This window comes from Halobacillus sp. Marseille-Q1614, from assembly GCF_902809865.1.
GTDB lineage: Bacteria > Bacillota > Bacilli > Bacillales > Halobacillaceae > Halobacillus_A.
In genome coordinates this window covers 3,451,857-3,567,199 of record NZ_CADDWH010000001.1, presented here as the reverse complement: position 1 = coordinate 3,567,199, position 115,343 = coordinate 3,451,857, and the positions used below count along the sequence as shown (strand labels likewise).

The 115,343-nt window shown below is 43.5% G+C and carries 110 protein-coding genes, 2 pseudogenes and 1 riboswitch (2 of these 113 cut by a window edge); of the genes and pseudogenes, 41 read left to right on the top strand and 71 right to left on the bottom strand.

Translation table 11 applies throughout. The annotated features are described in order from the left end of the window. From HUS26_RS17870 to HUS26_RS17855, 4 genes are all read left to right on the top strand, one after another. Positions 1-356, top strand: the 3' end of a protein-coding gene (locus HUS26_RS17870; RefSeq protein ID WP_173918389.1) for a zinc-binding dehydrogenase. It extends 640 nt beyond the left edge of the window; the window shows 356 of its 996 coding nt (coding positions 641-996); its start codon lies off the left edge, out of view; its stop codon occupies positions 354-356. Positions 357-642: 286 nt separating this feature from the next. Continuing rightward, positions 643-1,263 (top strand): response regulator, encoded by a 621-nt coding sequence (locus HUS26_RS17865; protein WP_173918388.1) that lies wholly within the window; start codon positions 643-645, stop codon positions 1,261-1,263. Positions 1,264-1,476: 213 nt separating this feature from the next. Then, positions 1,477-2,601, top strand: a complete 1,125-nt coding sequence (locus HUS26_RS17860) for a S8 family peptidase (protein ID WP_173918387.1) — start codon at positions 1,477-1,479, stop codon at positions 2,599-2,601. Positions 2,602-2,895: 294 nt separating this feature from the next. Then, complete coding sequence (locus HUS26_RS17855; protein WP_173918386.1) at positions 2,896-3,648, top strand: class I SAM-dependent methyltransferase; 753 nt, start codon at positions 2,896-2,898, stop codon at positions 3,646-3,648. 192 nt (positions 3,649-3,840) lie between these two features. On the opposite strand, the gene HUS26_RS17850 is transcribed toward HUS26_RS17855, so the two are convergent. Next, entirely contained in the window at positions 3,841-5,241 is a 1,401-nt protein-coding gene (locus tag HUS26_RS17850) for an amidase (protein WP_173918385.1), read from the bottom strand. A gap of 168 nt (positions 5,242-5,409) precedes the next feature. After that, positions 5,410-6,372 (bottom strand): Gfo/Idh/MocA family protein, encoded by a 963-nt coding sequence (locus tag HUS26_RS17845; RefSeq protein ID WP_173918384.1) that lies wholly within the window; start codon positions 6,370-6,372, stop codon positions 5,410-5,412. A gap of 62 nt (positions 6,373-6,434) precedes the next feature. Here HUS26_RS17845 and HUS26_RS20160 point away from each other — a divergent pair, with 62 nt between their 5' ends. Then, entirely contained in the window at positions 6,435-6,566 is a 132-nt protein-coding gene (locus HUS26_RS20160) for a hypothetical protein (RefSeq protein WP_256371072.1), read from the top strand. 11 nt (positions 6,567-6,577) lie between these two features. Further along, the gene (locus HUS26_RS17840) at positions 6,578-7,183 is read left to right on the top strand and encodes a hypothetical protein (RefSeq protein ID WP_173918383.1); all 606 of its coding nucleotides are present in this window, start codon (positions 6,578-6,580) and stop codon (positions 7,181-7,183) included. Positions 7,184-7,228: 45 nt separating this feature from the next. Here HUS26_RS17840 and HUS26_RS17835 read toward each other — a convergent pair whose 3' ends face one another. From HUS26_RS17835 to HUS26_RS17790, 10 genes are all read right to left on the bottom strand, one after another. Further along, the gene (locus tag HUS26_RS17835) at positions 7,229-7,945 is read right to left on the bottom strand and encodes a CAP domain-containing protein (RefSeq protein WP_173918382.1); all 717 of its coding nucleotides are present in this window, start codon (positions 7,943-7,945) and stop codon (positions 7,229-7,231) included. 159 nt (positions 7,946-8,104) lie between these two features. Next, on the bottom strand, positions 8,105-9,241 hold the full coding sequence (locus HUS26_RS17830; protein WP_173918381.1) for a DEAD/DEAH box helicase: 1,137 nt from the start codon (positions 9,239-9,241) through the stop codon (positions 8,105-8,107). A gap of 122 nt (positions 9,242-9,363) precedes the next feature. Continuing rightward, positions 9,364-9,801 (bottom strand): SRPBCC family protein, encoded by a 438-nt coding sequence (locus HUS26_RS17825; RefSeq protein WP_173918380.1) that lies wholly within the window; start codon positions 9,799-9,801, stop codon positions 9,364-9,366. Positions 9,802-9,980: 179 nt separating this feature from the next. Next, positions 9,981-11,270, bottom strand: a complete 1,290-nt coding sequence (locus tag HUS26_RS17820) for a TRAP transporter large permease (protein ID WP_173918379.1) — start codon at positions 11,268-11,270, stop codon at positions 9,981-9,983. After that, entirely contained in the window at positions 11,267-11,746 is a 480-nt protein-coding gene (locus HUS26_RS17815; RefSeq protein WP_173918378.1) for a TRAP transporter small permease, read from the bottom strand. Before HUS26_RS17815 ends, HUS26_RS17820 begins: the two co-directional genes overlap by 4 nt. Positions 11,747-11,781: 35 nt before the next feature. Continuing rightward, positions 11,782-12,804, bottom strand: a complete 1,023-nt coding sequence (locus HUS26_RS17810) for a TRAP transporter substrate-binding protein (protein ID WP_173918377.1) — start codon at positions 12,802-12,804, stop codon at positions 11,782-11,784. A gap of 236 nt (positions 12,805-13,040) precedes the next feature. After that, the gene (gene hxlB, locus HUS26_RS17805; protein ID WP_173918376.1) at positions 13,041-13,595 is read right to left on the bottom strand and encodes a 6-phospho-3-hexuloisomerase; all 555 of its coding nucleotides are present in this window, start codon (positions 13,593-13,595) and stop codon (positions 13,041-13,043) included. After that, the gene (hxlA, locus tag HUS26_RS17800) at positions 13,567-14,217 is read right to left on the bottom strand and encodes a 3-hexulose-6-phosphate synthase (protein ID WP_173918375.1); all 651 of its coding nucleotides are present in this window, start codon (positions 14,215-14,217) and stop codon (positions 13,567-13,569) included. The genes hxlB and hxlA overlap by 29 nt, the downstream gene beginning before the upstream one ends. A 4-nt stretch (positions 14,218-14,221) precedes the next feature. After that, complete coding sequence (locus tag HUS26_RS17795; protein WP_173918374.1) at positions 14,222-15,178, bottom strand: sugar kinase; 957 nt, start codon at positions 15,176-15,178, stop codon at positions 14,222-14,224. Further along, the gene (locus tag HUS26_RS17790) at positions 15,179-16,198 is read right to left on the bottom strand and encodes a LacI family DNA-binding transcriptional regulator (RefSeq protein WP_173918373.1); all 1,020 of its coding nucleotides are present in this window, start codon (positions 16,196-16,198) and stop codon (positions 15,179-15,181) included. Positions 16,199-16,364: 166 nt separating this feature from the next. On the opposite strand from HUS26_RS17790, the gene HUS26_RS17785 reads away from it, so the two are divergent. Beyond that, entirely contained in the window at positions 16,365-16,784 is a 420-nt protein-coding gene (locus HUS26_RS17785) for a VOC family protein (RefSeq protein WP_173918372.1), read from the top strand. Positions 16,785-16,869: 85 nt separating this feature from the next. Continuing rightward, positions 16,870-18,282 carry a Na+/H+ antiporter NhaC family protein gene (locus HUS26_RS17780; RefSeq protein ID WP_173918371.1) on the top strand — a complete coding sequence of 471 codons (1,413 nt, stop codon included), beginning with the start codon at positions 16,870-16,872 and terminating at the stop codon, positions 18,280-18,282. A 694-nt stretch (positions 18,283-18,976) separates the two neighbouring features. On the opposite strand, the gene argF is transcribed toward HUS26_RS17780, so the two are convergent. The 9 genes from argF to HUS26_RS17735 form a co-directional block, all read right to left on the bottom strand. Then, the gene (argF, locus tag HUS26_RS17775) at positions 18,977-19,915 is read right to left on the bottom strand and encodes an ornithine carbamoyltransferase (protein WP_173918902.1); all 939 of its coding nucleotides are present in this window, start codon (positions 19,913-19,915) and stop codon (positions 18,977-18,979) included. A 10-nt stretch (positions 19,916-19,925) separates the two neighbouring features. Then, positions 19,926-22,946, bottom strand: coding sequence for a carbamoyl phosphate synthase large subunit (locus HUS26_RS17770; protein WP_173918370.1), 3,021 nt, complete (start codon positions 22,944-22,946; stop codon positions 19,926-19,928). Then, positions 22,939-24,003 (bottom strand): carbamoyl phosphate synthase small subunit, encoded by a 1,065-nt coding sequence (locus HUS26_RS17765; RefSeq protein ID WP_173918369.1) that lies wholly within the window; start codon positions 24,001-24,003, stop codon positions 22,939-22,941. The genes HUS26_RS17770 and HUS26_RS17765 overlap by 8 nt, the downstream gene beginning before the upstream one ends. 85 nt (positions 24,004-24,088) lie before the next feature. Further along, complete coding sequence (locus HUS26_RS17760) at positions 24,089-25,246, bottom strand: acetylornithine transaminase (protein WP_173918368.1); 1,158 nt, start codon at positions 25,244-25,246, stop codon at positions 24,089-24,091. Beyond that, positions 25,243-26,055, bottom strand: coding sequence for an acetylglutamate kinase (gene argB, locus HUS26_RS17755; RefSeq protein WP_173918367.1), 813 nt, complete (start codon positions 26,053-26,055; stop codon positions 25,243-25,245). Before argB ends, HUS26_RS17760 begins: the two co-directional genes overlap by 4 nt. Further along, positions 26,018-27,244, bottom strand: a complete 1,227-nt coding sequence (gene argJ, locus HUS26_RS17750) for a bifunctional ornithine acetyltransferase/N-acetylglutamate synthase (protein ID WP_173918366.1) — start codon at positions 27,242-27,244, stop codon at positions 26,018-26,020. The genes argB and argJ overlap by 38 nt, the downstream gene beginning before the upstream one ends. Positions 27,245-27,269: 25 nt before the next feature. Then, positions 27,270-28,304: an N-acetyl-gamma-glutamyl-phosphate reductase gene (gene argC, locus HUS26_RS17745; protein ID WP_173918365.1), complete on the bottom strand. Its 1,035-nt coding sequence runs from the start codon at positions 28,302-28,304 to the stop codon at positions 27,270-27,272. Positions 28,305-28,528: 224 nt separating this feature from the next. Then, positions 28,529-29,836: a lysine N(6)-hydroxylase/L-ornithine N(5)-oxygenase family protein gene (locus HUS26_RS17740; RefSeq protein WP_173918901.1), complete on the bottom strand. Its 1,308-nt coding sequence runs from the start codon at positions 29,834-29,836 to the stop codon at positions 28,529-28,531. A gap of 409 nt (positions 29,837-30,245) precedes the next feature. Next, on the bottom strand, positions 30,246-30,416 hold the full coding sequence (locus HUS26_RS17735; RefSeq protein ID WP_173918364.1) for a hypothetical protein: 171 nt from the start codon (positions 30,414-30,416) through the stop codon (positions 30,246-30,248). 114 nt (positions 30,417-30,530) lie between these two features. Between HUS26_RS17735 and HUS26_RS17730 the strand changes: the two genes are divergently transcribed. After that, positions 30,531-31,016 (top strand): N-acetyltransferase, encoded by a 486-nt coding sequence (locus tag HUS26_RS17730; protein ID WP_173918363.1) that lies wholly within the window; start codon positions 30,531-30,533, stop codon positions 31,014-31,016. After that, positions 30,997-31,197, top strand: a complete 201-nt coding sequence (locus HUS26_RS17725; protein ID WP_173918362.1) for a PspC domain-containing protein — start codon at positions 30,997-30,999, stop codon at positions 31,195-31,197. The genes HUS26_RS17730 and HUS26_RS17725 overlap by 20 nt, the downstream gene beginning before the upstream one ends. Before the next feature lie 438 nt (positions 31,198-31,635). On the opposite strand, the gene HUS26_RS17720 is transcribed toward HUS26_RS17725, so the two are convergent. The 3 genes from HUS26_RS17720 to HUS26_RS17710 all read right to left on the bottom strand — a co-directional run bounded on the left by HUS26_RS17720 (position 31,636) and on the right by HUS26_RS17710 (position 35,212). Next, positions 31,636-33,036, bottom strand: coding sequence for a PTS transporter subunit EIIC (locus HUS26_RS17720; protein WP_173918361.1), 1,401 nt, complete (start codon positions 33,034-33,036; stop codon positions 31,636-31,638). Between the two features lie 70 nt (positions 33,037-33,106). Next, a complete protein-coding gene (chbG, locus tag HUS26_RS17715) occupies positions 33,107-33,853 on the bottom strand; it encodes a chitin disaccharide deacetylase (RefSeq protein WP_173918360.1) in 747 nt (248 codons plus the stop codon). A gap of 36 nt (positions 33,854-33,889) precedes the next feature. Beyond that, complete coding sequence (locus HUS26_RS17710; RefSeq protein WP_173918359.1) at positions 33,890-35,212, bottom strand: 6-phospho-alpha-glucosidase; 1,323 nt, start codon at positions 35,210-35,212, stop codon at positions 33,890-33,892. A gap of 384 nt (positions 35,213-35,596) precedes the next feature. On the opposite strand from HUS26_RS17710, the gene HUS26_RS17705 reads away from it, so the two are divergent. Both HUS26_RS17705 and nagB read left to right on the top strand, forming a co-directional pair. After that, positions 35,597-36,310, top strand: a complete 714-nt coding sequence (locus HUS26_RS17705) for a GntR family transcriptional regulator (protein WP_173918358.1) — start codon at positions 35,597-35,599, stop codon at positions 36,308-36,310. A gap of 20 nt (positions 36,311-36,330) precedes the next feature. Continuing rightward, complete coding sequence (gene nagB / locus HUS26_RS17700) at positions 36,331-37,062, top strand: glucosamine-6-phosphate deaminase (RefSeq protein WP_173918357.1); 732 nt, start codon at positions 36,331-36,333, stop codon at positions 37,060-37,062. Positions 37,063-37,108: 46 nt separating this feature from the next. On the opposite strand, the gene HUS26_RS17695 is transcribed toward nagB, so the two are convergent. Further along, positions 37,109-37,570: a hypothetical protein gene (locus tag HUS26_RS17695; protein ID WP_173918356.1), complete on the bottom strand. Its 462-nt coding sequence runs from the start codon at positions 37,568-37,570 to the stop codon at positions 37,109-37,111. A gap of 157 nt (positions 37,571-37,727) precedes the next feature. Here HUS26_RS17695 and HUS26_RS17690 point away from each other — a divergent pair, with 157 nt between their 5' ends. The 3 genes from HUS26_RS17690 to HUS26_RS17680 are packed head-to-tail and all read left to right on the top strand — an operon-like array spanning position 37,728 to position 40,141. Further along, positions 37,728-38,450 carry an ABC transporter ATP-binding protein gene (locus HUS26_RS17690; protein WP_254434235.1) on the top strand — a complete coding sequence of 241 codons (723 nt, stop codon included), beginning with the start codon at positions 37,728-37,730 and terminating at the stop codon, positions 38,448-38,450. Further along, on the top strand, positions 38,447-39,460 hold the full coding sequence (locus HUS26_RS17685) for an ABC transporter permease (RefSeq protein ID WP_173918355.1): 1,014 nt from the start codon (positions 38,447-38,449) through the stop codon (positions 39,458-39,460). Before HUS26_RS17690 ends, HUS26_RS17685 begins: the two co-directional genes overlap by 4 nt. Before the next feature lie 30 nt (positions 39,461-39,490). Then, the gene (locus HUS26_RS17680; protein WP_173918354.1) at positions 39,491-40,141 is read left to right on the top strand and encodes a TetR/AcrR family transcriptional regulator; all 651 of its coding nucleotides are present in this window, start codon (positions 39,491-39,493) and stop codon (positions 40,139-40,141) included. A gap of 41 nt (positions 40,142-40,182) precedes the next feature. Here the strand turns inward: HUS26_RS17680 and HUS26_RS17675 are convergent, their stop codons facing one another. From HUS26_RS17675 to HUS26_RS17620, 12 genes are all read right to left on the bottom strand, one after another. Next, complete coding sequence (locus HUS26_RS17675; protein WP_173918353.1) at positions 40,183-41,997, bottom strand: ABC transporter ATP-binding protein; 1,815 nt, start codon at positions 41,995-41,997, stop codon at positions 40,183-40,185. Further along, on the bottom strand, positions 41,997-43,703 hold the full coding sequence (locus HUS26_RS17670) for an ABC transporter ATP-binding protein (RefSeq protein WP_173918352.1): 1,707 nt from the start codon (positions 43,701-43,703) through the stop codon (positions 41,997-41,999). The genes HUS26_RS17675 and HUS26_RS17670 overlap by 1 nt, the downstream gene beginning before the upstream one ends. A 261-nt stretch (positions 43,704-43,964) precedes the next feature. Further along, entirely contained in the window at positions 43,965-44,948 is a 984-nt protein-coding gene (locus tag HUS26_RS17665; RefSeq protein ID WP_173918351.1) for a Gfo/Idh/MocA family protein, read from the bottom strand. A gap of 87 nt (positions 44,949-45,035) precedes the next feature. After that, on the bottom strand, positions 45,036-45,734 hold the full coding sequence (locus tag HUS26_RS17660; protein ID WP_254434310.1) for an SGNH/GDSL hydrolase family protein: 699 nt from the start codon (positions 45,732-45,734) through the stop codon (positions 45,036-45,038). A 242-nt stretch (positions 45,735-45,976) separates the two neighbouring features. Further along, positions 45,977-46,636, bottom strand: coding sequence for a CAP domain-containing protein (locus tag HUS26_RS17655; protein ID WP_173918349.1), 660 nt, complete (start codon positions 46,634-46,636; stop codon positions 45,977-45,979). A gap of 382 nt (positions 46,637-47,018) precedes the next feature. Then, positions 47,019-48,467, bottom strand: a complete 1,449-nt coding sequence (locus HUS26_RS17650; protein ID WP_173918348.1) for an aldehyde dehydrogenase family protein — start codon at positions 48,465-48,467, stop codon at positions 47,019-47,021. A 14-nt stretch (positions 48,468-48,481) separates the two neighbouring features. After that, on the bottom strand, positions 48,482-49,537 hold the full coding sequence (locus HUS26_RS17645) for a homoserine dehydrogenase (RefSeq protein ID WP_173918347.1): 1,056 nt from the start codon (positions 49,535-49,537) through the stop codon (positions 48,482-48,484). Continuing rightward, a complete protein-coding gene (locus tag HUS26_RS17640) occupies positions 49,534-50,706 on the bottom strand; it encodes a M20 family metallopeptidase (protein ID WP_173918899.1) in 1,173 nt (390 codons plus the stop codon). The genes HUS26_RS17645 and HUS26_RS17640 overlap by 4 nt, the downstream gene beginning before the upstream one ends. A 19-nt stretch (positions 50,707-50,725) precedes the next feature. After that, positions 50,726-51,922: a cystathionine gamma-synthase family protein gene (locus HUS26_RS17635; RefSeq protein WP_173918346.1), complete on the bottom strand. Its 1,197-nt coding sequence runs from the start codon at positions 51,920-51,922 to the stop codon at positions 50,726-50,728. Beyond that, the gene (locus tag HUS26_RS17630; protein ID WP_173918345.1) at positions 51,909-52,889 is read right to left on the bottom strand and encodes a cyclodeaminase; all 981 of its coding nucleotides are present in this window, start codon (positions 52,887-52,889) and stop codon (positions 51,909-51,911) included. Before HUS26_RS17630 ends, HUS26_RS17635 begins: the two co-directional genes overlap by 14 nt. A 7-nt stretch (positions 52,890-52,896) precedes the next feature. Then, positions 52,897-54,114 carry a M24 family metallopeptidase gene (locus HUS26_RS17625; protein ID WP_173918344.1) on the bottom strand — a complete coding sequence of 406 codons (1,218 nt, stop codon included), beginning with the start codon at positions 54,112-54,114 and terminating at the stop codon, positions 52,897-52,899. Between the two features lie 299 nt (positions 54,115-54,413). Then, positions 54,414-55,574, bottom strand: coding sequence for an FtsW/RodA/SpoVE family cell cycle protein (locus HUS26_RS17620; protein ID WP_173918343.1), 1,161 nt, complete (start codon positions 55,572-55,574; stop codon positions 54,414-54,416). A 249-nt stretch (positions 55,575-55,823) separates the two neighbouring features. Here HUS26_RS17620 and HUS26_RS17615 point away from each other — a divergent pair, with 249 nt between their 5' ends. The 8 genes from HUS26_RS17615 (at position 55,824) to HUS26_RS17580 (ending at position 61,270) form a co-directional block, all read left to right on the top strand. Further along, the gene (locus tag HUS26_RS17615; protein ID WP_256371084.1) at positions 55,824-56,138 is read left to right on the top strand and encodes a DUF2332 family protein; all 315 of its coding nucleotides are present in this window, start codon (positions 55,824-55,826) and stop codon (positions 56,136-56,138) included. Positions 56,139-56,233: 95 nt separating this feature from the next. After that, the gene (locus HUS26_RS17610) at positions 56,234-56,488 is read left to right on the top strand and encodes a hypothetical protein (protein WP_173918341.1); all 255 of its coding nucleotides are present in this window, start codon (positions 56,234-56,236) and stop codon (positions 56,486-56,488) included. 3 nt (positions 56,489-56,491) lie between these two features. Further along, positions 56,492-56,827, top strand: coding sequence for a CHY zinc finger protein (locus HUS26_RS17605; protein ID WP_173918340.1), 336 nt, complete (start codon positions 56,492-56,494; stop codon positions 56,825-56,827). A 297-nt stretch (positions 56,828-57,124) separates the two neighbouring features. Continuing rightward, positions 57,125-58,084, top strand: a complete 960-nt coding sequence (qoxA, locus tag HUS26_RS17600; RefSeq protein ID WP_254434234.1) for a cytochrome aa3 quinol oxidase subunit II — start codon at positions 57,125-57,127, stop codon at positions 58,082-58,084. Between the two features lie 26 nt (positions 58,085-58,110). Beyond that, complete coding sequence (gene qoxB, locus HUS26_RS17595; protein ID WP_173918338.1) at positions 58,111-60,051, top strand: cytochrome aa3 quinol oxidase subunit I; 1,941 nt, start codon at positions 58,111-58,113, stop codon at positions 60,049-60,051. Further along, complete coding sequence (qoxC, locus tag HUS26_RS17590; RefSeq protein ID WP_173918337.1) at positions 60,048-60,653, top strand: cytochrome aa3 quinol oxidase subunit III; 606 nt, start codon at positions 60,048-60,050, stop codon at positions 60,651-60,653. The genes qoxB and qoxC overlap by 4 nt, the downstream gene beginning before the upstream one ends. Next, complete coding sequence (qoxD, locus tag HUS26_RS17585) at positions 60,654-61,022, top strand: cytochrome aa3 quinol oxidase subunit IV (RefSeq protein WP_173918336.1); 369 nt, start codon at positions 60,654-60,656, stop codon at positions 61,020-61,022. Between the two features lie 23 nt (positions 61,023-61,045). Continuing rightward, entirely contained in the window at positions 61,046-61,270 is a 225-nt protein-coding gene (locus HUS26_RS17580; protein ID WP_173918335.1) for a hypothetical protein, read from the top strand. Positions 61,271-61,332: 62 nt separating this feature from the next. Here HUS26_RS17580 and HUS26_RS17575 read toward each other — a convergent pair whose 3' ends face one another. From HUS26_RS17575 to thiW, 6 genes are all read right to left on the bottom strand, one after another. Then, the gene (locus tag HUS26_RS17575) at positions 61,333-61,608 is read right to left on the bottom strand and encodes a hypothetical protein (protein WP_173918334.1); all 276 of its coding nucleotides are present in this window, start codon (positions 61,606-61,608) and stop codon (positions 61,333-61,335) included. Positions 61,609-61,761: 153 nt separating this feature from the next. Beyond that, positions 61,762-62,343 (bottom strand): thiamine phosphate synthase, encoded by a 582-nt coding sequence (thiE, locus tag HUS26_RS17570; RefSeq protein WP_217424744.1) that lies wholly within the window; start codon positions 62,341-62,343, stop codon positions 61,762-61,764. A 37-nt stretch (positions 62,344-62,380) separates the two neighbouring features. Further along, the gene (gene thiM / locus HUS26_RS17565; protein ID WP_173918332.1) at positions 62,381-63,151 is read right to left on the bottom strand and encodes a hydroxyethylthiazole kinase; all 771 of its coding nucleotides are present in this window, start codon (positions 63,149-63,151) and stop codon (positions 62,381-62,383) included. Then, the gene (gene thiD / locus HUS26_RS17560) at positions 63,148-63,954 is read right to left on the bottom strand and encodes a bifunctional hydroxymethylpyrimidine kinase/phosphomethylpyrimidine kinase (protein ID WP_173918331.1); all 807 of its coding nucleotides are present in this window, start codon (positions 63,952-63,954) and stop codon (positions 63,148-63,150) included. The genes thiM and thiD overlap by 4 nt, the downstream gene beginning before the upstream one ends. Beyond that, entirely contained in the window at positions 63,951-64,640 is a 690-nt protein-coding gene (gene tenA, locus HUS26_RS17555; protein WP_173918330.1) for a thiaminase II, read from the bottom strand. The genes thiD and tenA overlap by 4 nt, the downstream gene beginning before the upstream one ends. Before the next feature lie 15 nt (positions 64,641-64,655). Further along, positions 64,656-65,150 (bottom strand): energy coupling factor transporter S component ThiW, encoded by a 495-nt coding sequence (gene thiW / locus HUS26_RS17550; RefSeq protein ID WP_173918329.1) that lies wholly within the window; start codon positions 65,148-65,150, stop codon positions 64,656-64,658. A 113-nt stretch (positions 65,151-65,263) separates the two neighbouring features. Continuing rightward, positions 65,264-65,371: riboswitch (TPP riboswitch) on the bottom strand. A gap of 115 nt (positions 65,372-65,486) precedes the next feature. Here thiW and HUS26_RS17545 point away from each other — a divergent pair. Continuing rightward, positions 65,487-65,996: a DUF3221 domain-containing protein gene (locus HUS26_RS17545; protein WP_173918328.1), complete on the top strand. Its 510-nt coding sequence runs from the start codon at positions 65,487-65,489 to the stop codon at positions 65,994-65,996. A gap of 157 nt (positions 65,997-66,153) precedes the next feature. Here the strand turns inward: HUS26_RS17545 and HUS26_RS17540 are convergent, their stop codons facing one another. The 5 genes from HUS26_RS17540 to HUS26_RS17520 all read right to left on the bottom strand — a co-directional run bounded on the left by HUS26_RS17540 (position 66,154) and on the right by HUS26_RS17520 (position 70,611). Further along, positions 66,154-67,842 carry a PucR family transcriptional regulator gene (locus HUS26_RS17540; RefSeq protein ID WP_173918327.1) on the bottom strand — a complete coding sequence of 563 codons (1,689 nt, stop codon included), beginning with the start codon at positions 67,840-67,842 and terminating at the stop codon, positions 66,154-66,156. 24 nt (positions 67,843-67,866) lie between these two features. Continuing rightward, positions 67,867-68,820 carry a hydroxyectoine utilization dehydratase EutB gene (eutB, locus tag HUS26_RS17535; protein WP_173918326.1) on the bottom strand — a complete coding sequence of 318 codons (954 nt, stop codon included), beginning with the start codon at positions 68,818-68,820 and terminating at the stop codon, positions 67,867-67,869. Positions 68,821-68,900: 80 nt separating this feature from the next. Further along, the gene (locus tag HUS26_RS17530) at positions 68,901-69,494 is read right to left on the bottom strand and encodes a Fic family protein (RefSeq protein ID WP_173918325.1); all 594 of its coding nucleotides are present in this window, start codon (positions 69,492-69,494) and stop codon (positions 68,901-68,903) included. Continuing rightward, positions 69,487-69,666: a hypothetical protein gene (locus HUS26_RS17525; protein WP_173918324.1), complete on the bottom strand. Its 180-nt coding sequence runs from the start codon at positions 69,664-69,666 to the stop codon at positions 69,487-69,489. The genes HUS26_RS17530 and HUS26_RS17525 overlap by 8 nt, the downstream gene beginning before the upstream one ends. Positions 69,667-69,765: 99 nt before the next feature. Then, the gene (locus HUS26_RS17520; RefSeq protein WP_173918323.1) at positions 69,766-70,611 is read right to left on the bottom strand and encodes a Ku protein; all 846 of its coding nucleotides are present in this window, start codon (positions 70,609-70,611) and stop codon (positions 69,766-69,768) included. Between the two features lie 106 nt (positions 70,612-70,717). Between HUS26_RS17520 and ligD the strand changes: the two genes are divergently transcribed. Then, positions 70,718-72,490: a DNA ligase D gene (ligD, locus tag HUS26_RS17515; protein ID WP_173918322.1), complete on the top strand. Its 1,773-nt coding sequence runs from the start codon at positions 70,718-70,720 to the stop codon at positions 72,488-72,490. A 112-nt stretch (positions 72,491-72,602) separates the two neighbouring features. Here ligD and HUS26_RS17510 read toward each other — a convergent pair whose 3' ends face one another. From HUS26_RS17510 to HUS26_RS17500, 3 genes are all read right to left on the bottom strand, one after another. Further along, positions 72,603-74,156, bottom strand: a complete 1,554-nt coding sequence (locus HUS26_RS17510) for a fatty acid--CoA ligase (RefSeq protein ID WP_173918321.1) — start codon at positions 74,154-74,156, stop codon at positions 72,603-72,605. A 64-nt stretch (positions 74,157-74,220) separates the two neighbouring features. Then, positions 74,221-75,375: a thiolase family protein gene (locus HUS26_RS17505; protein ID WP_173918320.1), complete on the bottom strand. Its 1,155-nt coding sequence runs from the start codon at positions 75,373-75,375 to the stop codon at positions 74,221-74,223. Between the two features lie 583 nt (positions 75,376-75,958). Beyond that, positions 75,959-76,708: a Cof-type HAD-IIB family hydrolase gene (locus HUS26_RS17500; RefSeq protein ID WP_173918319.1), complete on the bottom strand. Its 750-nt coding sequence runs from the start codon at positions 76,706-76,708 to the stop codon at positions 75,959-75,961. Positions 76,709-76,882: 174 nt separating this feature from the next. Between HUS26_RS17500 and HUS26_RS17495 the strand changes: the two genes are divergently transcribed. From HUS26_RS17495 to HUS26_RS17460, 8 genes are all read left to right on the top strand, one after another. Beyond that, positions 76,883-77,266 carry a DUF302 domain-containing protein gene (locus HUS26_RS17495; RefSeq protein ID WP_173918318.1) on the top strand — a complete coding sequence of 128 codons (384 nt, stop codon included), beginning with the start codon at positions 76,883-76,885 and terminating at the stop codon, positions 77,264-77,266. Positions 77,267-77,995: 729 nt separating this feature from the next. After that, positions 77,996-78,253 (top strand): metal-sensitive transcriptional regulator, encoded by a 258-nt coding sequence (locus HUS26_RS17490; protein WP_173918317.1) that lies wholly within the window; start codon positions 77,996-77,998, stop codon positions 78,251-78,253. Between the two features lie 61 nt (positions 78,254-78,314). Next, the gene (locus HUS26_RS17485; protein WP_173918316.1) at positions 78,315-78,794 is read left to right on the top strand and encodes a DsrE/DsrF/DrsH-like family protein; all 480 of its coding nucleotides are present in this window, start codon (positions 78,315-78,317) and stop codon (positions 78,792-78,794) included. 17 nt (positions 78,795-78,811) lie between these two features. Then, positions 78,812-79,099 carry a rhodanese-like domain-containing protein gene (locus tag HUS26_RS17480; protein WP_173918315.1) on the top strand — a complete coding sequence of 96 codons (288 nt, stop codon included), beginning with the start codon at positions 78,812-78,814 and terminating at the stop codon, positions 79,097-79,099. Positions 79,100-79,118: 19 nt separating this feature from the next. Next, entirely contained in the window at positions 79,119-79,679 is a 561-nt protein-coding gene (locus HUS26_RS17475) for a sulfurtransferase TusA family protein (RefSeq protein WP_173918314.1), read from the top strand. 40 nt (positions 79,680-79,719) lie between these two features. Further along, entirely contained in the window at positions 79,720-80,847 is a 1,128-nt protein-coding gene (locus tag HUS26_RS17470) for an MBL fold metallo-hydrolase (RefSeq protein ID WP_173918313.1), read from the top strand. Positions 80,848-80,874: 27 nt separating this feature from the next. Then, on the top strand, positions 80,875-81,102 hold the full coding sequence (locus tag HUS26_RS17465) for a sulfurtransferase TusA family protein (protein WP_173918312.1): 228 nt from the start codon (positions 80,875-80,877) through the stop codon (positions 81,100-81,102). Between the two features lie 59 nt (positions 81,103-81,161). Further along, the gene (locus HUS26_RS17460) at positions 81,162-81,938 is read left to right on the top strand and encodes a sulfite exporter TauE/SafE family protein (RefSeq protein ID WP_173918311.1); all 777 of its coding nucleotides are present in this window, start codon (positions 81,162-81,164) and stop codon (positions 81,936-81,938) included. A 94-nt stretch (positions 81,939-82,032) separates the two neighbouring features. On the opposite strand, the gene HUS26_RS20305 is transcribed toward HUS26_RS17460, so the two are convergent. Together HUS26_RS20305 and HUS26_RS20300 are read right to left on the bottom strand one after the other, a co-directional pair. Next, positions 82,033-82,167, bottom strand: coding sequence for a hypothetical protein (locus tag HUS26_RS20305; RefSeq protein WP_371809639.1), 135 nt, complete (start codon positions 82,165-82,167; stop codon positions 82,033-82,035). A 133-nt stretch (positions 82,168-82,300) separates the two neighbouring features. Continuing rightward, positions 82,301-83,176, bottom strand: a pseudogene (locus HUS26_RS20300) (LTA synthase family protein); the annotation flags it as partial. Positions 83,177-84,381: 1,205 nt separating this feature from the next. Here HUS26_RS20300 and HUS26_RS17450 point away from each other — a divergent pair. Further along, positions 84,382-84,969 carry a biotin transporter BioY gene (locus HUS26_RS17450; protein WP_173918309.1) on the top strand — a complete coding sequence of 196 codons (588 nt, stop codon included), beginning with the start codon at positions 84,382-84,384 and terminating at the stop codon, positions 84,967-84,969. A 68-nt stretch (positions 84,970-85,037) separates the two neighbouring features. Then, complete coding sequence (locus tag HUS26_RS17445; RefSeq protein ID WP_173918308.1) at positions 85,038-86,156, top strand: CapA family protein; 1,119 nt, start codon at positions 85,038-85,040, stop codon at positions 86,154-86,156. A gap of 238 nt (positions 86,157-86,394) precedes the next feature. Here HUS26_RS17445 and HUS26_RS17440 read toward each other — a convergent pair whose 3' ends face one another. The 5 genes from HUS26_RS17440 to HUS26_RS17420 form a co-directional block, all read right to left on the bottom strand. Further along, positions 86,395-88,053 (bottom strand): b(o/a)3-type cytochrome-c oxidase subunit 1, encoded by a 1,659-nt coding sequence (locus HUS26_RS17440; RefSeq protein ID WP_254434233.1) that lies wholly within the window; start codon positions 88,051-88,053, stop codon positions 86,395-86,397. Beyond that, positions 88,053-88,523, bottom strand: a complete 471-nt coding sequence (locus HUS26_RS17435; RefSeq protein WP_173918307.1) for a cytochrome c oxidase subunit II — start codon at positions 88,521-88,523, stop codon at positions 88,053-88,055. Before HUS26_RS17435 ends, HUS26_RS17440 begins: the two co-directional genes overlap by 1 nt. Positions 88,524-88,544: 21 nt before the next feature. Continuing rightward, complete coding sequence (locus tag HUS26_RS17430) at positions 88,545-88,661, bottom strand: cytochrome c oxidase subunit 2A (RefSeq protein ID WP_173918306.1); 117 nt, start codon at positions 88,659-88,661, stop codon at positions 88,545-88,547. A gap of 144 nt (positions 88,662-88,805) precedes the next feature. Next, positions 88,806-90,143 (bottom strand): PAS domain S-box protein, encoded by a 1,338-nt coding sequence (locus tag HUS26_RS17425; protein WP_254434232.1) that lies wholly within the window; start codon positions 90,141-90,143, stop codon positions 88,806-88,808. Further along, positions 90,133-90,810: a response regulator transcription factor gene (locus tag HUS26_RS17420; protein WP_173918305.1), complete on the bottom strand. Its 678-nt coding sequence runs from the start codon at positions 90,808-90,810 to the stop codon at positions 90,133-90,135. The genes HUS26_RS17425 and HUS26_RS17420 overlap by 11 nt, the downstream gene beginning before the upstream one ends. A 177-nt stretch (positions 90,811-90,987) precedes the next feature. Here HUS26_RS17420 and HUS26_RS17415 point away from each other — a divergent pair, with 177 nt between their 5' ends. Together HUS26_RS17415 and HUS26_RS17410 are read left to right on the top strand one after the other, a co-directional pair. Continuing rightward, entirely contained in the window at positions 90,988-91,320 is a 333-nt protein-coding gene (locus tag HUS26_RS17415) for a helix-turn-helix domain-containing protein (protein WP_173918304.1), read from the top strand. A gap of 129 nt (positions 91,321-91,449) precedes the next feature. Further along, a complete protein-coding gene (locus HUS26_RS17410) occupies positions 91,450-91,698 on the top strand; it encodes a DNA alkylation repair protein (RefSeq protein ID WP_173918303.1) in 249 nt (82 codons plus the stop codon). Between the two features lie 68 nt (positions 91,699-91,766). Here HUS26_RS17410 and HUS26_RS17405 read toward each other — a convergent pair whose 3' ends face one another. The 3 genes from HUS26_RS17405 to HUS26_RS17395 all read right to left on the bottom strand — a co-directional run bounded on the left by HUS26_RS17405 (position 91,767) and on the right by HUS26_RS17395 (position 95,085). Then, entirely contained in the window at positions 91,767-92,342 is a 576-nt protein-coding gene (locus tag HUS26_RS17405) for a hypothetical protein (RefSeq protein ID WP_173918302.1), read from the bottom strand. Between the two features lie 9 nt (positions 92,343-92,351). Then, on the bottom strand, positions 92,352-93,530 hold the full coding sequence (locus tag HUS26_RS17400; RefSeq protein ID WP_173918301.1) for a ParM/StbA family protein: 1,179 nt from the start codon (positions 93,528-93,530) through the stop codon (positions 92,352-92,354). 358 nt (positions 93,531-93,888) lie between these two features. Then, positions 93,889-95,085, bottom strand: coding sequence for a class I SAM-dependent rRNA methyltransferase (locus tag HUS26_RS17395; protein ID WP_173918300.1), 1,197 nt, complete (start codon positions 95,083-95,085; stop codon positions 93,889-93,891). 249 nt (positions 95,086-95,334) lie between these two features. Between HUS26_RS17395 and HUS26_RS17390 the strand changes: the two genes are divergently transcribed. Then, positions 95,335-96,345, top strand: a complete 1,011-nt coding sequence (locus HUS26_RS17390) for an LLM class flavin-dependent oxidoreductase (protein ID WP_173918299.1) — start codon at positions 95,335-95,337, stop codon at positions 96,343-96,345. A gap of 72 nt (positions 96,346-96,417) precedes the next feature. Next, positions 96,418-96,570, top strand: a complete 153-nt coding sequence (locus HUS26_RS17385; RefSeq protein ID WP_173918298.1) for a hypothetical protein — start codon at positions 96,418-96,420, stop codon at positions 96,568-96,570. Here the strand turns inward: HUS26_RS17385 and HUS26_RS17380 are convergent. From HUS26_RS17380 to gltB, 5 genes are all read right to left on the bottom strand, one after another. Then, positions 96,567-97,922: a dipeptidase gene (locus tag HUS26_RS17380; protein ID WP_173918297.1), complete on the bottom strand. Its 1,356-nt coding sequence runs from the start codon at positions 97,920-97,922 to the stop codon at positions 96,567-96,569. The two genes, HUS26_RS17385 and HUS26_RS17380, sit on opposite strands and share 4 nt — an antisense overlap. A gap of 398 nt (positions 97,923-98,320) precedes the next feature. After that, a complete protein-coding gene (locus HUS26_RS17375) occupies positions 98,321-98,479 on the bottom strand; it encodes a hypothetical protein (protein WP_173918296.1) in 159 nt (52 codons plus the stop codon). A 189-nt stretch (positions 98,480-98,668) separates the two neighbouring features. Continuing rightward, the gene (locus tag HUS26_RS17370) at positions 98,669-100,165 is read right to left on the bottom strand and encodes a BCCT family transporter (protein WP_173918295.1); all 1,497 of its coding nucleotides are present in this window, start codon (positions 100,163-100,165) and stop codon (positions 98,669-98,671) included. 347 nt (positions 100,166-100,512) lie between these two features. After that, the gene (locus HUS26_RS17365) at positions 100,513-102,000 is read right to left on the bottom strand and encodes a glutamate synthase subunit beta (protein WP_173918294.1); all 1,488 of its coding nucleotides are present in this window, start codon (positions 101,998-102,000) and stop codon (positions 100,513-100,515) included. Between the two features lie 26 nt (positions 102,001-102,026). After that, on the bottom strand, positions 102,027-106,610 hold the full coding sequence (gene gltB, locus HUS26_RS17360) for a glutamate synthase large subunit (protein WP_173918293.1): 4,584 nt from the start codon (positions 106,608-106,610) through the stop codon (positions 102,027-102,029). Between the two features lie 360 nt (positions 106,611-106,970). On the opposite strand from gltB, the gene HUS26_RS17355 reads away from it, so the two are divergent. Then, positions 106,971-108,035, top strand: a complete 1,065-nt coding sequence (locus tag HUS26_RS17355; RefSeq protein WP_173918292.1) for a P1 family peptidase — start codon at positions 106,971-106,973, stop codon at positions 108,033-108,035. 174 nt (positions 108,036-108,209) lie between these two features. Here HUS26_RS17355 and HUS26_RS17350 read toward each other — a convergent pair whose 3' ends face one another. Together HUS26_RS17350 and HUS26_RS17345 are read right to left on the bottom strand one after the other, a co-directional pair. Then, on the bottom strand, positions 108,210-109,841 hold the full coding sequence (locus HUS26_RS17350) for a sodium:solute symporter family protein (protein WP_173918291.1): 1,632 nt from the start codon (positions 109,839-109,841) through the stop codon (positions 108,210-108,212). Positions 109,842-109,959: 118 nt separating this feature from the next. After that, positions 109,960-110,523, bottom strand: a complete 564-nt coding sequence (locus tag HUS26_RS17345; RefSeq protein ID WP_173918290.1) for a GbsR/MarR family transcriptional regulator — start codon at positions 110,521-110,523, stop codon at positions 109,960-109,962. 280 nt (positions 110,524-110,803) lie between these two features. On the opposite strand from HUS26_RS17345, the pseudogene HUS26_RS17340 reads away from it, so the two are divergent. Next, a pseudogene (locus HUS26_RS17340) lies at positions 110,804-111,623 on the top strand (iron-containing alcohol dehydrogenase); the annotation flags it as partial. 636 nt (positions 111,624-112,259) lie between these two features. Here HUS26_RS17340 and HUS26_RS17335 read toward each other — a convergent pair. The 3 genes in view from HUS26_RS17335 to rpoN are tightly spaced (at most 33 nt apart) and all read right to left on the bottom strand, a layout consistent with a single transcriptional unit that may run on beyond the window. Then, positions 112,260-113,153 (bottom strand): DMT family transporter, encoded by an 894-nt coding sequence (locus tag HUS26_RS17335; RefSeq protein WP_254434231.1) that lies wholly within the window; start codon positions 113,151-113,153, stop codon positions 112,260-112,262. Positions 113,154-113,174: 21 nt separating this feature from the next. Continuing rightward, on the bottom strand, positions 113,175-114,074 hold the full coding sequence (gene purU / locus HUS26_RS17330) for a formyltetrahydrofolate deformylase (RefSeq protein WP_173918289.1): 900 nt from the start codon (positions 114,072-114,074) through the stop codon (positions 113,175-113,177). A 33-nt stretch (positions 114,075-114,107) separates the two neighbouring features. Further along, on the bottom strand, positions 114,108-115,343 hold the 3' portion of the coding sequence (gene rpoN, locus HUS26_RS17325; RefSeq protein WP_173918288.1) for an RNA polymerase factor sigma-54. It continues 27 nt past the right edge of the window; 1,236 of the gene's 1,263 nt are visible here — the last part of the coding sequence; the start codon falls outside the window, past its right edge; it ends in the stop codon at positions 114,108-114,110.

Sequence of the window (115,343 nt, the reverse complement as noted above, 5' to 3'; positions counted from 1 at the left end):
GGAAAGAAGAGCTTAAGAATGAAACCGTCGATCTTCTAGTTGAAAGCATTGGCCAGGCGACATTTAATAAGTCGCTTGAAATCATCCGTAAAGGCGGTACAATTGTTACGTTCGGTGCTACAACCGAAGATGAAGTTAAGGTTGACATCCGCCAATTCTTTTACGGCCAATACAACCTGCTCGGTTCTACGATGGGCAGTGCAGAAGAATTTAGAGAAATGGTTAAGTTCATTGAAAAACATGAGATTAAGCCTGAAGTCGACCGGATGTTTAATTTGTCCGAGTACAAAGAAGCTTTTGAGTATCTAAGAGATTCGAAGAACTTTGGAAAAATTGGCTTTACAATAGAAGCTTAGTTCCACATCCCCTGTGAGCCCCCTAGCGTCACAGGGGTTTATTTTTAATAGGCTGACGCGAGAATCCTGCTTAAAAAACGGGCGGCCGGGACCCCGCAGCGCGTTTTTTGCGAGGAAGCTCAAACGTTTGTCTGCGAAAAGATAGCGCCCTCCCAAATCCAACGAAAAAGATAACAATTTACGATTCTGCATCATTTCTTTGAAATCCATTGCCAACAGTGTTTTTACATTATAATATTATAGTAAATTAATACGGCTATGTTTTGTTGAGAAAGGGTGTTAGAGGATGAAGCTCCTAATCGTGGATGATGAACCATCCATGCGTGAGTTAATGCAGAGCTTATGCGAAAAGGACGGCCTGTATGCTGATACAGCCTCAGATGGTCGTGAAGGGCTCTATTTATTTAATAAAAATCATTACGATATCATTATTGTCGATTACCATATGCCCATTCTGGACGGATTAGAGTTCGTAAAGCAGGTGCGTTTTGAAAATCAGCAGGTACCGATTCTTGTATTAACAGAAGATGACCGGGAAGATGTAGCGGCTCAGTTCAGACAAGAAGGCGCTACTGACTTTTCATTAAAACCTATTAAACCCCTGGATTTAATCTCAAGAATCCACCTTCACATTCAAATCGTAAATATGAGAAAAAGGCTGGCCGTCGAAGATGATGTTTATACAGCAAAAGGAATCAGCAAAGAAACCCTCGACTCTGTCGCCTCCTGCCTAATGGACAATGAAACCCCTAAATCAGTGGATGAAATTTCATCAAGTGTCGGGCTCGCTTACCCTACGGTGTACCGTTACTTAATGCATCTGCTCGAAGAAGGTAAAGTAAAACAGGTTATCCGGCATCAAAAAATCGGGCGTCCCAAAAAATTATACGAGTGGTACACTCATTAAAAAATAGCTCCTCCAATTCAAAATTGGCAGGAGCTTTTTCATTAAACTTGGGCAACTTCTTAAGCATTTTCACCTTTAAGAGTCTCCATCTACTCCCCACTTTCCCAATAACAATACGGTTACTTCCGTGTTATCATATAATTGTGACAATTCAGAATTACATACAACGTTTACCCGGGTAGTTGATGTGATGGAAAACGAGGAGGACGAATGATGAAGAGACAGTGGAAGTGGATTAGCTTAATTTTCATACTTACACTCGCCCTTACCGCAGCATTTGGCGGAATGGTAAGTGCCGATTCTAAAAGCAAGAATTCTCCTGTTGAAGATTACTTAGTTAAATTTAAAGGCGCCCATGCTTTATCCATAGAAAGCTTAGGCGGAGAAGTCGAACACCAGTATCAATACATGAACGTTGTAAAAGCAAAGCTGCCTGAACAAGCAGTCAAAGCTCTCGAAAACAACCCAAATGTAGAATATGTGGAGAAAGACCAGGAAGCTAAAGCGTTAGCCCAGACCTCTCCCCCCGGCATCTCGCAAATAAATGCCGATGATGTTCAGGCGACAGGAAATACAGGTTCTGGTGTAAAAGTGGCTGTTCTTGACTCAGGGATTGAAGCTGGCCATGAGGACTTAAACGTGGCAGGCGGCGCGAGCTTTGTAAGCTCTGAGCCTGATCCATTTGACGATTTAAATGGCCACGGCACTCATGTTGCCGGTACAATTGCTGGAGTTGATAATAATGTAGGTGTCCTGGGTGTTGCTCCGGATGTTGCGTTATATGCTGTTAAAGTATTAAACGGTGAAGGAAGCGGAGCCTATAGTGAAATCGCAGCAGGAATTGAGTGGGCTATTGCTAATGACATGGATGTTATTAACATGAGCCTTGGCGGATCCGTCGGTTCTTCTGCACTTAAAGAAGCCGTTGACAATGCGTACGAAAGCGGCATTCTCGTCGTTGCTGCTGCAGGGAATTCAGGGAAATTTGGTCCTTTTAATACGATCGGCTACCCAGCCAAGTATGATACAGCTATGGCTGTAGGTGCAGTCGACAGTTCCAATAAAGTTGCCTCTTTTTCAAGCCGCGGAAATGAGCTTGAAGTAATGGCGCCGGGAGTGGATATTTTAAGTTCGGTGCCGGAAAATAGTTATGATTCGTTTAATGGTACTTCTATGGCCAGTCCGCACGTAGCTGGTGTAGCCGCGCTTGTAATGGCTGATGACAGCAGTTTGAGCAACCAGGAGGTTCGTAACCTGTTAAATGAAACCGCTACTCCCCTTGGCGATTCATTTGATTATGGAAACGGCCTTGTGAATGCTGAAGCAGCTGTCCAATAATGACCGTTGACCCCTTTTAATAAAATATATTTGGCCAGTAATTCCTTTGGAGTTACTGGTCTTTTTTTGCAATAATTATGTTGTTTTTAAATGTGCATCATTGCTCGGAGCCATGTTCGCTTAAGTAGGAGTCTCGCAGCCTGCCCTACATTTCTCTATAATTAGCAACTTCAATTTGTAAATAATATAGAGGCTTATGAGCAGGCCTAAGCGATAACTGGCCTCTCTTCTTTCCCTTATCCATATGGTATGATGATGAAAGAAAAATCTGGAAAAAAGGAGACAAAAAAATACATGCTGAACTATTATAGTCACTTATCTACGAAAGTGTATGATTTAGACAAACCTGTAGGCTTTTCTTTTGGTGATTTAGAATACTATCAAAAACAGCTTGATAGTATTACAGGAAAGATATTAGAACCCGCTACAGGCACTGGAAGGCTTCTCATTCCGTTATTACAAGAAGGATTTGATATAGAAGGATTTGACCTGTCAAGTGAAATGCTGGAAGTATGCAGGAAAAATTGTGAGACTCATGGTGTAGATCCTCATCTTTTCCAAGACGATATGACTACGTATTTAAAAGATTCCTATTACGATGCTGTAATTATTCCAACAGGCACATTTTTGCTTCTGCATAAGCGAGAAGACTCTATAAAGGCTTTACGTCAATCTTATAAAAATCTAACGCCTGGCGGTAAGTTTATGCTGGATCTGTTCATCCCTAAAGGATTTCCGATCGGCAGTGTTTCCACCCGCACCTGGGAGCTGCCTGGAGGAGATATCATTACATTGGAAAGTAAAATGGTAGAATTTAATGTATTTGAGCAATATACTCTCTCCCATAATAGATATGAACGGTGGAGCAGGGGAAAGCTTGTTCAAACGGAGCTTGAGCGTTTCCCGACCCGCTGGTATGGGGTGGAAGAGTTTAAGCAGATACTAGCATCCATAGGGTTTAAAGATATTGTAATATCGAGTGATTATCAACACGGGCGTCCTCCGGCAGCGTCTACAGAAATGCTTACTTTTGAAGCAAAAAAATAAAATAGAGGCTTAAAATCAGCCTCTATTTATCAGGTTATCTCCGCCGGAAAAATGCAAAGAATTCGAGAAACGTATTAAAAAAAGCGATCGATTGAAATGTGAGCAAGCTTAATGCTGTTAATGAGAAAAAGCCCACGAATAAGAAGCGGGCCGCAAAAAACCTTGCCAATATAATCTTTCCTAAGGTAATACCTATGCCAGTTCTTCGTATTTATGCTGCCACGGACGCGCTTTTTCAAGCTGGGCAGCCAATTGTAGGAGGGTCGCTTCATCTCCGAACCGGCCCATAAAATGTGAACCAATCGGCAGGTTATTTTCTCCCCAGTATAACGGGACACTCATTGCCGGCTGCCCCGTCACATTGGCAATCGGAGTCAGGTGGGCATATTTCGCGGACACTTTTAAAATATCTTCTACTGCTTTTTCCTCGCCATCATAGCTGCCTAAAGGAAGCGGAGGCTTGGCGTTCACCGGATGCAGAAGCACATCGTATTTTTGAAAGAACTGGTGAACCTTAACGCTCTCATCATAGAGATACTGGCGTGCCTCTTCATACTCAAACACCGAGAAGCTTTCACCCTTTTTAACGAGTGTATGAAGCAGTCGTTCGATAGATTGGCCGTTCACTTCTTTCCCGTTTAGACGGGCAGCGTTTTTTACAGCTAAAGCCCCGCCAACCACCCACACGGTAACGTAAGCATCCATAAACCGGTGCAAATTAAAATCCGGATAAGCTATCTCCACACGGTGGCCTAACTCCCCACAAATCTTCGCTGTAGATTCAACCGCTTTTTGTACTTCCGGATCAATATCCAGTAACGATCCGAAATCCGCCATATAGGCAATTTTTAAAGGCTTAGGTTCTTTTTCTATGTACCTCTCAAACGGCCCGCCTAAAGGAGGCGTTGAATAAGAGTCACCGATTTGTCCACCTTCGATCACGTTGAGCAGTGCGGCACTATCTCTCACCGAGCGCGTCAGAGCGTGGTGGACGGCTAAGCTATTGATCCTCATTGATAACGGGGATCTCCCTCTCGTCGGTTTTAGACCAAATAAACCGCAGCACGATGCAGGTATTCGAATCGATCCGCCGCCATCACTCCCATGAGCAAAAGGAATCATGCCAGAGGCTACAGCTGCAGCCGCTCCCCCGCTTGACCCGCCTGGTGAAAAGTCAGGATTCCACGGATTTTTCGTAAACCCTAAGAAGTTTGATTCTGTAGCGGGAGTAAATCCAAACTCGGGCGTATTGGTTTTACCAATGATGTTGAGGCCTGCCTTTTTGTACCTCCTGACCACTTCATCATCGGCCGAAGCTTGATAGCCTTTCATAATTTTACTCCCATAGGATACAGGCTCTCCCTCCACAGCATTTAAATCTTTTATTAAAAACGGGAACCCGCCAAACCTTCCTTTGCTTTCGTCAAACTCGTCATCCATATTGGCAAACATCGTATGGACGACAGCCTGAAGCTCTGGATTCTTCTTCGTGATTTGTGCTTTATAATGCTCATTAAGCTCACTCAGCTTTATTTCCTTTTTCCTGAGCATCTCTAATTGAGCAGTTCCGTCGAGGTGCTGAAGCTCCTCCATTGAATTTCCTCCTATTATTGTATTGTTATCTTAACGAAAAGAGAGGGAATCTGCTCGCTTTCCGTATACGAACTATCAAGCCTCCTCCCTTACTTAGGGGGCTTGACAGCTCGTTTTTTCCGCTGGAGTATCGTTTATTCCCTCTTATGACACTATCGTTTAACAAAATTATTGATTTATAAGCTTTGATATATCTTCCATTACCTGAAGATACCTTAGTGTTTCCTTATGATACTTTTCAAAGGATACTCCTTTTTGAACAGCGTCCATGAATCTCTCAACTTGTATTCGATACTGATCGCCTGTCTCAATTAATTCCTGTTCTTTATCCTGGTTTCTTAATGTGATTTTTCCTATATGGTTTTGTTTATCCGGCCGGTACGCGTCGTGAACGGTAAGTGTTCCTTCAGAGCCGATCACCTGATATTCGTTTCTTCCTTCTGATTCAAAACTGCAGTCTACCTGAACAACAACTCCATTTTCTAACAAAAGAGACGCCCCTGTGGTAAGGTCGACGCCCGACTCATCGTCGATGTTAGCAACGGCTGTGACACTTTTCACTTCTTCTTCCATGATATGCAGCGCCGAATGAACTCCATAACATCCTACATCCCAGAAGGCACCTCCGCCTTTTTCACTGTCCAGACGGATGTTGTAGCCTGAACGGTCAAAGTTGAAGGAAAAGCTTGTTCTGACTAATCGCACATCACCAATGGAGCCTTCTTTGATCAGTTCTTTTACTTTTTCATGCTGGGGATGAAATTGGTACATAAACGCCTCCAGAAAAAGCACTCCCTGCTGCTCGCAAGCCTGAATCATCTCTTGCCCGTCACCTGTGGTCAGTGCTGCAGGCTTCTCACATAAGACGTGCTTTCCGGCCTGCGCTGCCTTTATGGTCCATTCCTTATGTAAGTGATTGGGAAGCGGGATGTAGACAGCCTCTATTTCTGGATCGCTCAACAAACCTTCATATGTATCATACGTTTTTGGAATATTGAATTCTTCTGCGAATACTTTCTCTTTCCCGCTTAGGCTGGCTGCCGCATAAACTTGCGCCTCTTCTGTCCTCTGTAATGCTGGAATAATGGCTTTCTTCGCTATATTTGCTGCACCTAAAATGCCCCATCTCATAATTGAGCTCCTCCTTGAATGAATTTACTAAATTATAACATTTATACCGCGGGAGGAGTTTGGTGAGTATTTACTGGCGATTAATTAAAATACTGGCAAAAACCCAGGATTTACTGGAAAACTTCCATACTCGTGACTCTTTCACGCCGGTTTATTTAAATGATTTTCGGGAAATCTATAAGCAAATCAACTAGGGGATGATGTAATGGTAAATGTTCTCCGCACTTCTCCCATGCTGCTACTTTCTCTATTTGTACTGCTGACGGTGCTTCCGTTTTTAGAGGCTAACATAGCCCGCGGTTTATTGGCTTTCCTGATTACACCACTGCTGATTGTCTACGGAAACAAACATCATCTCTGGTTTCGACAGTCGCTCCGCTGGATGGTTCGCTTAAGCCACAAACTCGTACTGTGCCTTGGCATTTTCTTCATAGGTGTATTAGTGAGTTATGAACTCCTGCAGCTGCTTCACCCTTCTATTGGATATGCTCTGCACCTTATCCTCTTGAGTGTAAGCACTATTATTTACTGGGCCCCTCTGCTGTTGTCCTGCCCATTTGATAAGCCGCGGCCGTTTGCCGACAGGGCGGCCTACTATTCACTGGCCACTGCTTTGTTTATTCTCTATCATCACGGGACGTTTGTTTATTATGATGGAATGCCGACGCTGCCTTTTATGTTCATGGGTATGACGGTAATGATGGGGGCTTTTCTTTACTTATTTATTCAATGGTTCCGATCCGAACAGCATGTTGACCGCCCGACTGTTAAAGGATATGTCGTTTCCCTGCAAAATAAAAATAACTTATAAAAAAAAGACAGGCTCTTAAAAAGAAGCCTGTCTTTTAAGTTATCGTCATCTAGGGGTCATAAACATCTGCGTCCAATAGGTGCCATATGAACCGGATCCCTCTACATATCCTACTCCAATATGGGTGAATTCCTTCTTCATAATATTTTCCCTGTGGCCAGGGCTGTTCATCCAGCCTTCCATGACCTGCTCAGGAGACCTCTGCCCGGCAGCAATATTCTCACCGGCCGACCAGTATTTAAATTCGTATTGGTCCATCATTTCAAAAGGGGATCCGTAAGTTGGAGAGGTATGGTCAAAATAATTGCGCTCAGCCATATCCTCAGACTTCAAACGTGCCAGGTCGCTCAAACGCTCGTACATTTTTAAAGGCTTCAGTCCTTCTTTGGCTCGTTCTTCGTTCACGAGTTCTACGACTTCTTTTTCAAACTCCGAAGGGTCCTGGGCAATAAGGCTCTCAGCAGGTTCCCCTTCCTGTCCTTCAGATACCTTATTTTTATTCCCCTCTAGTTCTTCACTTCGCTGCTGGGGCATCTCTTCTTCCGGAATGCTTGATGGATTAAACAAACGTTCTAAGTTTGTTTGAAACTCTTCAATTGATATATCCTGTTTGGAAAACCAGCCTTTTAACTGGCCTGTCCATTTTTCCAATGTTGCTGTATGATTCTCGTTCGACTTCCACAACTGTTCCGCTAGTGCAGGAGTGGCCACAGATACCATAAACAAGACCGCTAAAAAGACAAAAAGGTATTTTCTCAGCATAGATGTCTACTCCTTGTGCTTAGTTACTATAAGTATTTCAAAATGCGCACGAGACGACAAGTGTCCCTACCTACATTATGTGTAAACCGCCCATGTAATTCTCGGAAGTATGTCCATATATTGGATTTTTCCCTGCTGAGGCCGCTCTAAAACAGTGTTTTACTTGTTGTGGAGCTCTCCGCGATACAATTCTTTTTCCTGTAATGAAAAGTCAAAATCTCTCGCGAATTTTTTAAGGCGCTTCTCTTCCACAGGATTTACAAGCGAAATAACTGTTCCTTCGACTGCACCTAATCTAGCAGTACGGCCCGCTCTATGAATGTAGGAAGATCCTGTTTTAGGAATATCGAGGTTAACGATATAAGTAATATCTTTTATATCAAGACCTCGAGCGGCAACGTCGGTAGCAAGCAGCAGCTCATACTCCCCTTTTCGAAAACCTTTCAGCGCTTTTGCCCGCTGTTCTTTCTTAGCGTCACTGTGAAGGACTTCAATCGGCAGCTTTTTAAATCTTAGCTTTTCCGTGTAGACGTTGAGGCTGGCAATATCCTGCATAAAAGCTAGACCTTTAAAATCATTTAGATGAGCAAGCTTTCGCAGAAGTTCTACTTTATCGCGATCTTCACATGCGATATAGGCATGCTCGACTTCAGGCTTCAACTGTTCTTCAGCTATCTGAACAATCTCCGGTTCGTCCATAAATTTACCGGCCACCTTCTGTACCTCTTCAGGAAGTGTCGCAGATAAAAGCAGGATCTGTCTTTCTTTCAAGGTGCTTTTCACTATGTTTTCTACGGTAGGCAGATGCTCAGGAACAAGCAGCTGATCGGCTTCATCAAAGACAAGGGTGACGATTTCATGGGCTTTCAGCTTCTTCTTTTGCATAAGCTCGTACACTCGTCCCGGCGTTCCGGCTACGACTTGAGGCTTCTTCTTAAGCTTATCGATTTGACGCTTAACGTTGGCGCCGCCGATTAAAGCGGTACTATTTATACCGCTGCCTTTGGACCATGTTTGAATTTCCTGGTGGATTTGCATAACGAGTTCATGTGAGGACGCCAAAATCAGGACTTGGGTGTTTTTTTTGCTGGGATCTACCTTCTGAAGAAGCGGCAGTAAATATGCGAGTGTCTTTCCGCTGCCTGTGGGGGCTTCAGCAATGACGTCTTTCCCTTCTAGAATTAGCGGAATGCTTTTTAATTGTATTTGGGTAGGTTCTTTAAATTCTGATTGGTTCCACGCTTCTTTGGCAAAAGGCTTCAGCTCCTGAAGCCAGTTTGGCTGTGAGTTACTCATTAAAATGTATTCTCCTTTTTATCAAACTCTAACAAAGCCTCTCATAAAAAACAGGTCTCGACCCATGTCCAATGGAAAGAGACCTTGCTGCGTTCAATTTATTGTCTTTATTATACCATAATCTATTGTTTCTCGATATATTCCTTCAAATTCTCCAAATGATCCGCATCTTCTTTTTTTATGATTTTTTTAATCAGAGGCTTAAACAAAGTATTGCGTAACCCTTGGGTAAACAGTTCTCCTTTAAAAATCACCTTCGTTCCTTCTGTCGTCTCAATGAAGTTATAATGGTAACGCAGGTCAAGCCCGTTCTGTTCACTGCGGGCTGTATAGCATTTATTTGGTTTAAATTCCGTTATCTCGATCGTGGCCGCTGCTTTTCTTCCGCGGATTTCCCTTACTTCTTTAAATTGATAACCTTCGCGTACGGGGCCTTCTGTTAAAGGCTCTACATCGATCACAGCATCCATAATTTCTGGACTCTTTGAAAAATCTATAGCCGTTAGAAAGACTTCTTCAATTGGTTTCTTAATCACTACCTGCCGTTCAAGGAAAACCATGCCGTTCCCTCCGATTCTTAAAGTTGTCTGAATTACATATTCGTGATGTACATATTCGTGATGTTTCGTGAAAAACCTTTAAAATCCTTTAGTTTTCACGAGAAAATATTGGAAGTGAAAGCGTAGTAATTTTCAGAAGCCGAACAAAAAGCCGGGAGAAATGGCCCTCCCGGCTTTCGCTAAAACATATCAGGGTTTAATATTTTTGGAATATAGGTCGCGACTCCTGGTATAAATGCTACAGCGAGAAGCACGAACAGTACGACGACAATATAAGGGACCACCGCTCCAAACGACCTTTCAATTGGCAGCTTGCCTATTTTAGCTGCTAGCAGGAGACATAATCCGTACGGCGGAGTAACAAGGCCAATGGCTAATGTCATTACTGTGATTAAGCCTAGCAGGACTGGGTCCACGCCAAAGGTTTCAGCCACAGGCAAAATGACAGGAATAAACAGAATCATTGCCGGAATTGCATCCATAAACGTTCCTACGAAAAGGAAGAAAGCAATAATAATTAATAGGAAAACCCATTTGCTGTGAATATTGTTACTGAAGAACTGTTCCGTCCATGCAGACAGCTGGTAATAGCTTAACAGCTCTCCAAGACCATTGGCCGCTGCTAAGGCGAATAACGAAAGCGAGCTTAGCGTAAGCGTATCTACAAACACTTTTGGAAAATCTTTTAGTTTCAAAGTCTTATAGTAAAACATAGCGATAATTATGGTATAAATACTTGCAAAGGCGGCGGCTTCTGTTGCCGTAAAGATCCCTGAGATAACGCCTCCAATTAAGATAACCGGTGTTAGAAGGGCTGGAAATACGTCTAGAAACTGCTTAATAAACTTCTTCAACGATGCTCTTTGATAGGTTGGGTAATTGTGCTTCTTAGCCAGAATGTAAATAATAATCATCATGCCTAGTCCGATCGCCACACCTGGAATGATGCCAGCTAAAAATAACGCGCCTACTGAAACATTCGTCAACCCAGCAAATATAATCATCGGAATACTTGGCGGAATGATAACCCCAATTGTAGAGGAAGCAGCAGTCACTCCGACAGCTGTACCTGTGTTATATCCCTGTTTCTTCATGCTGGGAATTAAAATTTTACCTACCCCTGCCGTATCGGCCTGGGCAGCACCTGAAATTCCCGCAAACAGCATGGATACTAGAATATTAGCGTGAGCCAGCCCTCCGCGGATATGGCCAACCATTGTAAGAGAAAAATCTATCAGCTTTTGCGAGATCTGACCGCTGTTCATAAGGTTGGCTGCCAGAATAAACAGCGGAACAGAAAGCAGTACAAACGAATCAAGACCATTGAGCATTTTAACAGGAAGAAGCGCTTCTGGTGTATAAGGAATCGTCATAAAACCGGCAAGAGCTACAATCCCGATCACAAAGGCAATGGGAATTCCAATGACTAATAAAATAATAAACATCCCTAACAGTGTGATTCCGATCATTCGACAGCCTCCTCTTTATTAAAGCTTTTCAAATTGCGGATCATGTGAGCTGCTGTATAAATGACCATAGTTCCTGCCATAATCGGTATGGAGATCCACACATAGCCCATCTTCATTTCAGGAAGCGACTCCCATCTGAAGTCCCAAAAGCTGTCCACTACAATAATTCCATAATAAAACAGCGCACCGCAGAAAAGGAGCAGGATCGTATCATTGAATAAATAAAGTGACTTTCTTTTTTTGCCTTTCAGCTTGTTCAGCAGAATATCGAATTGAAAGTGCTCTCTCTTGTTTAACATTACGGATGCACCCATCAGCACCGCCCAAATGAAAGAATAAGTAGCGACATCTTCGGTCCACATGGCCGTGACACCTAGATATCGATTTACAACCTGAATCACGGTCGTCACGAAAAATATTAAGAGAAATAATATGCCAATTGTTAATTGAATACGTTCAAGCAGTTTAATAAACATGCGTCCATTCCCTCCTCTTATAGTCATCTTCTCAATTATTCACCAGCTAATGAACGAATCTTTTTCAGTAAATCAACGGCTTTGATCTCTTTAGCCGTTTTTTCATGGATTGGTTTGGCAATATCTATAAACGGCTGGCGGTCGATCTGGTTAACTTCTGCACCTTCATCAACGGCCTTCTGTTTATATTCTTCCGACTGTTCTGAATCTACTTTTCGCTCCTCTTTGGTCGCAGCTTCCGCTCCTTCTAAGATGATCTGCTGCTGTTCTTCTGTATACGAATCAAACGTATTGCCATTCATTAAAAGAAATCTTGTCGTATAGTCATGGCCAGTTTCAGTAATGTATTTACCGTTTTTCGTTTTATGGTGGTTCTGCTGAACGAAATAAGGATAAGAGTTCTCCGAAGAATCTACAACGCCCTGCTGAAGGGCCTGATACAGTTCCCCCCAGGCGACATTCGTCGGGATTGCCCCTGTCTGCTCCCAGTAATCAGCAATAGCTCCAGACGTCTGGGTACGGAAAGTCAGCCCATCAATATCTTCCATAGTTTCGAGTGGTTTTTCCCCGTAGTAGTGGCGGACACCGGCACTCCAGTACCCCATCAGCTTAAAGTCGTTATCAGACTTCTCATTAATCGTCTGGGCCACTTCTTCACCGATTTCTCCATCAACAACTTGTAACCAATGCTCATAATCTTCGAACATATAAGGCATGGCGAAAAGATCAATTTCCCGAATTCCTGTCTGGGCCATAAACCCAGGCGATACGAGTACTAAGTCGGCTCCTCCCAGCTTTAATTTCTCGATTAATTGAGATTCCGCTGTTCCGAGTGTTCCTGCGTGTACCTCGACCTCAATTTCCCCGTTCGACTTTTCTTCCACTACTCGTTTGAATTCTTTCATTCCGAACTGATACGGGTTGTCAGGGGACGTTTGGTTATGAGCCGCGATTATTTTAATTTTCCCATCTTCTGACTGTCCGCCCGCTTGACTGCTGCATCCGGCAGAGAGAAGCAGACTCAAAATGACGGCTGCTGCAGCTACTAAATTCTTCATAAAAAGAACCTCCTCCATTCTATTTTCGTGAAGACGCTTACATTTTTTATAAAAATTTGGCTTATTTAACTTTATCAGGTTATCTTTTTGGTTAATGTTTGGGGTAAGGGGAGCCTCCTCGCAAAAGCCGCGCTTCGCGGTATCGGCCGCCTTTAAGCAGGGGTCTAGCAAGCTTCCTTTCCATCCGCCCATTGAATAAGGGAGTTAAAAACTAGAGCGAGAGGCCAAATGCCTCTCTACTCTAAATTGGCATGACGCCCGGTCATTTCTTCATTATCTGTTTTGCTGGACTGTGTAATGGTCTCAATTAAAATAGCATCGAGAAGCAAATGCAGCGATTGATCAAATTGGTTGCCAAGCGGCTGAATAGTGGATGGTTCTTCCGGCAGCCTTTTTTTAGTCGCTGCTGGAATGATGAGTGTATGGTCACTGATGTCTGAGAGTTTTGATTGACGGTTAGTAGATACGGCGAAAACTATCGCGCCGGCTTTTTTCGCCTGATCAGCAAACTGGCAGATTGACTTTGTTGATCCTGAACCTGAAACAGCTAAGAGCAGGTCCCCCTTCGCAATGCTTGGTGTAATCGTCTCTCCTGTTACGTACACCTCATATCCTGCGTGCATAAGCCTCATCGCGAAGGCCTTCCCCATAAGACCGGACCTTCCTTCCCCTGCCACAAAAATACGGGAAGCGCCTTCCAATGATCGTGAAAGCTTTAGTGCTTGTTCTTCTTCCACATTATTGAGGACTTGTATGATTTCTTCAGCGACTGTATGTATCGTCTGTTTCATATGAACGGATCGCCTCCTTTATTTGCTGTGCTGCTTTTTTGCAGTCTTTCTGCTTAGTAATTGCGCCTCCGACGATCAGTATGTCTGGCTTGTGTTTCACAACATCCGGCAGTGATTGGAGGTTGATTCCTCCGGCTAAAGCAACTTCCAGGTGCGGAAAGTCTTCCACGAGTTCGAAAAGCGATTGATCAAATTCACCGTTTTTCTGCATGTCTTTACCAAAATGGAGACTGACTAAACCCGCTCCCAGCGCATGGATTCTCTTGATTCTTTCCTTGTTCTGAATGCCGAGTAAATCCACCATAATCCGCCCATCGTAGTTCCGGGCTGTTTCCAGCATATCTTTTATCGTCTGATCAGCAGCGAAAGCCATCACTGTCGTTATGTCTGCTCCTGCCTTAAACACCTGCTCTGCCTCGTGCTGACCGGCATCACACGTTTTCATATCCGCAACGATAACCGCGTCTTTGTATCGGTCTCTAACCTTTCGAACGATATCCATGCCGTACTCTTTAATTACCCCGGTGCCGATCTCTATCCAGTCTGCAGACGCTGATGTTTCTTCAATAACCTCCATACACTTTTCTTCCGGCAGACGGTCCAATGCTAATTGAAGCTTCATATCATCACCTCTCAATCCATTCTTTTTCCCCAAGCTGAACGAGCACTTCTTCTAATTCCGGCAGTCCTTCGTTATCCCCATAAACGCTTACGACCATTGATCCGATGATATTTGCAAATTTAACGGTTCGCTCAAGCGGCCACCCTTTTAGCGTGCCATAAATAAAACCTGCATCGAATCCATCGCCGGCACCTACCGTGTCGACTACTTTGCTCGGCGGTACGGCTTCCTGCTCCACCCATTCGCCATTCTGGTAAACAGCGGCTCCTTTTTCGCTTTTTTTAACAGCGACTGTCGCAATTCCAAACTTGCTGCAACATTTAACTATCTGTTCAGGTGTATGTGTACCAAAGAGTAAATCGGCTTCTTCCTCGCCTGTCAGCAGAATATCTATATACGGCAGCAGTTCGGTAAGACCCGCCTTTGCTTCCTGCTTCGTCCAAAGCTTTAAGCGAATATTAGGGTCTAAAGAAATCTTGGCTCCATAATCCTTAGCAATGGTGATTGCTCTTTTCAGCAAAGGAATATTTTTCTTTGGATCAATAGCGGCAAATACTCCGCTTATATGAAGGATGTGACAGCTTCTTAAAGCATCCGCATTCAGCGTCTGCTCCGTTAAAGCGTTTGTCGGTGATTTTTGCCGATAATAAAATGTCTTTCCGGTTCCGTCTTCGCGAATCTCTTTAAAATTAAGAGACGTCGGGTAGTCGTCTACCAGCTCGACATTGGTTACATCGATTCCTTCTCCGCGTGCAAAGCTGCGGATGAATTTTCCAAACTCGTCGTTTCCTAAACGGCTGATCCACCCTGTACTGAGGCCAAGACGCGAACATCCGATGGCAAAATTAAATTCCGCTCCCCCGGCTTTTCTTTCAAATGAGGGAGAGAACCTCATCGGTCCATTTTGAGATGGGTTAAATGTAATCATGGCATCTCCTATTGTTAAAACATCATATTTCATTTATCTAGGACCTCCTTGTCTTACCGAATCACGGACCATTAATGTTGGCTCAAACCTGAAGTCCGGACGATCATCAGTCGACTGTTTCTTTTGAATTTTACTTAGCAATAGTTCTCCGGCTGTCTTACCCATTTTGAAAGTTGGCTGAGCAACGGTTGTGATGGCCGGTGTATAGAAGCTGGCATATGGAACGTCATCAATTCCGATTACGGAAAGGTCTTCCGGGATACTGAGTTTCTGATGCTTTGCAAACTTAAGAATTTCTTTCAGCACCAAGTCATTCCCTGCAATAACAGCATCCGGCGGGGTGGACTCGAACATCTTCTCCAGAGCTTCTTCTATCTGCTCTGGCTGAATGCTTTTGATCCAATCTTCACGACTTTCAATGCCGCGAGCTTGAAGGGCTTTCTTATAACCCTCCATTCTTTCAAACCTTGGAGAGACATTATCAATAATCGAAGTCGTAATCATAGCAATTCGATTATACCCTTTGTCCACTAAATGATTGACCGCCAATTCAGACGCTCTCTCGTTGTTCAGCATGACCGATGAAACAGGAATATCGGGTACCGGCCTGTCGATAAAGACAACCGGATACTTTTCGTTAAGCATTCTTTTATAGAGCTCACGATTGTTGCCTGTTGGAAAAATGATTAAACCGTCTACTTGTTTCGCTCTCAGCATCTCGATATATTTTTTTTCTTTCGCGGGATCATCGTCGGCATTACAGATGATCGTATGGAAATCGGCAGCGTGACATACATCTTCGATCGCTCGGCTCACTTCTGTTGAAAAAGTGTGGAGAATGTTCGCCACAATTACACCGATCGTTTTCGTAGATTTCTGTTTTAAGCTTCGGGCCACAATATTCGGCTGGTACCCCAGCTCTTCAATCGCTGCTTTAATTCTCTGCTTCGTTTTTTCGCCCATATAGTCATAACGTTTATTTAAATACTGTGATACAGTGCTTTTTGATACGTTGGCGTGCTTAGCTACATCAGCCATCGTCACTGATTTCATAATGAAAACCTCGCAGTGCATAAAGATTACTAAATCGATTTACTAAATCGGTTTAGTTATTTTCGTTTAGTTTATAATTAATGAAAGCGTTTTACAACCCTTTTTTATAAAAACTTATTTCCCCATGTTAAAATAAGCCCATTCTAACAATTAGGAGCATGTGAATATGGAAAAAACATTAGATCATATCGGAGTAGCTGTACGCCAGCTTGAGGACGCTATCAGCTTTTACAAGAACGTACTAGACGCAAAGCTTATTGACCGTTACCGGAGTGAAGCTAAAGGTGTAGAAAGCGAAATTGCAATTATGGACATTAAAGGAGATCGTACGGAGCTTCTCTGCCCGACGAACAATACGACCTCTCCCATCGCTCGGTTTATTAAGCAGAAAGGAAAAGGCGTTCACCATATCGCTTATCGGGTAGATGACCTTGAGGAAGCGCTTCTTGAGTTAAAAGAGCAGGGAATCCGTGTGATGGAGGATACACGCCGCACAAATAAACACGGACGGCGGCTTATCTATTTAAACCCCGCAGACACGGAAGGCACCATTATTGAATATTGCGATTATCCAGACGAAAAATAGTCGATTTTATTTTTTTATATGCATAGTTATGCCCTCCTTCACTAAAGCTAACGAAGATAAGTTAGCATCGTAAAGAGGTGGCTATATGGAATGGTTATCAGTCCTTCCTTTTGTTGTCGTAATTATCGCGGCCATTTGGACAAAACAAGTAATTCCAAGCTTGTTGTTTGGGGTGGTTGTCTCTGGTTATTTAGTAGACCCTCACTGGCTTAATGGCATGCTTCAAACTCTTCAGTTCATCATGGCAGGCTTGTCTGATGAAGCAAACTTGAAAATTATAATATTTTTATATGCTTTTTCAGCTCTTATCGGTTTAATTCGTATGTCCGGCGGAATTAAAGGCTTCGTACAGGCGGCGACGGAACGAATTGAAAACAAGCGCGGAGCGTTTATGCTGACATGGCTTTCCTCAGTTGGAACATTTGCCGCACCAAGCTTTCGAATCGTAACAATCGCACCCGTCATGAAGGCGATGCGAAAAAAGATCCCGATGTCTAAACAGGAATTAGCCTTCGTTATTGAAACTACGGCTACTCCGCTCGTTGTATTAATTCCTGTCGCTACGGCGTTCGTCGGCTATATGACATCAGTCATCGAATTATCACTCGAGCAGGCGAATACCGGCGGTGACGCGTATACCCTCTTCCTTCAGAGCATTCCGTTTAACTTTTTTGCCTTCTCTATGCTGATCCTAGGCTTTTATCTAAGCTTTTTTCATCGCAGCAAAAAGAAAGCAAATGATAAACCAAAAACACCTGAGGAAAAGCTGGCAGAGGAAGATGACCGCTGGGAGGACTGCCACCCTGCCGTTATGAAAGATCTTCCGGCAAAACCGTGGAACTTAATCGCTCCGCTCATCAGCGTGATCGTTCTAACGTTTCTATTCATGTATGTCATCGGTGTAGAAAGTGGAAAAAGCGGCTTTGGAGCACTGATTAATGACGGTGTATTAGATGCGATGGTGTTGTCTGTCGTTGTTACGATTGTCTGGCTCGTCGTTTTTTTAAAATTTAAAAAGGAACACCTGAAACGGATGATGGACGGTTTAATTGACGGAGGAAATGATATGATGGCGGTCATTCTGCTGCTGGCAATGGTCTGGGGATTAAGCAAGGGCACAGAAGCTCTTGATTTTGCCGGTACAATCTCTCAGTCGTTTGACTGGATTCCAGCCAGTTTTGTGGCGGTCGTCGTATTTGTTGTAGGCTGCGGTCTGTCCTATTTTATTGGATCTGCCTGGGGAACGTGGGGAATCTTAATGCCTGTCGCCTTATCGATTGCTGTAACGGCCGGAAGCTCGATTCCTGTTACGATCGGTGCTGTATTTGCGAGCGGTACGTTCGGTGCCTTTTCTTCCCCTCTTAGTGATGATACGAATACTTCTGCAGGAATATTGGATCTTAATACGATAGAGTACGCGAAGTTCAAGCTTAGACCTGCTTTAATTGCGGCAGGTGTAGCAGCTGCCGGCTACTTCGCCCTCTCCTTTTTTGCTTAGGCTTTGTTGATACCTTATAGGCGGGTAAACGGATCACTTTCCGCAGGATTCTCACTTACTTTTCAGTATAAAATAGCAGTTAAAATTCTCATTTAAAAAACCCCGCTAGATAATTCTAGCGGGGTTTAGGCTGTCGAGAAAGTCTCAATTATTTTATCTCATGGAGTTTCCTGTTAAAGCCTAGCGCGGCAGGCAGGATTTCATTGGTCATAAAAGTGGATTAATGGGTCGGGAACCACCTCGCTTTCCACGGGGAAGACGGCAAGTCTCCTCGGGCTTTTAAGCCCTGTGGGGTCTTGCCAGCCTTGCGCCCGCAGGAGTCTCGCTTGTTCCTTCCCATTACAAGGAAAAAGGTGAATGGAATCCTCCTCATTCGAGAAGAGGAATCAGCTGACCTTTTACCAGGTACTTTGGATCCTTAAGAGTGTAGACCCCGGGAAGAGAGCTAATAGAACGAGAGAGAAAAACTTATTAGGAAAGAGCGAAGGGAAACGGTGAGATCCCTAAAAGGCGAAGCCTTAAGGAAGCTCACCGTACGCCCATGGAAAGCGATCCGTTTCCCGGAGCTCTTTGCACTTTTCCTTCGAAAGAATAGTCGGTCGTCTAAAAAGCATTTGGTTTCTCTACAGTCGTATCTTTTAATCATTTTTTTCCACGCTCCCGGAGCCGCCCTCTAGTAAGGAGTTTTACTCCGTTAAATAACCGACTGCAAAATCGCTTTTTGTACGTGCATGCGGTTTTCTGCCTGCTGGAAAACAGCGGATTTGTCACCGTCAATGACGGAAGCTGTGACCTCTTCTCCTCTATGCGCAGGAAGGCAATGCAAAAAGTAAACATCTTCTTTGGCACGCTGCAGAAGTTCATCGTTAACCTGGTAGCCTTTTAGTGCCTTGTGTCGTTCTTCTGCTTCTTCCTCCTGCCCCATGCTCGCCCAGACATCTGTATAAACGATGTCAGCTCCTTGAACGGCAGCTGCAGGATCATGTTCCACTTTTACCGAACCATTATTTACCTTAGCGGCCTCTTCTGCCTTCTTTAAGATCGATGCTTCAGGTTCATATCCTTCTGGTGAGGAAATAACGACTTCCATCCCCATCATTACAGCTAAGATCATTAAGGAATGAGCGACATTATTGCCGTCACCCAGGTATACGACTTTCACTCCTGCTAAGCGCCCTTTCAGCTCAAGAATTGTAAAGATATCGGCCAGCGCCTGGCATGGATGGTACTTATCACATAATCCATTAATAACAGGCACCGTGGCATGCTCAGCAAGCTCTGTCAATTTCTCATGGGAAGTCGTTCGAAACATAAGAGCATCTACATATCTCGATAAAACTTTAGCTGTATCAGCGATTGTTTCACCTCTGCCCACCTGGATATCACGGGAGTTTAAATAAACCGCATGGCCTCCCATCTGGGTCATGCCAACTTCAAAGGAAACACGCGTCCGAGTGGAAGATTTCTCAAAAATCATACCGAGCGTTTTGCCATTTAGCATACTGTTATAAGGTTTTTCTTTTAAGTTCTGTGCTTTAGCAAGAATTTGCGAAACGTCATTTTGCGTAAAATCGAGCCATGTTAAGACATTACGTCCTTTAAGCGTATGGGGGTGTGTGATCATTTCTTCCATCAAGTTCATATTATACGCACTCCTCTTTCTTCCCCGGCAGCGGGGCTGGTTGATAGGGGTTCCCGTCTAATGAATCAATATATGCGTTAAAGGTGTCGGCCTGGCTGAATACAGTGATGCCGCTCTTTAATGCTTGTATTCTCTTATCAGCCGCTTCTTTTGTATCCTGGTCATTCATATAAACGTGTGCATCTTCTGCCTGAATCCAGTCTGAAAAGCTGAGATCACTCGATTTGCCTTTGACCAGATTAGGTGTATCAATTAAACAGACTTCTTCATTTTCATAAGGACTTGGCAAATGTTCAAAGACCTTAGCCATCGCTTCTTTTACAGACTGCCCTAAGCACATGCCTTCTCCCGTGGAAAGCATATTAGCTCCAAGCTTATGATCCAGCTCAGGAAGTGCGTGGGATGAAAAGAGCGGATATTTAACAGCGACTAGGCCGAAATCCGGCTGGCTGATATTCGTAAGGTTTAACTCCGGATCATCCACTAAGGCCTTCACAGCTAAATCAATCATCGATACCTCTGACACTTTGCTGATGATAGGAACTGTCCGGCTGGCCCGCGGATTTACTTCCAGCACATAAATTTTATCATCTGTGAGTAGAAACTGGATGTTCATGATCCCTTTATACTTCACCTTTTGGACAATGCTTTGCGCGTACCGCATAAGCGCTGTTTTCGTATCTAAGGATAAATCCTGTGATGGGAAAACGGCCATGCTGTCTCCTGAGTGGATGCCCGCAGGCTCTACGTGCTCCATAATTTCAGGAATGAATACATTTTCTCCATCTGCTGCGAGGTCAACCTCCGCTTCACGCCCTGTCATAAATTGATCGAGAACGATCGGATAGTGATGGGACTCGGTTTCTTTTAAAGCCGCTTCTAATTCTGCTTCACTGTTTACCTTCACCATCCCCTGGCCGCCAATAACGTATGATGGACGGCAGAGTAAAGGATAAGAATAGGAAGCCGCTGCTTCTAAAGCCTCTTCCATGCTATGGCACGTTGATCCGGGAATATGCGGAATACCGAGCTCTTTAAGCATGGAGTAAAACTGCTCACGATCCTCGAGCTGGGCGATCGTATCAACACTTACTCCCGCTAACGGTATCCCTGCTTTTTCTAATTCTTCAGCGATATTAATCGCTGTCTGCCCTCCGAATTGTGTGAAGACAAGATCAACCTTTTCATGTTCTACGATAGACTCAATTACCTCTTTGTTAATCGGATCGAAGTACAGGCGGTCAGCTGTCGTATAGTCAGTACTTACGGTTTCCGGATTATTGTTGATCATCACCGTTGTCCAGCCCAATTTCTTCAAGCTTTCAATCGCCTTGACTGCACTATAGTCAAATTCTACTCCCTGTCCGATTCGAATCGGTCCGGATCCAACGATTAATGCTTTTTTATTGGGGGGGAGCGGATCTATTTCACTGCTTCCTGAATAGGTGGTATATACATAATTCGTCGCTGCTTCAAATTCAGCTGCACATGTATCGACCATCTTATAACCCGGCTTAATGCTGAATTCCTCGCGTATTTCCTTAACCTTCTCAGACGATAGGCCGCTGTGCTGTGCAATTTGTGCGTCCGTAAAGCCGCTGATTTTCGCCTGTTTTACCAGTTGTTTATCCAGCTGGTCAGTCTGAAGCTTCTCTTCTGTATCGATTAGATTTTTTACTATCTGCAAATAAAATAAATCGACCGCTGACTCTTTATGAATCTTCTCTATTGATACGCCTTTTCTCAGCAATTCCAATATCGCGAAATAACGCAGGTCTGTCGGCTTGTTTAAGTGGTCATAAAGCTCTTCTTCTTTAAGCTGAGGCACAGATTGATCAAGCGATGAAACCGCCTTTTGAAAGGCCCCTTCAAGTGTACGGTCGATGGCCATCACTTCGCCTGTCGCCTTCATTTTAGTTCCAAGCTTACGGTCCGCATTGGAAAACTTGTCAAAAGGCCAGCGCGGAAACTTAACGACGACATAGTCCAAGGCTGGCTCAAAACTGGCGTATGTTGTTCCTGTTAAAGGATTGATCAATTCATCGAGTGAATATCCAAGAGCCAGCTTTGTCGCCATTTTAGCAATTGGATAACCCGTCGCCTTTGAAGCTAAGGCAGAAGACCGGCTGACACGCGGATTCACTTCTATGACATAATATTTTTTACTGTAAGGATCTAGAGCAAACTGAACATTACAGCCGCCGATCACTTCAAGAGCTGAAATAATTTTAAAAGCAGCCGTGCGCAGCATTTGGTATTCCTGATCCGTAAGCGTCTGGGACGGAGCCACTACGATAGAATCTCCTGTATGCACCCCAACGGGATCAAAGTTTTCCATGTTACAGACGCTGATGCACGTGCCTTTCGCATCACGCATGACTTCATATTCCACTTCTTTAAATCCAGCAATGCTTTTCTCTATAATGACCTGGCCGATCGGGCTAGCTTTTAAGCCGTTGTGAATCAGGTCCTTCATTTCCTCAAGGTTATCGGTAATACCGCCCCCGCGGCCGCCTAACGTATAAGCCGGACGGCTGATGATTGGAAAACCAAACTCCTCAGTAAATTCAATGGCTTCCTCTACACTTGAAATGACACGGCTTTCAGGTACGGCTTGCCCAAGCTCTTGCATTAGTTCTCTAAACAGCTCTCTGTCCTCTCCTTGCTGTATAGAGGCAACACTCGTGCCAAGCAGTTCTAAGTTGTATTTATCAAAAAGACCATGCTTATTCATTTCAACCGCTAAGTTCAAGCCTGTCTGTCCGCCAAGACCGGCGAGGACCGCATCGGGCTGTTCTTTTTTTATAATTGCTTCAATGCTTTTTACAGTAAGCGGTTCGCAGTACACGATATCGGCAACTTCTGTGTCTGTCATAATTGTTGCCGGATTGTTATTAACAAGCACAACTTCGTGGCCATCTTCCTTTAAGGCAAGACACCCTTGAGTTCCTGAATAATCAAACTCAGCAGCCTGCCCGATAACGATCGGACCTGAACCGATGACCAGCACCTTCTTAGACATACGCTTTGGCTCCTTTCTTCGAAGACATCATGGCGAAAAATTCATCAATGACCCATTGGGCATCCTCTGGCCCCGGGTTCGCTTCAGGGTGAAATTGAGCCGATAGAATCGGCTTCGATGGATGCATAAGTCCTTCCACTGATCCATCGTTTACATTAACGAAGCTCGTTTCAAGCACTGTATGTTTAAGGCTTTCACGATCAACCACATAATTGTGATTTTGGGAAGTAAGAAAAACCTGCCCGGACTGAAGATCTTTTACCGGGTGATTTGCACCGCGGTGGCCAAACGCAAGCTTCTTCGTATTCGCGCCAAACGCGAGCGCCATGACCTGGTGGCCGAAACAAATTCCCAGAGCCGGATAATTTTCCAGGACCTCTTTTAAATCCGTTAAATAATGGGAAGCATCTTTTGGATCTCCTGGTCCATTGGACAGCACAACTCCATTTGGGTTAAGCTGATGCACTTCCTTTATTTTTGTAAAAGGAACAACGGTCACCTGTACGTCTTTTTCAAGAAGCTTATCGAGAATGGAAGTCTTGCAGCCAAAGTCGATAAGGGCGATATGCTTTTCTCCTTTTCCGTAACTCTTAACCTCCGGATCATGAGCCTGAAAGATCTGGCCGATTGATTTTGTATCAGACGGTTTTAGAGATTCATGAGCCATTACAGCCTGACAGGAGCCTTCTGTACGGATGGCTTTCGTTACTTCTCTTGTATCCACGCCTGTTAAAAAAGGAACATTCCACTTATGAAGATATTCCTTTAACGTCATGGTCGCCTGGTAATGGGAGGCTGAATCAGAACATTGAAGCATTACAGCACCGCTGACCTGCGGCTGATTGCTCTCTGAATCTGCTTCATTAATGCCGTAATTGCCTATTAAAGGATAGGTGAAGACTACGATTTGCCCGCGATAAGAAGGGTCTGTTAAAACTTCCTGGTAGCCTGTCATCCCTGTATAAAAAACAACTTCTCCTTCAATTGGAGCGTGCCAGCTGGATGAAGCTTCGCCTTCAAACACCTGACCTTTTTCTAATGTTAGAAACCCTTGCATAGTTCCACCTCACCGTATATTTATAATTTAAATAGTATATTAATACATATAATGCCGCAAAAAAACTTTGCAGGTTACTCCCCTGTCAAAGTTTAAGATTGGCTGATTGCTTACTCAGTGTCGTCTGCAGCATCTCTGCCGCTTGATCGAGTTCCTCATAGCTGACAGTCAATGGAGGCAGGAGCCTCACGACTTTAGGTCCAGCCAGTACAGCAAGAAGCCCTTTTTCTCGAAGTTTATGAACATAATCAATCGCCTGTTCGTCAACTTCTATCCCGATCATCAGCCCTTTTCCGCGAACCTCCGCTACTCCCTGGACATTTTCTAGATTCTCTTTTAATTGTTTCATAAAATAGCTGCTTTTCTCATTAACTTCATGTAAAAATTGGTCATTAAAGATTGTAGACAGGGTAGCTTTTACAGCTGCTGATGAGAGCGGGTTACCTCCAAATGTTGAGCCGTGGGATCCTGCAGAGAAAGATTCACTTAAGTAAGCCTTTCCTGCCATCGCCCCAACCGGAAAACCGCTCCCGAGCCCCTTTGCTGATGTAATAATATCCGGAGATAATCCATAATGCTGAAAAGCAAATGGAGTTCCTGTACGCCCTGCTCCCGTCTGCACTTCATCTATGATTAATAAAGCGCCTAATTCAGCACACTTATTCTCAATCGCCTGTAAAAAAGACTCCTCAGCTTCTACGACGCCGCCTTCTCCCTGAACGACTTCGACCATAATGGCGGCTACACTGTCATCATTCAGCTCTAAAACGGCGTCTGTGTCATTAAAAGGAAGGTGTTCAAATGTCGGCAGCAGTGCGCCGAATCCTTCCTGTACTTTTTCCTGGCCGGTCGCGCTCATCGTCGCAAATGTACGGCCGTGAAACGACTGCTGAAACGTAATGATCTTATCTTTTCCTGTATGCTTTCGGGCCAGCTTAATTGCTGCTTCGTTAGCCTCCGCACCGCTGTTACAGAAAAACGCATAATCAAGACCTGCAGCTTCTGTAAGCAGCTGAGCCGCTTCTTTCTGGATCGGAATTTGATATAAATTTGAGACATGCCATACTCTTTCCATTTGATCCTGGATGGCTTTCTTGACGACAGACGGACGATGACCTAAATTGCAGACAGCAATTCCGGAAACGAAGTCTAAATATTCTTTTCCATGATCATCCCGGACGACCGTCCCCTCTCCTGACTCAATCGTAAATGGAAATCGATTGTAAGTAGGAAATAAACTCATCGTACCGCTCCTTCCTTTAACTCATGATAAATCGTTGTACCTTTTATAACTCCATCTTGGAGCAGTGACTGTTCGCCGCTGACAACAAGCACCTCTTTTAATTTTGCCGATAACGCTTCAATGGCTGAGTTCACTTTTGGAATCATGCCTCCATATATAACACCTGACTCCATTAAACTATGAATCTCTGGCGGGGTAATGCGCTCGATAATATGTTCTCCGTTTAAAATACCGGGTACATCTGTGACAAACATCAGCTTCTCTGCCTGTAAAGCGTCAGCTACCGCAGCCGCCGCGTTATCCGCATTGACATTTACTGTTTCCCCGTCGACCGTCACAGCAAGTGGTGCTATGACGGGCAGATAGCCGCTATTGAGGAGCTGATGGATAAGAGAAGTGTTCACCTGTTCAATATCACCAACCAGCCCGAGCTTCTCTTCATCGACTAAACCAGCTTTCAAAAGGCCGCCATCGCTTCCCTTTAAACCAAGTGCTGCAACTCCATGCTTGCAAAGAGCCGATGTCACCTGGGCGCTGACCTTTCCGCCGAGCGTCATTTTTACAACTTCAAGCGTCTCCGGAGTCGTCTTGCGCAGTCCATTGTAGAATTCTCCTTCGATCTGCAAATTCTTAAGCAGAGCCGTGATGGCCGGTCCGCCGCCGTGTACGACTACGCAATGGTATCGATCTGTCAGGGCTGCCAGGCTTTTGTAAAAGTGATCGGTCAGCTGATCAATCATGCTGCCGCCGATTTTCACAACAATCACCGGTTTATGTCCGGTAGCTTGCATTGATTTTGACGTAGTCATAGGTTAAGTCACACCCCCAGGCTGTTCCTGCTTCTGTGCCTTGATGCAGGTTTATTTGGATATTCACCTTATCCTTGCTCATGTGCTCTGTCGCCTGTTCTTCAGAAAATGGATGCGGTGTTCCTCTGCTGAAGACCAGCTGGCTGCCGATATAGATATCGCACTCCTCAGCAGCAACTTCTGCCTCACTATGGCCGATCGCCCCGACGATCCGTCCCCAGTTGGCATCCAGCCCATAGACAGCCGTTTTCACTAAATTTGATCCTACAACTTTCTTCGCTATAGCTCTAGCTTCTTTTTCAGAGTTCGCGCCTTTTACATTTACTTCAATCAGCTTCGTGGCTCCTTCTCCATCTTTCGCAATCTGCTTCGCGAGGTCTTCACATACGAGTAATAGAGCCTGCTGAAAGTCTTTCCACTGCTTATGTTCTGGGTACAGGGGCTCGTTTTCGGCTTTGCCATTTGCAAGTGTGAGCACCATATCATTTGTGGAAGTTTCTCCATCCACCGTAATCTGATTAAAAGACTGATCGATACAATGGCTTAAAGCTGCCTGTAAATGCTTAGATTCAATATTGGCATCTGTCGTAATAAAACCGAGCATTGTAGCCATGTTCGGATGGATCATGCCTGAGCCCTTAGCCGCTCCGGCAACCGTTACCGTCTGTCCGTCTATTTCTAATTGAAAACAGGAGGATTTTTCGCACGTATCTGTTGTTAATATCGCCTGCTGAAAAGCGTGCGCTTCCTTATGATCCATCTCGACGGTATGTGCTCCGTACGTAATTTTCTCCATATCGAGCTGCTCGCCAATCACTCCTGTGGAAGCAACAGCCACATAATCAGCCGGTATCTCATATCGTTTAGCGATAAGATCCCGCATTTGAAAGGCGTTCAAAAGACCTTCTTCTCCCGTACATGCATTGGCAATCGCACTGTTGACTACCACCGCCTGGATCTTCTGCTCAGAAGCTATACTCTCTTGTGTAACTTTAAGTGGCGGAGCTTGGAAATGACTCTGTGTGTAAACGGCCGCTGCGGAGGCGGGCTGCTCACTCATTAATAGTCCAAAATCATTTTTTGATCGTCGAAGCCCACAGTGCAGCCCTCCTGAAACAAATCCTTTAGGCGACGTAACTGTACCATTTTCCACCTTCTTGATATTGCCTGCGTCCGTTAGTTGAATCAATCGCTCTCTCCCTTTCCTTTAACTGTTATGGAAATACCGGAACATGCTTAAGTCCCGTTGTTTCTTCAATTCCTGATACGAGATTCATATTTTGAACAGCCTGACTGGCCGCTCCTTTCATTAAGTTGTCTATCACAGCCACGATCGTCAGACGGCCTGTTCGATCATCCAGGGCCAGCCCGATATCGCAGTAGTTTGAGCCGTATACATCCCTGGTGCTTGGAAAATCTCCAAGCTTGCGAACACGAACAAACGGATGGGATTCATAGGTCTGCTGATACAGCTCGTGAATGCTTTCCAGTGAATCATCTGCGACCGGCTCCACATAGATCGTTGACATAATTCCTCTCGTCATTGGAACTAAGTGTGTTGAAAAAGTCACTGGTTTTGACGCCTCATTCCATAGGTTAAGCTGCTGCTCAATTTCAGGAATGTGTTTATGCTGATTGACCTTATAAATACGAAAGTTCTCTTGAGTATGGGCAAAATGAGTGACAGGGCTGGCATTTTTTCCGGCTCCTGATACTCCTGACTTGGCGTCGATGATGATACGGCCCGGATCAGCGATCTGCTTTTCGATAACCGGTCCCAGTCCTAACAATGTTGCCGTCGGATAACAGCCCGGGTTGGCAATTACAGATGCTGACTGAATATTTTCTTTATTCCACTCTGGAAGTCCATAAACGGCTTCTTCAATCACTGATTGAGGAGCAGCCGCATTGTTATACCAATCTGTATAGGTTTGGGGATCTTTCAGCCGTAAATCGCCGGAAAGATCGATCACTTTTGCTTTTCCGCCCGTAAGCTTCGGTGTCAGTTCACTGGAAACACCGGGGGGCGTAGCAAGGAAAATAATATCGAGCTCCTGCTTCATTTTTTCCGGCTGAAGCGGCTGAAGCTCGTGTGATTGATTATTCACGTGAGTGTATATTTCTTCAAAAAACTCACCTGCCTGGGAAGAAGAGTAAAGATGAATATTCTTTACTTCTGAATGTCCTGATAACAACCTGAACAGCTCTACACCGCCATATCCTGTCGCGCCAACAATACCTGTCTCCAATCTTTCTTCACCTCTTTTATCTGTATGTATAAATATTATAATTTTCGTATATTTATGCTATTATTACTCGTGTAATAAAATCTGTCAACAGTGTTTTTTGTAGTTTTGCATACTTAAAAATTAAAAATCCTGTATCCATCACGTAGTAAGCGTTTTCAAAAAAGAATAAAAAAAACTGCATGAACATGAACCTTTAAATAGTTCACGCCATGCAGCTTACTGAGTTATTTATGAATATCAAACGATTGAAAAATTCCTTTTTTCGGCAGCTTGAAAATTTCGCGGCCGGCCAGGTGGTTAATAATGACTTTATTTCGGTGCACAGCCAGTCCTAGGTTTGTTGATCCTACGCCGTGGGAATGAGAGATCCCGCTGTGGACATAAATCTCATTCGGTACATCCTTAGTTTTTTTCAGACGGTAATCCGCTTCTACCTTATACCGTCCATGGTCATCCCATTCAATGAAGTCATCTAAGTAATGCACAAATTCGGGGATATTGGGCTGATAACCTGTAGCTGTAACCACAACATCGCTTTCGTGCTGAAAGGATTCTTTTTTCTGCCAGTGGAAGCAGTCAAGAACGTACCCACCGCCTTTAGGCTCTATCCCTTTGACTTCTGTTAAAACCTGCAGGCCGACATTTAACTCATCATCACCAATGGAATACTCGTATAAAAGATTGTAAATATCTTCAATGGTGTGATTACTGATGCCTTTATAATACAGGCCTTGGGTAGCAAAAATTCTGTCTTTATCTTCCTGAGGAAGCTGATAAAAATAATTCACATAATCCGGCGAAAAATGCTCGAGACTCAGCTTCGACTCTTCCATAGACTCAAACCCTGCGGAGCGGGTAATCCAATCAAGGCGGAATCCATGTTCACGCTGTTCTTTTAGCAGTTCTCGAAATGCTTCTGCTGCACTCTGTCCTGACCCAACTACGGTTACAGATTCAGCATCTTTGCAGCGGTCCTGATTGGGTACATAATCAGCCGTGTGGAACACATCTTCTTTTGGCAGCCCTCTAAATGATTTAGGCATTGCCGGTACACTTCCTGTTCCCATAACGACATGCTTTGTCCGGTACGTTACAGAATCGCCGGATGCACTCTCAACATCTACCTTAAAATAAGATTCTTCTTCCTGCACATGCTGAATGCGGGTTACACGGTTACCAAATTTACAGCTGTTTAACCTGTGGGCCGCCCATTGGCAGTAGTCGTTATATTCTCTCCGGGGAATATCAAGCCGTTGAAGAAAATAGAATTGATACATGCGATCGTTCTCATTAATGTAATTAAGAAAGCTGTGTTTATTCGTTGGATCAGCCATTGTGACAAGATCCGCAAGAAAAGGCACCTGCAGCTTCGTCCCTTCAATTAACATTCCAGGGTGCCAGTCAAAATGCTCTCTCTGCTCAAAAAACAAACTGTCCACTTCGTCTATTTCATCCAGTAAAGCAGCAAGGCTTAAGTTAAAAGGTCCAATCCCTACTCCTATTAAGTCGTACATTTTTTCATGCTGTGTCATCACTTATTCACTTCTCCTTTTTCTGAAAATCCGCCGATTTCAGAATCCTTCGCTTTTCCCATGTTACCATATTCCTATAGAAACAGTAATAGCGATCAAAGTCCCCTTTACTTTATAGCATTTACCATTTTTCAGATCTATTCAGGAAAATAAGCAGAACAAAGGCTTAAAGCGCCCTGGTAGACACGAAACGCATAAGCAAAACGGCCGGAGGAAGGTGGCCTTCCCTTTTAGCAGGGCGGATGGCTTATGACGCGAGTATCTGGGCGCTGGAGCTGGATGTCGCTCTTTTAAACATATATATCCACAGCTTGAAATTTTATAATTCCCTAGACAACAAAAAAGCGTGCTCTTAGATCACACTCTAAAAACACGCTCACTATTTTGGTCATAATACAGTCGGAAAAATTCACGATTGCTGGTTGTTCATTTTCATAATTCCTGAAAATAGAAGAAGGATCGCTCCTAAACCGATCAGCACAGAATCCGCCTCTTCAAATGGCACTTCAATATTAAACAGCCACAGCGCGCCCCCGACCAAAAATAACAGCCACCCGGCAATCGATAATTTTCGCTGCATATAACCTCTCCTCCTGAACTTTTCCATTTATTAAAATTGTAACACGAATAGTAAATGAAACGAATTCTTTCCGTGAACGTATACGGTTATTAATAATAATTAAGGAGAATTGTGATGACGTATTTAGTCCCTGTTAACAAACGTAAAGATTATCTTCCCTTCCTCCTGTTAGCCGATGAGAATGAAGCTATTATTATGGAGTATATTAATGAGGGAGAAATGTATGCCGTTAAAGATCAGAAAAACGTAATAGGAGTCTGTCTGTTTACTTTTCCTGACACCGATGTGGCGGAAATTAAAAATATAGCTTTAACAAAAGCACAACAAGGGAAAGGAATAGGTAAGGCTGTTATACAGGAAGCTTTTCACCTTTTTAAAAAGAGAGGTTATTCTCGAATATTCGTCGGGACGGCCAATTCCAGCCTGGCTAATTTAAGCTTTTACCAAAAAGCCGGATTCCGGTTCGATACGGTACGAAAAGATTTCTTTTTGAATTACCCGCACCCGATTTATGAAAATGGAATACAGGCCCTTGATATGGTGGTATTCTCGAAGGATTTAATTGAAGGAGATGGTAAAGATGAAAAAGAAACTGTATAAGTCGACAAGCAACAAAATGCTGACAGGAACACTCGGTGGAATTAGTGAAATATACGACATTGATGCCAGCCTGCTGCGAATTTTATATGCTGTCGGTATTTTCTTAAGCAGCGGATTCCTGCTTATTGTATATATTGTAGCCGCTATTATTATGCCGACAGATCAAGAGGTTCAGAAATAGCCTTTCCCTTTCTCATGAACGGAGAAAGGGAGGCTCCGTGTTACCTTATTTTTGAGGAGGGAAAAGGCTGTTCCGTTTACTGGAGTAAGAAGAAAGAGGCTGGGAATAGTGAAAACGGAACGCTATAGAAAGCATGCTTCCTAATGGAAGAATTCCTCTTTTACAGCGTTCCATTCATTCCCTTTAACATAAAGGGCCGGGTGGAAACGGCGAGACTCCTATGGGATAAAAGAACTAGGTAAGATCCCGGAGGTTAAAAACCCGAGGAAGCTTACCGTTCGCCCATGGAAAGCGAGTCGTTTCCCCAGGTCCGGCTCTCTTTATTAAGGCAAACGGAATCATTTTCTCTCGAACAACAAAGAAGCCCCGCATAACCAATACGGAACTTCGTTGACCAAGAAAATAATCACTTTTTCTTACCTGGAAAGACTTCTATAATTATTCGTCTAAAAACTTATCTAATTCTTTCTTCACGGTCGTCGCTTCAGAGCCAATGATGATTTGAACGTTATGATTATCAATTTTCACAACCCCATGAGCGCCTGTTTGTTTAATTTTAGCTTCATCTACCAGACTTGCATCATGCAGTTCTAAACGCAGCCTTGTCATACAGTTATCATTTAAAATGACGTTCTCTTTTCCTCCGATATACTGAAGGAGCTTCTTCGCCATATATTCGTGGTTCGAGTGAGTAAGCTCCAGTTCTTTTTCTTTTTCCGTAGCTTCTTCTCCAAAATCAACCTCTTCTTCTCTTCCGATTACAGGAATATCCCTCTTAATAATGACAAAGTAGAAGGTAAAGTAATATAGGGCGAAGAACGCAAGGCCTACAGGAATAATCATCAGTCCGTTGTCTGACAGGTTCAAGTTAACGACATAGTCGATCACACCAGCACCCCAGGAAAATCCGTGGCGAATGTGCAGTAAATAGAGAACCGCTCCGGCGAGCCCTGTGTACACAGAGTGAATGAAGTATAGCAATGGAGAAGTAAATAGGAATGTAAACTCAATCGGCTCTGTAATACCTGTTACAAAGGAAGTGGCCGCACCTGAAGACATTAACGTTTTCGTCTCCTGCTTTCTTCTCTTAGCCGCCTTTGTGATCGCGAGGGCAATCGCCGGGATACCAAACAGCATCGTTACGAAAAAGCCGCCGATAAAGTAACCAGCTGTTGGGTCACCGCTTAGAAAGCGGGTAATTTCACCAGCTACCACTTCACCTGAAGCGGTTTCATAACTACCTAATCCAAAGTAAGTGTAGGTGTTCAAAACATGGTGCAGTCCAAACGGCAGAAGGAACCTGTTTAAAAACCCGTAGATGAAAACACCCATCGCTCCTAAATTAACGAGCGTCTGTCCAAAAGAATCAATGCCTGATTGAGCATACGGCCAGATGAGAGACATCACGCCGGCGACTGGTATCATCGTTATAATGATCATCGTAATCGGGAACTTTTCACCGCTGAAGAAGGCGAACATACTCGGCAGCTTTGCATCTTTAAACTTGTTATAAATAAAGGCAGCAATTAATCCGGCCATGACTCCCCCAAACACACTCATGTTCAACTCTGGATCCATAATCTTTAAACCTTCTTTTAGAACGATAATCGCCAAAAAACCAGTGAGGGCAGGTATTCCTTTATCTTTCGTCTTCGCAAGTCCCATTGCGATACCGATGGCAATAAGGGCATCCATTTGACTAAGGATAACGCCCGAAGCCTGAAAGAGCGGAATATCGAGCATATCCTCAGCAGTCAAACGAAGCGTTAGACCAGCAATGGGCAGGGCAACAATCGGAATAAGCAGTGACTTTCCTAACTTCTGCATAAAGCTTTTCATCATTTCTCCCCCTTTTTTATTTGGCTCTGTTACAAGAAAACAGATTCGCTTTTAAAACAGAGCCTTTGCATTAGAGCTCGCTGAATGTCGTTAACTTCACGTCGTCTCTTGACTGAATAAGCTGTACTCTCTCTGGGTCTGTTAAAAACTCAACTTCATCTACTCTTGGATAAGTAAATGAAGAGGTCGACAGTAATTTTTTATCCAAGTAAGCGGGATGCGCCATCACTTCCACTGTCTCTGCTTCTGCAAATAATTCATCAAGTGCTGAATTGTCTTTTAAAGCGGTTTCAATTAAATAGGCAAAAGAGTCGGTCGTTTTGATCTGTTTATCGCACAGCTCTTTCGTTATTTCAGGCTCCATGTTATTTCTGACGGGCAGGCTATATTCCTCTGCCAGACTCATAAAAACTTCCGGGACTTGTCCAAACGAATTAATATGGTGGTGGCTGTCGAGGTGGGTCGGTTTTAGTCCATAGGAAAGAAATTTCTCTATCTGAGCTTTCCATTCGTCATACACTTCATCATAGTCAACCGTAAATGCACCTTTATAGAAGCTCAGATTACGAAAGTCGCCTTTTGAATCAACAATTGTTCGGTGACTATCGAGAAGCGGCCGTCCGCACGTTAATACTAAGTGAACACCTACACCAAGCCCTGGATAATCCTTGGCAAGCTCAGCCGCGTGATCTCTCCCCGGCATATTTGCCATGAAAGTCGTCGATGTTAAAACTCCTAATTGATAGGCATCGATAATGCCAAAGTTCACCCCCCGTGAATATCCAAAGTCATCCGCATTTATAATCAGCTTTTTCATACAATCCACCCCTTGCTTGCCCCAAAAAGGGACCATTTAGTATTCCGGCCAGTAACCTTTATTGGCTGCAATTAAATCTTCTATTACCGCTTTCGCCTTGCTCACATTTACGACTGTTCGGTTTAAGGTTAAAGCTTGGATTAGTTTTTGTTTGCTCTTCTCAAAATATGAATCAACTACAAGTTTCTCGTATGCCAGCTGTCCTTCAATCAGTCCCTTATAAAAGGTTGGGATCTCCCCGACGGTAAAAGGCTGAGGTCCCTGGCTCGTTAACAAGCACGGTACTTCAACCATGGCATCTGCCGGCAGATTCGGGATGATTCCGTTATTTTTTACAATGACAATAAATCGTTCCGCCAGGTTATAAGCGAGAGACTCTGCGGCTCTGACCATAAATACTCCGTGAATATCGACGTGCAGGTCGGCGTTTTCAGCCGTTCCTTCTTTTATAATGAAGTCGCACGTATCGTGAACACGTTTCTGCCTTCCTTCTATAACCTGACGGGCCCTCGTATTCGCAGGGTCTTCTTTATCCACCATCTGCTCTGGATATAAATAATATTGCAGATACGTATTTGGTAAAAATTCCGGGAAATCGATCAGCATCTGTCTCGCCTGTTCAAAGGTTTTCTGCCAGGAAACATCGTTCGCAATCTCTGTATCTTCCGGTTTAAAACCTGTTTCAATAATTAAATTTTTCAACCGTTCGGTATGATCATTGCCTTCTTTATCATAAATCTTCGTAAACCAGCCAAAGTGGTTCAGACCAAAATATTCAGGAACGAGATCCCAGACATCTAATTGAAGAAGCTTCGCATAGCTGATCATGATCGCAATCGGCATATCACATATATTCATCAAGCGATCATCCGATGGAAACTCACGCGCCAGCGCATCGGCGACAATTGCCGCAGGATTCGTATAGTTGAGAATCCAGGCGTCGGGTGAATACTTGCGGATATCTTTTACAAGCTGAATCATATCTTTAATCGATCTTAGTCCGTAAGCCATACCTCCCGGCCCGCACGTTTCCTGTCCGACAATTCCATGCTTTAAAGCAATCTGTTCATCTTTTTCACGCATCGCCAGACCGCCTGTACGGATCTGAACGAATACGAAATCTGCTCCCTCAAAAGCTTTCTGCTTATCAGTTGTATAGGAAAAGGAATCAAGCTCAGGATACCGCTCTTCAAAAAGTACTTCTGTTGCTTTTGCGTTTCGCTCCTGCCGCTTTTCGTCTATATCGTAAAAAACGACTTCTTTTAAAGGGAATCTTTCTTTCTCTTCGATTAAACTCATCATCATTCCCATCGTGTAGGTGCTTCCGCTTCCTGCTACTACAAGACGCTGTTTCTTCATATGGCAGCTCCCTTCAAATTATCTGATAATTCATTTATAACACTAATTTAATACAAATACAATACTAAATATGTTTATATTAGTATTAAACTGATTAGTAATTACTGGATTTGCCCTTATCATGTACTTTTCAATAGAGTTCAAGGGCATCGAGAATTGAGCAAGCAAAGATTACGGTGGTATTTCCAATTTATCCGCGGCCTCCTAGCCAATACCCCTAATAAAAGAATCGATATTATAGTCTTTAAACTTCAAGTTTTGTCAGCCTATCTATCAAATATTTTCAATAAGTTGGCCGTTACTAATGAAATATTTGTTTAGATGGTATATAGTTGTATTAAACTATAATACAAGTCATTCACTTTTATGGGACGGTGAAATTAATTGAACACAAGTTCTCCCTTATATAAACAAGTTGCAGACAAAATAAAGAAGGATATTATCAGCTCCAAACTTAACAAAGATGAAGCCATCCCTTCTGAGAATAAACTGGCAGTTAAATATGACGTAAGCCGGGTAACTATCCGCCAGGCCATCCAGCTTCTTGTAAAAGAAGATATCCTATACAAAGTCAGAGGAAGCGGCACTTATGTAAAAAACGCCAAGATTGAGCATGACATTTACCGGCTGCAAAGTTTCACAGAAGAGATGCTCCTCCTCAATCAGAATCCCACAAACCAAATATTGGAATTCTCTATGCAGCAGCCGGCAGAACCGATTCGGGAGACGCTGCAGTTAAAGGACGGAGAAAAAGTTTTCTTCATTCGCCGTCTTCGCTGCGCGGAAGAAGATCCGATGATTCTAGAAGAGACCTACATGCCCGTCTCCTTGTTCCCGGATTTGTCAGTGGAAGTCATGACCCGTTCCAAATATGAGTATGTCGAACGAAAAGGGTACGTTATTAAAGAGCGACAAGGGGAAATACTCCCTATGTCGCCTGATGAGGAATTAAAGACGATTTTACAACTACAAAATGATTCTTCGATTTTGTCGATGAATCTATGGGCTTATTTAGAAGACGATACAGTTTTTGAATTTACGAAGCTTTACTTTCGAAGTGAGAAATATACCTTCAAGTTTACTTCCAAACGCTTTTAATCAAGAGAGGATGAAAGTATATGAACTTAATTGAAACTGTTTCCTATGAGGAAATGAGCATTAAAGCTGCAGAAATCATTTTTGAAAAAGTGAAAAATAAGCCTGCTTCGACCCTCGGCTTAGCTACCGGCGGCACTCCGCTTGGAACATACAGAGAACTTATCAATATATACAATAAAGAACGGACAAGCTTCCAACATCTCTCAACAATCAACCTGGATGAATATGTAGGGCTTGCAGATGACCACCCGCAAAGCTACCACATGTACATGCATGAACACCTGTTTAAATACTTGGATATCCCTGCCTCACAGACGCACCTGCCTGATGGTCTGGCCAAAGACCTCGATGGTGAGTGTGCTCGATACGATAAGCTGATCGAACAGCTCGGCGGAGTGGATCTCCAGCTGCTTGGTATCGGACAAAACGGACATATTGGATTTAACGAGCCAGGGACACTGTTCAATACGCGCACTCACGTCGAAACGCTTACGGAATCAACCCGGAAGGCAAATGCCCGGTATTTTTCAAACCAAAGTGATGTACCGACCCACGCGATTACAATGGGCATTCAGTCTATTTTTCAAAGCAGAGAGATTCTATTGCTTGCCTCCGGTATAAAGAAAGCGGAAGCTATTCGTAGATTAATAGAAGGAGATGTAACGGAGGACTTTCCGGCATCAATCTTAAAAAATCACGCGAATCTTACAGTGATCGCCGACAGAGAAGCCTTATCTAAGTCAACAATATAAATAAGCTAGAGCCCGATTTACTAGTCAAGGCTCTAGCTTATTATACTCATTCCTCCATAACGATAAAGTAAGCGACCATTGGTCCATTCGAATGGAAATCCTTATGAGTGGTACAGATCAATCGGTAAATACCCGGTTTATCAAACTGAAGGTCAAATACTGTCTCACTCCCCTGTTTAACTACTCCTGCTTTATCGATGCCTTCAATGATAAACGGATGCTCTTTCCCATTTACTCCAAAAATACTGACTTGCAGCAGTTCATCCCCTTTTACAAAGATTGTTCCCGGATCAAAGCGGTAGGTTTCAATCGTTTTCCCGTCTTGAGTTTCTGCTTTAAACTCCCCGGTTACAATCTGTATGGGGCGTACTCCATTCTTCTCTCCGCCTGTAAAGACAGGAATTGAATCTTGAAAAAATGAGCTGCCTGCTAATAATCCTCCAGCAATCAAGATAATCGCGCTCAAGCTGAATATCAGCTTTTTTCCTGAGAAGATAACAGCCTTCACAAAAATCCCTCCCCCCGCTAAACATATGCAGAGAATACATAGAAACTTGTCTGCTTTTTCATAAAATCTAAAAGACAGTGATTACTCACTTTACTTTATAACGAAAACTGCTTATTATAATAGTGAGTAATCACTCACATATAAAGGAGGTTATTTTGTGAAAAAAGCCGTGGAACTACAAAACGTTTCTCACCGGTTCAGTGACAATTGGATTGTTGAAGACATTAACATGACGATTCAACAAGCAGAGATCTTTGGCTTATTAGGTCCTTCAGGGGCCGGTAAAACAACAATAGTTAAAATGATTACCGGGCTCCTAAAACCCGTTAAGGGAAAAGTTTATGTACATGACGAGGAAATGCCCTCCTTAAAACAAATGAAGCGCTACGGATTTATGGCACAATCAGATGCCCTTTATTTAGAACTGACGGCAAACGAGAATTTAAACTTTTTTGCGTCGGTCTATCGTTTAAAGAAAAGCGAAAGAAAAAGAAGAATTCAAGAGGTGATGGAAATTGTAGGGTTGAGCAATCATCTCCACCAAACGGTAGAAACCTATTCAGGTGGAATGAGACGGAGATTATCTTTAGCCGCTGCTTTATTGCATAAGCCAGAACTTATCATTCTAGACGAACCAACTGTAGGGATTGATCCTGTCCTTAGACAATCCATCTGGGAGGGATTGAATCACTTGAAGCAGCAGGGAGTCACCATCATTGTTACCACTCACGTTATGGATGAAGCTGAAAAATGTGATCGTCTGGCCATGCTTAGAGACGGACGAATTATTGCGATGGATACTCCCTTTCAGCTAAAAACAGAAGTCGGTACACAGACGATAGAAGACGTGTTTTTACATTATGGAGGTGGCACAGAATGAACACATGGACGGTTATGCGTCGAATTCTCACACAGTTTCGCCGGGATAAACGGAGCATGGCCTTAATGATTATGGCACCCATACTCGTTTTAACCCTGATGTGGCTGGTACTGGACAGTGAACAAGACGAATTAGATATCGCGATCATTGATGTTCCTGAGCCCATTACGGACCAGTTCTCCGATAAAGACACCCAACTTACCCGCATGACTAAAGAAGGAGCGGAAGAGGAATTATCGAATCAATCATTAGATGCCATAATCGAATGGCAGGATGACAAGCCGGTAATCACAGTAGAAGGCAGTGATCCCAATACTACTTCATCTATCCACAACCTGATCCAGCAATCCTTGAGAAGCCCTGACACTATACAGCCGGAAATCGAGTTTTGGCATGGCTCATCTAATTTAGATTTATTTGATTATATCGGCCCAGTTCTTATCGGATTTTTTGTATTCTTTTTTGTATTTATTGTCGGAGGTGTTTCATTTTTAAGGGAGCGCACACAAGGTACGTTAGAGCGGATTCTTTCCACTCCTTTAAAAAGAAGTGAGCTGGTCATGGGATACCTATCTGGATTCGGTCTTTTCACCATTCTTCAGTCAGTCTTAATCGCTGCCTATTCCATCTATGTTCTAGATGTATTTATGGACGGTAATTTCTTTTATGTTCTCTTAGTAACTTTCTTATTGGCTTTATCCGCACTTAGCCTTGGAACCTTACTTTCAGCTTTTGCAAAAAATGAATTTCAAATGATCCAGTTCATCCCTCTCGTCATCGTTCCACAGGTCTTTTTTTCCGGGCTATTTCCGATTGAAGGGCTGTCAGACTGGCTGCAAGCCATTGGAAAAATCATGCCTCTGACATATGGTGCGGATGCTCTGCGCGGAATTATGCTTCGTGGAGAATCATTTTTAGAATTTCAAACGGATCTGTATGTCCTCTTAGGATTTATCGTGCTCTTCACCGTCCTTAATATAGCAGCCTTGAAGAGGTATAGAAAGCTATAGTAAGATGGTTTCAATAACGAGGGGGATAATATGAAAGATTTCAATGATTTACTCAAGATTCTTGAAGAAAGCGGTACAAAAACAACACCAAAACAAGCCCAGATCTTGCAAGCAGCTGTAGAAATATTTGCTGAAAAAGGCTATGCTTCCTCATCCACTAGTGAAATAGCCAGTAGAGCAGGCGTGGCTGAAGGAACAATTTTTCGCCACTACAAAACCAAAAAGGATTTACTAATTTCGATTGTAACTCCCGTAATGGCGAAATTTACACTTCCTATTTTCGCTTCCCATTTCGTACAGGAAGTGTTCGAAAGGTCATCGGAAAATCTGGAAGAGCTTCTTTATAAGCTCATTAAAAACAGGTTCCATTTTGTGAAAGATAATGCTCCTCTATTAAAAATTGTTCTGCAAGAAGTGGCTTTTCATGATGAACTTAAGACCCAATTTCAGAAAGTTTTTTTAGAGGAAGTATATCCTCGATTTGTAAAAGTGATTGAACATTATAAAAAACAAGGAATGATCGTCGATTTTCCATCACCGTCGATTGTACGAATGGTTATGACGACGGTAATTGGCCTTATTGTTACTCGATTTATTGTAGCTCCACAGCTCGAATGGGATGATGAAAAAGAAATTGAACGAACAGTTCACTTTCTCTTACATGGTCTTTCGTCAGTATAATAAAAAGCCACATAGCGTAAAAATTGCTATGTGGCTTTTATTTAGACAGAAGCTTGTTCGGCTTGCTGGGTTCTGAATAGGTCCGCATAGAACCCGCCTAATTGCAGCAGTTCTTTATGGCTCCCTCTTTCTGTGATCTCTCCGCTTTGAAGAACGAGGATATGATCAGCTGACCGGACTGTATTCAGCCTGTGAGCGATCACGAAACTCGTCCGCCCTTTCATCAGCTTTCTTAAGGCATCGTTGATTTTCATTTCCGTCACTGTATCGATGCTGCTTGTGGCTTCATCTAAAATTAACAAAGCCGGATCGGCAAGCATGGCGCGGGCAATGGACAGCAGCTGTCTCTGCCCGTGGCTGACTCCCTTACCGTCAGAGTCAAGCACCGTATCATACCCCTTCGGGAGCTGCTTAATAAAGTCGTGCGCGTGAGCAGCTTTAGCCGCCTGCTCCACCTCTTCATCCGTCGCCTCCAGACGACCGTAGCGGAGGTTTTCCCTAATGGTAGTATGAAACATCGTTGCGTCCTGTAAAACAACTCCCATCTGGCTCCTTAAGCTGCTGCGGGTAATTTCCCTAATGTCTGTTCCGTCAATGCTAATTGCGCCTTTATCGATTTCATAAAACCTTGAAAGCAGTGAAATGATCGTTGTTTTTCCTGCTCCCGTCGGTCCTACGAGAGCCACGGTATCTCCAGGTTTCGCATGAAAGCTGATATTTTTCAGCGTTTGCTCCCCTTTTTCATAAGAAAAGTCTACGTTCTTAAACTCAATATCTCCGCGAATTCCAGGCAGAGGCTTCGCCTTTTCCTCATCCTGAACTTCTTCTTTTTCATCAATGATTTGAAAAACGCGCTCTGCTCCTGCTACAGCAGAGAGGATCATATTGTACTGATTCGCTAAATCATTGAGCGGCCGCGTAAACTGTCTGGAATACGTCGTAAATGTAACGATCACACCGATAGAAATATATCCATTTAAGGCAAGCAGTCCTCCAGCCCCGACGATAATCGCAAAGCTGACGTTATTTAACATATTCATCAGCTTCGGTATAAAGCCGGAATAGGTCTGCGCCCAGTATCCTGAGGTTCTAAGCGCGTCATTTTTTTCTTCAAAATCCTTCATCACCCGCTCTTCACGGGAGAACATCGAAACAATCATCTGCCCTGAGAACATTTCCTCGACATATCCATTTATATCACCAAGATTCTTCTGCTGGTCCTTAAAATAACGGCCGGTCCTCTTCGTAATCCACTTCATCCCAAAATACATCACAGGAACGATCGTAATCGTAAGGAGCGTAAGCACTGGACTGAGCCACAGCATAATGACTAACGTTCCAAGGATCGTCAGCACACTCGTGACGAACTGTATTACAGCCGTATTCAGAGTCCTGCTCACATTTTCCATGTCATTCGTCAGGCGGCTCATCAGCTCTCCCTGCTGGTATTCCTGATAAAATAGGACAGGCAGCTTCTGCAGGTGAGAAAATAAATGGTTACGCATTTCAAAAACTGTATTTTGAGCAATTCCGATCATCCAGTAATTTTGAAGCCACTGAAATAAAGAGTGAAAAGCATAAACACCGAGGAGAATCCCAAGCATTGTTAGCAGCGTATCAGCTGCAGGGCTGGCAATCACCTGGTCGACAGCCACACCTAATAAATATGGTCCCAGAAGTGAGAGGGCAGAACTTATAAATAGTACGGCGAGGACGCTGTAAAACAGCTTTTTCTCCCGAGACATATACTCCCAGATACGTTTCAGCGTTGTTTGCATATCATCGACTTTAGGCGGCTTCGTACCAATCCCATGGTGGTGATGACGGATCGGTGCACGATTGTTTCTTTCAGCCATTACATCACGTCCTCCTGCTGGGATTGATAAACTTCACGGTAGTACGGGCTTTCCTTAAGCAGTTCCTCATGATCGCCTTCAGCAATCAGTTCTCCCTGATACAGAAGAAGAATTTTATGAGCTTCTTTCAATGAGCTGACCTTCTGGGCAACCAGCAGCACCGTACAGTCCTGCTTTTTCAGAGTCTGAAGCAGCCTTGCCTCTGTATGGGCATCAAGCGCACTCGTGCTGTCATCGAGAATTAAAATTCTCGGTTTCCTTACCAGCGCACGGGCGATAGACAGCCGCTGCTTCTGCCCGCCGGAAAAAGTAACCCCTTTTTGTCCGATTTTCGTATTATACCCATTTGACAGTGTCGTAATAAATGAATGGATTTCAGCCTGTTTCGCTGCTTCGATAATTTCCTCTTCTGTCGCATCTGCTTTCCCCCAGGCAATGTTCTCTTTTACACTTCCGGAAAATAGATGAACTTCCTGAGGAACTAGACTGATCTGCTGCCTGATCGATTTTACATCTAAATCGGAAATCTCATAATCGTCCAGAAAGAGAGAGCCGCTGTCTTTTTCTAACAGTCGGGGAATCAGGTGAAGCAGGGATGTCTTCCCTGAGCCGGTTTCACCTAAAATGCCAATCGTCTGCCCGGCTTCTGCTTTAAACGAAATCTTTTTTAATGTAGGCGCATCAGCCCTCGAGAAGGTTACGTGGTCAAAAGTTATATTTCCCTTTAAAGCAGCTTTGTTCCCGGATTCATTCAGATATGCCGGTGTCCGCTCTTCCAGCACATTTACCACCCGATTGGCGGAAGCATTTCCTCTTGAGAAGACCATGATTAAAAATGAAAAGATGGAGAACGTAAACATAATTCTTGTCGCATAATTTATGATTGCAACCACCTCCCCAGCTTGTGCACTTCCGATGTCCAGCTGGGCTGCCCCTATCCAGAGAAGGATAAGGATAATAACGTTCATTCCAAGCATGATGACAGGCATCGCCAGTTCCATAAGCCACAGTGCACGCTTGTTTTCTTCGAGAAGGGGCCGGTTCACTTGGTCAAACCTCTCTTCTTCATAGGAACCGCGGTTAAATCCTTTGATCAGCCTTATGCGTGATAAGTTTTCCCGAATAACCGTATTTACGCCATCGAGCTTTCTCTGTACATTTTTAAAAAGCTTGACTCCACGCGTTAATACCCAAAACAGAAAAGCTCCTAAGACAGGAACTGCGATGACAAGAAGAGACGCCAGCTGAACATTTACAGTAAAAGCCATAACGAGAGCGAAAATAATAAACAGCGGGGCCCTTAAGGCGATTCTCATCAGCATTAACACTAAATTTTGAATTTGGATGACGTCGTTCGTTATTCTAGTGACTAGATTAGGTGTAGAGTAGGCAAGGAAATTTTCACTTGTAAAAGACTGAACTTTTTTAAAAAGATCACGCCTGAGGTCATGTCCGACCCCCTGACTGACATGTGCGGCAAAATAAGAATTAATGATCCCGGCAGCAAAAGCGAGCAGGGAAAGGCCGACTAAAACTCCGCCCCAGATAGAGACAGTGGTATAGTCTTCCTGCATAATGCCGTCATCAATAATTTTGGCCATTAACAGAGGCTGTACCAGCTCAACTGCTAACTCTATGAGCATAAGTAAAATGGCAATAATAGCGGATAATTTATAGGGAAGAGAATATTGAAAAACCTTTTTCATAAGAGAGCCTCCGATAACTGAAAGTTCCTACTAATTATACTAAATATATAGAAAAAGAGAGAACTCAGAAGTTTCGAGGGATTAAGAGGGAAATAACAGAAGGGCTTTGTTCGTTATATACATTCCAAAGAAGCAAATACCGAGACTCCTTCCTGAAAAACGATGATCCGAGCCCCGCAGAGTGGTTTTCTCGAGGAGGCTCGGGCGTTTGTCCGCAGAAAAGGAGTGTTATTTGCTCCCTTGAGATATCAGAGAAAAGCTTTACTTATCGGCTGGATAGACGATTCCCATTTGCTCGCGTGCCTGCTCGAGAATCTGCGAAGTAATCAGTGAACTTTTATGTGAATTAATATCAGACTGTTTCTCTCCCTTTTCAATAAGGGAAATGAATTCTTTAATCTCATAATACATAGGCGGGAAATCATTCTTCTCGTCCAAATGTTCGGTTGTACCATCGTTATATTGAATATACACGCCCGACGGCTCAGAAATATTAGGAATGATAATCACGCCTTCCTCCCCCTGGATTTCAGAAGGGGTATAAGAATGATTAATTTTTGAGTGCATAATAACAGCTTCCATTTCTTCATAAGCTGCCAAAACACTTCCTTCTCCATCAACTCCTGACTCTAATCGAATTCCGTTTGCCTTAATGTTCTGAGGGCTGCCAAACAGAACGACCATCGGATAGATTCCGTAAACGCCAAGGTCCATTAGAGATCCGTTGGAGAATTTAGGATTAAATGCGTTAAGCACTGTACCTTCTCTATAAGAGTCATAGCGGGAAGAATACTTACAGAAGCTGCCAACATAACGTCTCACTTTTCCAATCTTATGGAGGTTCTCTTTAATGCTCAAGAAGCCTGGCATAAGCGTTGACTTCACAGCTTCCATAAAGACGACACCGTGCTGCTGTGCTGCCGCTATCATTTGAGCAGCTTCCTGTTCATTAGAGGCAAGCGGTTTCTCACATAGCACATGCTTTCCGTGAGCCATAGCTAAAACGGCCTGTTCCACGTGAAAAGAATTGGGGCTGGCTATATATACGGCATCGATTTCATCTGACTGAACAAGTGCTTCCAGGGAAGTAAACGTAAGCGGCGCCCCATACTCCCCGGCAAATTCTCCTGCCCTTTCTTCCGTTCGGGAATAGACCCCTCTTAATTCAAAACTCTCTAAATGGCTGCCTGCTTCAATCATAAGTTTCGTGATAAAATTTGTACCAATAGTTCCAAAACGAATCATATGTATAAAATCTCCTTATCCTTAGTTTTCTTTTTATTATAACAGGCTTAAGTTATGTACAAAGTACCGAGAGCATCTTCGGTACTTCTATTTTTTCTTCATTTGCTTCCATCCTATTTTCGCCAATACTTTCTGACCTTCTTTGGAAGGGTGGACATCCCCCGGGATTATATATTCGGGATGGTCTCTAAACGCATGATACGCGTCCACATGCTTTATATTTGTAAAGTGACTTAGAAGTTCAATTAGAGAGCTGTACTGCTTATTGATGAGCTCTAAAGGCTCTTCCAAGGCCTCCCCCTGCTCAGGGTAAGGATTATATAAGTTATAAACTAGAATTTCACCTTCCGTTAACTGATCCAGTTCAACTGCTATCGAATAGACGTTATAGAGAAGGTTGCGGACGACGTAAGCGACCTCGTCCATCTTCACTCCATTAAGACCTTTATGCTTCTTCAGCAAGTTCAGCAGGTCATTTCCGCCTATATATAAAATGACGTAGTCTGCTTCTTTCAATGTTTCTCTAAAGAGCTCATTTTCCCGAACAGCCAGAAGCATTTCTTTTGATGTCAGGCCGGGGATACTTAAATTTGTAACCTCGAGGTTCCCTTTGCCTCCAATTAAATACGGAAAAGCCTGGCCTGGAGGACTGGTATTTTCTTCTTTTAAGTTATACCCATAAGGGATAGAATCACCAATCGCTACAAGCTGCTTTGGAGATTGGGCATGCAGAGAAGAAGGATAAAATATATTGATGAGAAAGAGGAAGCATAGAAGGGTACACACATTTTTCAATTCTATAAACTCCCTTCTAAGCATTTAGATATCTTTTCTTTAGCATTCCAGGTTCCGTCTGAATTCAATCACAGTTATTTCTTCCATTTTCATAAAAGAACTGTCCGCTATAAAAAGAAAGGGGGGTCGCTCGCTTTCCAATCAGCTCCAGTGCTGCTTAAAAGCGAGCGGGTCCTCTACACACGAAAATCAGTACTAAAAAAGACGCAGGTGGTTATCCTGCATCTTTAAAATTACTTGGTTATAAAAAGCTGGGTCCAGTAATGGCCGTTTTCTACATATCCAACACCGATTTCTTTTAAGTTTGGATCTAAAATATTTCTGCGGTGGGAAGGGCTGTTCATCCAGCCATCAACCACTTCTTCTGGTGTTTGGATTCCATAGGCAATGTTTTCTGCAGCGCGCTGGAAATCAACATTTTGACTCTGAAGCATTTGAATCGGACTTCCATAAGTCGGGGATGAGTGGGCAAAGTAATTGTTCTTTGCCATATCTTCAGACTTCATTTGGGCGACTTCAGCTACCTGCTGATTGATGCTTAAAGGTTCCAACCCTTGAGATTCCCGGGCTTCGTTCGTCAGTTCAATCACATGTTCCTCAGCTTCGCTTAATACCTGCTGCCCCTGGTTGTCTCTTTCTACACGCTGGTTTGCATTAGGCTCTTCAATGCCTCGTTCACCTCGCGGCAGAATCGGTCCTCTTCCTTCATCAGGAAAGTTATTTCCTCTCAAGTACATATCTTCTACAACTCGTTTATCCCCTACATCTTTATTTCCAAAAGATACTCGATTGTAATCATAAGTTTCTCTATCTAATGTTTCATTAGTGTTAGTACCACATGCAGCGAGCATCATGACGATCAGGATGCCGATGCTGACTATAACTTTTTTCAATGAACCTGCCTCCCAATTAAATAATATTCTCCTTTATAATTTGCTCGTTCTAAAGGAAAATACCTTGTAAAACAAGGAAAGAAGCAGGAAGCTCGGAATAAACATATATGTTTCGAGAGATTCTTGGAGACAGGACTTTTGTCATAAAAAAATACCTTCCTCCTATGTTGAAATAGAGGAAAAGCATTTTTTTAGTTCATCGTGGAGCGAATAACGCGAGACTCCTGCGCAAAAACCAATGAACCGTGGCGCCGCCGCGTGGTTTCGCGAGGAGGCCCGGGCTTTCGACCGCTAAAAGCGAGTGTTTTCGTCCTAAGATGAAGAATATGATTAATAAAGACCTATATTAGCTGAGAAGCCGCTATGATTAGCGGCTTCTTAATTAAAGCAGATTCTCCTGGAGTCTAAAGGATACAACTTTCGCTTCTGTCATCGCTTCAATGGCATATCGAATACCTTCCCTGCCTACACCTGAGCCTTTTGTTCCTCCAAATGGCATCGCATCAATCCGGTAGTCACTGCTATCATTAATCATAATTCCACCCACGTTCATATGCTTGATCGCATAAAAAGCCTGATTAATTTCATTTGTGAATATTCCGGCTTGAAGTCCATAATTTACGTCATTTGATTTCTCTACAGCTTCATAAAGGGAATCAATCGGATAAATAAGGACCACAGGACCAAAAATTTCTTCTTTTGCGATCTTCGCTTCAGCAGGAACGTTCGTTAACACCGTGGGTGCGTAAAAAGCACCTTCTCTATGTCCTCCCGCTTTGATGATCGCTCCTTTACTGACCGCTTCGTTCACCCATTCCTCGACACGTTTAGCTTCCTGTTCATTAATTAAAGGTCCGATGTCCGTCCATTCATCCATCTTATCTCCGACTCTCAGCTCTGTCGTACGGTTAATAAAAGTATTAAGAAACTGTGGATATATCGACCTTTCAACATAAATGCGCTGAACACCGAGACAGTTTTGGCCGACTGCGGAGAAAGCTCCTGAAACCGTCGATTGGACAGCGTCGTGCAAATCAGCATCCTGTAAAACAATCACCGGCGAATTAGAACCGAGCTCCATGCAGACCTTCTTCGCTCCAGCTTTCTGAGTGATCTTTTCTCCAGCAGAAGATCCTCCTGTAAACGAGATCATCTGTACGGCAGGATGAGTAACAAGAGTATCTCCTAACTCTCTTCCTGAGCCTGTAACCACTGATAAGAACCCTTCAGGAAGGCCTGCTTCCACAAAAGCTTCCGCCAGCTTCAATGCACTAAGCGGTGTAACCGAGGCCGGTTTTAAGACGACGGCGTTTCCTGATGCTATCGCTGGCCCGATTTTATGTGCCACCATATTTAATGGGTCGTTAAACGGTGTAACCGCCCCGACCACTCCAACTGGAAAACGGTAGTAATAGCCTACTCTGTTCTCACTGCCTTCATTCTGGTCAAAGTTGATCGTCTCACCATTGATTCTTCTCGCTTCTTCCGCGCTGATCTGAATAGTCTGGGCCGCTCTTTTTACTTCACCGCGGGCTTCATTGATCGTTTTGCTTCCTTCTGTTGCAATAACTTGCGCGAAATCTTCCGCATGGTCCCTCATATATTGAGCGACTCGATTAAGGATGTTCATACGTTCGTGAACCGGCCACACTTTAGTCGTGCGATACGTTCGTTCCGCAGCCTCTATCGCTTCTCTCATCTGCTCTTTAGAAGCTGAAGGGACACGCGCAATCAGCGAGTTATCCTGAGGGTTGCGTACTTCAAAAGTTTTATCGCTGCTTATCCATTTTCCTCCGACTAACATCTTCATCGACTGTACCTTCGTATGCATCGGATCACCTCATCTTAATTAATTTTGGCGAGCTTATTTGTTTTTTGAAAATGAATCAAATCAATCAGTAAGGAAAATCCCGTTTCTTTGAGGCCTGCTCCTGCACCGGTTAGCAGAATAGGACCCGCCAAATCACACTGATAGAGGATTGCGTTCGTCGGTCCTGATACGCTTGCTAAGGGATCTGACGCATCAATACATTCTGGCTTAACGGATGCTGTCACTTCTCCCTTTTCCTTCTTAATGGTCGCCAGCAGCTTCCACCTTTTTCCTTGCTTAATGGCTGCCTGGACCTGTTCCTGGCTCATTTTCGTAATTCCTTCACATTCAACCTCCGTATGAGGCAGCGGCACCCCCATAATGTAATTAGAAAGGATTGCTGTTTTGTAGCGGGCGTCGTACCCTTCCACATCACTCGTAGGGTCCGCTTCTGCGTATCCCAGCTTCTGAGCTTTAGAAAGCGCTCCCTCATAAGACTGTCCTTTTTCCATCTCGGTCAAAATATAGTTGGTGGTGCCGTTTAAAATCCCGCGGATTTCGGTAATTTCGTTTCCGGCTAATGTCTCTATCGGCATTCTTAATGCCGGTGTTCCGCTCATTACCGTTCCTTCGAAGCCGAAAAAGACTCCGTTTTGTTCAGCCAGCTCAGCCAGCTCCCGATACGCCAAAGCCACTGGCCCTTTATTTGTCGTGACAACGCTCTTGTAGTGTTCAAAAGCTGTCCGGCAGTGAGTAATAGCCGGTTCGCCTGTTTTTACATCCGTAAAAGTAACTTCAACAATCACATCCGCGTTGGTTTGAATGATCGTATCGATACTGCTTAGTCCTGTAATGACGTTTGAGCCTCCTGTGTAGGCTTCGACAGTACCATCTTTCCTGACTGCTTCAAGCAGCTTCTCGATATCAAGTCCTTCAGGATCATAAATCGAGCCTTTCATCATGTCCGCCACTGCCACCACTTTTGCATCAAGTCCGTAAGATTCCAGAAGGCTCTCTTTTCGTTCCATGAGAATTTCAGCGAGCGCCTGGCCTACCCCTCCAAAGCCTACAAATGCAATATTTGTCGTCATAATCCCCCTCCTTCGTTTGATAACAGAATCTCTGCACTCTTTAAAAGTATGTGAACCCCATCTTCCATCGCCGCTTCATCGAGGTTGAACTTTGGATGATGAAGACCGTATCCTTCATTAAGACCGCAGCCAAGAAAGAACATCGAACCGTTTAAACGATTCGTCATATAACTGAAATCTTCACTGCCCATTCCAAAAGGCTCCTCCACCTGCTGAAAGCCCTTAGCCGCTCTTCTAATTACTTGATTCAGGGATGGATCATTATTTAAGGCCGGCTCTCCTTTTTGGATGTGAAGGTCATATTCGCCGCCTAACGCTTTAACAATCGCCGCGGCCTGTTCCACTTCTCTGACCAGCTGCTTCCGAACCGATTCTACATAGGATCGTAACGTTCCTTTGATCGTAACAGCATCTGGAATGACGTTATTGGCTTCTCCTCCTTGAATCTGCCCAATACTGACCGCGCTTACCATCAGAGGATCAACTTTTCGGCCATTTAAGCTGTAGAGGGCCTGTAGAACAAAGCTGCTCATCCAGATGGGATCTTTCGTTTCATGAGGGTATCCCCCATGACCTCCGCTGCCTCTAATCATCAGTTCAAACTCATCGTTATTGGCCATGCTGGGCCCATCGTGAATTTGGATCGTCCCTCTTTTTCTCCAAGGACACATATGCAGCGCAATTACAGCATCTATATCATCCAGGCTGCCAGAGTTCAGCATCTTCACAGCCCCTGTTTCCCCTGAGCTGTCACAGCTTTCCTCAGCAGGCTGAAAAATTAGTTTTATCGTTCCCTTTAGTCCGCCTGACTGATAGCTTTCGGCGAGAACCTTTGCTGTACCTAATAAAATCGCGGTATGAGCATCGTGACCGCAGGCGTGCATGATGCCTGAAGTTCTTGAAACATATTCATGGGAAGCCTGCTCTCCAATCGGCAGGGCATCCATATCCGCTCTAAAACCGATCACAGGCCCCTCCCCAAGTGAAAGAGTGGCAACAACGCCATATCCCCCTACTCCTGTTTGAATGTCAAAGACTTTAAATCCTCTTAACACTTCGGCCACTTTTTCACTCGTTAATTTTTCTTGAAAGCTTAGTTCAGGATATTTATGAAAATGCCGCCTCCACGCGATTAACTGAGAAAGCAGGCTGCCCGCTGCTTTTTCCATTATTTTCACAGCTTCTTCTCTAGCCCTGCAGTACTGCCGCAGGAAGCGATTTAAAAGCTTGCGCCAAATCCTGTTTTAAGTCCTCAATATCTTCAATACCTGCAGAATAGCGAATCAGTCCTTCAGGTATGCCCATCGCCGCACGCTCAGCAGGCGTACATTCTACGTGGCTGGTCGTACGTGCAGGCCCTACAACAGTTTCCACACTTCCAAGGTTGGCTGCACGGTTGGCGTACTTCAGCTTAGGAAGCAGGTGACGGACTGTATCAACGCCGCCTTTTACCGAAAAGCTAAGCATGCCGCCGAATCCTTTCATTTGTTCTTTCGCAATGCCGTGGCCCGGATGTTCCGGCAGACCAGGATAATTAACGCCTTCAACAAGATCAAACTGTTTTAAAAACTCAGCGATTTCCTGAGCATTTTGGTTTTGTTTTTCAATACGCAGCTGCAATGTTTTCATTCCACGAAGCAGAAGGTACGCTGCCATCGGATCCAGAGTCGCTCCATTGATTTCTCTGTAGTGATACACCTGTTCTACAAGATCCTTGCTTCCGCAAAGCACGCCTCCTAAAGCATCTGCATGACCGCCAAGAAACTTGGTCGCACTGTGAATGACCAAATCTACTCCTAACTCGATCGGGTTTTGGTTAACTGGAGTTGCAAACGTATTATCAACGACTACTGTGGCTCCTACAGCTTTACCAGCCTGCGCCATCCGTTTAATGTCGGTAATTTTTACAGTTGGGTTAGTTGGACTTTCTAAATATAAAACTTTACAGCCTTTTGCGACTTCACGTTCGATCGCTTCATGATCCCCTGTATCACAGAGAACGACATCGATTTGCTGCTTCGGAAGAAATTCCGTAAAAATTTTATTCGTCCCGCCGTAAGTGTCTTTGATGGATACGATCCGATCTCCCGGATGAAGCAATGTGCCCAGTGTATTGCTGATCGCCGCCATTCCTGTAGAGAAACTGGTCGCTGCTTCGGCTCCTTCTAAAATCCTTACTTTTTCTTCAAAAGCCCCGACCGTAGGGTTCGTGTTTCGGCCGTATATGTGTCCCTCTTTATTTCCAATCGCCACTTCATACCATTCATCCATATCGTCATACCCAAAGGAAACACTGTGGACCACCGGTACTTGTGTAGCTCCAAAAGCAAGTGCGTCTTTTTCTCCAGCCCAAATGGATTTTGTAGCAAATTTAGCGTCTTTCATGAATATCTTCCTCCTTGTATTCCAGTAATTGAAACGCATAGCGAGCGATCACGGTATCCTGAACACCCGTTCCAGTTAAATCGCAAATCGTGATCTGATCCTCGCTTGAGCGGCCCGGCTTATGGCCTGACGTAATGTCGCCAAGCTCCACTGCAGAATGGACCAGTTTGTCATTTTGTAAATTTCTAAGTTCGCCCAGTCTCTTCGACTGCTCAATCGTGTCGCAGACAAAGAGATCGGATGCTTCGATGGCTCTTTCGTCAAGTTCTTTTTTATGCTCCGCATCTGAACCCATAGCCGTGACATGAACACCGGGCGACAGCCAGTCCCCATTCACGATAGGTTCAGTAGATGGGGTCGTCGTCACAACAATATCGCTGTTTCTAACGACATCTTCAGGTTCAAGAGCCACGTGCACAGGAATCCCGAGCTCACCTTCCATATCTGTTTTAAACCTCTCCGTCTTCTCTTTGCTTCTACCATACACAAAAGCTTTTTCAATTGGGCGCACAGCCAGCAGCGCCTGCAGCTGATAGCGAGCCTGAGATCCTGTTCCGATGATGCCAGCCACCCGGCTGTTCTGGCGGCTGAGATGCCCGGCTGCGACAGCTCCGGCAGCAGCCGTCCTTAAGTCCGTCAGCAGCCCATTATCGGCAAAAATTGCTTGTGGTTCTCCCGTCTTTGAATTCAGCAGGATCATCATTCCATTAGCACTCGGTAATCCGATCTTAGGATTATTAAAAAACCCCGAAGAGAGTTTGACAGCAAAACTGTCAACTCCCTCTATATAGGCTGATTTAATATCAACTTCCCCGTTATGCTCGGGCATATCTATCCTCATGATAGGAGGCATCGTCACTCGTTTCGTCGATAATGCCGTAAATGCTGTTTCCACTTCCTGTATAAGACGTGTATCCAGACGAATCACACGCTCGATTTCATCTCTGTTATATAATTGAATGATCATCGCCCCCTTAACTGATTTGATCGCCGCTGTTTACCTCGAAAATTGACGGCTCCCTTTTCACAATTAGCTCCTGCGGGTAATTCGTGAACCGTTCACAGCCGGTCTCGGTTACTCGGAAGGTTTCGCTGATCTCAATACCGTCATAATCAAACCAGAGAGCCGGTATTAAATGAAACGTCATATTCGGCTGGAGTACGGTAAAGTCGCCTTTTCTGATACTCGCCGTATGTTCGCCCCAGTCCGGCGGATAATTTAAGCCGACAGAGTATCCAAGCCTCGACTCTTTCTCAAATCCATGCTTTTTGATCGATTTTCTCCAAACTTCTTCAAGGTCACTGCAGGTTACACCAGGTTTTGCTGCTGATAAAACATTCTCAATGCCTTCTAAAACAACCGGTGCTAAAACCTGAAGCTTTTCACTCGGTTCTCCAATCGATACTGTCCGCGCAAGCGGCACATGGTAGCGTTTAAAGCAGCCCGCCAGTTCGACAATGACCGGGCTTCCTTCTACAAAAGGACGGTCTGACCATGTCAAGTGAGGAATAGATGTATGATCGCCAGTGGGCAGCAATGGAACGATGGAAGGGTAATCTCCGCCGAATTCCGGTGTTCCTTTTACAAGCTGGTAATAAATCTCTGCTGCCGTATCACATTCGCGATGCCCGGCTCTTATGCTTTCTATCCCTTTGCTCATCGCCAGATCAGCAATGACCGCTGCTTTTTTCATATATTCAATTTCCTGGTCTGACTTCACCATTCTGACGTAGTTGACAAGGAGTGATGCATCTTGAAATTTGGCGTTTGGAAGTCCTTTTTTCAATCGTTCTAACGCCATTCCCGTAAAGTAATAATGGTCCATTTCCACACCAACCGTCCGGTTGCCCTGCCCGATTTGTGTTAAGATTTCCGAAATAAAATCCATAGGGTGATGTGTGTTGGAATGAACGTAATAATCAGGGTAAGCAATCACATTTTCTTCATAGATCCAGGTGGTCGCCCGAGCGCCATTCGCATCCTGAAGCCGGCCGATCCAAATGGGCTGCGGTTCATCGATTACGATCACAAGCATCTGATGAACATAAAAAGACCAAGCGTCATATCCTGATAAATAATTCATGTTCGCAGGGTCTGTAATAAGCAAAACCTCAATCCCCTTATCGGCCATCCTTCTTTTCGTATCTTGTAAGCGCTGGTGATATTCTAAAATATCAAATGGCAGTACCATACGATCCCTCCCCCATTATCTGAATATTATTTATTTATAGTTCCATTCTATTCATTCGTATTTTTCTATGTAATGTAAAAAGTGTATGAAGTTTTTTCCGTATCTTTTATACAATAATGCCGTTGAAAAAGAGGAACGTGCCCGCGTTGCGGGTTCTGCAAAAATCCGGACTAACCTTCGACATTTTAAAACCCTATAGTGGACAAAAATCGTCAAAAAAAGATCACAGTACTTCACACTGTGATCTGTAAATAAGTATTAAGTTAAGTTTTGGCTAATAAACCGGTGTGTTATTGATTTTAATTTTCCCCAAACATAAAGGTTCGGTGGTGGTATGATATCGAAAAAGCCAGGCCGGCGGCGACTAGAAAGGCCAGCAGTGAACTTCCTCCATAGCTGATATACGGGAGTGGAATTCCGGTAATCGGAAGGAGCTGAATCGACATCCCTATGTTCTGAAACACGTGGAAGGACACCATACAAATAAGCCCTACCATTACATAAGAGCTGAACTTATGATTCGCCCTCGAGGCAATTGTAGTCAGCCTGTAGATAAATAAGAAAAAGGCCAGTAATACAATACAGCTCCCGATAAAGCCGTATTCTTCCCCAATAATACTGAAAATGAAATCGGTATGGCTTTCTGGTAAGTATACTTCCCTGTCACCCGCTCCTTTTCCATACATTTGTCCTGATCCGATCGCTCTCATCGCCCGTATAAGCTGGAAACCTTCAGAGGAACTGTACTGCTGAGGGTTCAGCCAGGCATAAATACGTCCAAGCTGATATGGTTTAACCCCTAAGTATTGATCGAGAATCTGAGGAAATTGTAGAGCAAGCCAGATGATAGCCGTTCCAACAACTCCAATTGAGCCAAATATCGGCAGGATAACACGCCACCTGACGCCGGCAATCACGATCATCCCTGCCATAATCGCTATAAAAACTAAACTTGTTCCTAAGTCGGGCTGCTGCATAATTAATAGCAGCGGCAATAAGGTTAAGCCGACAATTTTCCCAAGCAGAATAAAATCGTTTTTTATATCCTTTACCCGCGCCCTTTCGTTGTGATTAGTCACAACATTCGCTAGTAACAAAATAGTGATAACCTTCATAAACTCGGAAGGCTGAATCGTCCCTAAACCCGGCAGCACAAACCAGCTCTTCTGCCCTTTAATAATCGGGGCGATAGAAGGCGGGGCGATAACTAAAGCCAGCAAAACGATTAGACCTGCTATATAAAGAGGCCAGCTGATTTTTTTATAAAAATCAGGCTCAAAATACAGCATCACACCTATAATCGCAAAGCCTACAATATACCAGACAAGCTGCCTGACCATGAAGTTGTCATTATATTGAGGACTTTGCTGAGCACTATATAAAGCAATACTACTAATAGTTAAAAATAAGCAAAGCGTAAAAAACAGCTTCCAGTCGAAGCGTTCTTCAAAATTCGTCATATTTCCTTCCCCCTTTCCAGGGATTCACGCCTTTCATTTAATCATATCTTTGTACCAAAGAGAAGAAGGAATAACTACCCTTTTACGATCTTTGATTCATTAAGATATTTTACCATATTGATAGAAGAGAGGCAGAGTATTAAATGTAATTGACTCTCCTTGATTTAAAATAGATATGTTACCATAATAAGGTACATATTTCCATATGTGCGGGGTTATCTATGAACACAGAGCGGCTAACTTCCATCTATAGACTCTGGATCCAGTTTAATGTACAGTCATCTATCAGCAAACATTGCTGCAGACCCTGAAAACCTTGAATTAGCTTCCGTGGCCAATAAAGATCAGCCTAATCTAAGCTTACTTCTGGGAAGCGTCCACCCCCCTATTGCTTCAAGAGTTCACGCTCCCCGACCGCTATCCGAGCGTAACTTCACAGCCGAAAAAGCCTTTGCCTCCCTCAAAGATATTTGCCGGGTTTATCGATATGAAATCCAACTCCTTCTTAAAAATAAACGTGTTCAGATAAATAAAGTGAGACGACACGGCGGCTGGTTTACGTGAGAGCTGGGCAAAAAATAAAACGAAAACTCGTTCCTATCGTATGCATACTAAGGAAGCCTTTTAAAAAAAGAGTCGAGTGAAAAGGAAGGGTTATGATGAAAGGTTTACTCGTGTTTTTGATTAGTTTCATCGTTCTATATTCAGTTTTCCAGTCAGCCTCTGGTTTGTTATTGACGGCTTTACATATATCGGAAGCTTTCGGGATGACTTCATTCATAGAATTTGGGTATATCAACTATATTCCATTTGCTGTTTCCCTGCTCTCAGCCGTTCTCGCTTATGTATTTTCCAGCATCACACGTATGCATAAGGCAGCTGCAAATGTAGAATTAATTCCTAAAGGAGGTTAACTAGTGGAACGTCAGAAAGTTAACGGAGTGAAGGCAGACAAGCAAACACGCTGCGCTCACTACCATACAGAAATTGATGTGATAGCTATTAAGTTTTATTGCTGTAAAGAGTATTATGCCTGTTATTACTGCCACGAGGAACTCGCGGACCACCCTCCTTCAAAATGGCCGGAAGAGCAATTCGAATCTAAAGCCATTTTATGTGGAAACTGCCAGACCGAATTGACGATCCAGGAGTATATGTCAGTGTCCCGCTGCCCTTCCTGTCATCATTCTTTTAATGAAAGATGCAGCCTCCACTACCCTCTATATTTTGATATGAAATCAAGCAGCAGATGATCCTGCTGCTTTTTTATTTTCCATTCCCATCTTACACTCCCTGTTATTTCCTTAATTGTTATTAATCGTTTTATAAATTTGAATAATTTGTGTCTAAAATTCATCAAGATCGTGATGTTTCTATGACAATTTAGTTAACAAACTCTATAATTCGAGCAATTCTGCTATACTATCTCCAGCGCTTTTAAATATTATTGAATTCATTTTATAATGGGTCAGCTCTTTACTCGGCGGCTTTTGTCCCTATGAAATGGATTCCAACGATAAAATCAAATGTGTAAAGGAGTGTGTCGACTCGTGAATATAAAAAGATGGCTGGCTTTCCTGCCGCTTGGGCTTATTTTGTTTCTTAGCGGCTGCAGCGAAATGATGGTCCTTGACCCTAAAGGCCCTGTTGCACAAGGCCAGAAAGACCTTATTATGTACTCGATCTATTTCATGCTGTTCATCGTGGCCGTAGTATTTGCGTTATTTGCCTATGTGGTATTTAAATACCGGGACCGCCCGGAACGCGGTGATAAAGATTATGATCCGAACCAGCATGGTAATACCAAATTGGAAGTGGTTTGGACGGTTATTCCTTTTATTATTGTTATTGCTTTGTCCATACCTACGGTTCAGCTTTTATATGATTTAGAAAAACCAACGGAGTCTACTTCAAATGAAGAGCCTCTTGTTGTTTATGCCACTTCTGCTGACTGGAAATGGTTTTTCAGTTACCCGGAACAAGGGATTGAAACTGTTGATTACTTACACATTCCAACCGACAGGCCGATAGAGTTCCGTCTTTCTTCTGCTGATTCTATGGCGGCTTTATGGATCCCTCAGTTAGGTGGAATGAAATACAATATGGCCGGAATGGAAAATACGCTTTATCTTCAGGCCGATGAAGAGGGCGTTTATGATGGTCGTAACTCTAACTTTAACGGTGAAGGTTTTACTAAACAGACCTTCGAAGTTTACGCAGAAAATTCCGAGGACTTCGAAAGCTGGGTAGAACAAACTCAAAATGAAGCACCTGAGCTGACAGAAGAACAATATACCGCCATGCTTGAGCCGGGTCTCATGGAAGATACAGCAGAATTTTCATCTACTCACCTTGAATTTGTAGACCATGGTACCAACCAAGGCCGCGATTACGCGATTAACCAGCACCTTGATGCTTATAATGAGCTGATGCATTTAGCTAATAACAACGAATATGTCGGATATCATCCTGAAGAAGAAATGGATCACAAAGATAAGAGTGATCACTAATACAGAAAGAAAGTTGGTGAAACATCATGAAACTCGATGAGTTTTTTGTAACAGGCGAACCGCTCATTTACGGGGGTATGGTTTCCATTGTCCTAGTAACCTCTGCCATCCTCTTCATCCTTACTTACTTCAAGAAATGGGGCTGGCTTTGGCGTGAGTGGTTAACGACTGTTGATCATAAGAAAATCGGAGTTATGTATATTTTAAGTGCCTTAGCAATGCTTTTTAGAGGCGGTGCTGATGCCTTAATGATGAGAACACAGCTGGCATTTCCAGATATGAACTTTCTGAATGCGCAGCACTATGATGAAATTTTTACAACTCACGGGACCGTAATGATCATTTTTATGGCCATGCCGTTCTTAATCGGGTTAATGAACGTCATTGTTCCTCTTCAAATCGGTGCGCGCGATGTTGCGTACCCATTCCTTAACGCACTAAGTTTCTGGTCCTTCCTTTTTGGAGCTATGCTATTTAACATTTCATTCGTTATTGGGGGATCACCAGATGCGGGATGGACAAGCTACACTCCTCTAGCCGGGGCAGCGATGAGTCCTGGACCCGGCCAGAACTTTTATCTGATGGGCTTACAGTTATCAGGGATTGGTACATTAGCGACAGGTATTAACTTTATGGTGACAATCCTTAAGATGCGTGCACCAGGAATGAAATTATTCCAAATGCCAATATTCACATGGTCTACTCTGGTAACTTCATTCATTATAATTTTCGCTTTTCCTATCTTAACAGTAGCGCTGGCTCTTATGACAATCGACCGTATCTTCGGTTCTCAATTCTTTACTTTAACAGGTGAAGGTCTGCCGATGATGTGGGCGAACCTGTTCTGGATGTGGGGACACCCAGAGGTTTATATCGTTATTCTGCCTGCCTTTGGTATTTTCTCTGAAATTATAGCTACATTCGCGAGAAAGCGCCTGTTTGGTTATATGGCGATGGTATGGTCCATGATTCTAATCGCTGGATTAAGCTTCCTTGTATGGGTTCACCACTTCTTCACAATGGGAGCAGGAGCATTTGTAAACTCTGTGTTCTCTGTTTCCACAATGTTAATTGCCGTTCCGACCGGGGTTAAAATATTTAACTGGCTCGGAACCTTATATAAGTCGAAAATACAAATGTCTGTTGCCATGATGTGGTCCTTAGCGTTTATTCCCAGCTTCGTGATGGGGGGAGTAACCGGGGTTATGCTTGGGATGGCAGCAGCGGACTATCAGTTCCACAACACTTATTTCCTAGTGGCTCACTTCCACTACGTATTAATTGCGGGTACAGTATTTGCCTGTTTTGCAGGTCTTGTGTACTGGTATCCGAAGATGTTTGGACACACGCTTAATGAAAAATACGGAAAATGGAGCTTCTGGTGGTTTGTTATCGGCTTCCATGTATGTTTCTTCCCGCAGTATTTCGTCGGTCTTGATGGAATGCCGCGCCGAGTATTTACAATCATTCCAGAATGGATGCCGCTTAACGTTATTTCCACTGTAGGTGCTTTCGGAATGGGTGTTGGATTCGCAATATTTGTATTTAACATCTATTACAGCTTCCGTAACAGCCCGCGTGATAAAACAGGAGATCCATGGGATGGACGCACACTGGAATGGGCTACCCCTACTCCGGTTCCATTCTATAACTTTGCGACAGTCCCTCATGTGAATGATCATGACGCCTTCCTTGAAATGAAGAAAAAAGGCATTACCACTTATGAAGAAGACCAGCTTGAACCGATTCATATGCCAAGCGATTCAGGAAAGCCGATTATCATGATGGCGATCGCCGGCTTTGCCAGCTTCGCTCTTGTCTTTGAATGGATCCCGCTGGCCGTGATTGGATTAATTGGGGTAATTATCATGATGGGTGTCAGATCCTTTGATTATGACGATGGCTTCCATGTTGAAGTCGATGAAATCAAGCGCACAGAACGCTCGGCAAGGGGGTTACGTAGATGAGTGCCCATGAACTTAAATCAGGACCTTTAGAATATAGAACCTTAGAAGGGCGAATGGGAATTCTCGGCTTCTGGATATTCCTTGGAGCCGAAATCGTCCTGTTTTCCACCTTGTTTGCCACCTATGCCGTATTGTTTGGACGTACGGCGGATGCACCACATCCCGGAGAATTATTTGAACCGGGAATTGTACTTGTGATGACCTTCTTACTGCTTGTCAGTAGTTTTACTTGCGGGATCGCGATTCACGAGATGCGGCGGGGAAACGTTAAAGGACTTATGACCTGGCTTGCCATTACGCTGGCTCTGGGACTTGGTTTCCTTGGCTTTGAAATATATGAATTTGTTCATTACGTTCATGAAGGAGCAACCCTGCAGTCCAGTGCCTACTGGTCCGCCTTCTTTGTATTAGCAGGAACACACGGCTTACACGTTACGTTAGGAATTGGCTGGGCCATTCTCCTAATGATTCAATTAAAACAGCGGGGACTTACACCAGTTACAAGCCGTAAAACGTTTATTGTCAGCTTGTACTGGCACTTCCTTGATGTAATTTGGATCTTTATTTTCACTGCCGTGTACTTGATTGGGATGGTGGTTTAAATGGCAAATCAGTCTAAACGCATACCAACACAGCATGTTATCGGATTTCTAGCTTCAATTGCTCTGACATTACTTGCCGTATGGGCTGTATTGTCTTCAGATATGCCAACAACATGGATTGTAATCTCAATCATGGTCTTGGCTGTGATCCAGGCCTGCATCCAGCTGTTCATGTTTATGCATATGACAGAAAAAGAGAGCGGTGGCGGCCATGTCCCTTGGAATATGATGTTCCACGGATTCGTACTTGCCGCTATTGTGGTAGCAGGTTCGATCTTTACAATGTCATTCGGCTTTACGCATGACCATGATGATGGAGAACACGGCGGCCATGAACAGCAGCAAGAAGAGCAGCACGAAGGCCATTAAAACGAATTAGGCGGTGATTATCAATGGAAAAAAATAAGGAAGTCTATCCACAGCAGGAAATGAACTTATTACCCTGGAAGCACGTATTTGGTTTTACTTTATGTATCATAATGACAGCCCTGGCGCTCTGGGGTGCTTTCTATACCAGTTATTCACCGAAATTCGTTCTTGTCCTTTTGGCTGCTGTCTCTTTTGTTCAAGCTGCCTTACAGCTTTATCATGTTCAGATGAAACGAACTGTCAGTTAACTAAAAAACCCCTTTTTCCGTTTAAGGAAAAAGGGGTTTTTTTGTTTATCTGCTCAGTTAGATTAGTTTTTGACTGCTTTACTAAATGGTGCAGGTGTTTTGACCATATAAATGACAAACATAATGTAGGCCACTTCTGCTACGATAAGGCTTGCATAGTAGAAAACCCATAGATATGAGAATGCACCTGGGGCTATGTTGAAAGTCGCCTCAAGGAAGTACAGCCACATTCCTACCAGCATTATAGTCTGAACAATTGCCAGCGAAAGCTTATTCATTTGGATAAATAAAAATGGTGTAATCGTGGCAAGAAGCATAAACATAAAAGTAATTCCCACGGCTATCATCTCCTTACATACAGGTTAAACTGTAAGCGTATTCATATTATTATATTTAATTGTAACAAATTATTCCCACAATTGACACATAAAATTCACAATTTATTCTTGAACTTTTATTATTCCCCGGAAGCCTAAGAAAAAAGCCGCCCCTCAAATTTGAGAGACAGCTTTCTTTACATCAGCAGCGTCCGTAATAGCTGTAATGACAGAAACTCCATCAGCTCCTGCCTTAATTACGTCTTTTGCATTATTTACTGTAATTCCTCCGATTCCAACCAGGGGAACCTCGGGATATAACCTTTTAACGCGTTGAATCCACTCGACACCCACCGCTTCTTTGGCATCTACTTTTGTCGTCGTCTTAAATATCGGCCCGACTCCTGTATAATCCACCATATCTACAAAACTTTTCTGCAGCTCTTCCTCATTCGAAATTGACAGCCCGATGATTTTATCAGGAAAGAGGGTTCTGAGCTCCTGGACTTTTTGATCGTCCTGGCCGACATGAATCCCGTCCGCTTCTAAAGTCTCCACCAATTCGCTGTCATCATTAACGATAAACAGTACATCACGCGCCCGGCAAAGCTGACGAAGCCGCTGGCCGAGTTCCAGCTTCTCAGGACCGGTTAAAGAACCCGGTCCCTTTTCACGATATTGAAAAGCTGTAATCCCTCCATCAATCGCTTCCTGCAATATTTCTTCGGGCGCCCTCTCACAATTCTGGCTGCCCATAATAAGATACTTTCTTAATCGCTTGGAGAGATTCACGCTACGCCTCCTCCACTTTTGTTAAGTCCATGGAGAGAGCGTCAATAAATCGCGCGGCAAAGGTGCCGGGGCCGTTTACGTTACGGTGACGTGCTGCTTTCTCAGCTGCCAGTCCATAGAAACGGGTAGCCGCATGAGCCTGTTCCAATGGAGGGCCGGATGTGGACAAGCAAGCCGCTAATATCGAACCTAACAGACAGCCAGACCCGGTAACCTTTCCTAGCCATTCATGCCCCGTTTGATTATAGACTACGTCCTTCCCATCACTAATGACATCTGCTTTGCCTGTCACGACAGCAAGCGTATCATACTGGTCTGCCACTTTTTTAGCGACTTCCTCTTGATTTCCTTCTCCGACAGAGTCAACACCTTTCGTTTCAACGGAAACACCAACGATATGAGCCATTTCCCCAAGGTTTCCTTTAATAGCTGCCGGCTTCACTTCACCGAGGATGCGCTCAAACGCTTCTGTTCGAAAAGAAGACGCTCCGACTCCAACCGGGTCAATGACTACAGGGATACCTTTTTCATTCGCGGCTTTCCCTGCCAGAATCATCGCCTGCAGGTGCGGCTCCGTCAGTGTTCCGATATTTATTAAGACACCATCAGAGAGACGGGCAATATCAGATACATCTTCTTTGGCCATCGCCATAATCGGAGAACCTCCAAAAGCCAATAGGCCGTTGGCGCTAAAATTCATTACGACTTCGTTCGTTAAATTATGAATCAGCGGTTTCTTTTCCCGTACTTCATTTACGAGCTTAATCGTCATTTCCTTACTCCCTCCTGACGCATTGCAAAATGATTGGTCGGTCCGCTTCCTTTTCCTAAGTTAAAGGAATATCGAATTGCTTCGGTCACAAACGCTTTTGATTTTTCTACAGCCAGCGGCAGTGGAGCTCCCTGGCTTAAGTAAGCCGTGATCGCTGCCGCATACGTGCATCCCGTACCATGTGTATTCTTCGTGTCAATTCGTTCACTGGAGAATGTATGCATTTTAGAACCGTCATATAAAAAGTCCACCGCTTCTCCTTCTAAATGACCTCCTTTGATTAATACCGCACCCGTTTGAAATCTTGTACAAATCTGCTCGGCAGCCAGCTTCATATCTTCCGTCCCTTTTATTTCTTCTCCTAACAGGAACTCAGCTTCAGGAATATTCGGTGTCACTACTGAAGTGAGCGGCAGCAAATGATCCCTCAGCAGGCTCCTTGCTTCTTCTTCGATCAGGGCATCTCCGCTTGTCGCAACCATCACGGGATCCATGACGTATGGCGCTGTTGTCTGCGGAATCCATTCTGCAACCACTTTCATCATCTCAATATTTGCAATCATGCCTGTTTTCAGCGCGTGAATCGGCATGTCGCTTGAAACAGCGTTAAGCTGGCTTTTTATAAAATCAGCGGGCAGATGATGCACGTCTTTTACACCCGTTGTGTTCTGAGACACAACCGATGTAACTACACTCATTCCATAGCTCTTAAGTTCTTGAAAAGTTTTTAGATCTGCCTGTATCCCGGCTCCTCCGCTGGGATCGGTGCCTGCAATCGTTAAGGCTGTCGATACTTGAGTCATCTGATATTCACCCCTTCCCCTTTCGGCCATTCTTCACAAATATGAGCCATTTGCCAGAATTTCCACTCCAGCTGGCAGCTTTTACGGAACGCTTCCTTCATACGCTCCTGTTCAGCTTCTGAAGCTTTATCTGCCAGTTCGTCTAATCGCTGGCACATGTTTTTGGACAACGTTTCAAATTCCAGATCTGCATAAAATTTAATCCATGGATAGAACGCAGCGTCCGGAGCGGGCTGGTATTTTTCCATTAAATATTGTCCGATCTCCAGGTAGGTCCACGGGCATGGGAGAACAGCTGCTATCAGTTCCCCTAAGCTTCCCTGCCTTGCGTGGTGCTCCATATGCTTAACGTAATGGTCAGCCGTCGGCGGCAGCGGATAACCGTGCAATTCATCATATCCCACACCGATTACATTACAAAAATTCTGATGAGGATGGGTTTCACTGTTTAAAGTAAATGAAATTTGCTGATTAAAGTATTCAATATCTTTTCGGTTGGACGATTTAGAAATTCCCATTCCATAGATTCGCATAAAAGCATTCAAGTATTCATAATCCGCTTTAATGTAATGGGCGATTGAATCATGAGGTACGTCTCCCTTTCCAATACCTTCGACAAAAGGATGATGAAAGATCGCTTCAAATATATCATTGTTTTCCCTTCTTAGGACTTCTGTAAAACTCATACAATTCTCCTCCTTTTAATGTAAAAGCTGTGGAATTAATCTTGATTTCAGTACACGTGATGCGACAAACCACCCAAACAGTGACCCGCTCACACTGCTGATTAGAAATGATGGAACAAAGGCGAAAGCCCCGGCTGCACTTCCCATTAAAACCTGTGCAAAAGGCACGGCAAATAAAGCGCCGATCAACCCAGAACCAATCACTTCACCGACGGGAGCCGCACCTTTTCGCCTGATCCATTTGTAAAAGAAGCCGGCAAGCAGTGCACCGGCCATGCCTCCAGGAAAAGCGAGCAGCGTTCCAAGTCCAAGCAGATTTCTCAGCAAACCAATCGTAAAAGCGATCGTAACAGCATGTATGGGGCCAAGTGTGATCGCAGCCATGACATTGATCGCATGCTGTACAGGATAAGCTTTCGCGATTCCGGCTGGAAACCATATCACCTGCGCGCTGAGAGTACCTAAAGCAACGAATACAGCCATCGTTGTCAATAAACGTGTTCGGCTCATTGATATCCTCCCTTCTTTATAGGAAAGGCCTGCGGCGTCAGAGCTCCAGAGGGGTTTTGGCATATAAAAAAGCCAGATCCTCTGGAGGACCTGGCTTATGTATAAGTAATAGACAGTTACGTCAACTACTTCCCTCCGCTGGTATTAACCAGATCAGGTGCATAAGAGTCGGAAAGCTTGTTCTTTCCTCTCAGCCCAGTTGGGCCCCCCTAGTAGTTCAAAAACTAATATTCACTTGGATGTGATTATCTTATCAGAGGTTCTTTGATTTGTCATGGATTAAGGTGTAACATTTTCTGTAAGAAATATTTTTAAATAATAAAGGAGCGCCATGTGATGAAGAAATGGATGCTGATATTGCTCTTAGTTACAGTAGGCTGCGGGAGTCAAGAAGGAGCAGAAGAACCTTCAGACGACCAGACAGGAAGTGAATCAAAACAGTTCTCTGGATATGTAATGGATCAAAATGAAAATAGCATCTTAGTGGTAGATAACATTGAGCCCGATGGAGGCAGCCCTATTTGGATTACAGGAGTAGAAGAAGACATGTGGCTTGGCAAGTCTGTAGAAGTGACTGTAGATGGTCCTGTGGCCGAATCCTACCCTATGCAGGCCCAGGCCGGGGAAGTAAAGGTCGTTAAAGCAAAAAAGCCGGAAGGGGCTGACTTAGATGAGTCTCAGGTCCTTGCCAGCGCGCTTGCTGAGGTAGACCGAAGCAACACCCTGTCTGTTGAAAGTATGACGTATGATCAGGAACAAGATCAATGGATCATAAAAATGCGATCCACCGTTACTGAAAGCGGTGCAGAAAAAGTCATTGTTCCCGACCAGAATTTTGGGGAATAATGCCCTGATTATAATGCCTGACATGACGTGAAAAAGATCGTCCTCCAGCAAGGAAGGGCGATCTCTTTAGTTACCAAGGCGGCAAAATACTACGAGACTCCTGCTTAAAAAACGGGCGACCGAGACGCCGCAGCGTGGTATTTACCACGAGGAATCTCTAGTTCTCCACTTTCTTCAGCATCCACAGCCTGACACTCAGCTCTAATAAAAACATATCGTCAGCGTTTAATAAAGAAAGCCCTGTTAATTGTTCTATATTCCGCAGTCTGTGCAGCAGGGACTGCCTATGCAGGTTTAAAGCGCGTGCTGTCTGGCTGACATTGCTGTTGTATTTGTTGTAGACAATAAAAGTATGAATCAAGTCCGTCTGCCGCTTCTGATCATATTCAATCAGCTTCTGAAGCGTGCTTTTTACGATCTCCTCAATTTCTTTCTCATGGCTTAAGGCCATAAGCAGCCTATTCATCCTCGTATCGCTAAAAAACGTCCGCTCCCCTATTTCGTGCTGCTGGCGGCCGATATTAAAGGCGGTGACAGCTTCGTTATAGCTTTTATGAAAAGTATAAATTCCGTCTTTATGCATCGATATTCCCCAGGAAATACTAAGACCCGCCAATAATTCATTCAAGCGCCGCTCCACTAAATCAAGGAACTGGTTCGCTGTTTCGACATAGGAGCTGTTGCTGTCGGCTTCCAAGAAAACAATAACTTCCCCATCTTCAAAGGTAGCCATTGTTCTCCTTTTTAACACGTCTCCGGCATGGGCTACTTCTTTCTGAATATAGTAATTGCGGCTGTGCATAGAGGAAGACATAACCGATTGATCGGAACCTCGTATAAGATCGTCCGCTATTTTTGTAAAACGAATCTCGCCAGCAAGACAAATATAAGGCTTACTCAAATCGTATCCAAGCAGCTGGGCTTTCGATTGGAGTGGTTTATCCATTTCGATGTCTTTCTTAGCAAGATCTAATAAAAAGTTGTCCTTGAGACGTATTTCTGTCATTTCAATCGCGTTTTCTTTTACAAAATAAAGGGCGCATGCGGTCAGCGCATGTTCGAGGATATTTAAGTTCGACCAAGTCAGCTCTCCAGTTGTTTCAGGTTTAAATAACAGGTAACCCTGTTTTTTATAATTCGATAAAATCGTCAGCTGATAACAGCGGTCGTCCCCTATTTGAAACTCTTCGATATAGTGATAAAGCGGATGGTCTTTAAAAGGCGTTTCCTCTGAAGGAAGAAGCTCATATTCTCCTTCAGCATCACCGTTTAAAACATCAATCATGTGCCGTTTAAAATGGTAATTTGCCCGGACGATTTTGTTATGATCGCTGATCGCTACAGGAATATGAGTGTTTTCATAAACGATTTTCATAATCTCCTGCAGGCCTTTCCCATTTAGCACACAGTTGATTAACTCTTGACGGATTTCTTCTGCCTGCTTCTGTTCGACTTCTTTCTTCCGGTTAATCTCTGATAAGACATCATGCAGCACATCACCGAAACGCACTTCCCATGGCAGCTCCAGCACAATAAACTGCTGATCTTCCGCTGCTTTTAACACCCTGTCAGGAATTTTAAAAAGGTGGCGGCCCGTAGCAAACGCCAGGGCGGAAGCTCCAGAATCAATCACATCCCGTACATAGTCTTCAAGAGCTCTCGGGTCATCACTGCAGCCAATGCCTGTACTTAATACGAATTCGTTTTTTCTGACAAAATTTTCTACAGGTGTTTCAATCACCGATATCCATTCAATCTCTCTTTCGTTCAGAAGATGACTTCCTGTTAATATTTTCGCCGGTGCCATCACAGGCAGCTGCAAAACTTCTCTTACTTGAATTCCCATATTCCTGCCCCCCGCCGATTGTTTTTATATCAAATCACATATCGCCTGGTGATCGACATTATTTCCGCTAATGACGAGCACAATATTCTTCCCTCTACGGTCACTTTGTTTAAGAACGTGGCTTACTCCAACAGCAGCCGCTCCTTCTACGATCATTTTATGATACTCCATCATAAAAACCATTCCTTTTTTTATCATTTCCTCTGAAACAAGGACACTCTCATCTAAGTAATTTTTCGTTAAAGTAAACGTATATTCATTATCAGGACCGATCCCTCCCAGCAAGCTGTCTGCTAATGTAGGGGTTTCTTTCATAACGACAGGAGCTCCATGCTTTAAACTCTCATGCATAACAGCCGACTGTTCCATCGATACCCCTTGAATCTTCATCTCCGGAACCATCGTTTTCAAAGTATATCCGATACCTGCAAGCAGCCCTCCTCCTGAAAGCGGAATGATCACTTCGTCTGCTTCCGGGCACTGCTCCATAATCTCAAGGCCGATCGTCCCCTGTCCTGCAATAACGTAAGGGTCATCAAACGGCTTAATCACAGAAAAACCTTCTTCCTTTTCAAGCTGATAGCAGCGGGCTTCGGCATCATCCTGATTTTCTCCGACAATCACTACTTCTGCTCCAAGCCTTTTTAAACGGTTGACCTTCTCACCCGGCACACGATTCGATATACAGACAACCGCATTTATGCCGAGCTGTTTGGCAACATAGGAGACAGCAATCCCATGGTTTCCTGTAGAAAACGTGGCGACACCTTTGGTCTTTTCTTCATCTGACAGCGAAAGGATTTTATTGGCTGCTCCCCTCAGCTTAAAAGCACCTGTCGGCTGATAGTTTTCCAGCTTAAGGTAAACGTGGTTCCCTGTCTTAAGCGACAACGGTTCTGAGTATAAAAGCGGCGTCCGCTCGATGATCGATTCGATCCGTTTATTGGCCTTCCATACATCACGCAGCGTAATGCTCATCTATAACCCCTCCTTATTTCTGATTTTTCTGATAAAATATGATAAAAAAAGAAGACCGCACGATGTGTACGACCTTTCCTTTATAAACGGCTTAACGAACGAAAAATGACTCTCTCAAGCCTATCTGGACTCTTCACGGACTCGACGCTTGCCGCAAGAACTTCTTCACGGGGCACAGCCGCCCAGTCCAGGAAGTATCCCGCCTCTAAAGCCAGGCACCGGGCAAATTCTCTTAAACTTCTTCCGTTTCCTTCACGAAAAGGGTGAAGCACATTAATCTCTGCCATATAAAACGCTAACCGCTCGGCCAGCTGCTCACGACTCATATGTTCCCAATCTTCTTCTAAAAGAGCAGTAAAGATAGGTTCGGCTGCTTCCCTTATAAACTGGGCCTGGGCGAAGGAGAACCCATCCTTCGTAATATTTTCAGTCCGCAGCTCACCAGCGAAAGGGTATAAGTCTTTAAACAGGCACTCATGAATCCTCTGCAGGTGCCTGAGATCGAACTCCCCCGTTACCGGCCGTTCCTGCAGCTCAGAAAGCCGCTGGGCCGAGAGAATGTTTTCCATACTCTGGAGCTGACGGTCATCTTTTATATCGTAATGGTTTATGAGAATAGATGTACCTTCATAGCAATAACGCGATTTCCCGCTTCCATACCGGGAGTTAGGCATGGCGGGCTAATTCCAATGCTCTTTTTAGAAACTCCTTTTCTGTGATCGAACCTGTTAAGCGTTTCTTCACAAGACTTTCTTCTTTTTTCGTTAACTGCAATCCTTCAATAGCCATAGAAGCTTTGGCAGAATGCATCAAACTTTCAGCCTGCTCATCTGTACGAAACCTCATCTAAACAACCCTCCGACCAGAATGATCTACTATTATTATACTACAAATACGCTTTTTTAGACAGGGTTAGTGTTCGACAAATGGCTTCATAATGAGGGTTTAAGATGTTTTTTTCTTGCGGGTCGACTTCTTTTTGGCGGCTGTCTTTTTCTTCGGTGCCACTTTTTTCGATTCTTTCGTATTCTCCAATGATTTTTCCAAAGCTTCCATTAAATCTGTAACGTTAGCCGGTTCAGGCTTGGCCTTGGCTGTCGTTACTTTTTCATTATTTCTCTTCGCTTCGATTAATTCTAATAAAGCTGCCCTGTATTCGTCTGTATATTTTTCCGGATCGAATTCCTCGGTCAGCTGATCGATCAGCGAAATGGCGGTGCTTACTTCTTTTTTGCTTAAGTCTGACTCCTCAGGTACATTCGGCACGTCCGACGCACTTCTTACTTCGTCCGGATAATGGATCGTTTCCATAATTAACGTATTGTCGTAAACACGTACGATCGCCAGCTGTTCTTTGGAACGGATAATAATTTTAGCCACTCCAATTTTGCCTGTATCCTTTAAAGCTTGTCTTAATAGACTGTATGCTTTGGTACCGCCTTCATTCGGTGATAAATAATAGCTTCGCTCAAAATAAATCGGGTCAATTTCTTCAAGTTTTACAAAGTCTAGAATCTCTACAGCTTTATCTTCCTGCTCGCGCTTTAAGTTTTCCAAATCCTCTGAGTCGAGCACTACAAACTTGTTTTTCGTATATTCATACGCTTTGACGATATCCTCGTTCGCTACTTCTTTTTCACAGACAGGACATCTTTTTTTATATTCGATCGGTGACTTACATTCTTCGTGCAGCTGTCTGAGCTTAATATCTTTATTATCTGTAGCCGCATGCAGCTTGATTGGTATATTCACAAGTCCGAAGCTGATCGTTCCTTTCCACATCGTATGCATAGTCGACACACTCCTTTTTTTGTTTAGGATGTGCCTCCTCTTAATTTTTATGACTAATTCAAGCGGCCGTACCTCACACTAGGAATACAAAGAAGGTGAGATGACAATGTTTAATCGGCCTATGCTCCCCACTCTGACTAATACTCCGCCAAAGTCAAAAGAGTGGAGCTATGAAATTAAATATGACGGCTTTCGTGTCCTTTTGCACTGGACAACAGAAGGCATCACTTTAACGAGCCGAAACGGCAAAAACTTAACGGCCCAGTTTCCGGAAATTACAGACACTGATCATATTACTCCGCCGACTGACCTGCCGCTGCTCCTCGATGGAGAGCTCGTTATTTTAAATAATCCCTATCAGGCGAATTTCGAGCTGGTGCAGCAGCGCGGGCGTACGAAAAGGAAGGATAAGGTCAAGGAGCTCTCCAAGAAGCGTCCAGCGAAGTTTATGGCCTTTGACCTCCTCTATTATCAAGAAGACAGGACAGCTGCATCTTATGCGGAAAGAAAGAAGTTTTTAAAGAAAGCGATAGCCAATCTCAATCATCCCCATATTCAAGAAGTTCCTTTCTCTAAAAAGTGGAACGAGATTTACGAGACAGCTTTTGATCATTTAAGTGAAGGAATTGTTGTGAAGCAAAACAACAGCACTTACACCTATAACAAAAGGTCAAAGCAATGGCTGAAAATTAAGCTGTGGCGGACCGTTTCTGGTTTTCTAACGGAATACCACCCGGAAAATGATTACTATACCGTCGAAATCTATGAAGACGACAGCAGAGTTCCCCTGGGGCGATTTAAAAATGGATTAGATGATGACCAGTCGACCACCTTAAGAACGTTTTTTAAAGATAAGGGAGTGAATTGGCGGATTGATCCATGCATTGTCGTCGATATTCATTGCTTAGGAGTAAACGAGGGAGAGTTTAGAGAGCCTCTGTTCAGCAATTTTCGCTTTGATTTATCTCCTGAAGACTGCACAGAGGATAAGCTGAACTGGGATCTGGCGCTTTTACCTGAGAATGTTGAATTTACAACCCTTGATAAACCCTTATGGCCACCAATAGGAATCCGAAAAAGAGACTATCTGATTTATTTGCGCCGTGTGTTTCCTTATATGAAACCTTTTCTGATAGAAAAGAAACTGACTGTGATCCGCTATCCTCACGGCATAGAAGATGAGTCCTTTTTCCAAAAGCATCTCCCTGACTATGCACCAGATTACGTAAAAGGATGGAAGCAGACGGACGGTGACATAGCGTTAAGAGCAGATGAGCTTTCCCCTCTGTTATGGTTAGGCAACCAGGGGGCTTTAGAGCTTCACCTCCCTTTTCAGCGGGCCGAAGCGAAAGACCCTGATGAAATCGTTTTTGACCTGGATCCCCCGGACCGTTCCGCTTTTCACTTGGCCGTATTAGCGGCTCAGCTGCTGAAGCACCTGCTCGATAAACTCGAAGTGAATAGTTTTGTAAAAACCTCGGGCAACAAAGGGCTTCAGATTCATATTCCAATAACAGAGGGCAGCTTAACGTACAGCGAAACAAGAAGGTTTACAGAACGACTGGCGTCACTGTTAACGAAAGAAAAACCTGATCTGTTTACAATCGAACGATTGAAAAAGAACCGTGGAGACCGTCTATATATAGATTACGTGCAGCATGCCGAAGGAAAAACGATCATTGCTCCTTATTCCGCGCGGGCCACTAATGAAGCCAGCGTTGCGACACCTATTTTCTGGAGTGAATTAAACGATCAGCTATCCCCAGCCGATTTTACGATCGAAAATGTAATTGAAAGGGTTTACGCATTAGGCTGCCCTTTTCAAAACTACCATGAGTGCCGGAAACTCCAGCCGGTTGATACGATAAAAGAGCTATAAAGCAAATACAGGTGACAACAGGGGAAACTAGCAAAGTAAGATGAGCTTGATAGAGGGAGACGCAAATCCACAAAAAAGCTGTCGAGAAGATTACTCGACAGCTTTTTTTTATTTATGGAGTTTTACTCTGGAGGGTATCCCTCAGCTTGAACTTCTGCAGCTTACCGCTGGCGTTTCGAGGCAGTTCTTCTACAAATTCATAACGTCTCGGCCGTTTATATCGGGCCAGCCGGTCGGTTGATGTACAGAAATCCTCTAATTGTTCAGGAGTGAGAGCTCCTTTGCTGACAATGTAGGCGACCACCCGCTCTCCCCACATTTCATCGGGTTCACCGATTACAGCGGCATCGACGACATCGGGATGATCAAATAAAACATCTTCCACTTCCCGTGAATAGATGTTTTCGCCGCCTGAGATAATCATATCTTTGACGCGGTCACTCACCCAGAGGTAGCCTTCCTCATCAAAGGAGCCTATATCGCCGGAGTGGTACCATCCTTTATACATCGCTTCTTCCGTTGCTTCCGGCAGCTTGTAATAGCCGTTCATTGTGCTCGGACCGCGAACGACAATCTCCCCAAGCTCTCCCGACTCACAGATGTCATCCGGGTCAGCAGGTCCATCTTCTCTCGTCCTTACAACACGAACCTCATGATTGAGGATAGGTCTTCCTGCAGAACCAGCTTTCGTAATTTGTTCATCTTCCATCAGAGCAGTAATAGCCGGTCCCATTTCTGTCATGCCGTAAGCCTGAAGAAGCTGGACACCAAGAGTGTCGTGCAGCCTCGTTGTTAAAGCCGGAGCCATTGGGGCACCACCATACAACCCTTGTCTTAATGTGTGAAAATCGGATGGGTCAAAGTCTTCCTGCAGGACCATATTCCACATTGTCGGCGCTGCAAATAAAGTGTTGATTTGTTCCTCCCTAACGGTTTCGATCATTTGGGAGGCATCGAAGTGGTGAAGAATTACATTTGAAGCTCCCACCATCACTCTTGGGAAAAACGCACAGTGAAGCTCTGCGCAGTGAAACATCGGGGCGACCGATAATCCCCGATCGTCAGGTGTAATTCTTAACGTAGCTGTTAAAATCAGCGCCTGATCGACCATGTCGCGATGGGTATGAAGAACTCCTTTTGGAGCACCAGTCGTGCCAGAAGTGTACATAATCGCATAAAGATCATCTTCCTCCACAAGGCAGTCCGGACGGTTCGTTTGCTTATCCTGTATCCTGTCATAATAGTTATCCGCATAAGGCAGGCCTTTTTCATCAATGGACCAGAAATCAGTTTCTGTCATTGCTCCGGCCGCACCTTGGACTGCAGCTGCTGTTGCTTTTTCAAATATGACGACTTTCGGCTCGGCGTCTTTTAAAATATAATCAATTTCCTGAGAAGTGAGCCTGAAATTAATCGGATTAAACACTGCTCCTATTTTCATGCAGGCAAATAAAGCAGTTGAAAATTCTGCTGTATTAAACAGAACCGTAGATACTCTGTCCCCTTTATCTACACCCTGGGTAAGCAAAGCATTCGCGAGCTTATTGACTTCTTCATCCCACTGTCTATAAGTCCACCTTGTTCCTAAACGTAAATCTATGAGAGCTTCCTTTTCTGGATACTTGGATACCGTCTGCTCAAACATACTTTTTAATGTGGGTCCCATCGTTTTTCCCCTCCGATTTAGATAAAAGTCGTCAGCCTGCCTAAACCCTGGTGCCCTAAAAAAACTACTCACCGATTCTCTCTATAATGGCTGCATTGGCCATTCCCAAACCTTCACATATCGCTAAAAGTCCGTATCTGCCCCGTGAGCGTTCTAATTCATGAACTAACGTTGTCAGCAGCTTTGTTCCTGTAGCACCAAGCGGGTGTCCAAGAGCTATAGCTCCGCCATTAACATTCAGCCTGCTTTCATCTGCTCCTGTTTCTTTCACCCAGTGTAACGGCACAGAAGCAAAAGCTTCATTTACCTCAAATAAATCAATATCATTGAGTTGAAGCCCTGCCTTTTTCAATACTTTATGAGTCGCCGGCACTGGGCCTGTCAGCATCAGGGTCGGATCTGAACCTACTACTGAACGAGCTGTAATTCTGCAGCGCGGTTTTAAGCCAAGCTCTTCCGCTTTTTTCCGCGACATTAACAGCACGGCAGAAGCCCCGTCACTAATTTGGCTCGCATTCCCTGCTGTAATTTTTCCGTGTTCTTCAAATGCCGGCTCTAATTCAGCTAAAGTTTCAACAGATGTTCCTCGTCTTGGCCCTTGATCTTCCTTCATCATAAAAGGCATCCCTTGTCTGTCCTGCGTCTCAACAGGCAGAATTTCCCGTTCAAAACGCTGTTCTTCCATTGCCCGAAAAGCCTTCTCATGGCTGCGTACGGAGAACTTATCCAGTTCAAGCCTTGAAAAACCCGCTTGATCAGCAATTCTTTCAGCAGAGAGCCCCTGATTGATCATTTCAAAACGATCTGTCAGTTTAGCGCTGTACTCCACGCCTTTCATATTTGAAAACATGGGCACCCTGGACATACTTTCAACGCCGCCGGCCACCACGACATCCATATCGCCACAGGCAATCGCCTGTGAAGCGAAATGGACTGCCTGCAGGCTTGAGCCGCACTGCCTATCAATCGTTACTCCAGGCACCTCTATGGGAAAGCCAGCCATTAAGGCAGCGATCCTTGCTACATCCCCTGCCTGCTCGCCGACTTGCGACACACAGCCAGCTATCACATCATCTATCTCCTGAGCATCCAAATTCACACGGTCAGTCACTTCCCGAAAAACTTTGGCTAACAGTTCATCAGGCCTTATCTCACTTAGGAGACCTTTTCTTTTACCCACCGGTGTACGGACAGCTTCTACGATGACAACCTCATTCACCAGACATCCCCCTCCTTTTTGGCGATTACTTTTACAGAATCAGTAAATACCTTTCTCTATATAATTCTTGTTGAATCCTTATTTTCCTCCCATTAAAGGAAGCGTTTTCAATAAATTTATGTTAAAAGTGAATGGAGGAGGAGCCTGCTCGCTATCCGCTACCCCACATGACGTGGAGGCGTTCGATATTGGCACAGTGATATACCGAACTTAATCGAACTTCGCCTTTTATAGTAGAGCCTCCTTGCAGAATCCCTTCCCAATAGGGTTGATTCAAAAAATTCTCGTTTAACAGCCAAATGCAAAGAACAAAGGCTTAAAGCGCCCTGGTAGACACGAAATGCATAAGCAAAACGGCCGGAGGAAGGCGGCCTTCCCTTTTAGCAGGGCGGATTGCTTATGACGCGAGTGTCTGGGTGCTGGAGCTGGATGTCGCTCTTTTAAACATATATACACAGCTTGGAATTTTATAATTTCCTAGACAAAAAATAAAAAAGCACAGGGTTCGCCTGTGCTTTTTTAAATAGGAGGAGACTTTAGGTAGGGTGTTCTTATTTTATGAATCTCCCTGTTAAGATATACCTTACTGCCGGGCAGTTAATACACGCTCAATAGCTTCCGCTACTCCGTCTTCATCATTAGCTGAAGTGACCCAGGCCGCTTCTTTTTTTACATCTTCCTGGGCATTTCCCATCGCTACACCTAATCCAGCTTCTCTAATCATCGCTAAGTCATTTAGGCTGTCGCCAACCGCCATAACGTTTTCCATTTTAATATTGAGCCGCTCGCAGACCTTCAGCAGCGCAGCCGCTTTATTTACCCCGGCTGGATTGACTTCAATATTTGTCGGACTGGAGTTGGTAACCTCCAGGTGTTCATTAGCGTTCAGTTCATCAAGGATAACCTCACGTACTTCATCATCTTCAATATCAAATCCGAATTTAAGCCATTCATATTCGCTGATCTCTTTATCAAAAGGGCTGTGAGTGTTGAATTGGCCTTGTACTGCGGAAGACCAGAAATGAACGTCATGCTTCTCTCTCAGCTCCCATAGGCGCTCGACAAGCTTAGGTTCAAGCAGAGTTTGATCTACAAGCTCGAATTTTTCGTTATAAATTTCTCCTCCATTGATCGTTACTATATAAGAAGAGCGACCTAACGATTCAGCAATGTCTCTGCATCGATCTAAGGAACGTCCCGTACTGATTACCACATGAATTCCTCGGTCCTTTGCTTTTTGGATAGCTTTTCTCGTGGCTTCAGAAACAAGTTCATCTGAGTTCAAAAGGGTTCCATCCATATCTAAAGCAATTAGTTTGATTTCTTTTTCCATAATTATGTCACGTCCTTCTTTTTTGCTCCCCTTATTCTAATACAAATAAGACAAATGATACAGCTATACAATCTAAGTTTTTTATGATTTTCCCATATCCAGTTTCTTACGATTAATCACATACACTCATGGGTATATTTTAAAAGAGAGCTTATTTTTAAAGGAGGAGATCAAATGTTTGATTATACTGTTGAAACAACGAGAGGCATGGATGAAGCGGTTGACCACCTGACCGAAGTCTTGAAAGAAGAGCAATTCGGTGTACTTTGGACGTTTGATATTAAAGACAAACTTCAGGAAAAAGGGCTCGACTTTAATCAGGAATATAGAGTGCTCGAAGTCTGCAACCCAAAAGAAGCCCAAAAAGTACTGTCAGAGAATCAAATGGCCGGATATTTTCTTCCATGTAAGATAGTAGTGTACGAAGATGAGGGAAACACAAAGATCGGAATGCCCAAACCCACTTCATTAATCAGTATGGTAAATGATGATAAGCTGAAAACGATCGCGAAGGATATTGAAGAAAGACTAATGGCATGCATGGATAAAGCTGTTTAACTTAATCGATGTTATGTTAAAGCAAAGAGCTTCTCTTTGCTCAGCTTGTAGAGAAACCTCGTGCTTTTTAAACGACCGACTTCCTTTCAAAGGATAAGATGCAGCAAAGGGCTTCGGGAAACGAATCGCTTTCCATGGGCGTACGGTGAGCTTCCTTAAGGCTTTGCCTTTTAGGGATCTCACCCTGTCCTTTTCTCCCATAGGAGTCTCTCCGTTTCCCTTCGCCCCTATCCTCATAAGTTTTTCTCTCTTGTTCTTATGGCTCTCTACCTGAGTCAACGCTCTTATGGATGCAGGGTACCGGGTGAAGGGTCAGCTAATTCCTCTTCTCGAATGAGGAGGATCCCATTCACCTTTTTCCTTGTAATGGGAAGGAAACAACCGAGACTCCTACGGGATGTGCAAGGCTGGCAAGACCCCACAGGGCTTAAAAGCCCGAGGAGCCTTGCCGTCTTCCCCGTTGGTTCCCGCCCCATTCGTTCCCTTTTATGGCCAATGGAATCGTACCTGACACGCTAGGCTTTAACAGGAAACTCTATGAGAAAAACTGTTGAGACTTTCTCGAGAGCCTGAGCAAAGAGAGCTTCTCTTTGCTTTTCTTTTTTCATTAGAAAATACCCCTGCCCCTTTTTTAATTTTAAGTGTTGACATAATACCTACAGGGGTATATTATGTGTGATGTACTCATTTTAAATAAAACAATTCTTCCAAAAAGGGAGGTCAATATATATGGAATACAATAAAGCTGTTCAAAACAGAGTGAAGCGTATGGAAGGTCAGCTCCGCGGTATTCTTAAAATGATGGAAGAAGGCAAAGACTGTAAAGAAGTCATTGCTCAGCTGTCTGCCGCAAGAAGCGGGCTTGATCGCACCATCGGTTTAGTCGTCAGTGCAAACCTTGCCGAGTGTATTCAAGATGCCAAAGACGATGAAACAAGAGAAGAATCTATTAATGAAGCTGTTCAACTGCTTGTTAAAAGCAGATAAAAAATTTTAAACCACCACATACCCATAGGTGTATATGTATTATAAATAGGAGGAATAAAATATGTCAGAAACAAAGAAAACTAATATTATTCTATTTAGCGGCGACTACGATAAAGCAATGGCGGCTTATATCATTGCAAACGGAGCTGCTGCTTACGACCATGAAGTAACGATTTTCCACACATTCTGGGGGCTTAATGCCCTACGTAAAGACGGCCACGTAAATGTTAAGAAAAACTTCCTCGAAAAAATGTTTGGCAAAATGATGCCTCGAGGAGCAGACAAAATGGGCCTATCTAAAATGAACTATGCCGGATTTGGGCCGAAAATGATTAAAAATGTAATGAAGAAGCATAATGCGATGCCGCTTCCTGATCTAATTGAAATGGCTCAAGAACAAGATGTAAACCTTGTTGCATGTACCATGACTATGGATTTGCTAGGCCTTCATAAAGATGAGCTTCTTGAAGAAATTGAGTATGCAGGGGTAGCCGCCTACTTAGGCGAAGCTGAAGACGGTCAAGTTAACCTGTTTATCTAATAAAGGAGGATACCGAGTTGAAAACAATTTCACCCAAAGAAGTTGAAAAAAAACATGAGAATTTAAATATTATCGATGTTAGAGAAACAGCAGAAGTTGCCGAAGGGAAAATCCCAGGAGCGTTAAATATACCTCTAGGTCTATTGGAATTTAAAAAGAATGAACTTGATGCATCTAAGGAATATGTGATGGTCTGCCGTTCCGGCGGAAGAAGCGGTCAGGCGACTCAATTTTTAGAATCACAAGGCTATAAAGTTATCAACATGGACGGCGGTATGATGAATTATGAAGGAAAAACAATATAATCAGGAGGATGATTTAATCATGGCTATTAAAACGGATCAACTGTTAGACGCTAAAGGCTTGGCTTGCCCAATGCCGATTGTAAAGACAAAAAAGGCACTTAAGGACCTCAATCCAGGCCAGGTAATCGAAGTTCAGGCGACTGACAAAGGGTCAACCGCTGATATTAAAGCATGGTCTGAAAAAACAGGTCATCACTATCTAGGAACCCAAGAAGAAGACGGAGTTCTCTATCACTATATCCGCAAATCCAGTGACGAAGAAGCTCAGGAAAAACAGCACCCGCACGTAGTCGATAACGAAACTCTTACATCGTTACCTGAAGACTCTATTGTATTAGATGTGCGTGAATCAGCAGAATATGCATTTGGCCATATTCCAGGAGCTGCTTCTATTCCCCTTGGTGAACTGGACAGCCGTATGGGAGAACTGGACAAAGAGAAGAACATTTACGTGGTTTGCCGAACAGGGAACCGCAGCGATATGGCTGCTCAGAAACTGTCTGCACAAGGGTTTGAAAAAGTTTATAACGTAGTACCTGGCATGAGTGAATGGTCAGGAGATACGAAAAAAGAAAGCTAAAATTTTTTAATTAAATTTATACCTTAGGGGGTAATTAAAAATGTCAATAAAACCAATGACAGCTCAAGAAGTTACTAAAAAAATCTTTAATAAAGAGCCACTTTTTATTTTAGACGTTCGAAATAAAGACGCCCATGAAGACTGGAAAATCGAAGGTGAAAACTTCTCATACCTTAACATTCCTTATTTTGATCTCCTTGATGGCGTAGAAGATATTATGGAAAAACTGCCGAAGGATCAGGAAGTTATGGTGGTCTGTGCAAAGGAAGGTTCTTCCGTAATGGTTGCCGACATGCTTTCTGAAGAAGGAATGGACGTCTCTTATCTAAGTGGAGGTATGAAAGCTTGGAGCGAGTATCTTGAACCTGTAAAAGTCGGAAGCTTATCTAATGGTGGAGAACTTTATCAGTTCGTCCGCATCGGAAAAGGCTGCCTGTCTTACATGGTAATATCTGACGGGGAAGCAGCCATTATTGATGCTACTCGTATGACTGATGTTTATACAGAATTCGCCAAAGACAAAGGTGCAACTATCACGAATGTATTTGATACTCACCTGCACGCCGATCACATTTCCGGCGGACGTTCAATTGCTGAGCAGACAGGAGCCGATTACTGGCTGCCTCCTGAAGATGCAGAAGAAGTAACCTTCTCTTATAAAGATCTTAAAGACAAAGAAGTTGTTAAGGTTGGAAGCACAGAAATAGCCATTCATGCTTTATACTCGCCAGGACATACGAAAGGATCCACATCCTTTGTCATTGATGATCAATACTTGCTGACAGGTGATATTCTATTCGTGGATTCGATCGGCCGACCAGATTTGGCCGGTAAAGCAGAAGACTGGGTACAAGATCTGCGTGACACTTTATACACTCGCTATAAAGAACTTTCTAAAGACCTGATTGTACTCCCAGCACACTTTATGATTATCGAAGAGCTTAATGATGATGGGACCGTAGCAGAAAAGCTGGGCACACTGTTTGAGAAAAACCACGGACTGAACATCACAGATGATAACGAATTTAGAGACATGGTAACAAACAATCTGCCGCCTCAGCCAAATGCTTACCAGCAAATCAGAGAGACAAATATGGGTAAAATTACACCCGAAACAGAAGAACAGCGTGAAATGGAAATTGGTCCTAACCGCTGTGCCGTGAGATAACTATATTAATTAACGGAGGGATTTTATATGAATTCAACAAAAGTACTAGATGCCAAAGGATTAGCTTGTCCAATGCCTATCGTCAAAACTAAAAAAGCAATGAAAGAACTTGAAACTGGACATATTCTTGAAATTCATGCAACAGATAAAGGCGCTAAGGGAGATCTGACAGCTTGGGCCAAATCTGGAGGTCATGAGCTTCTGCAGAGCGAAGAAGAAGCTGATGTACTCAAGTTTTGGATTAAGAAAGGGTAAGTAAATGTAAAGAGGGACCTGGTCAGGTTCCTCTTTTTTAGGAAGGTGTTGAATAGAATATGGAATTAGGATTAATAATTACAATATTTCTTATTGGCTTTGCAGGTTCGTATGTTTCAGGGATGTTGGGGATCGGTGGTTCTATCATTAAATACCCAATGCTTCTATATATCCCTTCTCTTGTAGGATTCACTGCCTTTACAGCTCATGAAGTTTCAGGAATCAGCGCTGTTCAGGTTTTCTTCGCAACTATTGGAGGGGTATGGGCTTATCGCAAGGGCGGCTACCTAAATAAACAATTAATAATCTATATGGGAGTGAGTATTTTAATAGGGAGCTTTGCCGGGGGTTACGGATCACGATTCATGCCGGAAGCAAGCATTAACATTGTATACGGCTTCCTTGCACTGATTGCGGCTGTTATGATGTTCGTTCCTAAAAAGGGAATTGACGATATTCCGTTTGATCAGGTAACTTTCCCTAAATGGTTAGCAGCCGGTCTCGCTCTGATTGTTGGGATAGGAGCAGGAATTGTCGGTGCAGCGGGGGCTTTCTTATTAGTTCCCATCATGCTTGTTGTCTTAAAGATTCCTACAAGGATGACGATCGCGTCCTCACTGGCTATCACCTTAATTTCATCAATTGGGGCGACCATAGGAAAAATAACAACAGGCCAAGTTGATTATACGGCGGCTGTCATCATGATCATTGCCAGCCTGATCGCTGCCCCTCTTGGAGCAAAAGCAGGAAAAGTAATGAATACAAAAGTTCTTCAGACGATTCTGGCCGTATTGATCTTAGGCACTACAATTAAAATCTGGTGGGATATCTTTTAATACAGCAAAAAACCTTCACTCAACGATAGAGTGAAGGTTTTTTTATAACTCATTTATTTTTCTTCGCCTGATTTTCCACTTTCCATTTCTTCTACTACTTCGGTTTCATCAAGATAACGAAGTAAGTCTCCGTAAACGATAGAGTCAGAAATTGATAGTTCTTCTTCAGCTTCCTTAAATAAAGGAGCACATGATTCTGCTTCGACTTCTTCACCTGTTTCACGGTCATAGCATGTTTCGTTTACCCCAACGTAATCTTCATTAGCAAAATTACCATCACGAGTGATCATCATCTCACGGCGATCCTCACTAAACAAGTCCTGACCAAACGTTATTGGGTTCGTATCTTCCACACCAAGAAGGTTCATTAAGGTAGGACGCAGGTCAATTTGTCCGCCTACAGTGTCGTGCTCTTGGCCTTCAATTCCTTCTCCAAGGATTAGAAGCGGTACACGCTGCAACTGGAACTGTTCATAATCGTTAATTTCTTTATCCAGATACTCTCCCATAGCTTCCTGGTGGTTTTCAGAAATACCAAAGTGATCTCCATAGATAACTAGAATTGTATCATCATATAGATCAGATTTCTTAAATTCCTCCACAAACTGTTTCAAGGCTTCATCCTGATAGCGCATTGTCTGGAAATAACGGTTTAGCGTACCACTTGATGTTTCCCCTTCCTCAATAAACTTCTTATCTTCAGGAAGAGTGAACGGGTGGTGGTTCGTTAAAGTAATCATCTTATTGTAGAAAGGCTGTTCCATTTCTTCCATCTTCTCTAAAGAATCAGCGAAGAAATATTCATCTAAATATCCCCAGCCATAAGACTTATCTTCTGTTACATCATAATCTTCTTTTGAAAAATATTCATCATAACCTAAGGAATCATACATAACGTCACGGTTCCAGAAGGATTTATCGTTCGCATGCATAGTTGAACTAAAGTAACCATTCTCCCCTAACACTTCTGGAGTTGCTTCGTATTCGTTCCCTGCATGAGTAAAGAATGCGGCTCCACGATTCAACCCGTAAAGTGAGTTATCTAAAATAAATTCAGAATCAGAAGTTCTTCCTTGTTTAACCTGGTGGTAGAAGTTGCTGAAATAAGCTCCTTCTTCTTTTAAATCATTAAAATAAGGAGTGATTTCCTCACCGTTTACTGTGTTATCTACGACAAACGTTTGAGAACTTTCAATGGAAAGAAGGATGACGTTTTTACCTTCCGCTACGCCATTCATTTCTTTACTTGGTTCGGTTTTTTTCTCATTCAAATAGTTAATAGCCGGAACTAATTCGTTACTGTCGGCAAATGTTTTCTTCATTTCGGTTTGTCCCTGAAGAACGATATCATAAACGTGATAATTGATTACACCAATATATTTCACAAGCATATTACGGTCAAAAGCACGTTCCAGCAGATCGGTACGTTCCGTTTCTGCCCACGCCAAGTTAACTAGGAAAAGCGGGACAGCAATGATCGTTAATACTAGCCCTTCTCTTCGCTTTGGCATAAAGGAAGTAAAACGGGTCGGCTTTAAATAGAATAATAGATAGACAGCAGCACACACATCTACAAATAATAGAATATCTGTAATTGACAGGATGTTTGTGATACTGCTTCCCATACCAGCTAAGTTAGCTACCTGTCCAAGCATTGGAAGTGTAATAAAGTCGTTATATTCTCTATAGAAAAGGACGTTCACATACAATAGAATGGAACCAATAATATATGTGACTAGCAGCCCTTTGCGGCCGGCAAGCAATATTCCAAGCCCAAACAGCAAAAAGATACTGCTCAGCGGGTTAAATGCCAGAATCGCAGCTTCGTTGGAATTCTCTACCCCAAGTGTGAAAATGCTTCCTTGGATAAAGTACATCTTCGCCCAAAAGAGAGCTATCACTATGGCATAAACTATAAATCTCTTTGTATAATTTCCATCTCGCTTGAAATGTTTATTTTTTGTAAACATAGTAAAACCTCCGTTAATTTTGCACTCACTTATTTTACCTTATATCCCCCATTTTTTGTACTTAAAACTGTCTAGTTTTAACAAAATGAAATAATTGTAACGTAATGTTCTTACTTTTGTCATAAACGGTAGTATATATTAACCACAATAAGAAAAAAGACCCATTCACCCTTAAATCAGCAAGGCCTTGGTAACTCTGCAGGTCAATTGCTTGCTTAAATTATTTAATAGCCGCTCACTATTTTTTAAAACCAGAAAAATGAGCAGAAGTTCCCAAAACAATGAAAACCTATCTCCAATTCTACTTTCTGCGATTAAAAAATAATACGCCTATGTAATAGAAACCGAAAATAGAGTATCCTCCCATTATATACCATAGTTTGCAAGTTTTAAAGTTATTTTTTTAGGATAGTATTTACCACTCCAATGTGTTAACTTGTTTTATGTAAAGTTAACACATTGGAGTTGATGCTATGGAAAGTCAAAAACTTAGATTCATAGTTAACAGCGCTGTGTTTACAGCTGTTACTGCTGTGCTCGCTCAAATTGAAATTCCACTCCCCCTTGTTCCTATCAGCGGACAAACATTGGCTGTAGGACTAGCCGCAACTATTTTAGGAAGCCGGCAAAGTTCTGCAGCGATGATCGGGTATGCATTAATTGGCGCAATTGGCTTACCTGTATTTGCTGGATTCAGCGGAGGATTTCAAGTGCTGGCTGGTCCTACCGGAGGTTACATTATAGGATTTATTGCTGCGGCTTACATAACAGGACTTATTTTAGAGAAAACACGATTTACGATTCCCGCCGCTTTCATTGCAAATACTGCAGGAATGGGTGTAACCCTGTTATTTGGAACGGTATGGTTAAAACTCCTTCTTGATCTCAACTTGAACCAGGCCTTGGCTTCCGGCGTCTACCCTTTTCTTGCCGTTGGGTTTATCAAAGCATTTCTGGCAAGCTGGATTGGTATCACTGTCAGGAGACGGCTTATTCAGGCCAGCTTATTAAAAAACAACAATTCTAAGCTGCTTGACCAACCTCTGCACCTTCTAATATGAATACTCCTTTTCGATTTCTGTTATAATAGGTACATAGTATTGTTATTTATCGAAAAGGAGATCTTCATTTGAAGAAAGCATTATTGGTCATTTTTTGTCTGTTATTAACGGCTTGTGTCGATAAAACTCTCCAGCCGCAGCCTCACTCCCTTTCCCTTTCAACTCCCTCTTTAAAGGAAAAAGAATTTAAAAGTAAGATCAGTATTTCGGCTATAGGCGACCTGCTGATTCATGATCGGGTTTATGAAAATGCTAAAACAAAAGACGGCTATAATTTTATGCCGATGATGCAGGAAGTGCAGCCTTACTTAGAAGACACCACAATTACAATAGCCAATCAGGAAACAATGATTGGCGGTAAGGAAATTGGGTTATCAAGCTATCCCAGCTTTAACAGCCCAAAGGAATTCGGTACACAGCTGAAGTCTCTAGGCGTTGATGTTGTAACTCTTGCTAATAACCATACGCTGGACCGTGGAGAAAAAGCGATCCAGGAAGCCTTACAACACTGGAAATCCATAGGAATGGTATATACGGGAGCCTATAAGAATAAAAAAGACCGAAACAGAGTGAGAGTTATCGAGACGAAAGAAGGAATCGACACAGCAATATTAAGTTTCACTTACGGAACCAATGGGATTCCTGTACCGGAGGATAAACCTTATCTTGTGAACTTAATTGACAAAAAACAAATCGCAAAAGATGTTAAGCAAGCAGAAAAAGTAAGTGATCTCACGGTTCTAAGCCTTCACTTCGGCAAAGAATACGAAACCTACCCAAGCGATTACCAGAAAGATCTGGTTCAGTTTGCAGCAAACTTAGGAGTAGATGTCGTAATCGGCCATCACCCGCATGTTTTACAGCCAATTGAATGGGTGGAAGGAAAAGAAAATCATCGAATGCTGGCTATTTATTCCCTGGGAAATTTTTTCTCGGGGCAAAATGAACATAATAAAAGAATAGGCGGTATTATGAAATTCGATGTAGTAAAAGATTCGGAAGAAACAACCATCGAAAACCCACGATTCGTTTTAACTTATGTAACTTCCAAAGACGATCAGGCATATAAGGTCGTTCCTTTGCACAAGATTTCTAATGAGCTCCTCCCTAATAAAGAAGAAGTAATCACTGATACGCAGTCCCACCTTTCCCAGTGGTTCCCCGAACTTACTTTTATAGAAAACTAAAAACGCCCTCATAGGGCGTTTTTTTCAGCTTGTAGAGAAACCTTATGCAGCAGTCAACCGACGGTTCTTTCGAAGGATAGTGCAAATGGCTCCGGAAAACGGATCGCTTTTAAGCGGGCGTACGGTGAGCTTCCACGTATTAAGACTGCAGATCAACTATAATGGCACAGATTATTGTAAGAACAACCACCCCTGACAAAGTAGCAGCAAATATAAAGGACATATCAGAACTCCTCCTTTACCATGTTTTGAAGCCTTGAGACCCATTAGGTGCATGCTGAATCATTTCAGCCAGAGGAACCGTATAGGCAACGGCAATGAGAATAACCGCAACTCCTATCCAAATCTTCCAGTTCTCTAAAACCTTCGGTGTCCGCTTTGTCTCGCTGTAAGCAATCGGAAACTCCATCGCCGTTTCCTGGCTTGCTTTAGGAGCAAACCACCAGAGCTGAATCACGATAAACACGAGCAGAAACGCAGATAGAAAAAGGATTGATCCCCCAATTGCCATTGTGACATGGTTGCTCAGTAAACCTTCAAACCAGCCTTGAGCGGCTTCATGGTTATATCCGGTATAAGCGGTTCTGCGCGGAGCTCCGAGGAGTCCAAGAAGGTGCTGGGCAGTACTCATCAGCAGCATGCCGACAGACCATGTAGCCACTTGTAAAAAGGCCAGCTTCTGCAAAGGCTTAGTGAACGTTCGGCCGCTTAAATAAGGAACAAGCCAGAAGGTTAAGCCGAAAAATGTCATCGCGACAGGAGTTCCTACGGTAATATGGAAATGCCCGACGACCCATAAGGTGTTATGAATGACTTCATTCAGCTGAAAACTGGCATTAATAATACCGCCCGCGCCTCCTGGAATAAAGAAAGCCATCGCTATAAAGATGGAGGTGAAGCGCACGTCTTTCCAAGGAAGCTTCCGAACCCAGCCGAATAACCCCGTTCCCCCAAGTTCTCTCCCTCTGAGTTCAAACGTAGCGAACATCGAGAAAGCTGTCATTAGAGATGGAATGATAACCATAAATGTAAGAACAGTCTGAAGGAACTTCCAAAAGCTTGCGATTCCCGGTTCTGTTAACTGGTGATGAAACCCGACAGGTATTGAAAAAAGAATGAACAATATAAAGGAGAGACGGGCTAATGAGTCACTGAATACCCGGCCGCCGATAAGTTTTGGAACGATGACATACCATGCAATATAAGCAGGGAGCAGCCAGAAATAAACAAGCGGATGGCCAAAATACCAAAACAAAGAACGGCTAAGCTCTACATTAATTCCATCCACCCAGCCAAATGCCCATGGAATAAACTGAAATAGAACAGTGACTACTACTCCTAAACAGGCAATGATCCACAAGATGATCGTAGCAATCGTCATAAAAGCAAAAAGAGGACTAAGTGAACCCTTATTCGCTTTTCTCCACACACGGTAATGACCGATAAGGGCAAAACCTTGAATCCAGGTACCTACTACAAACAGCGCAAGACCTACATAGAATAAGCCGTGAGCCATTAGCGGCGCGTAAAATGTATATAAAACAGATGCCTGACCGGTAATGATCATTACTGTCGCAAGGATTGTTCCCGCTGACGTTACCCAAAACCCGATCCAGTTCCACAGCCTAACTCTTGGACCAAATGAACCAAGCGTTCGGCTCATACCGGAGTGAAAAAAGGAAAAGATAAAAAACGTTGTGAATACGAGAGCAAGCAGCACCCCGTGAGCTGTGAGCACCTGATAATAATCAAGCCACGGCGGCAGCCTGAGGGCATCATTTCTTATGAAAACCTGCAGCAGCCCACAAAGCGTTCCAATAATAAATGCTGAATAAGCGAACCCTAAATTGGCTAACGAAAGCTTTCGATCAGCTTTGGCGATTATTACATTTTCCATCAGTCAACCACCTCGATTTCCGTACTCATAAAATGGTGCCCATTCCCGCAATACTCATTACAGATCACCAGATAAGATCCGGGTTCTTTAAACGTATAGGTTTTATGATTCACCTGACCCGGCACGACCATCATGTTCACGTTGGTATCCACAATTGAAAAACTGTGCACCACATCTTCACTAGTCACAGTAAAAGTTATTTCTTCTCCGGCTGGCACTGTTACTTTCCCCGGCTTATAACCGAATGCCATCGCTATCATGACGACTTCATAGCTGCCATCTTCTTTTTGGTGGACTCCCGGATCATTAAAAGGAGCCGTTTCATTTACTTTGTCAGGATCTATTGTATGATGGCCTCCTGAAGGAGTATGGCCTTGCTGAAAAGCACTGACTCCTACTACAGATAAAAATATAATGAGTGCAAACACGCCGAAAGCCAGCCATATTTTTTCATATTTATGTAGCTCCATAGCTTCTCCCCCTTTTCGTTTTTAGACTCTCTCCATGTACAGCCAGAAAATACTCGCCCACATTATGACAATAATCGCGCCAATAAAAAGCACGCTATATAATGTCCCCTTTAAGTTAGGATCAGACTTTTTACTCATTCCTACATCCCCCTTTGGCTTTCTTTCGTTATTATTGTATGCCAGAATGACTAGAGTTCGGAATAAGGGAATCCCCTGATCTTACTTCGCGCTTTCCCTTATTCCGAAAAAGGCAAAAAAATAAGCCTGCTAATATGCAGGCAATTACACTTCTACCGGTATTTTCACAACTATATTCGTTCCTTTATTCTCTTTAGTTTCTAAGTGAAACTCTCCATTCACAGCCCTTGCTCTTTCTTCCATACTAAAAAGGCCGACTCCGGGATTTCTCTCTTCAGGGTTAAATCCATTCCCTTCGTCTATGATTTGAACGGTTACATAATCTTCTGTTCTTTTTATGCTCACGGATGCTTCATTAACGTCAGCATATTTACGTATATTCGTCAGTGCTTCCTGAATAATGCGGTAGATGGACGTTTCAATTTCTGCAGGCAGTCTTTCTTTCAAAGATGTGGAAAAGTAAATCTTTAACTGATGAGATTTTTCTACCCGGTGTACGAATGACCGGATCGCCGGAATTAAACCGAGCTCATCAAGGGCTGAAGGCCTAAGCTGCCAGGAAATATCTCTTATGCTTTGAATCAATGAGCTTATTTCCTCAATGACCTGATCTGTCAGCTGATGGTCACATTCCTGCTGCAGACGCTGCATGCTGATAAACATACTGTAAAGCTCCTGGCCAATCCCATCGTGAAGCTCACGTGACAATTTTTTGCGCTCTTCTTCCTGAATATAAATCAGTTTGGTCATCATTCTCTGTAGTTCGGCTTCTACTCTTTTACGTTCTGTGATTTCATTACGTATAGCCAAGTATTGATAAGGTTTTCCATCTTCATTTATAAAAGGCACAATCGTTGTATCCACCCAGTACAGGGAGCCATCCTTAGCCCGGTTGCAAATTTCTCCCGTCCAGACGTCCCCTGTTCCAATCGTCTTCCACAGCTCTTTGAAGAAATTTTTGGAATGCTGTCCGGAGTTTAAGATTCTATGGTCCCTGCCAATTAATTCATCGGCTGTATACTGGGAGATCTCACAAAACTTCTTATTTACGTACCTGATGGTCCCTCTTGGATTTGTAACGGCTACGATAGAAGATTCATCCAGCGCATATTTAATATCAATGATCTCTTTGAGTTTATGATCATCGTCCTCTGAGTCAGTGCTATCAGCATTTCTTATAGTTAATAAATAATACTTTTCCCATTTATGGATCGTAATACTGATCCTCTGCTCTTCCATGCCCGGCCATCGAAGCTGCTGTTCAAAGGTTTCTCCTTCCCTTGAGCTCTGTAAATCCGTCAGTGTCAAGTTAGGAAATAAATGCTGAATCGGGTATCCATTTACATCCTCATTAATTTTCAAAACCTTGTTGACCGTAGATTTCGTGGAGCAGATGACTCCCTTAGCATCAACTGCTAGGAGTGCCTCCTGCTTATAAGTTCGGGCAGGATAAGGATCGTTTCTAAGGTTTTCAGGCGTCATGCAGGTTCCCCCCTTCGGATGAATAACCAAGCAGTCCTTTTTTCCACGCATACTGCACAAGCTCAGGACGGGTTTTCAAACTTAACTTTTCCATAATATGGGCTTTATGGGCTTCTACTGTTTTCACACTGATGATCAGGTTCTCCGCGATTTCTTTATTGGCATATCCTTTTGCTACAAGTGCGAGCACCTCGCGCTCGCGATCGGATAGTAAAGAATAGGAGTCAGCCCCTTCACTTTTCATCTTTTCGGCATATTCCTCCATCAGCCTCTTTGTGGCTGACGGAAATAAATAAGCAGCTCCTCCAGCTACCTGCCGAATCGCCTGAACCAATTCCTGATGGGGAGCATTTTTTAGAATACACCCGGAAGCTCCTAACTGGATGGCTCGAAATAAATATTCCTCATCATCATGCATTGTCAAGATCAATACTTGAGTATCGGGGAATTTCTTTTTAATCTCTGAAGTTGCCGATAATCCATCTTTTCCATGAGGCATTGACAAATCCATCAGCACGACAGAAGGCCGTAATTCCTCTACTCTCTCATAGGCTTCATTTCCTTCTGAAGCTTCTCCTACAACTTCAAAATCTTCATAAGCACTTAACAGCATATTTAAACCGGAACGAACAACCGAATGATCATCAACAATAACAATTGATATCAATTTATTGGCCTCCTCTGTGTCACTTTCAATCTACTATTCCTATACTTTACTTTACCTAAAAACCGGAAAAATTAATATTAGGGTATCCCCCTATCTTGCAGCTTTCTTTTTGTAAGCAAGTATCATGTATGTATCTGAATGGCTGGATGTGGTATATTTAGGCTAGGAGTGATAGTTATGAATAAATCGGTATGCCCTCGATTCGAAAAAGCTATAAAAATTTTAAGCCAGCGCTGGACAGGGCTCATTATTCATCAGCTGCTTGACGGAAGCAAGCGGTTTAAAAACATTGAAACTGCGATAGGTATAAGCGGCAAGGTCCTGTCAGATCGTCTTAAAGATATGGAGAAACAAGGTTTAATAAAACGTGAAGTGTTTGCTGAGACACCCGTAAGAATAGAGTATTCCTTAACAGAGATGGGAAAATCGCTAACACCGATTATTAAGAATATAGAGTCATGGTCACAAGAATGGATTGAACCGACTGACACTCATTCTAAAGCAAAATGAATTTAGCGATGTCGCTAAATTCATTTTTTTATTTTCTTATTTCTCGGGAAATGGGGAAGTACGTATATTTTTATTGAAAAAACACCATAATAATAGCACATTGAATAACAGATAAAGGAGAAAGACTCTATGAAACCTTATTTGTGTCCCAACTGTAAGACGAATCGCTCAAGATTTAATAGAATTAAGCAGGTTTCTACATCTATTCAGCTTGATCCTCGTTCGGGTGAAGTCATGTCAGAATGCAGCAACGGGCAGCTGGCTTCCTATCATATGGATTATAGGGGACCTGAGTACAAAGTTCAGTGCGGAGCCTGCGGATTGATTGAAGATGAGCGCACCTTCTTAAGTTTCGCCGAGCATAACCCATTATCTTAGTCCGCGTTTTTGAAACTAAGCCCACAAATTTGAAACCCCCTGGATTGTTTTCCAGGGGGTTTCTTTGTCTATTTATTCATAGCTGAAAGGAAATCGCCAAGTGGATCTTCATCTTCTTCCGGCTCATCTTCTTGTCGGTCGGTATGAAGGTCATCCTGCAGGCTGTCTAAATCTAAATCATCGAGATCATTGTCATCGAATTCTTTTTCAACCGTGGCAGCCACTTCCGGCTCTTCTTTCTCGAACGAAACTTCTTGAGCGGGGGCAGCTTCTTGAAGAAACAAAGCATCATCAATGTTCACAGAATTACTGTTTAGAGAGGCTAACAATGTCATCGCTCTGGACGGATCACTCATTAATTGGTAAATAATGTTTCCCAGCAATGCTTCGGAATGCTCATGCTTCATCCAGTTGCGCTGCTCTTTTGTAAGCTGGCGGGGGAGGGGTATAGTTACGGTTTCTTTTTCTTTTGCTAACGAATTGCTTACACCCTCCATCACAAACTGCGCAATTTTACTGGAGAAGTTTCGCCGTTCCTTTTCTTTCAGGTTCGAAAGCTGCTTTAATAAATGATCAGGCGTGTCAGAGGGGACCCTGAACGTAATAGATTGTCCCCTCTCCACAGCCTTCTTACCATTACTCATCTAATCACCTTACTTTGATGGTGCTTTTTCTTTTTTATCTTTCTTTTGCTTAGATGCTTCTGTTTTACGCATAAAATCTGAGATGAGTTTGTAATAAGCATTTGCCATCATCCAGATGCTTTCATTTTCGTCCTCAAAGAAGTCGATATTGAAGCCATCCAGCTTGTTGTTAAGTGATTTAATATAGTCTTTTAATACTGCTGATCCACCGCCGACAAAGTAGCAGATTTCAGACTGGGAATTCTTCTGCCATACATTTCTTAAGAAACGGTACTGTTTTTTCGCAAGTTCTAAAAGAATGCGGTCAGTAATATCATGCACGCTTGTACGGCTACCTCTTACCATGATGTGATGACGGTCATTTTTTCTTGTTATGATGTCAACTACATCGCGGCGGCTGTCAAGTTCTACGCCGTGTTTAGTAAGGATTTCGTCGCGGATCTGCTCTAGAGACTCGGCCACCCCAAGGTTAAAGCCTTGAGCTTTGTCATCATCTACGTTGCGGTTACGGATAACAGCAATATCAGTAGATAAACCACCGATGTCCTGAATTAGGATCTGCTTATCGATCAGTTCTTTGTTAATGATGTTAAGATCATTATCCATAACTAAGTTTACGTAAGCCGCAAAGCCTTCTGGGTAAACTTTTACTTCGTCGAACTTGATATTAACTTTCATACCTTGGTAACGAGGAGTTACAAGGAATTCTACCTGGTGTACGGAACCAAGCAGCTGAGAACGGTAGCCTACATCTTTACCTTCTTTTACTTCACGAAGGGGAAGGCCTGTACCAAGTGTGTAATTTGCTTCAATAACGTTATTTTGAGCAGACTGTGCATTCTTGTCAGCTACCGCATCTAATGCAATAGAGGCAAACAGCATAATCAGTGTCTGATCTTCTTCAGATTTACTGCTTCCTGGATCCAATTCTGTAGAATTATCACTTTTAGCGGCCAGGTTTCCTACACGGTAAATTGCGTTATTTTCCTTTAAGGCAGGAGAATGAACGCGGATATGTAGGTTATCAATCGGCTCCTTCTCATCTAAGTCTTCAATACCTATAACTGGACGGTCTTCTAAATCTCTGGCGATTACATTAGGAATATATAGTTCAGATTCTAATTTTCCAAAATTCGCTTTTACTGCGTCATTCCCCACGTCAACTGCAGCAATTCTTGTTCTTGTCATTTTGATAAGCTCTCCTTTAATAGAAAGATTTGCTAGTTTTGCTAGCTCTACTATTAAACATATTAGATCAGACCCCATAAGTCAATGTGACTATTTACGTATTCGTATTTGCATACAATTTTACATTTTTCGTTTACATTTCTACGGTTTTTGTATACTTGTAAACAAATACGTACACATGCTTATATATCAATATGCGTACATTTTTGTTTTCAAGTATACAAAACTGAGTGCAATTGCATCCAATAGCGTGTACAAGAGTACATAATTGTAAACAAGTATACTAATTTGCAAACAATAAAGTAAAAAAACAGAGTTGGATTTTTCATAAAAAAATGAGCTGCAAAAATGCAGCTCATTAACTAGATTTTCTAATAAATATGACTTTTAGATAATTTCCTTCTGGAAATGAAGAGATGGTCCTGAAATCATGAGGGAGAGAGAATTCTTCTAATATAGTATATTGATGTCCGCTTTCCTTAAAAGCGCGATCAACAAAGCTTTTGAATTTCTTCATATTGAATTTACTGCAGTTGGTGGAAGCAATGATTGTCCCGTTCCATTCAGTAATAGAAATAGTCTGCTTTAGGAGCTCTGTGTAGTCTTTCTCTGCCCTAAAGGTAGTTTTCTTAGCCCTAGCAAAGCTTGGGGGATCGAGAATAACTAAGTCAAAGCTTAATTGCTTACGATTCGCGTATTTATAGTACTTAAAGACATCTTCCACAATGATATCATGTGCTTCATAATCAATGCCGTTTAAGCTGAAGTTCTCTATAGTCTTGGCATAGCTGCGATTAGCAAGGTCTACGCTGGTGGTGTGAGAGGCTCCACCAAGAGCTGAAAAGAGGGAGAAAGCTCCTGTGTAGGAGAAAGTATTTAGCACCCTCTTCCCTTCAGAATAATAGTCTCGGATTCTTTTCCTTACTTCGCGCTGATCAAGAAAAACGCCTACCATCGCGCCTTCATTAAGGTAAACCGCAAACTGAACGTCATTCTCTTTAACTATGATAGGGAAATCCCCTCTCTCGCCTGCGACAAACTCATCATCATCGATATACTGCCCCTGCTTGCCAAAGCGTTTCTTCTCATAAATCGCTTTATAATCCACCAGCTGCTCTAGAGAATGAAGGACAAAGGAACGGAAAGAATAAACCCCTTCACTATACCAATTGATTAAGTAATAGCCATCAAAATAATCAATCGTAAGCCCCCCTGCCCCATCGCCTTCTCCGTTAAAAACTCGAAAAGCAGTTGTTTCAGGGTCTTTAAAAAGCTTTTTTCTATAGTTGAGAGCCGTTTGAATCGCCTGATCAAAGAATTTCTGGTCTATGAATACATCTTCTTTCTGCGTCAGCACCCAGCCGAGCCCTTTATTTTGATTGCCATAATACCCGCGGCCGATAAACTTCCCTCTTTCATCTGTCAGCTTAATAATCTGGCCTTCTTTTTGCAGCGGTCTGCTGTCTGCTACTGCACTCGCAGAGATTAGCGGATAGCCTTTGTGATATTTATCGGCCTGCTTTTGCTTTATTTTTAAAACGGTTTCTTTGGTCATTGTGACCTCCTGTTCTTCGTCATTTAGTCTTTATGTTAATGATTTTACTGCTATGAATCAAGGATGGTTATAGCAGTTAACCCTTTCTAAAAACTGTAGAGTTGCTTTTAACCTCGAACCCACAGTAACCCTGATAACTTTTGCCAACCTATTAAGAACAAGACAACTTCCTTTAAGCAAATTCTTTTGAGTCCCGAAATAAAATTGATACGATGGACGGGAATAAACCTTATAAAGGAAGATGTTTCTATGACAAACAAACATTTACAAGATATAAAATATTCTGTTTTGGATTTAGCCGCTGTCAAAGAAGGCGGCAGTGCTGCTGAATCTTTTCATAATTCCGCTGATTTAGCGCAGCACGCAGAAAAATGGGGCTATACTAGATACTGGATGGCTGAACACCATAACATGCCGGCGATTGCGAGTTCGGCTACTGCGGTTGCGATCAGCCATGTAGCTCACCATACGTCAACGATACGGGTGGGCTCCGGCGGCATTATGCTTCCTAACCATGCACCACTTATCATTGCAGAGCAATTTGGGACGCTTGAGACGCTGTTTCCGGGAAGAATCGACCTAGGACTGGGGCGAGCTCCCGGAACCGACCAGACGACGGCTCACGCCCTAAGACGCAACTTAGACAGCAATGCGGAGAACTTCCCGGCGATGGTCGAGGAACTGCGCGGTTATTTTAACCCTGAGCTTTCAACAGGGTTAGGCAGAGTACGGGCATTTCCTGGTGAAGGGCTTGATATTCCAATTTGGCTCTTAGGCTCAAGCGGCTTTAGTGCCCAGCTTTCCGGACATCTAGGTCTGCCATTCTCATTCGCCAGCCACTTCTCCCCGAACAATACGCTTGGGGCCCTTGATTTGTACCGCAGAAGCTTTAAGCCGTCAGAAACGCTGGAGGAACCATACGCCATGGTAGGAGTCAACGTCATTGCTGCTGATACGGATGAAGAAGCCGAGCGACTGGCTACCTCTCTCTACCAGCAGTTCTTAAACATCATAAGAAACACGAATAAGCTGCTTCAGCCTCCGGTTAATAATATGGATGAAATCTGGATGGAACACGAGAAACATGCGCTTCAGCAGCAGCTCGGTGCGTCAATTATCGGCGGTCCAGAAAAAGTACGCACCGAGCTGCAAAACTTCCTTGATGATACGCAGGCTGATGAAATGATTATTGCTTCCCAGATTTATGATCATGAAGCAAGACTGCGTTCTTATGAAATCGTTTCTAACATTGTAAAATAAACTTTTTAACCCAGGGTTGTGGGCTGCCCTGGGTTTTATAATGCGCTATAATTTTAACTAGGAGGGATTACTATGAGAGAACCGGTAGGAAAATGTGTATTGTGCGATAAGGAAGTACACTGTGAAGACGGTTTTTTAAATGGTGTGATTGGGGAGGATCAAAAGCTGCGCTGTTTTGACTGTGAAGAAAAAGAAAAAAAGAACTCCCCTACAGGAAGCTCTTAAGATAAATCGGACAAATATTCGCAAACGGTTTCTATACCTTTTGTAAAGTTCTCTAAATGAAAATGTTCATTAGGCGCATGAAGGTTCTCTGTATTTAAACCAAAGCCCATGAGGACGACAGGGGCGTCCAGGACGCGCGCAAACACTTCTACGATAGGGATAGAGCCTCCTTCTTTTGGAAATAAAGGACGGACGCCGTATACCTTTTCATAAGCATCAGCCGCTTTTTGAATCATCGGGTCTTTTGAATCCAAAGATACGGGATGCGCCTGTATGAGCTTTTGGATCGTCACACGGCTGCCGGACGGCTTATACTTTTCTACGTGTTCCAGGATTCTGTCATATACTTCGCTTGGATCCTGTTCCCCTACGAGCCGGCAGCTGATTTTAGCGACCGCTTCACTTGGGACAATCGTTTTTAACCCTTCTCCCTGAAAGCCTCCGCCGACTCCATTGATTTCAAGAGTTGGCCTTATGCCTGTCCGCTCATTAAAGGTAAACCCTTCTTCTCCATATAACTCTTCTATTTCAAGCTCATTTCTCATCTCTTCTTCGTCAAACGGAATTTCCGCGACTTCTTTTCGCAGGTCACCTGCAGGCTCAGGCACGCCTTTGTAAAAGCCTTTTACCTTTACTTTCCCTTTTTCATCATGCAGAGATTCTAACAAGCGGACGATCGAATGAACCGCATTTGGCACACCTCCGCCGTAAGAACCGGAGTGCAGATCCGTGTTTGCCGTCTTGAGCTTTATTTCTAAAGCAAGCGCTCCTCTAAGCGATGTGCAAATTGCGGGCTGTTTTTTATTAATAAAAGAAGTATCCGAAACAACCACTGCATCAGCTGACAGCTTTTCTTTGTTATTTTGGATAAAAGGAGACAAGTTAGGGCTTGCGACTTCTTCTTCACCTTCTATGCAGAACTTCATGTTTATCGGAAGTTTTCCATTATTCTCTTTCATTAAAAGCTCAGCCGCTTTGACGTGAATCATCAGCTGACCCTTATCATCTGTAGCGCCGCGGGCAAAGATTTTTCCATCACGAACAACCGGGTCAAACGGAGGTGTTTCCCACAGTTCTAAGGGATCCGAAGGCTGAACGTCGTAGTGCCCATACACTAAAACGGTTGGCTTTCCTTCGGCATGAAGCCAGTCTCCATACACGATTGGGTGCCCGTCTGTTTCAATAACTTCAACATTCTCCATTCCTATCTTTTCTAATGAATTTGCCAGCCACTTGGCTGCCTTTTGGACATCTTGTTTGTGCTCAGACAGAGCTGAGATGCTTGGAATCTGGAGGAACTGTTTTAATTCATCAATAAACTGATCTTTATGTAATTGCACTTGTTCTTTCATTCGATCCGCCTCCTTTATGTCTTCCTTTTATTATATATAAAGCTCTGTTAACTTTCACTGCTGACTTAAAAACAGAAAACACCTTGGCTTCCGGAGCGAAAGACCGTTTCACTTTCCGCGGCCCCACACGATGCGGGTTCGTTCGATGTTGGCGCAGAACGTGCCGACCTTAATCGAACAACTTTTATTATTAGAGCCTCCAAACCTCGCCTGAGGGGTCTCTGATCGACCATTTTCCCTCAGGAGTCTTCGCAGTCTTCACTCTCTCTGCGTTTTGCAGAAGTGGATGAAACTTATTTCACCTGTTTTATATAGACATAAAAAGAAGCTTGCACAGAAACCTAAGTCTCCCTGCAAGCTAAATCCTAAAAATAATTGCTTAACTTATCTATAATATACTACCCCTGCTGGTGTAGTTCCAGCGCTGGTGTAACTTGATCTGTATTTTGAACCGCCTTTTTTCTTCTTTTGCGAGCCGTTTGAATATTGTCCACGGCAAACATAATTAAAAAGGTGAGTAAAACAGTCAGTGAAACCAAATAAAGAGATGTAAGCATATGCTGTATCCCCTTTCTTGCAAAATATAGCGATTTATGACTAAATCCCTCTATATCATACCAAAAAATCCACTGATGTAAATATATATTTATAATTCTTTTCTTTCCTTTTATATCCTTGTATCTATTAACTAATACTGTCGATTTATCATAAAAAACTCACCGGCTGAAAAATCGATGAGCTTCTTCTTACTTTCTTTTCACATTTGTAGATATTTCACTGCGGGCTGCCTTAAAGAAGGATGCCCCCATAAGCAGGATTACCACAGAAAAAGGGAGAGCTGCTATGATCAGGACGTTCTGCAAACCTGCCGTACCTCCAAAATATACGACACTCGCTGCCATTGCTGAGAGAACAACACCCCAGATGATTTTTACAGCACTCGGTGGGTTTAAGGTGCCTCCTGTACTTAACATTCCTAATACGAATGTTGCTGAATCTGCAGAAGTGATGAAGAAAATCGCAACTACAAAAATAGTGAGTATCGACATTAAGAACCCTAATGGATATTGGGCCAGCATCCCAAAAGTCGCCGTTTCCATAGGGAATTCTGAGATTAAGGCAATTCCTTTTTGCTCTAAATCCAGGGCAGAAACGCCGAAAACTGCAAAGAAAATGAAGCAGACGATTGACGGGACAATGAGTACACCAAGCATAAATTCTTTAATCGTACGGCCTTTAGATATTCGTGCAATGAAGATCCCCACAAACGGAGACCAGGATATCCACCAGGCCCAGTAAAAGATCGTCCAGTTATTGATCCACGTCCGGTTTTCCTCATCTAAAGGGGCAAGCCGGAAGCTCATGTTGAAGAAATCTGTTAAATACGCTCCAAGCGTAGAAGTAAACATATTTAAAATTAAGACTGTCGGTCCGATAATAAACAGCATCAGCATCAGCAGGAAACCAAGCCCCATATTTATGTTACTCAAATACTTAATGCCCCTGCTGATTCCCGTCCATGCAGAAACGATAAAGAGTAAGGTGGAAACAACTAACACAATGAGCTGAAGGCCAAACGTATTAGGTAAATTGAACAGAAAGACAAGCCCTTCTTTAATTTGCGCAGAACCGAACCCTAGTGTAGAGGCTACCCCTACAACCGTAGCTACAACCGCTAAGATGTCGATAATCTTACCCGGCCAGCCACTCATACTCTTCTTTCCGAATAAAGGGATAAGCGTTGCGCTGATCAATCCTTTATAGCCGTTATGAAATTTGAAATAAGCCAGAGAAAGAGCAACCACCCCATAAACCGCCCACGCGTGGACACCCCAGTGAAAGAAAGAATATTTCAGTGCGTCTTTTATAGCCTGACCTGAACCTGCCTCTGCAGCCGGCGGAGCTGAAAATGCATGGGAAGCCGGTTCCGCTGTTGTCCAGAATACAAGGCCCATTCCCATTCCGGCGCTAAATAACATTGCAAACCACGTAGGAAGGCTGAACGCCGGCTCGTCATCTTTTTTTCCAAGCTTGATTTTACCAAGTCTTGAGAAGATTAAATATGTACAAAATAAAAGCATTAAGACAACGATTAATAAGTAATACCAGCCAAATATGTCCGAAAAGAAGCCGGTTATGCTGGCTGTAATAGTTTGCAGCTTATCTGGAGAAATTCCCCCAAATACTACAACAATTCCACATATAAAAAGAGATACCCAAAATACTGCTGAAACCTTTTTCATTCCATCACCTCTGTAACTTTTTTAATTCAAGGCTCCTTGAATGGATCATTTTAAGGGAAAGTACCTCAAACGTAAAAAACTCAACCTTTTCATTAAGGTTGAGCTCTTTCCATGTTTTTTATAGCATTGATAAAATAAATCCTATAACTACGATTGCGCCTATAATCATTAAAATTGTACGAATCATCCTGAATCCTCCCTGCAAGTTGTATTACTCTTTACTTACCTTATTTATCTGTCTCTCAAACAAGAATTATACAAATTCCATCAAAATCCTCAAAGCTGGATTTTTTTCAACACAAAAAAAGAACTAGACTGTTATTAAGTCTAGTTCTTCTGTATCCGTTTTATGGTAAAACAGTGGAACCCATCAAGTAGCGGTCACACTCTCGCGCTGCTCCGCGTCCTTCGTTGATAGCCCAAACGATCAAGCTTTGGCCTCTGCGCATATCTCCTGCTGCAAAAACGCCCTCTACGTTTGTTCTGTAATCTTCATGCTCTGCTTTAATGTTGGTGCGTTCTGTCGTTTCCACTCCAATTTTTTCGATAAGATCCTGGTCTGGACCGCTAAATCCGATAGCAAGCAGGACAAGATCGGCTTTCCATACTTTTTCGGTACCTGGGATTTCACGGCGTTCGCGGTTGCCATGCTCGTCGAAAATTAGTTCAACATTAACTGTGTGAACCTCTTTAACACGGCCGTTTTCGTCTCCGACAAATTTCTTCGTCATCACCGCATATGCTCTTGGATCGCGCCCGAGGTTTGCTGCTGCTTCGTTATGGCCGTATTCAACGCGGTGAACGATCGGATACTGCGGCCAAGGGTTCGTCAGGTCATCTCGGTCTTCACTCTTCTTATCATAAATATCAAACTGTGTCAGGCTCTTACAGTTATGTCTGACAGAAGTAGCCAGACAGTCAGTACCAGTATCTCCACCGCCGATAACGATAACGTCTCTGTCTTTAGCGGAGATATAGTTGCCATCTTTAAGGTCAGAATCTAATAAGCTCTTCGTATTGGAATGAAGGAAATCCATTGCATAGTGAATTCCTTTTAAGCTTCTGCCTTCAACTTCGATGTTGCGGTGAACTGTAGCACCTCCGCAAAGGATAACCGCATCATATTCTTCACGAAGGCGAGAAACCGGGAAATGACGGCCGACTTCTGTATTCGTAACAAACTTAATGCCTTCTTGCTCTAAAATATCTATACGGCGTTTAACAATCGAATAAGGAAGTTTCATTTCAGGAATTCCATATGTTAATAGTCCGCCTACACGATCATTACGCTCATATACTGTTACAAAGTGACCAGCTTTGTTTAACTGGGCAGCTGCCGCTAAGCCCGCTGGTCCTGATCCTACAACTGCTACATGCTTTCCTGTACGCTGCTTTGGAGGCTCTGGTTTCACCCAGCCGTTTTCAAAGCCTTTTTCAATAATAGAGCGTTCAACTGTACGGATGGCTACCGGAGGCTCGTTAATCCCAAGTACACAAGCCCCTTCACACGGTGCCGGGCAGGCGAACCCCGTGAATTCCGGGAAGTTGTTCATTTCGTGTTCTTTTTTCAAGGCTTCTTTCCACTGGCCGTTATAAACAAGGTCATTCCATTCAGGAATCAGGTGATAGACAGGACAACCTGTCGTTGATTTGTTAATTTCCATTCCCGTCTGGCAGGTAGGCACACCGCAGTCCATGCAGCGTGCTCCCTGTAATTGGACTTCTTCATCAGTCAGAGGAAGTGTATAGTCCTCCCAGTCTTTCGTACGCTCAGCAGGATCCCGTTCTTTCAGTGTCTGCCGATTGTACTCCATAAACCCAGTTGGCTTTCCCATCGAATCCCCTCCTGTTGTAATATTAGTTAAGCTTTTACTGGTTCTTTTGTGCTTTCTTCAAAAGCCGTCATTTCAGCATCAAACTTGCTAAGTCCGCTTTCTTTAAGCACTTTTATTCTCTGCTGCATGTTAAGGTACGCTTCAGGAATTACTCGTTTGAATTTAGGAAGAACTTCTTCCCAATTGTCTAGAATTCTCTGGCCTTTCGGGCTGTCCGTATACTCGACATGCTGCTGGATTAACTTATAAAGCTCTGTGATTTCTTCATCATCTTCTATTGGCGCTACCTGGACAAGTTCTGTATTGCACTTGGCAATGAAATTATCCGCCTCATCAAGGACATAAGCCGTTCCTCCGGACATACCTGCCGCAAAATTACGGCCTGTACCTCCTAAAACAACCACTTTACCGCCTGTCATATATTCACAGCCGTGGTCTCCTACTCCTTCGACGACAACTTCTGCTCCACTATTACGGACACAGAAACGCTCGCCTGCAAGTCCGTTAACGAAAGCTCTTCCTTCAGAAGCTCCATAGAAGCATACGTTTCCTGCGATTGTATTCTCTTCAGGAACAAAGGTTGATTTCTTGGATGGACGAACGATAATTTTACCGCCGGACAGACCTTTACCAACATAGTCATTGGCGTCTCCAACTAATCGAAGTGTCATCCCTTTAGGAATAAAGGCTCCGAAGCTTTGTCCTGCTGAACCTTTAAACGTTAGATCAACTGTATCCTCTGGAAGGCCTTCTTCACCAAAACGGCGGGGGATTTCGCTTCCTAAAATTGTTCCTGTTACACGGTGAATGTTGCGGATTGAGCCTGTGCCTGTGACACGTTCACCTTTTTCGATGGCGTCTTTAAACATAGGCAGAAGCTCTTCATTATCGATTGTTTTTTCTAAGCCATGATTCTGCTTTTCTGTAGCATAACGGCCGACTTCTTCATCCATTTCAGGCTTAAACAGAAGGGCCGAAATATCTACACCTTTAGCTTTCCAGTGATCGATATTGTCATTGGTCTGAAGGATATCTGTACGGCCAATCATTTCATTAATCGTACGGAAACCTAGTTCAGCCATAATCTCTCTGGCTTCCTGTGCGATGAATCGCATGAAGTTCGCTACGTGTTCAGGGTCACCTGCATATTTCTTTCTTAATTCAGGATCCTGTGTAGCGATACCTACTGGACATGTGTTTAGGTGACAAACTCTCATCATGACACAGCCAAGGACAACGAGCGGGGCTGTGGAGAAGCCATATTCTTCAGCTCCAAGCAGAGTAGCCACAATTACATCTCGGCCCGTCATCATCTTACCGTCTGTCTCTACAACAATACGGTCACGGAGACGGTTAAGCATAAGCGTCTGATGGGTTTCAGCTAAGCCGATTTCCCACGGAAGACCAGTATGCTTCAAGCTTGTTCGAGGGGCTGCTCCTGTACCGCCGTCATATCCGCTGATCAGCACTAGGTCGGCACGTCCTTTGGCTACCCCTGCAGCAATAGTTCCTACACCAACGGCAGAAACGAGCTTAACGCTGATACGCGCTTTAGGGTTGGCGTTCTTCAGGTTATGAATCAATTCAGCCAAGTCCTCAATCGAATAGATGTCATGGTGCGGAGGAGGTGAAATAAGTTCTACACCTGTGGTAGATCCACGAACCTCAGCAACCCACGGATAAACTTTCTTGCCTGGCAGGTGTCCGCCTTCTCCCGGCTTCGCACCTTGGGCAATTTTAATCTGAATCTCATCAGCATTGACAAGATAATGACTGGTAACACCGAAACGGCCGGAAGCTACCTGTTTAATGGAGCTTCGGCGGGAATCTCCGTTTTCATCTGGAGTAAAACGGTCAGGGTCTTCTCCGCCCTCCCCTGTATTGCTTCGTCCGCCTACACGGTTCATCGCAATGGCAAGCGCTTCGTGTGCTTCCTTACTGATGGAACCATAAGACATCGCACCTGTCTTGAATCTCTTGCAGATATCTTCTACAGATTCAACTTCATCAATAGGAATTGATGGGCGTTCCTTAAACGAAATCAAACCGCGCAGCGACTGCAGATTATTCGTTTCATCTGTCAGCATCTTAGAGTACGACTTAAATAGATCATAATCATTCGTACGACATGCGTGCTGCAGCGTATGAATAGTTTTTGGATTGTACTGATGATCTTCACCATTGGCACGGTACTGATAATCGTCACCGGCATCGAGCTTCTTATCACTCTTACGCTCGTCGCCATACGCATTGGCGTGACGCATCAATACTTCTTTTTCAATAATATCCATGCCGATCCCGCCTAAGCGTGAAGACGTACGAGTGAAATAACGGTTAATAACGTCAGGGTGAATACCGACAGCTTCAAAAATTTGAGCTCCGCGGTAACTTTGGATAGTCGAGATACCCATTTTAGATAGGACTTTAATCACACCATCCGTAACCGCATTGATATAGCGATTGACCGCAATATCAAGAGTATCCACATCCAGGGACCCTTTATCCATAAGATCACTTATTGAATCAAACGCAAGATAAGGGTTGATTCCTTCCGCTCCATAACCTAACAATGTCGCAAAATGGTGCACTTCGCGAGGCTCACCAGACTCAAGAAGCAGGCTTACTTTTGTACGAGTACCCTGACGGATGAGGTGGTGGTGAAGTCCTGAAACCGCAAGAAGTGCCGGAATAGCGGCTTTGCTCTTATTAACTCCGCGGTCGGATAAAATTAATAGTGTGGTGCCGCTCGCAATTTCTTCATCCGCTTTAACAAACAGCTCCTCCAGTGCTTTTTCCATTTCGTTCCCGTCTTCTTTAGCGTCAAACAAAATAGAAAGAGTGTTCGTTTTAAAGCCGTTAAGATCCTGCTGGCGCAGCTGCTCCAGCTGGTCGTTTCTAAGCACCGGAGTCGCCAAGCGGATTTTGCGGCAGCTTTCCGGTTTTGGATCAACAAGGTTTCCTTCGGCTCCAATCGTCGTTTCAACCATCGTAATAATCTTTTCACGAATTGCGTCAATTGGAGGGTTTGTAACTTGTGCAAACAGCTGTTTGAAATAGCTGTAAAGCAGTTGAGGCTTCTTAGAAAGAACAGCAAGCGGGGAGTCATATCCCATAGAGCCTACAGGATCTTTTCCGCCGGAAACGAGAGGCTTCAAGATTTTGTTGAGCTCTTCTGTGGTATAGCCAAATGCAAGCTGATGGTCAATTAAACTTTCAACCTTATGATTCGGCTCTTCTTTTGCCTTTGGAAGTTCTTCTAAGTCCATTTTATATTCCTTCAGCCACTCGCCATAAGGCTCCTGGCTGGCAACTTCAAGCTTGATTTCTTCATCAGGAATGATTTCTCCTTTTTCCAGGTCGACTAACAGCATCTTTCCTGGGTGAAGACGATCTTTATAAAGAATGTCATCAGCAAAAATATCTAATGCGCCCACTTCTGATCCAAGCACGATCATGCCGTCTTTTGTGACATAATAACGGGCAGGACGCAGACCATTACGGTCAAGGCAGGCACCGATCTTCTTTCCGTCGGTATAAGCCAAGGCTGCCGGTCCGTCCCAAGGCTCCATTAAGCAGCTGTGATACTCGTAAAAGTCACGCTTTTTCGGATGAATGGAATCATCATTTGCCCACGGCTCCGGAACCATCATCATCGCTGTATGCGCAAGAGAGCGTCCAGATAAATATAAGAATTCAAAAGCGTTATCAAACATGGAAGAGTCACTTCCATTTGAATCAATAACAGGCAGCAGCTTTTCTAAATCTTCATCACTGAAGTGTGAAGAGCTGCAAAGTTCCTGTCTCGCTCTCATCCAGTTTACGTTTCCACGGAGGGTGTTGAATTCCCCGTTGTGAATCGTAAAACGGTTCGGGTGAGATCTCTTCCAGCTTGGAAATGTGTTCGTACTGAAACGAGAGTGGACCAGGGCTAAAGCGGTCTTAAAGTCTGGGTGGTTCAAGTCGATATAAAAAGAGTCCAGCTGCTCTGGAATGAGCATTCCTTTATATACGATAGTTCTGGAAGAAAGGCTGCTGATATAGAAATCGTCATACCCTTCTTCCTTAGCCATTTCAATTTCGGCACGCTTTCTAATAATGTATAAGCGGCGTTCTATATCTAAATGCTCCGTAATTCCTTCCGCAGGAGCGATAAAAGCCTGACGGATGAACGGCTTTGTCTTTTTCGCGTCTTTTCCTACAAAAGAGTCATTGATCGGAACCGTACGCCAGCCCAGGAATTGCTGCCCTTCTTCTTCAACGATCCTCTCAAATACTCTCTTACAGTGCATACGAGACTGGTGATCCTCCGGAAGAAATACCATTCCGACTCCATACTGGCCCTCAGGAGGTAGCTCAATATCTTCTTTTTCACACTGCTTCTCGAAAAAGTAATGAGGAATTTGAGTTAAGATTCCTGCTCCGTCCCCTGTGCTGACATCGGCCGCCTGGCCTCCGCGGTGTTCTAAGTTACAGAGAATGGTAATGGCGTTTTCCACAATGCTATGTGATTTTGTTCCATCAATATTTGCAAGCATCCCAATGCCGCAAGCTTCATGTTCGTTCTCTGGATGATATAATCCTTGTGGGATTGGATATCCGTGTTTTTGCATATATGTTCCCCCTCATTAACTATTCATCGAAGTTCTGCGCAAAAGTGACAAAATTCTGTTTTTTTCAGTTTGTAACTAGTATAGCATGAAGAAAACGACTTTTCACGTAGAGAATGCGATTATAGAGGCTTTCGAGCGGTTTAATCAAAAAATTCAGATTTTTTGGTTTTGCCCGAAATCGCCTGCAATGATTGGAGTTTTCAGAATTTACGAATTATATGAAAGCGTCATCATTTTTTTGTAAAAAAATTTGACAAAAGTCTTCTTGACGCTTGAAATTTTGGAAATAAATTCTATTTTATGCAATATATATGCTTTTTTCTGTATAATTACTCATAAAAATGCAAGGAGGAAATTCATGTGAGGACTGCTCGAATTCGTGACCTTGGAATTAAAATAGGAGAACTTGATGCTGGACCGGTAAATTCCATAACGGATGTAGAAGGAGTTACAGTCGGACAGGTTACATTAAGTGATGGGGATAAGCAGACCGGAGTTACAGCAATCGTCCCCCATCAAGACAGTCTGTTTGAAGAAAAGCTTATAGCTTCCTCTCACGTTATAAATGGGTTTGGCAAAACTATGGGGACAATCCAGTTAAATGAGCTCGGATCATTAGAGACCCCTATCGTCCTGACTAATACATTAAGTATCGGAACAGCTGCCGAAGCCGTTATCGATTATATGCTTGAGCGCCATCCGCAAATTGGCCGGACGACAGGGACCGTAAATCCGGTCATTGGTGAATGTAACGATATGATTCTTAATGACATACGTGCTCAACCTGTTAAAAATGAGCACGTAAGGCAGGCATTAAATGAAGCTTCCAAGGACGTAAAAGAGGGATCAGTCGGAGCAGGAACAGGCATGGTCTGCTATTCCTTAAAAGGGGGAGTCGGTACTTCATCACGTGTGATTCATTTACCCCATGGCACGTACACAGTCGGAGTATTAGTGATTACCAACTTTGGCAAGCTTAGTGACTTATCGATAAGTGGCCATCCTATAGGAAAAAAGCTGAGCCAGAAGATAAAAGCTCATGAAACTCCCGATAAGGGTTCCGTTATGATCATTGTTGCCTGTGACCTTCCCGTTTCTCAACGACAGCTTAACCGGATTCTTAAGCGGAGTGTCACCGGCCTTTCGCGCACAGGGAGCATCATTTCCAACGGAAGCGGTGATATCGCTATCGGATTTTCGACAGCTGCAAAGATCCCCCATGAGCCAGACGGCGAGCTTCTTTCTATTAGCACAATCCATGAGGAAGAGATCGATCATGCTTTTCGTGCAGCAGGAGAAGCTGTGGAAGAAGCCGTACTCAATTCATTGACAGCTGCGGATTCTGTTACTGGAAGAGATGGAAACTACCTTCCTACTCTTATGGAACTCCTACATACCTATCAGCTCAATTTATCACCAAATTAATAGCTGCATTAGAAAAAAGGCAAGCGAGTTCCGTTTACGAATAAAAGAGAAAGGGGGCTGGGAAATCACTAGCTTTTAGCGGTGAGCTGCCGAGCCCCCTCGTTTCACTATCGGGTTAACATAGAAAAAAACCTATTCCCTCTCAAATAGAGGAAACAGGTTTTTCTCATCATTTTATGCAGATTTTTTCTTCTCAGAAGGCAGAATGAGAGACTGCGGCTTGCATTTCTTCTTCGTTAATTCTGACACAACAAAAATCATGACGAACGCTGAAATACAAGCAAGTGTACGGAATGGGAATAGGACAATTCCGTCCTCGACCATTGGATACGGCAGGATTACAGGAAGTCCTAAGGCAGGCTCTCCTCCTCCAAGTCTTAAGAACAGAGCTGTACAGAAACCAGCAATTGATCCATAAAGGTTGGCGTTTTTATAGAACAGCGCCATTGTCAGCTGTGGGAACAGAATGGTATAGACTAAGTCTGACGCCAAGTACCACAGCGTATAAACACTTTGAACATTCATGGCAATAATCATCGCACCGACACCGACAATAATAATCGTGCGCTTAATCACTTTCTTAAGCTTAGCATCGTCAGCCTTAGGGTTAATTAATGGGCGATAAATGTTCCATGACGCCATAGAAGAGGCAGATAAAATGGAAGAGTCCATGGAAGACATAACCGCGGCGGCTAATGCTCCAAGACCTATCGCGGCAACAAGTTCAGGTGTTAAATAACGCAGGACGTGCGGGAGAATGACAGACGCGTTGTCTGGCGCAGGAAGTCCCATTGCCGCCCAATCAATGTTAAACCCTACAACTCCAACAATTACTGCTGGAACAGCTGCAATCATGCAAATAACACCAGCTGTGATTGACAGCCACATCGCTGTTTTTTCGTCACGTGCGGAAAGTACACGCTGGAAGTAAACCTGCCAGGCGATACCCCCGAAAATCAATAATAAAGCAAAGTCGAGCCAATTCCAGAGGTAATTCCCCCATTCAGGATCGCTCAGTGCATCTAACGGAGGAAATAGGTTCGCATAAGATCCAAGTTCTGCCGAGTAGCTCCCCCATGCCTTCCCTATCCCTCCGACGTGCCCTAACGCAAAAGGAAGGACTAGAAATAAACCAATTAATAGAATAGCCATCTGGAAGACATCCGTATAGGCAACGGCCCACATGCCTCCGGCAACAGTATAAGCTATAGCAATAACACCGGAAAGAATAATAGATGTGGTAAAATCTATGTTTAAAATTGTCCCGAAAGTAGTACCTAAAGCAGTTAAGATCGCTGCACTCCAGAACATTTCTCCCAGTAAGGCAGGAATGTACAGGACTCCAGCCATCTTCTTTCCAAACCGCTGTTCAAGCGGATCAATAATTGTCATAAATTCGTAGCGGCGCATCTTTCTGGCAAAGAATATACCACCGATAATTAAACTTAGAGCATACCCCCATGGAGCCTGAGCCCATACCAGACCGTCCACATAAGTAGATTCTGCGGTACCATTAACATAACCGCCTCCAACCCACGTTGCAGACATTGTAAACATCGCCACACCTAAAGGCATACTGCGTTTTGCAACCATCATGTCCGAAAGCGAAGTCGATTTTTTCGAAGCCATAACAGCACCGATATAATAGACAAATGCGTAAAAGACAATCATCGCAATGAAACCGCCCCACTGGATGTTTTCACTAGTAAAGGCAATATAAACTGTGAATAGTGCCAATATCGAAACTAAAATAATCGCTGCTGCATTATTTTTTATAAAGGAATTATTATTCGGTTGATCTTTCATTAGCTTCACTCCTATCAGTTACTCAGTCGTAATTTTTCTGAATTTTCTGTAAGTTATAAAAGGCGTACGTCTCCCGCAAATAACAGTCCGTTATTTTCGAAAGGCGTATCTTCTGTTTTTACTTATTTTTTGGCTCTTCGTCTATCGGAATCTTATCAAAAAGCTCTCCACTCTCGATAGAAACAACTAATTTTTGCAGCCAGTGATAATAAGGGATGGAAGCCTCCATTTGGTGATAAGCCCGTTCAGCTTCTTCCCGCAAGTCTTCATCAAGGTTATCGTCCGCCAATATCTGTTCGAGCTCTTTTTGAGCCTTATAAATAGCACTTAAGTTAACCTTTGCTTCGCGCAGCCACTTTTTCGAAAAAAAGTTCGCAAAAAACTGAAAGAAATCTTTTTCAGCTACATACGTCTGCCTGCGCGTGCCTTTGCGGAACGTCTTTTTCACGATGTCATATTCCTGAAGCTTCTTCACTCCTGTACTCATACTGGGCTTGCTCATTCCGAGCTTCTCCCGCATTTCATCGAGCGTCATATCTTTTTCAAAGTACATGGTCCCATATAAAGTTCCTGCACTTCGGGTAACCCCATATAAATCCATCGTCTCCGCAATTGAATCAATGACCAATGATTTGGCCTCATCAATGGAAGCTCGTGCCTTTTCCTCTTGATTGTAAGCCATTTACGACCTCCTCTCGGTCATAAGAGTTAAATTTGTGAAGTTTTTTCTTTACAAACTTTATCTTAACGAATTATTCGAGCTTGTCAAAAATAAAATTCTTTTAATGTGCTTTAAGCCTTACCAGCTCATAGGCTATAGATTTTTTATTTTTCTATTTCCTTTGACAACATTTTTTCAAACTGATATTGTTAAGAACGTTAAATAATTTATTAACAAATTAAACGATTTGTTGATAAAGGAGTACAACGTATGGAACAGCAATGTATGTTAATTAATGGCGAAAGGTTCTGTACTGGACTATAAAGCGGTGGAAGGTAAAAAACAACTTAAAAACCGTATTCTGCCACTAACTACGCTCCCAACTACAGAAGATACTTGATCTGAAGTTACTCAGCGGCCAGTTATCACTGATGAAGATCGTGAATTCACATTCAACACTGTAGGGCCATTAACCGCAGCCCACCTTACAATCATTGATCCTGAGCTTCCCACATCTATGCCTCCACATGTAACGGCAATGACAGGTATTGATGCACTGGCTCACGTGATCGAAGGGCTACACTATGAAATTCGCTCAGCTGATCACTGACTCTGGTGCGAAATATATTTGTCGTCCTTATGCAGACGGTACAGGCCTTGAAGCTCGTTACGTAATGGCTCAAGCAGCAATGCTTGCAGGACTTTCATATGGAAGTGAATCTGCTGGTGTGGCTCACGCTATGAGTCAGTCTCTAGACGGGATCATCCCAGTAGCACACGGTCAGTGTGCAGCAGCTATGATGGGGCCTGTAATGGAGTTTAACTGGAAAGATACCCCTGAAAAGTTCGCACGTATGGCGCTGGCATTCGGCATCGACACTTATCAGATGTCAACGGAAGAAGCAGCTAAAGCAGCCAGCTGGATGTACGAGCTTGTTGAAGATCTTGATGTACCTAACCTTGCAGACCAAGGTGTACCTACAGATAAAAAAGCAATTGACCGTTTTGCAGACGCAGCGATGGGTGAACCACAAACAGCAGGTAATCCGCGTGACATCAAGCTTGATGACTATAAGTGGATGTATAAGCGCTGCTTCAACCAGAATCCTAAAACTGTCTAAATCAAAAGGCCTCCCCCTTTTCATATAACAAAAGGCTGTCCCGAAGTCTAAACAGACTTACTGGGACAGCCTTTTGATGTTTAAAACGATATATAAACGAGTTTTCATTTAGCAAAATTGTATCAAGAGGGCTGGGAATTTACTCGCTTTTTAGCGGGGAGCAGCCGAGCCTCTGGCTCTTTCTCCCTGCAGGAGTCTCACAATTTCCTTGTTCCCTTCTCTCTTTAAAGGATGGAAAAAGGAGTTCCGTTTATCAAAAATGGAACCAAGGGGGCTGGTGAAATCACTCGCTTTCCGCAGGGAGCCGCCGAGCCTCTGGCTCTTCACCCTGCAGGAGTCTCGCAATTTCCCCGCCCCTTCACCAAGTAATTGAAAAAACGGAACGCTCTATTTCCTAAAATTCATTGATGAAAAAAGAAATTCCTACTTGCCGTTCGTTCTCATTACGGTAAAGGGTCAGGGGAAACGGTGAGACTCCAATGGTATAACAGAACAGGTTGAGTCCCTGAGGGCATAGCCCGAGGAAGCTCACCGTTCGCCCATGGAAAGCGGATCGTTTCCCCCGGCCCGTTTCTCTATTGACTGTGAAGGGAACAATTCTTCTATTCGAAGCTTTTTTATAATGAGCATCGCATCTTAAGAAATATTCCTAAGCTTAGCTTCCCTATTTTTAAACACTCCAGCCGGAAGGGACAAAATCGTCAGGCCTAGGAAAATAAAGATCATTCCCATCCAGGAGAGAAATGAGAAGCTTTCCCCTACGATAAACACCCCTAGCAGTGCAGCAGTCAAAGGTTCTACTATTGACAGAGTGACAGCGGTAGACCCAGGTACACGTACAAGCCCTTTTGAAAATAAAAGGTAAGCCACCCCTGTTGCAGCAATACCAAGGTGGAGGCTGACGAGCATTCCATTTGACTGAAGCACCCATGAAATATCGAAAATCAATAGAAACGGGCTTAATATAACAGCACTCATACAGAAGATAACTGCTGTGACCGAGACTGGGGATTCATACCCTATAAGCCTTTCACTTAGCAGCGTATAGCCTGCAAAAGAAAGGCCTGCCGCCAAAGCAAATAGAATACCTAAGGGCTGTATAACGACAGCTTCCCCATTTAAAAAGAGAACAAAGCAGCCTAAAATAGAAAGTAATGTCGCCAGCCACCACCGCGCCGTTTTTTTCCGCTTGAGAAACAGCCAGTCCATCAGCCCTGCCATAATTGGTGCACTTCCAATGCCTACCACTGTACCAATGGCAACTCCAGTCATATTCACGGCCGAAAAGAAAAAAGGCTGGTAGCCAGCCATGCAGAGAGCAGCAAATATCAATGGTTTACGAGGCAGCCTCCTGAATGAGAACTTCTTTATACCTATTGCGACTATTAGTAAAAATAACCCGCCAACAGCTAAACGCATCGCCCCTACAGATATAGGATGGCTGTTCGTCAAAAAGGTCTGAGCTGTTCCGGTGGTTCCCCATAGTGCCGCGGCAAACAGCACCATAAAGAACGGAACTTGTTTTTGCAACTAGAGCACCCCGCTGTCTATTTAAAAAACAATGGTTTTATTTTCGTGAACGATCAGGCGGTCCTCTAAGTGCCATTTCACTCCACGTGCAAGTACACTACGCTCAACCGAACGTCCCATTTTCTTCAGGTCGTCTACGCTGTCACGGTGATCAACGCGCATAATGTCCTGTTCAATAATCGGTCCTTCATCCAAGTCATTTGTTACGTAATGAGACGTGGCTCCAATCAGCTTCACTCCTCTTTCATGGGCACGCTTGTGAGGGTTTGCCCCGATAAATGCAGGAAGGAACGAATGGTGGATGTTAATAATCCTAAACGGGTGGGCCGCTACGAAATCAGGTGTTAGAATCTGCATGTAGCGGGCCAGCACAATCACATCAATATCATGCTCCTTTAAAAGCTGGAGCTGCTGCTCTTCTACCTGCTTGCGAATATGTTTATTCGCCGGAATGTGATAAAACGGCAGGTTAAATGATTCTACCAGCTCTTTCGCATCTTCGTGGTTACTGACGACCATTCTAATGTCGGCAATTAAATCACCGCTCTGCCACTCAAGAAGAAGTTCGCGCAGACAGTGAAGCTCTTTTGAAGCAAAAATTGCGGTTTTCTTAATATCGTAAGCTCCTTTTAACGTCCACGTCATATTAAACTGATCACCGATCTCTCCGAACTTCTCGCGCAGGACACCTTCTTCTTCAGGGAGGCGCGGCGAATCAAATTCTATCCTCATAAAGAACAGTCCGTTATGCGGATCTGTCGTATACTGGTTGGACTCGATAATATTGGCCTCATGCTTATGCAAAAACTGTGTGACAGCAGAGACGATCCCAGGCTGGTCAGGACATTTAATTAAAAGACGTCCTGTTTGCTTATTTTTTTCCTGATACGTGCGAATTTGTTCTTGTATATATGAATTCATATTTGATAATCTCCTTTATTTGTCATTGTTGTTTCAAGCCTGGTGCTTTCTTTTTACAGAAGAAAGAATATGAAGGCCTTCCCTGTATTTAGCGATCGTTCGGCGGGACACCTGAATATGGTGCTCCTGTTGCAGTCGTTCTTTAATTTTCTGGTCTGATAACGGCCTTCGCTTGTCCTCTTCTTTAATATATTGAAGGATCAAGTCCTTAACGTGCGAAGAGGATACATCCTCACCTTGCGAGTTAGATAGACTGGATGTAAAAAACATCGTCAACGGTATAGGACCTGTATCTGTTTCGATATATTTAGAAGCAATGGTGCGGCTGACTGTTGATTCATGGATGCCGAGCTCCTCAGCGATTAATCGAAGCGTCAGCGGTTTAAATGGCTCTTCGGCTCTATCAAAGAAACCGGTCTGCTTATCCACTATGCTTTGAGCGACTGTTCTCATCGTCGTCTGCCGTCTGTCTATGCTTCTCAGAAGCCAGGAAGCCTGATTATAAGCTTCTTTTATAAAATCTTCACCGAGATCCTTATATTCGCTGTACAACGAATTCAAACGCACCCTCGGCATGATTCCATCATTGATGTGAACCTCATAACAGCCGCCTGATTTAATTAAATAAAAATCAGGAATGATGTATTCCGGCCGTGCAGAAGAGGTAAGCAGAGGGCGCGGCTGAAGATCCTGGATAGACTGGACCGCCTCTTCTATCACTGTTTCTTCTACTTCCAGCTGCAGAGCTAAGTATTTGTACTTCCCCTCAGCTACATCTTCAAGGTGATCAGTGATCAGCTTTTGCATGACTGGAGCTAAAGGATGTGAATCCTCAATTTGAAAAAGTAAGTAATCCGAGAAACCTCTGCAGCCTAAACCTCCCGGATCCAGCTGTTTGAGCTGTTCCACCCCTTGACGCACCAGTTCTTCGGAAAGCTGAAAAAGTTCAGCAAGTTTATGAAGAGAGTAAGGAAGAAAACCATGCTCATCGAGCGTTTCAATCAACAAAAGAATAACTCTTTTCTCCTCTGAGGGCCGTTCTAAAAATTGAACCTGTTCCATTAACTTCTGGCGCCAGTCTTTATCCTGATCAGGGAAGTCTTCCACATCCCCCGCTTTTGCCATATAAGAGGAGGGCTGCCTTTCTTCTACTTCAAGCAGCGGATTTTCTAAAGCCTGCTCTCTTATAAATTCCACCATATCCTTAGAAGAATATTGTAATAAGGATATGGCCTGGCGCAGCTCCTTCGTCATTTTCAAACGGGTCGA

Bases quoted from the DNA above. Each gene is read 5' to 3' on its own strand.
- HUS26_RS17490 (WP_173918317.1), top strand. From the start codon at position 77,996: ATGGAATACAATAAAGCTGTTCAAAACAGAGTGAAGCGTATGGAAGGT.
- HUS26_RS17475 (WP_173918314.1), top strand. From the start codon at position 79,119: ATGGCTATTAAAACGGATCAACTGTTAGACGCTAAAGGCTTGGCTTGC.
- HUS26_RS17525 (WP_173918324.1), bottom strand. From the start codon at position 69,666: ATGAGGTTTCGTACAGATGAGCAGGCTGAAAGTTTGATGCATTCTGCC.
- qoxD (WP_173918336.1), top strand. From the start codon at position 60,654: ATGGCAAATCAGTCTAAACGCATACCAACACAGCATGTTATCGGATTT.
- HUS26_RS17465 (WP_173918312.1), top strand. From the start codon at position 80,875: ATGAATTCAACAAAAGTACTAGATGCCAAAGGATTAGCTTGTCCAATG.
- HUS26_RS17860 (WP_173918387.1), top strand. From the start codon at position 1,477: ATGAAGAGACAGTGGAAGTGGATTAGCTTAATTTTCATACTTACACTC.
- ligD (WP_173918322.1), top strand. From the start codon at position 70,718: ATGTTTAATCGGCCTATGCTCCCCACTCTGACTAATACTCCGCCAAAG.
- thiW (WP_173918329.1), bottom strand. From the start codon at position 65,150: ATGAGCCGAACACGTTTATTGACAACGATGGCTGTATTCGTTGCTTTA.
- HUS26_RS17630 (WP_173918345.1), bottom strand. From the start codon at position 52,889: ATGATCATTCAATTATATAACAGAGATGAAATCGAGCGTGTGATTCGT.
- HUS26_RS17625 (WP_173918344.1), bottom strand. From the start codon at position 54,114: ATGGTACTGCCATTTGATATTTTAGAATATCACCAGCGCTTACAAGAT.
- HUS26_RS17810 (WP_173918377.1), bottom strand. From the start codon at position 12,804: ATGAAGAATTTAGTAGCTGCAGCAGCCGTCATTTTGAGTCTGCTTCTC.
- HUS26_RS17520 (WP_173918323.1), bottom strand. From the start codon at position 70,611: ATGCATACGATGTGGAAAGGAACGATCAGCTTCGGACTTGTGAATATA.
- HUS26_RS17720 (WP_173918361.1), bottom strand. From the start codon at position 33,036: ATGAAAAGCTTTATGCAGAAGTTAGGAAAGTCACTGCTTATTCCGATT.
- HUS26_RS17670 (WP_173918352.1), bottom strand. From the start codon at position 43,703: ATGAAAAAGGTTTTTCAATATTCTCTTCCCTATAAATTATCCGCTATT.
- HUS26_RS17850 (WP_173918385.1), bottom strand. From the start codon at position 5,241: ATGGAGGAGCTTCAGCACCTCGACGGAACTGCTCAATTAGAGATGCTC.
- HUS26_RS17350 (WP_173918291.1), bottom strand. From the start codon at position 109,841: ATGAAAGATCAACCGAATAATAATTCCTTTATAAAAAATAATGCAGCA.
- qoxC (WP_173918337.1), top strand. From the start codon at position 60,048: ATGAGTGCCCATGAACTTAAATCAGGACCTTTAGAATATAGAACCTTA.
- HUS26_RS17650 (WP_173918348.1), bottom strand. From the start codon at position 48,467: ATGCATACGAAGGTACAGTCGATGAAGATGTTAGTCGGAGGAAAATGG.
- HUS26_RS17435 (WP_173918307.1), bottom strand. From the start codon at position 88,523: ATGGAGCTACATAAATATGAAAAAATATGGCTGGCTTTCGGCGTGTTT.
- tenA (WP_173918330.1), bottom strand. From the start codon at position 64,640: ATGAGTTTTACAGAAGTCCTAAGAAGGGAAAACAATGATATATTTGAA.
- HUS26_RS17840 (WP_173918383.1), top strand. From the start codon at position 6,578: ATGGTAAATGTTCTCCGCACTTCTCCCATGCTGCTACTTTCTCTATTT.
- HUS26_RS17510 (WP_173918321.1), bottom strand. From the start codon at position 74,156: ATGGGACCCACATTAAAAAGTATGTTTGAGCAGACGGTATCCAAGTAT.
- HUS26_RS17685 (WP_173918355.1), top strand. From the start codon at position 38,447: ATGAACACATGGACGGTTATGCGTCGAATTCTCACACAGTTTCGCCGG.
- HUS26_RS17380 (WP_173918297.1), bottom strand. From the start codon at position 97,922: ATGAAAGAACAAGTGCAATTACATAAAGATCAGTTTATTGATGAATTA.
- HUS26_RS17710 (WP_173918359.1), bottom strand. From the start codon at position 35,212: ATGAAGAAACAGCGTCTTGTAGTAGCAGGAAGCGGAAGCACCTACACG.
- HUS26_RS17835 (WP_173918382.1), bottom strand. From the start codon at position 7,945: ATGCTGAGAAAATACCTTTTTGTCTTTTTAGCGGTCTTGTTTATGGTA.
- HUS26_RS17345 (WP_173918290.1), bottom strand. From the start codon at position 110,523: ATGGCTTACAATCAAGAGGAAAAGGCACGAGCTTCCATTGATGAGGCC.
- HUS26_RS17830 (WP_173918381.1), bottom strand. From the start codon at position 9,241: ATGAGTAACTCACAGCCAAACTGGCTTCAGGAGCTGAAGCCTTTTGCC.
- HUS26_RS17400 (WP_173918301.1), bottom strand. From the start codon at position 93,530: ATGACAAGAACAAGAATTGCTGCAGTTGACGTGGGGAATGACGCAGTA.
- HUS26_RS17395 (WP_173918300.1), bottom strand. From the start codon at position 95,085: ATGACCAAAGAAACCGTTTTAAAAATAAAGCAAAAGCAGGCCGATAAA.
- HUS26_RS17470 (WP_173918313.1), top strand. From the start codon at position 79,720: ATGTCAATAAAACCAATGACAGCTCAAGAAGTTACTAAAAAAATCTTT.
- HUS26_RS17390 (WP_173918299.1), top strand. From the start codon at position 95,335: ATGACAAACAAACATTTACAAGATATAAAATATTCTGTTTTGGATTTA.
- HUS26_RS17765 (WP_173918369.1), bottom strand. From the start codon at position 24,003: ATGCAAGGGTTTCTAACATTAGAAAAAGGTCAGGTGTTTGAAGGCGAA.
- HUS26_RS17450 (WP_173918309.1), top strand. From the start codon at position 84,382: ATGGAAAGTCAAAAACTTAGATTCATAGTTAACAGCGCTGTGTTTACA.
- HUS26_RS17485 (WP_173918316.1), top strand. From the start codon at position 78,315: ATGTCAGAAACAAAGAAAACTAATATTATTCTATTTAGCGGCGACTAC.
- HUS26_RS17635 (WP_173918346.1), bottom strand. From the start codon at position 51,922: ATGAAAGACGCTAAATTTGCTACAAAATCCATTTGGGCTGGAGAAAAA.
- HUS26_RS17370 (WP_173918295.1), bottom strand. From the start codon at position 100,165: ATGAAAAAGGTTTCAGCAGTATTTTGGGTATCTCTTTTTATATGTGGA.
- HUS26_RS17580 (WP_173918335.1), top strand. From the start codon at position 61,046: ATGGAAAAAAATAAGGAAGTCTATCCACAGCAGGAAATGAACTTATTA.
- hxlA (WP_173918375.1), bottom strand. From the start codon at position 14,217: ATGAAGCTTCAATTAGCATTGGACCGTCTGCCGGAAGAAAAGTGTATG.
- HUS26_RS17495 (WP_173918318.1), top strand. From the start codon at position 76,883: ATGTTTGATTATACTGTTGAAACAACGAGAGGCATGGATGAAGCGGTT.
- thiE (WP_217424744.1), bottom strand. From the start codon at position 62,343: ATGGGCAGCCAGAATTGTGAGAGGGCGCCCGAAGAAATATTGCAGGAA.
- HUS26_RS17780 (WP_173918371.1), top strand. From the start codon at position 16,870: ATGGAATGGTTATCAGTCCTTCCTTTTGTTGTCGTAATTATCGCGGCC.
- hxlB (WP_173918376.1), bottom strand. From the start codon at position 13,595: ATGAAACAGACGATACATACAGTCGCTGAAGAAATCATACAAGTCCTC.
- HUS26_RS17545 (WP_173918328.1), top strand. From the start codon at position 65,487: ATGAAGAAATGGATGCTGATATTGCTCTTAGTTACAGTAGGCTGCGGG.
- thiM (WP_173918332.1), bottom strand. From the start codon at position 63,151: ATGACGATTAAGCTCGTAAATGAAGTACGGGAAAAGAAACCGCTGATT.
- HUS26_RS17735 (WP_173918364.1), bottom strand. From the start codon at position 30,416: ATGCAGCGAAAATTATCGATTGCCGGGTGGCTGTTATTTTTGGTCGGG.
- HUS26_RS17425 (WP_254434232.1), bottom strand. From the start codon at position 90,143: ATGACGCCTGAAAACCTTAGAAACGATCCTTATCCTGCCCGAACTTAT.
- HUS26_RS17825 (WP_173918380.1), bottom strand. From the start codon at position 9,801: ATGGTTTTCCTTGAACGGCAGGTAGTGATTAAGAAACCAATTGAAGAA.
- argF (WP_173918902.1), bottom strand. From the start codon at position 19,915: ATGGAAGAAATGATCACACACCCCCATACGCTTAAAGGACGTAATGTC.
- HUS26_RS17620 (WP_173918343.1), bottom strand. From the start codon at position 55,574: ATGACGAATTTTGAAGAACGCTTCGACTGGAAGCTGTTTTTTACGCTT.
- eutB (WP_173918326.1), bottom strand. From the start codon at position 68,820: ATGAGCATTACGCTGCGTGATGTATGGAAGGCCAATAAACGGATCGAA.
- HUS26_RS17610 (WP_173918341.1), top strand. From the start codon at position 56,234: ATGAAAGGTTTACTCGTGTTTTTGATTAGTTTCATCGTTCTATATTCA.
- gltB (WP_173918293.1), bottom strand. From the start codon at position 106,610: ATGCAAAAACACGGATATCCAATCCCACAAGGATTATATCATCCAGAG.
- HUS26_RS17440 (WP_254434233.1), bottom strand. From the start codon at position 88,053: ATGGAAAATGTAATAATCGCCAAAGCTGATCGAAAGCTTTCGTTAGCC.
- HUS26_RS17865 (WP_173918388.1), top strand. From the start codon at position 643: ATGAAGCTCCTAATCGTGGATGATGAACCATCCATGCGTGAGTTAATG.
- HUS26_RS17645 (WP_173918347.1), bottom strand. From the start codon at position 49,537: ATGACGACAAATATTGCATTTGTAGGCTTTGGAGGGGTAGGCCAGGCG.
- HUS26_RS17530 (WP_173918325.1), bottom strand. From the start codon at position 69,494: ATGCCTAACTCCCGGTATGGAAGCGGGAAATCGCGTTATTGCTATGAA.
- purU (WP_173918289.1), bottom strand. From the start codon at position 114,074: ATGAATTCATATATACAAGAACAAATTCGCACGTATCAGGAAAAAAAT.
- HUS26_RS17385 (WP_173918298.1), top strand. From the start codon at position 96,418: ATGAGAGAACCGGTAGGAAAATGTGTATTGTGCGATAAGGAAGTACAC.
- HUS26_RS17760 (WP_173918368.1), bottom strand. From the start codon at position 25,246: ATGAGTTTATTTCCTACTTACAATCGATTTCCATTTACGATTGAGTCA.
- argB (WP_173918367.1), bottom strand. From the start codon at position 26,055: ATGACTACGTCAAAATCAATGCAAGCTACCGGACATAAACCGGTGATT.
- HUS26_RS17665 (WP_173918351.1), bottom strand. From the start codon at position 44,948: ATGATTCGTTTTGGAACTATTGGTACAAATTTTATCACGAAACTTATG.
- HUS26_RS17410 (WP_173918303.1), top strand. From the start codon at position 91,450: ATGAAACCTTATTTGTGTCCCAACTGTAAGACGAATCGCTCAAGATTT.
- HUS26_RS17415 (WP_173918304.1), top strand. From the start codon at position 90,988: ATGAATAAATCGGTATGCCCTCGATTCGAAAAAGCTATAAAAATTTTA.
- HUS26_RS17815 (WP_173918378.1), bottom strand. From the start codon at position 11,746: ATGTTTATTAAACTGCTTGAACGTATTCAATTAACAATTGGCATATTA.
- HUS26_RS17795 (WP_173918374.1), bottom strand. From the start codon at position 15,178: ATGAAATATGATGTTTTAACAATAGGAGATGCCATGATTACATTTAAC.
- HUS26_RS17855 (WP_173918386.1), top strand. From the start codon at position 2,896: ATGCTGAACTATTATAGTCACTTATCTACGAAAGTGTATGATTTAGAC.
- HUS26_RS17845 (WP_173918384.1), bottom strand. From the start codon at position 6,372: ATGAGATGGGGCATTTTAGGTGCAGCAAATATAGCGAAGAAAGCCATT.
- nagB (WP_173918357.1), top strand. From the start codon at position 36,331: ATGAACTTAATTGAAACTGTTTCCTATGAGGAAATGAGCATTAAAGCT.
- HUS26_RS17730 (WP_173918363.1), top strand. From the start codon at position 30,531: ATGACGTATTTAGTCCCTGTTAACAAACGTAAAGATTATCTTCCCTTC.
- HUS26_RS17725 (WP_173918362.1), top strand. From the start codon at position 30,997: ATGAAAAAGAAACTGTATAAGTCGACAAGCAACAAAATGCTGACAGGA.
- HUS26_RS17820 (WP_173918379.1), bottom strand. From the start codon at position 11,270: ATGATCGGAATCACACTGTTAGGGATGTTTATTATTTTATTAGTCATT.
- HUS26_RS17375 (WP_173918296.1), bottom strand. From the start codon at position 98,479: ATGCTTACATCTCTTTATTTGGTTTCACTGACTGTTTTACTCACCTTT.
- HUS26_RS17460 (WP_173918311.1), top strand. From the start codon at position 81,162: ATGGAATTAGGATTAATAATTACAATATTTCTTATTGGCTTTGCAGGT.
- HUS26_RS17405 (WP_173918302.1), bottom strand. From the start codon at position 92,342: ATGAGTAATGGTAAGAAGGCTGTGGAGAGGGGACAATCTATTACGTTC.
- HUS26_RS20305 (WP_371809639.1), bottom strand. From the start codon at position 82,167: ATGACCGTGAAACAGGTGAAGAAGTCGAAGCAGAATCATGTGCTCCTT.
- HUS26_RS17500 (WP_173918319.1), bottom strand. From the start codon at position 76,708: ATGGAAAAAGAAATCAAACTAATTGCTTTAGATATGGATGGAACCCTT.
- HUS26_RS17640 (WP_173918899.1), bottom strand. From the start codon at position 50,706: ATGGAAAAAGCAGCGGGCAGCCTGCTTTCTCAGTTAATCGCGTGGAGG.
- qoxB (WP_173918338.1), top strand. From the start codon at position 58,111: ATGAAACTCGATGAGTTTTTTGTAACAGGCGAACCGCTCATTTACGGG.
- HUS26_RS17680 (WP_173918354.1), top strand. From the start codon at position 39,491: ATGAAAGATTTCAATGATTTACTCAAGATTCTTGAAGAAAGCGGTACA.
- HUS26_RS17540 (WP_173918327.1), bottom strand. From the start codon at position 67,842: ATGGGAATTCAAGTAAGAGAAGTTTTGCAGCTGCCTGTGATGGCACCG.
- HUS26_RS17785 (WP_173918372.1), top strand. From the start codon at position 16,365: ATGGAAAAAACATTAGATCATATCGGAGTAGCTGTACGCCAGCTTGAG.
- HUS26_RS17740 (WP_173918901.1), bottom strand. From the start codon at position 29,836: ATGACACAGCATGAAAAAATGTACGACTTAATAGGAGTAGGGATTGGA.
- HUS26_RS17675 (WP_173918353.1), bottom strand. From the start codon at position 41,997: ATGGCTGAAAGAAACAATCGTGCACCGATCCGTCATCACCACCATGGG.
- HUS26_RS17770 (WP_173918370.1), bottom strand. From the start codon at position 22,946: ATGTCTAAGAAGGTGCTGGTCATCGGTTCAGGTCCGATCGTTATCGGG.
- thiD (WP_173918331.1), bottom strand. From the start codon at position 63,954: ATGACTCAAGTATCGACAGCCTTAACGATTGCAGGCACCGATCCCAGC.
- HUS26_RS17790 (WP_173918373.1), bottom strand. From the start codon at position 16,198: ATGAAATCAGTGACGATGGCTGATGTAGCTAAGCACGCCAACGTATCA.
- HUS26_RS17430 (WP_173918306.1), bottom strand. From the start codon at position 88,661: ATGAGTAAAAAGTCTGATCCTAACTTAAAGGGGACATTATATAGCGTG.
- HUS26_RS17365 (WP_173918294.1), bottom strand. From the start codon at position 102,000: ATGGGAAAGCCAACTGGGTTTATGGAGTACAATCGGCAGACACTGAAA.
- chbG (WP_173918360.1), bottom strand. From the start codon at position 33,853: ATGAAAAAGCTGATTATAAATGCGGATGACTTTGGATATTCACGGGGG.